Source organism: Blautia intestinalis (assembly GCF_014297355.1).
Lineage (GTDB): Bacteria > Bacillota > Clostridia > Lachnospirales > Lachnospiraceae > Blautia_A > Blautia_A intestinalis.
In genome coordinates this window covers 288358-403700 of the sequence record NZ_JACOQE010000002.1, presented here as the reverse complement: position 1 = coordinate 403700, position 115343 = coordinate 288358, and the positions used below count along the sequence as shown (strand labels likewise).

Here is a 115343-nt window from a genome sequence, read left to right as displayed (position 1 = left end):
TCGTTTTCTGTGTGTATTTTGTCCGCCGGCAGTTTATCAGAAAGTCAGTCTGACTACGGAGATGCAGGGTGAGAAGTTTTTTTCCAGTTTCAAGGTGCTGCAGGAAGAAGGCTATCTGAAATATGCGACCAACTCTTTTGCGAAGAAATCTCTGGCAGAAAAGGAAACAGAGAAAAACGATGAGGAGGATGTGTCCTGCGATTCACAGCTTCTGAACGCATTGCAGGCACTCAAAAAGAATGATATACTGACAGTAGATGCGCTGAATATCAAGGAAGGCGAGACTTCACCGCCGAAACGTTACAACTCCGGATCTATGATCCTTGCGATGGAGAATGCCGGTCAGCTGATCGAAGATGAAGAACTTCGTGCACAGATCAAAGGAAGTGGAATCGGAACCAGTGCGACAAGGGCGGAAATCCTTAAGAAACTTGTTTCTATTAAATATCTGTCTCTGAATAAAAAGACGCAGGTGATCACACCTACACTTCTGGGAGAGATGATCTTTGATGTGGTAAACTGTTCAATACGTTCCCTTCTGAATCCGGAGCTGACGGCAAGCTGGGAAAAGGGGCTGACTTATGTTGCTGAGGGAAGTATTACTCCGCAGGAATATATGGACAAGCTGGAACATTTTGTCAGGGTGCGTACAAATCAGGTAGAGCAGAGCAATTATCAATATGCACTGCGACAGTTTTTTGATGCCGCGGCAGCCAATTATACAAAGAAACCGACAACTGTGAAACGAGGAGGAAAAGCATAATTATGTTAAAAGATTTTACAATTTCAAATCTTCTGGATCTGAATGAAACAATTGCAGCAGAATTATTCGAAGGAAAAACATACCCGTGGGAAGTGCTTCCGGAGATCGGAGAATTTATCATGAAAATTGGTCCGACACTCAGCACGTCTGAGTATGAGTGCCATGAAGGCAATATCTGGATCGCTAGATCAGCAACCGTTGCACCGACTGCTTATATTCATGGACCGGCGATTATCGGAAAAGACGCAGAAGTACGTCACTGTGCATTTATCCGTGGCAATGCAATCGTAGGAGAGGGCGCCGTTGTAGGAAATTCTACAGAACTTAAAAATGCGGTACTCTTTAATAAAGTACAGGTTCCGCATTACAATTATGTCGGTGATGCTGTTCTTGGCTATAAATCTCATATGGGTGCAGGCTCTATATGCTCAAATGTGAAGTCCGACAAGAAATTGGTTGTTGTCAAAGACGGAGAAGAAAAAATCGAGACAGGTCTTAAGAAATTCGGTGCAATGCTGGGTGACCATGTAGAAGTCGGCTGTGGTTCTGTACTGAATCCGGGAACTGTGATCGGCAGAAACAGCAATATTTATCCGCTTTCACCGGTAAGAGGCTGCATTCCGGCAGACAGTATCTACAAAAACGCAGCCGAGATCGTTAAGAAAAATTAAACAAATTGAATCTGTTTTAAGAAAGAAAATAAATGTTCCTTATGATCACGAGAATCGTGATATGTAAAGGATAAAATAAATAGAAGAAATATTTCGCGGCTTTTCCATGGATAAAGCCGCGTTTTCCATTATACATGTTAATAGAAATAAACGCGAAACAGGCCTTCCATTCATAGCTGAGCCAGCAGGTTCCGACGATTGCCTGAGAGACCTTTTCGTTTCGGAGAAGATACATCAGGACAAGAAAGATAAAACCACGCCAGCCGTAATCTGCATGGAGTACGATAGAGATGCCAAGCAGTGCCAGAAGAGAGGCAAGCTGCATCCAGGGTGTTTCCCAGAAATATTCCAGCGCGCAGAATGCCAGATATCCGAGAAAAAGAGTAAAAAAGACGTTCTGTTTATCGGCATAATGCCAGGTGTTGGCAAACATATAATTCCACGGTATCTCGGAAATCAGTGCGAACAGCAGAAGATTTCGCCCATATTTCCTGCGGTCATGTGTATGCAGAAAGCCTTCCACGATCAAAAAACAAAAGATCGGAAAAGCACAGCGCCCGATATCACGGACAACGCGGTATGCAGAATAGCCTTTGCCATTGATATAAAATAGAGTATTAAGTGCCGGCGGATAAAGTTTCAGTATGATCGCACCGGTATGGTCGATCAGCATGGCAATACAGGCGATCACTTTGAGCATACTGCCGCTTAAGACCTGAAAACGTGCAGGGAAAATGCTGGGTGGAAGTTTGCTGGACATCGTTAAAGCTCCTTTGACTTTTTTCTTTGATTTTATCATAAAGACGACACAACAGCAATTATATGTATAATTATGTCAAAACTTCGCATTTTTGGCCTAAGTTTGACTGGACTAACAGTAGGACTTTGTGAGAGAATACTGTCAGGTTGTTAGTAGTCTATCTTTTTAACAACATTATAAGTAAATCTATACTTGAAAGGAGTTTTAACATGATTTATTCACGCGAAGTAGAAGAAATGTGCCCAGTTGCACAGGGTGTGCATCACGGAGCTGCTCCGATTCCGGAAGAAGCAAAATGGGTTCAGGCTAAGGAAGTAAAGGACATTTCCGGTTTCACACATGGTGTAGGCTGGTGTGCTCCTCAGCAGGGTGCCTGTAAGCTGTCCCTGAACGTAAAAGAAGGTATCATCCAGGAAGCACTGGTTGAGACAATCGGATGTTCAGGTATGACTCATTCCGCAGCTATGGCTTCTGAAATCCTTCCAGGACTGACTGTTATGGAAGCTCTGAATACAGACCTTGTTTGTGATGCAATCAACACCGCCATGAGAGAACTGTTCCTTCAGATTGTTTACGGACGTTCTCAGTCTGCTTTCTCTGAAGACGGACTTGCAGTAGGTGCAGGACTTGAGGATCTTGGTAAAGGACTTCGTTCTCAGGTTGGTACAATGTACGGAACACTCAAAAAAGGTCCTCGTTACCTGGAAATGGCAGAAGGCTATGTTACAGGTATTGCTCTTGACGAAGATAATGAAATTATCGGTTATCAGTTCGTAAGCCTTGGCAAAATGACTGATTTCATCAAAAAAGGTGACGATCCGAACACTGCATGGGAAAAAGCAAAAGGTCAGTATGGCCGTGTTGCAGATGCTGTTAAGATCATCGACCCACGTAAAGAATAATTATACCGATTATAATTTCAGGAGGATAAGTAAATGGCTTTATTTGAATCATATGAGAGACGAATTGACAAAATCAATTCAGTTTTAAACAGCTATGGAATCGCTTCCATTGAAGAAGCAGAGAAAATCACTAAAGATGCAGGCCTTGATGTATACAATCAGATCAAAGGCATTCAGCCGATCTGCTTCGAGAACGCTTGCTGGGCATACATCGTAGGTGCAGCTATCGCAATCAAAAAAGATTGCAGAAGAGCAGCAGACGCTGCCGCAGCTATCGGTGAAGGCCTTCAGGCATTCTGTATTCCTGGATCCGTTGCTGATACACGTAAAGTAGGACTTGGACATGGTAACCTTGGTAAAATGCTTCTTGAAGAAGAAACAGACTGCTTCTGCTTCCTTGCAGGACATGAGTCTTTTGCAGCTGCTGAGGGTGCTATCGGTATCGCAGAAAAAGCAAACAAAGTTCGTAAAAAACCACTTCGTGTTATTCTGAACGGTCTTGGAAAAGATGCTGCACAGATCATCTCCCGTATCAACGGTTTTACATATGTTGAGACAGAGTATGATCCATACAAGAACGAAGTTAAAGAAGTATTCCGTAAATCCTACTCTGAAGGACTTCGTGCAAAAGTTAACTGCTACGGTGCAAACAGCGTTCCGGAAGGTGTTGCTATCATGTGGAAAGAAGGCGTTGACGTTTCTATCACAGGTAACTCCACAAACCCGACACGTTTCCAGCATCCGGTTGCAGGTACATACAAGAAAGAATGTAACGAAAAAGGCAAGAAATACTTCTCTGTTGCATCCGGCGGTGGTACAGGACGTACACTTCACCCGGATAACATGGCAGCAGGTCCTGCTTCCTATGGTATGACAGATACTCTTGGACGTATGCATTCTGACGCTCAGTTCGCAGGATCTTCTTCCGTACCGGCACATGTAGAAATGATGGGTCTTATCGGCGCAGGAAACAACCCGATGGTTGGTATGACTGTTGCTGTTGCAGTAGCCGTACAGGAAGCTGCTGACGCTGGCAAGTTCTAATTTTTACTTAAAATTAAAAACAGAATATATAACTAAGAGAAAAGGCACCTGCCTCTCATCTGCAAAAGAGGGAGGCAGGTGTTTTGAGGAATATATAAGGAGCGTATGAAATTCATATGATAAGTTTTTTGTGTTTAGCAATACCTCCGATTTTGCTTTTGTATATTAGAAGTAAAGTTGTAGGGAAAAATGAACATAAGACACTGGAAAATAGAATTGTAGAATATTGTTTTGCACTGTTGTTTTTGAATTTTATAGCAATATCTATTACATATCTAGTGTTTCACCATTCAGGTAGATTGCAGAGTGCTTTGAATGATAAAACAGTATTTGCTTTTCATTATCTTGTGTTGGTAATAGTGATATCGATAATTGTACCGATGATGGAATATTTTTTCAAAAATCATTTTCAGTTAAACATAAATTTGTCAGAAACAATGTTAAGTATACGAAAATATGATAAGACAAAATTGTTTTATTTATATGTTTTTGTTTTATTTGTAATGAACTTTATCAGAATATTTGATAATTCATTTTGGGCTGATGAAGGATATAGTATTAGTCTAGCTAAGATGAGTATAGCGGATATGATTAATGCGACTGCGAATGATGTACATCCACCATTACATTATTTTTTGATACAATTAATGTATCACATATTTGGAAATAAGGGATTTGCATATCATTTGTCAGGATTTATTCCCTATGTATTTTTATTAATAATTATATGTAGTTATATTAGAAAACGTTTTGGTATGTTAACTGCATTTTTTATGGTAACAATGTGTTCGTTGATGAAAGAAGCGGTAAGATATAATGTAGAGGCCAGAATGTATTCTATGGGAGCCTTATTTGTTTTACTTGCTTTTCTTGCACTTTATGAGATAATAAAAAGAAATTATCTGCGGGATTGGATGATATTTGTAATAGTATCATTAGCTGCGGCCTATACACATTATTATGCCTTGGTTGCAGTGGCTTTTTTCTATCTTGCATTAATTCCTCTTACATATAGAGATAGAGGAAAGCGTAGACGGACAATTATGGCATATATTATTACCGTGATTGCGTATTTACCTTGGTTGTCTATTTTAATTAAATCTTTTGAGTCAACGGCTGACAGTTGGTGGCTGAATGAAATTCCAACTATAAGAGAGGCTTTTCTGTATTTGTTTGATACAAAATGGCTGAGTATACTTTTTGTCTTGGCGGTGATTGGATATTTCCTGTATGAGACCAGGCTTTTTAGCATTCGTATAAATGAAACAGAAAGATGGATAGATAAAGTAGACACAGTTATTGAAATAGATGAAAAGAGAACAGGTGTATCGGAAGAACTGATATGGGTGATAGCAGGTCTTTGTTCTATTTTTGGAACATGTGTTGTAGGACTGATATTATCTTATACAATTCGTCCATTTTTTGTTTTACGTTATTTATATCCGACTGTTCCAGTAGCGTATATGCTACTGATTTATTGTACAAGAAAGATGAAATTGAAGAAAATTTTGTTTGTATAGATTTTGTCGATAGTTTTCAGTAGCAGTATTCCATCTTACTTTGCAGTGTTGAGAAATGATATTGAGTTGGATCATGCAACTACAGATGTTCTTAATACAATCAAACCATCCAAAACGGCTGCAATTTTTAGCGATAATAAACACCTTGGGTTGAGCTTGTTACCATATTATTTTCCGGATAATTATGGAAAATATAATGAGAATGCCGTGGAGGATATTGATCAAAATTATTCGGAAATATGGCTTTTCTGGACTCAGCATTTGGATGAGCACAAAATCAGTGAAATTAATAAACAAAGTTATTCTTGTAATGAGATTTATGAGAGCAAGTTTGCGAATGGAATATATTTCCATATTTATAAGCTTGAAAAAGAAAACTAGGGAGATTGCTATGATTTCTATTATTGTGCCGTGTTATAATGAACAGGAGGCGATTCCTTTCTTTCATAAGGAGATTACGCTTGTTTTAAAAGAAATCGGTGAAGACTACGAATTGTTATTTGTCAATGACGGATCAAAAGATGACACACTGAAAGAATTAAAAGCGCTTTCAGAAAAGGATTCCCATGTGATTTATCTTTCCTTTTCACGTAATTTCGGAAAAGAAGCTGCGATGTACGCTGGATTTTGCAATGCAAAGGGTGATTACGTTGCTGTTATGGATGCAGATCTTCAGGATCCGCCGGCATTATTACCGGAAATGCTTCGGTTGCTCAGATCAGGTGAGTATGACAGTGTGGCAACGAGACGTGTAAGTCGTGAGGGAGAACCGGCTGTCCGAAGCTGGTTTGCCAGAAGATTTTACAGCATCATCAACAAAATATCTGAGGCAGATATTGTTGACGGCGCCCGGGATTTCCGCCTGATGAAAAAAAGCATGGTAGATGCAATTGTTGCCATGGGAGAATATAACCGATTTTCAAAGGGACTGTTTGGCTGGATCGGATTCCGGACATACTGGATGCCTTATGAAAATGTTGAGAGAGTGGCAGGAGAAACAAAATGGAGCTTCTGGAAATTGTTCAAATATGCAATTGATGGAATCATTAATTTTTCTCATGTTCCTTTAAGTATAGCGTCCTGGTTTGGGACGACAATGACCTTCTTTTCATTTCTGGCACTTGCAGTCATCATTATCCGCCGGTTGATATTCGGAGATCCGGTTGCAGGCTGGGCTTCTATTGTCTGTGTAGTTATCTTTATTGGCGGAATCCAGCTCTTGTGTCTTGGAATTATGGGACAGTACATATCAAAGACATATCTGGAGACAAAACACAGACCACATTTTATCATAGCAGAGACAAATGATGAGTCGGTAATTAGACTGAAATAAAAGATATATCGTAACTATTCAGAAGGTAGTATCCCGCGAGGTGTTTTGGCATGTTTTTTGCCAAAATCCCGAGACATATAAGGCAAAATGCCATCACCGAAGGTGATTTGGAATGCATTTTGACTCGTAACTGTGAGGGTACTGAACAGTTACGATATATCAGAGAAATATGGCAGTGGCACTATTACTGAAGTGTCACTGCCATAATATTTTGGAAATATTTATATATGTCGACGTATTACACGGGCACAGTGCATTGCTTTGTGCTTGAGTCTGGCAACAGGGGTACCCGGTTCAAAGTTGAGGGACTGCGAAGCCAGAGTAACATAAAATACGTGTTTACCTGATTTAAAACGGGAGTTCTCCGGGGTAACCGGAAACTCGTTCCCTCTTCGAAAACTGTGAAATTTAATTGTGTTTGAACCGGAGATCATGCAAAATTCAACCTTTGTAGATGATTTTAGCATATCATACGGTATGATGGCAGTAAAATACAGAGTGAGTGATAACTGCTGGCCGTTAAAAAGCGCACCTTCATCACGATTTTCATAGAAAGAACAGTCAATGATCTGTGTCTGGGAGCCGGAAATGAGTCGCAGAAACATCTTTGAAGGATATGGAAAACGTGTGTAAATTTTTACATGTGCCTGTAAAGTAAGGGCATTTTCCTGGAAATCAAGTGTCTCAAGAAAAACCGGATAGGAAGCACTGGAACATGAATTAAAATCAGAATAATGAAAATACTGATTTTCGGCATCAGCATCATAAACAAGTGTACCGGAATCTGGCGCCTTTTTTATACTCAATAAGTAATCACATAATTCCGGAGAAAGATTGTGCTGCTCTATAACGATATGATCGTCGATTCGCTGTAACGCACGAAATAACATACTCAGAAAAGATTCTTTTTCATGTGCAGTCATCACATCATCCGGAAATTTTTTCATCCGGAAACGTGCCAGGAGATCATACATGATTGTATACTGAACAAAGTCCGGAACATATCCCAGTCGACGCTCAGATTCATCCAGCGCCCAGAACGTGTAATATTTAAGACTGTCAATATACCATTCTTTCCGATGCTTGGAAACATTTAATGCGGAATCCAGCGTATTTCGGGTACGGTACATATAACGGCCTGAAGGTACGATTCCATATCGTGGACAGTCAAGGAGGATATCCATGATCAGTTTTGCATCTTCTGCATATTTTAAAGTCGTGTCAAAGGAACGATCCTGAATGATTTTGTGTCTGAAAAACGCAGAAGAGGCAGACATTTGAATAAATGAATATTCATGGACAAGATCAATGATACGGGAACTTTCGCATTCGTATTTGTAATTGAGACGGTGACCGAAATCTCTTTTTTCAAAGAAATAAATAGGTACAGATACAAACGGAATATTTGCATCACAGGTGCTGAAAAAGCCATATACATCGGATAAAGTACTGGAAGTAAGTCTGTCATCAGCGTCCATAAAACTGATATACTGTCCCTCGCAATGGCTGATCCCGGTATTGCGGGCACTTGCAGCACCGCCATTTTCTTTGTGTATTACTTTAATATTGTCTGGAAATTTTTGCTGATACTCATCACAGATTGCACTGGATCTATCTGTAGAACCATCGTCTACGAGAATTATTTCTACGGATTCTTCAAAGCCGATATCCTGAGTCAGGATGCTCTCGATAGCTTCAGCAAGATATGGTTCAACATTATAAACAGCTGTTACAACAGAAAATTTAAAACGATAGTCAGAAACTGTCTGATTCATAGCAATACTCCTTTGCTGATATTGTATTTATCATATCATAAAAAGGAAGTGACAGAAAGTCTTTGTTGATATGTTTACGAAAAACAGGGGTTATGCTATACTGAGACAAAAAGATCTGATTGAGGGTATTTGGATGGAAACATATACAAACAATAATAAAAAACCAGAGATAACAGTCATTATTCCTTCTTATAATGTAGAAGAGTATATTGGAGAATGCCTGGAAAGTCTGAAAAAGCAGACATTTACAGATTTTGAAGTGCTTTGTGTGGATGATGGTTCGGATGACGGAACAGTCGATATTATTAAGGAATATGCAGTATCTGATCCACGTTTTCAATATGTAGGAATGGATCATTGCGGAAAAGCCGGACTGATGAGAAATGAAGGAATCAAAAGAGCAAAGGGAGAATATCTGCTGTTTCTGGACAGTGATGATTTCTTTGAACCGGAACTTATGGAACACAGTCTGAATAAGATCAAAGAAGATCAGGCAGATGTCTGCATGTATGATGCAAGGCTCTATTTTGGAGACACCGGTAAATACAGAAAAAGTAATGTTATGCAGAAGAAAGAATATCTTCCGCAGACGATGCCGGTAGAAGGAAAGTCATTTCCATACGTTTTCAATATTGGTACGGGATGCCCATGGACAAGCTTGTTTAAAAAGAGCCTGATCAATGAAAATAAGCTTGAATTTATGGCGCTTTCACGTTCAAATGATATTTACTTTGTAAATATGGCACTTGTCCTTGCAAAAAGAATTACGATGCTTCAGGAAGTTCTTGTTAATTATCGCCAGAGAAGTACCAGCCTTCAGGCAAATAATACGAAAACTCCATGGGACTGGTATGAGGCATTAAAGGCAATCCGTGATAAATTGAAAGAACTGGACTTGTATGATGCTGTAGAGACGAGCTATAAAAACCTTGCTTTTGGAGTGAGCATTTACAATATGTGTTCTCTTAAAGCAGGAGAAGCATTCTGCCAGATTTATGAGCGATTGAATAATGAAATATTTGCAGAGTTTGATCTGGGTACTTTCACGGAAGAAGAATGTTACTCTTATAATGCTGCAAAATATCAGATTTATATGCAGATGAAAGAATGCAGTGCGGTGGAATATCTTTTCAGACAGGCGCAGGAAATGAAAGAATGGCAGTCGAGAGCAAAAAAAGCAGAAAAAGAGCTCAAGAAACTGAAATCCAGCACAACATTAAAAGCCGGTAAAGCATTATTGTATATTCCTAAGAAGCTGAAACATATGAATGGCAAAAAATAGAAATTTAAGATTACGTGTGATTTTATATGGATGCTATAATAAATTATAAAACGTGTTCATAAATTTACATTACAGCAGATACGAGGAATAAATTATGGGGAAGAAATTCAAGGTAAGCAGGAAAACAAAGAAGATCATACTGGGGGGATGCATCGGTGCGATGGTGGTTTTGTTTGCAGGGCTTTTTGTTTATCTGCATATTGCAGATACGAACACCCTTGGAAGGAAAATCTCCATTTATGGCCTTGATGTTTCCAAACTTACGGTTGATAAAGCCGAACAGAAAATTTTGAAGGACTTCCGGGGAAGAAAGGTTTCTTTTCAGGAGGATGGAGCAGTTGTTTACGAGACGACATTAGGAGATCTCGGCTATGATCTGAATGAAGAGGCATTACAAACACAGCTTACCGAGCTGCAGAAAACAAGAGAGGCAAACAGGAAACTGTTTGCAACTCAGGAGGATCAGAAGATTTCCTATGAGATCAAAAAGAACGAAGAACAGGAAAAAAATGCCCTTCAGGAATCAAATTTTGGAAATAAAGATCGAACTGCATCCGTAGATGCATCCATTCAATATGACGAGAAACAGAAGAAATTTACACTGACTAATGATGTACAGGGAAATCAGATTGATGCAGCGCGGATTCAGACCTATGTCGATCAGTCACTGGATTCTCTTTTTCCGACACAGCTTCTTGGCGGAGAAATCAAGCTTGTTATGGGGAATGATGTATATCAGCAGCCGTCTGTGACCGCTTCGGATGATATGCAGAACAAGCTTTCTCAATTAAATGAGGAACTGAATAAGTACCGCAGTTCCAAAGTCACCTATACACTTGGAAGTGAGACAGAGGTGGTTGATGCGGCGACGATCGAGTCATGGCTTCAGATATCTTCTGACAGTATCAGTGTAGATCAGGATGCAATAAAGACATACGTACAGGATCTTGCAACGAAATATAATACGATCTATGTACCCCGTACATTCCATACTTCTTATGGAAATGATGTGACAGTATCCGATAATGAATATGGATTTCAGATCGATCAGGATGGGGAACTGCAGCAGCTTCTGAAAGATATTGCGAGTGGAAGTGAGGTCAGTCGTGATCCGGTTTACAGCATAAGCGCCATGCAGCGAAATGGCAGTGATGATCTTGCCGGAAGTTACATAGAAGTAAGCCTTGATAATCAGCATCTCTGGCTTTATAAGGATGGTGTACTGGTGACAGAGACAGATATTGTAAGCGGTGCGCCGAAAGCCGGTCGTGAGACTTACCGTGGGGCATGGCCGATTGCATATAAGGCAAGCCCGTACAATCTTTCGAGCTCGGAATATGGTTATAATGTAACCGTAAAATACTGGATGCCGTTTGTATATGGTCAGGGACTTCACGACGCATCCTGGCAGTCGTCTTTTGGCGGAAACAGATACAAATCCGGCGCAGGAAGCCATGGCTGCATCAATCTTCCTACGGATCAGGCGGCTTTGATCTACAATACGATAGACGGAGGATATCCGATCATTATTTATTAATTTTGGCAGTCAGGAATCATCAAATCTGATGATATTGGTTAGTTTGGGAGACTTATGGAAAAATTATATGTGATCATTCCTGCCTACAATGAGGGAATGAATATTGAACAATGTATAGACGACTGGTATCCGATCGTTGAGCGACACAATGGAAATGGTGAGTCAAGACTTGTGATAATCAACGATGGAAGCAAAGACAACACTTACGAGATCATGCAGAAACTGGCGAAAGATAAACCGCTGTTTACACCATTGACAAAAGCTAATGGCGGACATGGGGATACGGTACTGTATGGTTATCGATATGCAATCAGACATGATGCGGATTATATTTTTCAGACAGATTCCGACGGACAAACAGATCCGGCAGAGTTTGAAGAGTTCTGGAAAGCAAGGGACCAATATGATGCAGTGATCGGAAACCGTATTGAACGTGGAGATGGGAAAGACCGCAAATTTGTAGAGAATATTGTCTGCCTGCTTCTTCGGATGATTTTCGGCGTAAAAATTGAAGATGCGAACGCACCCTTCCGCCTGATGAAAGCATCTCTGGTTGAGAAATATATAAACAAACTTCCGGAAGATTTCAATATTCCGAATATCATGTTTACGACCTATTTTGTATATCACCACGAAAAGGTTAAGTTTATTCCGATTACATTTAAACCGAGACAGGGTGGTGTTAACTCTATTAATATTAAGAAAATCGTGAAGATCGGCTGGAAAGCCGTAGGTGATTTCCACAAACTTCGCAGAGAGATCAATGATGTATAAAACACCTGAAAATTTTATGTTTGCAATGAAAGCTGAGTCTTTTATAGATTCAGCTTTTTTGTCATACTGTCGTATAAGGCATTCCTTTCATTGACAAGTTTTTGGCAAAATAATATAATAATTAAGTATGTAATAAGGAGGGCTTTATGGAGCACAAAACAGGGCTGGAAGATTTTTATGTAATCAAAAATAATAAAAAACTCCGAATGGGTTATACGACCGGTTCCTGTGCTGCGGGAGCTGCAAAAGGAGCTGCTGAAATGCTTCTTAGTGGCAGTATCATCCGTGAAATTTCTCTTATGACACCAAAGGGAATTCTTCTTCATCTGGAAATGCATGACATTACTATGGAAGCCAATTCGGTGACATGTGCTGTCCGCAAACAGGCCGGGGATGATCCGGACACAACAGACGGAGTACTTGTATATGCAAAGGTCGAAAGGATTTCAGGAAAAAGAGCCTGGATTGTCGATGGTGGTATCGGTGTTGGCAGAGTGACTAAACCGGGACTTTCACAAAAAGTCGGCGAGGCGGCGATCAATCCGGTTCCCCGTTCCATGATATGCAGGGCACTGGAGGAAGCGGCAGACAGATACCAGTATGAAGGCAATCTGAAAGCTACAATTTTTGTGCCGGATGGAGAGAAGATTGCAGCGAAGACATTTAATCCGCGACTTGGGATCAAGGGTGGCATCTCTATTCTCGGAACTTCCGGAATCGTGGAACCGATGAGTGAAAAGGCACTGGTTGACAGTATCCGGGTAGAGATGACACAGCATCTTGCGCAGGGAGAGAAGTATTTACTGGTCACACCCGGAAATTATGGTGCGGATTATCTGAGAGCACATATGGACCTTCCCTTTGAAAAAAATATGAAATGCAGCAATTACGTGGGTGAAACGATTGATATGGCCATCAATATGGGAGCAAAAGGAATCCTCTTTATCTCGCATATCGGCAAATTTATTAAGGTGGCTGCCGGAATCATGAATACACATTCTCACAATGCGGATGCGAGAATGGAAACACTCTGTGCAGCGGCAATCCGTTGCGGATGTACACTTGAGTGTGCGAGAGAAGTTCTTGATTGTAACACGACGGATGAGGCACTGCAGGTGTTGGACAGTAATCATATTCTGAAAAAAACGATGGAGGAGATCATGCGGCAGATTCAGTTTTATCTTGATCATCATTCCTATCATCAGATATTGCTCGGAGCAGTTGTTTTTTCGAACGAATATGGATATCTGGGACAGACAGCAGATGCCGGTGAACTGATAAATAAGATAAGCAAAGGAGAAAAATAATATGATTCATTTTGTAGGAGCAGGACCGGGATCACCGGATCTTATCACAGTAAGAGGAAAACAGTATCTGGAAGAGGCAGATGTGATTATTTATGCAGGATCTCTTGTAAATCCGCAGCTTCTGGAATACAGCAAAGATGTCTGCACCATTCATAACAGTGCAAAGATGACACTTGAAGAAGTAATTGCAGTTATGGAACGTGCAGAGGCAGAAGGCAAAATGACAGTAAGGCTTCATACCGGAGATCCGTGTATCTATGGCGCAATCAGAGAGCAGATGGATATTCTGGACGAAAAAGGCATTGCCTATGATTACTGTCCGGGTGTCAGTGCATTTTGCGGGGCAGCCAGTGCTCTGAATCTTGAATATACGCTTCCGGATATTTCACAGAGCGTGATCATTACGAGAATGGAAGGCCGTACACCGGTGCCGTCCAAAGAAAGCATTCAGTCTTTTGCGGCACATCAGGCAACAATGGTTGTATTTTTAAGCACCGGTATGCTGGAAGAACTGAGCAGAAGACTGATTGAGGGCGGATACAGGGAAGATACACCAGCGGCGATCGTTTATAAGGCAACCTGGCCGGATGAAAAGAAATTTGTCTGCACAGTAGGCACACTTGCAAAAACAGCAGCAGAAAATAATATCACAAAAACAGCTCTGATGATCATTGGAGATTCCGTGAGTGCGGCACATTATGACCGTTCGAAACTCTATGATCCGGGATTTACGACAGAGTTCAGAGAAGCAACAAAATAAGAATAAAGTCAAAGGAAAAGAAGATGCACATTTCGATCATCTGTTTCAGCCTGACCGGTTATACTACGGCAGAAAAAATACAAAAAAGCCTGCAGCAATGTGGGTATACAGCGGATCTTTTTAAAAAAAGTAAATATCTGGAAGATTCCATTGCAGAGAATACAGCAGTCTGGACAGGACATCATTTCAAGACAGATGACGGACTGATTTTTGTCGGTGCATGTGGAATCGCAGTGCGCAGCATTGCCCCTTATGTTGTAAGTAAGAAATCAGATCCGGCAGTGCTGGTGGTCGATGAATGCGGAAAATTCGTCATCTCACTTTTGTCAGGACATCTTGGCGGTGCAAATGCACTTGCGCTTAAAACAGCAGAAATACTTGGGGCAGAGCCGGTGGTGACAACGGCAACGGATCTCCATGACCGATTTGCGGTGGATGTATTTGCAAAGAACAATCACTGTGCGATCTTTAATATGAAAGCCGCGAAAGAAGTATCTGCGGCAATACTGGCAGGTGAATCTGTCGGGTTTTACAGTGAATTTCCATGGGCAGGGTCACTTCCGAGAGGACTGAAAGTATGCACTCCGGAAGATTCAGGCAAACCAGAGGCAGGGATTGCCGTGACAGTGCATCGTGCATGTCTGCCTTTTACATCTACAGTGCAGATCGTGCCAAAGGCTGTTGTTCTTGGTCTTGGATGTAAAAAAGATAAAGAAGCAGAGATCATCCGGCAGGAAGCGGAAGCCTGTCTGGAGTCAGAAAGTATTTATCAGGAAGCAGTCAGTCAGATTGCAAGTATTTCCCTGAAAAAAGAGGAGCAGGGGATTCTTGCACTGGCGGCAGACTGGAACATTCCTTTTTGTACATTTGGCGAGGCAGAGCTGCAGAATGCAAAAGGGACATTTGAAGAATCAGAATTTGTAAAAAAAATCACAGGTGTAGGAAATGTCTGTGAGAGAAGTGCGGTCCTGGGCGCGGAGCAGGGCAGACTGATAAAAAAGAAAACAGGGCGTAACGGCGTGACTACGGCGCTGGCGCTCCGGGACTGGGAGGTACATTTTGAATAAAATATATGTTGTAGGAATCGGACCGGGAGGCTGTGACCAGATGACCGGAATTGCCATGCAGGCATTAAAAAACAGTGATACCATCATCGGTTATACGGTTTATGTAGACCTTGTAAAAGATACATTTCCGGATAAAGAATTTCTGACGACTCCGATGAAAAAAGAAGTAGACCGTTGTGTACTTGCTTTTGAGGAGGCAATGAAAGGCAAAAGTGTTTCCATGATCTGCAGCGGAGATGCAGGTGTATATGGAATGGCAGGCCTGATGTATGAAGTCGGTACGAAATATCCGGAAGTAGAGCTTGAAATTGTACCGGGTGTGACGGCAGCTCTCGGTGGTGCGGCTGTTCTCGGAGCACCGTTGATTCATGATTTCTGTCTGATCAGTTTAAGTGACCTTCTCACTCCATGGGAAAAGATCGAAGCAAGACTGCTTGGAGCATCACAGGCGGATTTTGTGATCTGTCTCTATAATCCATCCAGCAAAAAAAGACATGACTATCTTCAGAAGGCATGTGATCTGATGATGCAGTACAAGTCCCCAGAAACTGTCTGCGGAACTGTCTGCAACATCGGACGTGAAGGGGAAGAATATCATGTTATGACACTGAAAGAACTGCGTGATACAAAAGTTGATATGTTTACAACCGTATTTATCGGTAATTCTCAGACAAAAGAAATTAACGGTAAGATGGTGACACCGAGAGGATATCGCGATGTATAAGGCTATTGTTTTTGCCGGTACAACGGAAGGATATGAAATCTGCCGTTTTCTTTCTGAAAATAAAATTTCTGCCCTTGCATGTGTGGCAACAGAATACGGTTCTCATTCACTGGAGGCAGGAGATTATCTTAAAATACAGGCAAAGCGTCTGGATGAACAGGAGATGACAGAACTTTTTCATAAAGAACTGCCGGAGTTTATTCTGGATGCGACACACCCCTATGCAACGGAAGTAACAAAAAATATCAAAAGTGCGGCACTTGCATCCGGCATTTCGTATATACGTGTCTTAAGAGCCGAAAGTCAGTCGCAGAATGCTGTTTATGTAGAAACAGCAGAACAGGCGGTAGAATACCTTCGAGACAGAGAGGGAAGAATTTTTCTTACGACCGGAAGTAAAGAACTGGCAGCTTTTACGACGTTACCGGATTATCGGGAAAGAATCTATGCGCGTGTACTTTCACTTCCGTCTGTGGTTGAAGCCTGTCAGAAACTTGGCTTTGAGGGAAAACATCTGATTGCCATGCAGGGACCGTTTTCGAAGGAAATGAATGAAGCAACGCTCAGGCAGTATGAATGTCAGTATCTTGTTACGAAAGATTCCGGTAAAGCCGGCGGTTTTCAGGAAAAAATCGATGCTGCGTTTGCGTGCGGTGTAATTCCGGTGATTATAGGAAGACCGGTACAGGAGGAAGGTATTTCTCTTACCGAGTGTAAAAGAATGCTTGCAAAATATTTTTCCTGTGAGGGAAATCAGCATATTACACTTCTTGGAATTGGTATGGGCAGTGAGGATACGCTTACAATACAGGGAAAAAGAGCTGTAGAAAAGGCGGATCTCATCATTGGTGCCAGACGGATTGCAGATGCAGTGGCACTTCCGGGGCAGGAAGTTTTTTATGAATACAGAAGCAGGGAAATCGTAGATTATATTCAAAATCATCCGGAGTATAGCAATATAGTGGTTGCACTTTCCGGGGATGTTGGTTTTTACAGTGGCGCCAGAAAACTTGTGGAATTATTTGGCGAGGTTTCCATACAGCCGGAGATTATCTGCGGGATTTCATCTGTTGTATATTTTATGTCAAAAATCGGCCTATCCTGGGACGATGCGAAGATCGTCAGTGCACACGGAAAAAACTGCAATCTTATTTCACTGATCCGTTCCTGTGAGAAAACTTTTGCGATTCTCGGAACAGCAGATGGTGTGGCAGAACTGTCAAAAAAACTTACCACATATGGCATGAGTGATGTCATACTTTATGTAGGGGAAAATATGTCATACCCGAATGAAAAAATCTTTGAAAAACCGGCACATGAACTGGTGAATTACAAGGCAGATCCGCTCAGCGTCATCTGTGCATACAATCCGCAAGCAGAACCGCTTCCGGCGACACATGGAATGCCGGATGAGGTGTTTCTGCGAGGTAAGGCACCTATGACAAAGAGTGAAGTGCGAAGTGTATCACTGACGAAACTGAAATTAGATGAAAATTCTGTATGTTACGATATCGGTGCCGGTACGGGTTCTGTATCGGTAGAAATGGCGCTGAGGGCTTCACAGGGACAGGTTTATGCAATCGAAAAGAAAGAAGATGCACTTAATCTTCTGAAAGCAAATAAAGAGAAATTTGCACTGGATCATATGCAGATCATAGCGGGAACCGCACCGAAGGCTATGGAAGACCTTCCGGCACCGACGCATGCATTTATCGGAGGCTCCTCAGGAAATCTTGATAAGATCATAGATCTGTTACTTGCCAAAAATCCACAAGTGCGGATCGTAATTAACTGTATTACACTGGAAACGGTTTCAGAAACGATTTCCTGTATACGAAGACTTGAGGAATCTGGTGCAGATAAGGAATGGGAATCGGAAGTGGTTCAGCTTGCTGTATCAAGAGCCAAAAATATCGGCAGATATCATATGATGATGGGAGAAAATCCAATCTATATTATTACTGTACAGGCACACAAAAAGGAGATGACCTTATGAGAATTCCCAGAATCCTTCTGGCAGCAGGAGCGAGCGGAAGCGGAAAAACGCTGATTACCTGCGGGCTTTTGCAGGCACTGGTAAACAGAAATCTTACGGTGGCATCTTTTAAATGTGGTCCGGATTATATCGATCCGATGTTTCACAGCCGTGTGATCGGTGCAAAATCTGCAAATCTGGATACATTTTTTACATCTCCGGAAGTTACGCGGTATCTTCTTTCGGAAAATGCCGCAAATTGTGAGATAGCGGTGATGGAAGGTGTCATGGGATATTATGATGGAGTTGCAGGAACGACAACACAGGCAAGCGCCTATGACCTCGCTTCTGTTACCGATACGCCGGTTATTCTGATCGTAAACAGCAAGGGAATGAGCGTGTCACTTGCAGCTTATATCAAAGGCTTTGCCGAATACCGAAAGGACAGTCACATTAAAGGTGTGATCCTGAATCAGATGTCTCCGATGCTTTATCCGAGAATGAAAGAGCTTCTGGAAAAAGAGACCGGGCTTTCGGTTCTGGGCTATGTGCCAAAAGTTGAAGACTGTGTGATCGAGAGCAGACATCTTGGTCTGGTACTTCCGGACGAGATTCCTCAGCTTCGCGAAAGATTACAGAAACTTGCAAAAATACTGGAAGATACACTGGAGATTGATGAAATACTAAAGCTTGCCGCTGATGCATCGGAAGTTCAGGCGGCAGAGCCGCAAATTTCTTTTCATCTGGATAAAACGGTACGAATCGGTGTTGCTGAGGATGAAGCATTTTGTTTTTATTATAAGGATAATTTCCGGCTTCTTGAAAAGATGGGAGCAGAGCTGGTATCTTTTTCACCAATGCATGATGCACATCTTCCGAATGATCTGCAGGGACTGATCCTTGGCGGTGGTTATCCGGAACTTAATGCCAGAGAATTAGAAGCGAATGCGAGCATGCGGGAGGATGTGCGCCGTGCATTGAATGATGGAATGCCGTGTCTGGCAGAATGCGGTGGCTTTATGTATCTTCATGATGAGATGGAGGCCATGGATGGAAATAGCTATCATATGGCGGGCGGGATTTCCGGCAGAGCTTATCGTACGCAGAGACTGAATCGTTTTGGTTACGTGACTCTGACACAGAAGAAAGAAGTTTTGAGAATGAATGATATGGGTGGAATACCTGCACATGAATTTCATTATTTCGATTCTGAAAACTGCGGGGACGATTTTGATGCGAAAAAACCGGCGAGCCACAGGAAATGGAATTGCATTCATGGCACAGATACCATGATGGCGGGATTTCCGCACCTGTATTTTTATGGCAATCCGAAGGTGCCGGAGGCTTTTCTTCGTAAGTGCAGCCAGTACGGCCGTCAGGATGCCAGATAAAGAATAAACGTAACTGAGAAGGTACTGAACAGTTATGAATAAATGAAAAAGAGCAGAGATGTTTTGTATATAAACATCGGGAAGGGAGAAACACTTGATATATCATACCATAGCGCTGGCAGCAGGATTTATACTTGATCTGATATTCGGAGATCCGAGATGGCTGTACCACCCGGTCTGTCTGATCGGCAATCTGATCTCTTTCCTTGAAAAAAGAATTCGAAAGATTTTACCAAAAACAAGCTCCGGGGAACTGACCGGCGGACTGATCGAAGTTCTGATCGTCTGTATTCTTTCACTCGGAATTCCGGCAGTGATTCTTTATACATTGTATCCGAGGCTTCCATGGCTTGCATTGCTTCTGGAAAGTTTCTGGTGTTACCAGCTTCTGGCAACCAGATCCTTAAAAGACGAAAGTATGAGGGTTTATGACCGTTTGAAATACGGAACGCTGGAAGAAGCACGTAAGGCGGTATCCATGATCGTAGGCCGTGATACAGCGGCACTTACGGAAGAAGGAGTGACGAAAGCGGCGGTTGAGACTGTGGCGGAAAATGCTTCGGATGGTGTCATCGCACCGATGCTTTATATGGCAATCGGCGGTGCGCCTCTGATGTTTCTTTATAAAGGAATCAACACCATGGATTCCATGCTTGGATACAAAAACGACCGTTATCTTTATTTCGGACGATGCGCGGCAAAACTTGACGACGCGGCGAATTATCTGCCATCCAGAATATCAGGCGGATTGATGGTTCTGGCTGCATATTTTAGCGGCTTTGATGGCTGGAATGCCTGGAAAATTTTTCGGCGGGACAGCCGTAATCATGCAAGTCCGAATTCTGCACAGACAGAATCTGTAATGGCGGGTGCTTTGGATGTCCAGCTTGCAGGTAATGCATATTATTTTGGAAAATTATATGAAAAACCAACGATTGGTGATCCGATCAGACTGATCGAACCGGAGGATATTCGTCGTGCAAACCGGCTTTTGTATGCGACAGCAATTACCGGAGTTGTTTTGTTCCTGCTCATCAGAATCGTACTTATTTTGTGCTGGAGCTGAATACTATATCTGATTTTTATATTTTGATGCCGAAACAGGCAGGAGGAAACTGAAATGACGAAGCACGTACATGGAGGCAATATATATACTTACAAAAACTGCCTTGACTTTTCGGCGAACTGTAATCCGCTTGGAACTCCGGAAAGTGTCAAACAGGCAATACGTGACAGTCTGGAACAGATAAAAGATTATCCGCAGGTGGGATATCAGCCGCTCAAAGAGGCAATTGCAGCGTATGAGGCGGTAGAACCAGAGCATATCATTTGTGGAAATGGTGCGGCGGAGATCGTATTTTCTCTGTGTCATGCACTGAAACCGAGGAAAGCACTGCTGCCGGGACCGACATTTGCAGAGTATGAGCAGGCACTTGCGAGTGTGGACTGTGAAGTCGAATATGTTCTTTTAAAAGAGGAAAATGGTTTTGCACTGCAGGAAGATTTTGTGAACTGGCTGCACAAAGATCTGGATATGGTTTTTCTGTGTAATCCGAATAATCCTACCGGAATTTCCATAGACAGGGATCTTTTGTTCCGAATTTTGCGTATATGCAGGGAGATGGAGATTTTTCTCGTTGTAGATGAGTGTTTTCTTGATTTTGTGAAAGAACCGGAGAAACATTCACTGAAAGCACAGTTATCAAGATATCACAATCTCTTTCTTCTGAAAGCGTTTACAAAACGTTATGCAATGGCTGGTGTCCGTCTTGGTTACGGAATCTCAGAAAATAAAGAATTACTTGAAAAAATGACGATGGCCACACAGCCCTGGAATATTTCTGTGATGGCACAGGAAGCAGGAATTGCGGCACTGAAAGAAAACGAGTATGTCGAAAACGGACGGCAGATGGTATTTGAGGAAGCGAAGTACCTCAGGGAAAAATTACAGGAACTAGGAATGGAAGTCTTTCCGTCTGAGGCAAATTATATTTTCTTTAGAGGACCGGAGGATTTGTTCGAAAAATGTGTGAAGCACGGCGTACTGATCCGTGACTGCAGCAATTATTTCGGATTGAAAAAAGGATATTACCGGGTTGCTGTCCGTACACATGAAGAAAATAAAAAGCTTATCCAGTCCATGCAGGAGGAATCATAAATGGCAAAAACGATTATGATACAGGGTACGATGTCCAATGCAGGAAAAAGTCTTCTTGCGGCAGGACTGTGCAGGATTTTTCATCAGGACGGATATCGGGTAGCTCCGTTCAAATCCCAGAATATGGCATTGAATTCATTTATTACAAGCGAAGGTCTGGAGATGGGAAGGGCGCAGGTCATGCAGGCTGAGGCGGCAGGGACAGAACCATCGGTTCTTATGAACCCGATTCTTTTGAAACCGACCAATGATGTTGGCTCTCAGGTAATTGTCAACGGGGAAGTCCTCGGAACGATGAGCGCCCGGGATTATTTCAAATATAAGAAAAAACTGGTGCCGGATATTATGAAGGCATTCAACAAACTGGCAGAAGAAAATGACATCATCGTTATTGAAGGGGCTGGAAGTCCGGCCGAAATCAATCTGAAAAATGAAGATATCGTCAATATGGGAATGGCAAAGATGGCAAAAGCACCTGTACTTCTTGCAGGAGATATCGACCGTGGAGGTGTTTTTGCACAGCTTTACGGTACGGTAGAGCTTCTTGAAGAAGATGAGCGAAAGATGATCAAAGGTCTGATCATCAATAAATTCCGCGGTGACAAGACTATTCTGGATCCGGGAGTTGCCATGCTCGAAGAGAAATGTGGCATTCCGGTTGTTGGTGTTGCACCGTATATGAATATTCAGGTGGAAGATGAAGACAGCCTTACCGAACGTTTTGAGCGTCCGCAGGAAGTCGGACAGATTGATATGGCTGTTATCCGTGTACCACGTATTTCAAACTTTACAGATTTTAATCCGCTGGAAAGTATTCCGGGAGTATCACTTCGGTATGTGCAGCACCCATCAGATCTGATGCATCCGGATGTGATCTTTTTACCGGGAACCAAAAATACCATGGAGGATCTGAAGTGGCTTCGCGAAAGTGGCATGGAAACTTTGATCCTGAAAGCAGCAGCATGCGGTACGCTGATTTTTGGAATCTGCGGCGGCTATCAGATGCTTGGTGAAACGTTAAGTGATCCGTATGGTGTCGAGGCCGGTGGAAGTATGCGCGGAATGGGACTTCTTCCGATGGATACGGTTTTTGCAGAAAAGAAAACAAGGACACAGGTAAACGGAAGATTTCTGGAGATGGATCAGGAATTCGAGACACTTTCCAATGTGGAATTTACCGGTTATGAGATCCACATGGGAGAGAGCAGACGAAAAGACGGTGCGACTGCAAGTACCTTTACCTGCGACAGTGTGACAGGAACAGAAAAAACAGAGGGTACCTTCCGAAAGAATGTATGTGGTACTTACGTGCATGGTATTTTTGATAAAGAAGATGTGGCAATGGGGCTTGTGCGTGCAGTCGGAGAAAAAAAAGGCATCGATGTCTCTGATATGACAGGCGTAGATTTTGCGACATTTAAAGAAACACAGTATAATATTCTTGCTTCGGAGCTTCGAAAACATCTGGATATGAAACGGATCTATGAAATTCTGGAAGAGGGAATCGAGACAGAAGGAGAGGCACAGGAATGAAAGTAGAACTTGAAAATGTAAAACCGATGGAGATCGAAAAGAGAAGCTTTGAGATCATTACGGAGGAGCTTGGGGATACACAGCTGGTGCCGGGAACGGAGCTGATTGTCAAAAGATGTATCCATACAAGTGCAGATTTTGATTATGCGGAAAACCTCTGCTTTTCTGAAGGAGTCGTACAGCGCGCACTTGAGGCGATCAAAGCAGGAGCCTGTATAGTGACAGATACACAAATGGCGAAAGCGGGGATCAATAAACGAGCACTTGCCCGTTACGGCGGTGAAGTATACTGCTTTATGTCGGACGAAGATGTTGCAAAAATTGCAAAAGAGAATGGAACGACCCGTGCGACGGCAAGTATGGATAAAGCTGCTTCTCTGGATAAAAAACTGATTTTTGCGATCGGAAATGCGCCGACAGCACTGGTTCGTCTTTATGAGCTGATTGAAGAAGGTAAACTGAATCCGAATCTGATCATCGGTGTGCCGGTTGGTTTTGTCAATGTGGTACAGTCAAAAGAGCTGATCATGGAATCCGGTGCACCGTATATTGTTGCAAGAGGACGTAAAGGCGGAAGTAACATTGCAGCATGTATCTGTAATGCACTGCTGTATATGATTGATAACCGTCGAGACTAAATAAGATTACTTTTCAGAAGCCGGCATGCAGGTTCAAATTCATCTGTTGCAATCGAAGAGCAGGAAAGCAGAAGTGTGATCGTATCTGCACTTTCTTCGAGAATCAGGATGGATAGCCCGTTCATGCGGGCTTCTTTTTTTAGTTCAAGGCCTGTGCGGGTATACGGAACAGTCAGTGCAAGGCTTGTTCCGGCAGCACCGGTCTGAATTGTACAGTTTTCGCCAAATATATTTTGAACTACATTTTTAAGTTCTTTCAGTTTTTGAGCGTATAACTTTTTTAATTTTTTTGTCTGTGAAGTCAGATGTCCGTCACGTATGAACTGACAGAGAGCAATCTGTTCAACTTTAGAGGCGGTCTGGCTGTATCGCTCTGCAACCGCTGCGTATTGTCTGGACAGAGAAGGTGGCAGAACCATAAAACTTAAGCGGATGGACGGGAGCAGAAGTCGGGAGAAAGAACCAATATAAACAACTCCGTGTCCGCCGGCAAGATTAAAAAGTGAAGGTGTCGGCCGCTGGAAGTAGACGAATTCATTTTCATAATCGTCTTCAATGATCAGGCTGCCATTTTCGGAAGCATGATGCACAAGTTCCATACGACGGCTGACCGGCATGATCTCTCCCCATTTTGTCATGTGAGCAGGGGAAACATAAATAACATCACTGTCTTTGTTACGGTAACGTACATCAAAACCATAATCTGCAAAGATCGTACTTCCCTGTACAAAAGAAGCGTTCGGAAAAGAAACAGTTTTTTTGCCACGGATAAGAGGACAGAGAATATTCAAAAGACTCTGCATGCCGGCACCGATGACAATATCATCGGCAGAGCAGTTTACATTTCTCCGCTGGCGAATATAGTCGGCAAGTACCTGACGCAGATCTGCTTCTCCCTGTGGCTCTCCATAGGAAAGGAGACGTTCGCTCTGGCGAAGGGCGCTTTTCAGATAGCGCTGCCACAGATCAAAGCGAAAACTTTTATGATCGACACCATTGGAGGCAAAGTCATACTTTACCGGTGGAAGATTCGAATGGCGGGATACAGGTGATACCGGATCCTGCGCGGCAATGTCGGTCACATAGTATCCGCTCTGCGCGCGTGCAATGATATAGCCATCAGCGGCAAGCTGGAGATAGGCATTCTCAATCGTGGTACGGCTGAGTTTTAATTCGGCAGCACATTTGCGGAGAGAAGGCATACGACTTCCTGCCGGAAGACGGTGTTCCATAATAAGATTTTTGTAATGATCATATACCTGAAGATACAGACTTTCTTTATTTGAATGAAATGATAAACTCATAAACTGTCCCCTTAAAAATGAATAAAAGTGGTTATTTTTCTAAATACACTTAGGTGCTATTCTAAACCAGAATATGAGGAAATGCAAGATAAGGAGAATTCAGATTGAAAAAAATTGCAGTATTAAATGATCTTTCAGGACTGGGGAAATGTTCTCTTACAGCGGCAATTCCGGTGATCTCTGTAATGGGAATTCAGGCATGTCCGCTGCCGACAGCAGTACTTAGCTGCCAGACGGGTTTTCCATCTTATTTCTGTGATGATTATACAGAACGTATGGATAAATTTATGGATGAATGGAAGAAACTTGATTTTCAGCCGGATGGAATCTATACGGGATTTCTTGCGGATGCGGCACAGGCAGATAAGGTTGTTTCGTTTATAGAACAGTTTGGCGGAGAGAATGTAAAGATTCTCGTCGATCCTGTAATGGGAGATGACGGAGAGGAATATTCGATCTACACGGAAGCACTTTGTGAAAAAATGCGTTTTCTGGCGAAACGGGCAGCTGTGATCACACCGAATCTGACAGAAGCACTGTTGTTGCTTCACGGCAGGGAACGTGCGCATAAAATCTGGAGCAAGCTCAGTAATCTCGCGGAAAAAGAGTTAAAGGGGTTTGTGGAAGAGACCGGGAATAAGCTTGCAATGGAGTATGAGACAGAAGTGGTGATTACCGGGATTGATTTTCCGGTGAAATCCGGAGTGCAGGAGATAGGAAATCTGATCTGTGCCGGAGATTCTGTTCAATGGGTAACTGCACAGAAAGTCGGGGGCAGTTACTCCGGAACGGGAGATCTGTTTGCGTCGGTTTTAAGTGCCGGAATGGTGAAAGGAACGGATACAGTAGAATCTGTCCGAAAAGCAGTAAATTTTCTTGCGAAAGGGATACGCGATGCGGTTGAAGAAGAGACAGACCGCAATGAAGGAATTTGTTTTGAGAAGTATTTGTATGAGTTAGCCCGCTGATTTTAGACGTTGTTGAAATGACGGAAAGCTTCGTACGATCTCACAGATCGTGTGAAGCTTTCCTGTTTTTTCAACAGACAACAAATCAGCCGCAAATTCAAACCAGCGAGGGTGTTGCCGCTCGGAGCGAGTCTACTGCGCCTGCGGCTACCGGAATCCTTGTAAGGTATAATGCACAGAAAAGGTTGCATGTGTCTTTCCTGGCTGACTGCTGTTATGGAAGTAGCTAAATTCAGCAGTAGACTCAGAGAAAGAACAGGTTCTATGCCGTCAGCGAGGATTTTGTAGCGAAGAACATGCCAGCTGCTGCCATCAAGCCCACTGTTTGAGCCACAGGCGAGTTTGGGCGACTGGCAGCAAATAGGCGCATGTTCTGAGTAGAAAACGCAGCTTTGGCACAGAACCTGTTCTTTCTTCTGAATGACTGCGTGAACAGTCTACTGCCAAAAACTCTGAAGCCTGTGGCAGAACAGATACATGTAGCCTTTTCGTAAATAATACCCTTACAGATTCTTCTTTTTATAGATAAACCACGACGCAATTGCTGTGAATACAATAAGGTACGCCCCCAGCACGGCAATCCCCGTCATCTGAAAGCCTTCCCCTGCGGAAATGCTTCGGATCATATGACTGGTCTGAGATAGTGGAAGCGCAGACACAAACTTTCCAAGAATCCCCGGCAGTTTTTCCGTAGAAAAAAATGTATTACAGAGATATGCCATCGGCATAATAATGTAGTTGGAAAACCGTGGTACATCCGCATGGTTCTTTGCAAGGAAAGAAACCACAACACCGATTGCAGAAAAGACAGCACCATTCAAAAACATGATCAGAAAAGACCATCCATTAAAAATCAGACCCGTATCGATCGGTATTGTCAGAATCAGGATCACTCCGCCGGCATAAAAACCACGGAGACTACCACCGATGATCTGTCCTGCGATAAACTGCCACAGAGGTGTCGGTGAGATCATAACCTGGTCAAATGCCTTCTCATAAAGACGCTGTACATTCAGATTCTGTGCGATTGCATTAAAACTTCCGTTCATAGTTGTCAGTGAGACGACACCCGGGATCAGAAAGTTAAGATATGGTTCTCCGTGCGATATCGTCTGGATACCCATTCCGAATACAACAAGATACATCAGAGGTGCGATCATCGCGGCCAGAGTGATTTTATAAAAATCTCTTCGGAATTCCACCCATTTTTCCCATAAAATCGTAATAATTCCCATACTCAGTCCCCCTTATGATGGCATCAGATGTCTGCCGGCACGTTCGACAAAAACATCCTCCAGCGTTGTTTCACGTAAGGAAGCCTGACCGGAAAGACCTGAGAGATAGGCAATCGCTTCTTCACGGGTGTGGAAATAGTGACTTTTTGTCTCATCACCTGAGAATTCATCTACAGTATAATTACCAAGACTGTTTATCAGGGCAGATGGTGTGCTTACTTCTTCAAGCCGGCCATGATCCATCAGTGCTACACGGCTGCAGAGATTCTGCGCTTCTTCCATATAATGTGTTGTGAGCAGGATAGTCAGATTTTTGCCGTTAAGCTTGCGGAGAAGATTCCACATCTGACGACGGGACAATGCATCCATGCCGGCAGTCGGTTCATCAAGAAGTAAAATTTCCGGATCTGTCAGAAGTGCACGACAGACCATCAACTTACGTTTCATACCACCGGAAAGTTTGCGCACAGTACGTTTGCGGAATTTGATCAGATCACAGAATTCCAGAAGTTCTTCCGTGCGTCGTTTGATCTCCTTACGAGACATAAAATATAGACGGCCCTGGTATTCCATGATCTCGTCCATATTCATATCCTGACGCATGGAATATTCCTGCGTGATCACACTGATCTTGCGTTTTAGATCCGGACGGTTTCGGGTAAGTTTCTGACCATCGATCAGAATCTCGCCCTTTGTAGGAAGCAGGAGGGTTGAGAGAAGACTGATCGTTGTTGTTTTACCGGCACCGTTGGGACCGAGAAGACCGAAAAACTCTCCGGTCTCAATTTTCAGATCCAGAGAATCTACGGCCGTGAAATTGTCAAAAGTTTTTGTCAGATTTTTGGTTTCGATCATTTGTGCTCCTTTGCAATGATCAGAGAATAGTATCCGGCATCATCTGGGATTTCTTCTACGCTGTGATAAATATGCTCATTCGGCATACCACAGTTTTCAACCATCAGAACATCCTTACCGCTTCGGGACAGGATTTCCTTTACCTGATTCATTTTTTTGCCGGATTTCATCAGAATATAATTACCGGATTCTGTCAGTTCATTGTCCAGACGGTGAACGGCAGGGATGATATGAAGTTGTTCGTTCCATTCGGACAGAGAAATATTCAGACGAGCTGCGGCTGCACAGAAAGAAGTGATTCCGCTGACAAGTTCTGTATGATATCCGTCTGCTTCCACACGATGCTGCAGATAAGAAAATGTAGAATAAACACATGGATCACCAAGAGTCAGGAAAACAATATTTTTTCCCTGATCCAGATAAGATTCAAGAGTTTTGGCTCCTTTTGCATGATTGCGTTCCAATTCATCGGCATCATGGGTCATCGGCATGTAGATTGGAAGAAGTTCCTTATCTGCAAGCTCCGGTACTGCCTGAACAGCAATTTTATAAGCAACGGTTTCTCTGACATCAGCACCCGGTACTGCAATAACCTCGTTTTCACGGATCATACGTACTGCTTTCAGTGTCATTAATTCCGGGTCTCCAGGTCCGACGCCAACTCCAAATAAAGTTCCTTTCATTATAAAAATCCTCCTGATAATATTAACATTAAATCACATTCTTTTTATTATACTAGAAGTGCATTGTGTTTGCAATGTGAGATTTGCTGTGTTATATTAGGTGAGAAAATGAGAAAACGGAGTAATAAATTATGAAGAAAAAATTTATCTGGCTGCTTGCAGCGGCATTTACAGGGATTGTAGCTTTTTCCGGTGTCTGTCAGGCGGACGGAATGTCAATCAATAAAGAGGACGGGGAATATTCCATACAGGTAGAACTTGAAGGTGGAAGCGGTAAGGCAAGTGTAACTTCCCCGACGATTCTTACTGTAGAAGACGGCAAGACATATGCCCAGATTCAGTGGAGCAGTTCCAATTATGATTACATGATCGTGGATGGAGAGAAATATCTTCCGACAAACGAAGAAGGAATGAATTCCGTCTTTGAAATTCCGGTGATTTCCATGGATGAGGCAATGCCTGTAATCGCAGATACCACTGCAATGGGAGCACCACATGAGATCAATTATAATCTGACTTTTTATTCAGATTCTATCGGATCTAAGAGTCAGCTTCCGCAGGAGGCGGCCAAACGTGTCGTAGCAGTGGCAATGGTGATCATTGTCGGGGGCGGAATCCTTAATTATTTCGTAAACAAAAGAAATCGCTGCTAAAAGTTACAGGAGTAAAAAATGATCATAACAGTAACCATGAATCCGGCAATCGACAAGACGGTGGAGGTTGACAAATTTCAGCCATACGCTCTGAACCGTATCCGGAGGATCGAGTATGATGCCGGCGGCAAGGGAATTAATGTTTCCAAAACGATCCATGCGCTTGGAGGGGAAAGTCTTGCTATGGGGTTCCTTGGAGGAAACACCGGCAAGACAATCGAAAATGTATTAAATGACCGGAATATCCGTCATGATTTTATCTATGTGGATGGAGATACGAGAACTAACACAAAAATTTTTGACTGTGTCGGAGGTGTGACTGAGCTCAATGAACCAGGACCTGCAATTACGGATGATCAGACAGAAGCACTGATTCAGAAAATCTGTACGTATACAGACAATGAGACACTGGTCGTTCTTGCAGGAAGTGTTCCCGGTGGAGTAAGAAAAACTGTCTATGCAGAGATTGCAGAATGTGTCCATAAAAAGGGAGGCAAAGTCCTTTTGGATGCGGATGGAGAATTGTTCCGTCTGGCATTAAAGGCAGTTCCGGATATCATCAAGCCAAATCAGACAGAGCTTGAAGAATATGCAGGTCTGGATCATAAGCTTTCTGTAGCTGAATTAATGGAACTTGCAGAAAGTCTCTGTCAAAAAGGAATACAGACGGTGGCAGTTTCCATGGGAAAAGACGGAGCTGTTTTTGCAGGAGAAAACTATAAGATAAACTGCCCTGCGCTGCCAGTAAAAGCACATTCCACAGTCGGTGCGGGAGATGCGATGGTGGCTGCACTTGCATATGCCCATGACAGAAAGCTTTCGGAAAAAGAAATGGTAAGACTTTGTATGGCTGTGTCAGCAGGTGCTGTGACAACTGTCGGCACAAAGCCGCCGGACAGGGTGCTGGTAGAACAGCTGATGTCGGAAGTCAGGATGCAGATGTTATAACAGAAAGAAATTTAAGACAAAGGGAAAAATAATGAAAACATCTTATAAAAGAACGATGTATGCCTGTTTTGTAGGATATATTGTGCAGGCAATCGTCAATAACTTTGTACCATTACTATTTGTAACGTTTCAGAAGACATACCAGATTCCGCTGTCAAAGATTACACTTCTGATAACAATCAACTTTATAATCCAGCTTCTGATTGATCTTTTGTCTGCGGGATTTGTAGACCGAATCGGATACAAAGCATCGGTGACGATCGCGCATATTTGTTCAGCAGTCGGCCTTTTGGCATTGACATTGCTTCCGGAGCTTACAGCAGATCCTTTTGTCGGAATCCTGATTGCTGTTGCCGTTTATGCAGTAGGTGGAGGCTTGCTTGAAGTACTGATCAGTCCGATCATTGAGGCATGTCCGACAGATAATAAAGAAAAAGCAATGAGCCTTCTGCATTCGTTTTATTGTTGGGGACATGTCGGAGTAGTACTGATTTCAACTATTTTCTTCAGTACGATGGGAATTGAAAACTGGAAGATCCTTGCACGTATCTGGGCAGTTATTCCGGTGTTGAATGGAATCGTCTTTCTGTTTTCACCAATCTATTCGCTGCATGAAGAGGGGGAGAAAGGGCTTACAATCCGTGAGCTTTTTGGTAAAAAGATTTTCTGGCTGGTAATGCTGATGATGACCTGTGCAGGGGCCAGTGAACAGGCTGTCAGCCAGTGGGCATCTACCTTTGCGGAAGAGGGCCTGAAAGTAAGTAAAACGGTGGGAGATCTCGCAGGTCCGATGGCATTTGCTTTTCTGATGGGGCTTGCAAGGCTTCTTTATGGTAAATACGGTGAAAAAATTGATTTGAAGAGATTCATGACATACAGTAGTATACTTTGTGTGATTTCTTATCTTTGTATTTCTTTTGTACCGAATCCGCTGCTCAGCCTGTTGGGCTGTGCCATCTGTGGATTTTCTGTGGGAATCATGTGGCCGGGTACATTCAGTATTGCATCGGCATCGATACGGGGCGGCGGTACAGCAATGTTTGCACTGCTTGCGCTGGCGGGGGATCTTGGATGCTCCGGAGGTCCGACACTGGCAGGATTTGTTTCAAGTAATCTTGGAAATAATCTGCGAATGGGAATTTTTGCTGCAATCGTATTTCCGATTCTGCTTCTGGCGGGAATACAGATCTGCAAAAAGAGTCGGCAGGATATCTGAAATTGAATCAAATAAGAAAAAGGTCTGGATTTTCCGAGATTGTGTTTCGGAGTCCGGACCTTTTTTTGTAATGAGAATGATAATTAATGAAGCATTGAGATTGCCTTTTTTATATGCTCTATAAAAATGGCACGTATACCGGCATATTCGCCGAGTCCTTTTATAACGGGACAGACTTCAAAGCCGGCAGCGTGGAACTGTCCGACCCATGAATCCGGGGAATCTCCTGCCATATCATGATGTGCATGATCACCGGCAACGATCATAAACGGTGTCAGATAAATGGCAGTAGGGTGAAATTCAGTTACTTCCTGCACAAGATCCTGAATAGTCGGATCGGCCTCGACAGTTCCGATAAAGACATTGGAATGTCCAAGTGATTTGAAATGCCGGTTAAGTTCTGAATAAGCAGTATTTATCTGATGAGTGGTGCCATGTCCCATGAGGACGAGAGCATCAGTTGCTTTTAAGTTTTTAAATTCAGAAGTTACGGCTGCAATGGCATGTGTTTCGTCATCTGAAGCGGCAAGAAGAGGAGCACCGAAAACAATCTGATCAAAAAAATCTTTATAAGAAAGAACGGTCTCTTTCATAACATTGTTTTCGATGCCATCCAGAATATGCGTGGGCTGAACGATGAGTATCCGAATGCCATCATGAATCATCTGTTCTATTGCTTCACACACAGTAGGAATGGAAATACCGTCTCTTTTTTTCAGAACAGAGATGATAAATTTGCTGGTCCATGCATGATAGATTCTGTAATCAGGAAATGCATCTGCAATATCCTGTTCGATTATTTCTATCGTTGCTTTTCGTGAAGCTTCATAACTGGTGCCGAAGCTGACAACCAGAATTGCTTTTTGGGATTGGTGTTCCATAATAAACGTATTCTCCTAAAATAAATTTTCGCGTAAACAGGATTATACTATAGCACCGAAAAAAGTTCAATTTTTTTCCAAAAACCTATTGACATTTTAGATAAAAAAGAATAACATACTAAACATATCAAAGAGGTATGTTAATAAAAACAAACGAAATGATCATAAAGAGAAAGGTGGTAACTATTATGGCAAACATTTATAAGGGAACCATGGGGCTGATCGGCAACACTCCACTGGTAGAAGTAACAAATATAGAGAAAGAACTTGGACTGGAAGCAACAGTACTTGTAAAGCTTGAGTACTTCAATCCGGCAGGAAGTGTTAAGGACAGAATCGCAAAGGCCATGATCGAAGATGCAGAAGCAAAGGGACTACTGAAAGAAGGTTCTGTGATCATCGAGCCAACTTCCGGAAATACAGGTATCGGACTTGCATCCATCGCTGCAGCAAAGGGATACAGAATCATTCTTACAATGCCTGAGACGATGAGTATTGAACGTAGAAATATCCTGAAAGCATATGGTGCAGAACTGGTTCTTACAGAAGGTGCCAAAGGAATGAAAGGTGCCATCGCAAAAGCAGATGAGCTTGCAAAAGAAATTCCGAACAGCTTCATTCCCGGACAGTTTGTAAACCCTGCAAATCCGGCTGCACATAAAGCTACCACAGGCCCTGAAATCTGGAATGACACAGACGGTAAAGTCGATATCTTTATCGCAGGTGTTGGTACAGGAGGAACACTTACCGGAACCGGTGAATACCTGAAAGAAAAAAATCCGAATGTCAAGGTTGTAGCAGTTGAGCCTGCAACGTCTCCGGTACTTTCCGAAGGAAAAGGCGGACCGCATAAGATCCAGGGTATCGGCGCAGGATTTGTTCCGAAAGTGCTGAATACACAGGTTTATGATGAGATTATGCCGATCGATAACGAAGTATGCTTTACAACAGCGAAACTTCTTGCAAAGAAAGAAGGCGTTCTGGTTGGTATTTCTTCAGGTGCGGCTCTCCATGCAGCAATCGAGCAGGCAAAACGTCCGGAAAACAAAGGCAAAACAATCGTAGCTCTTCTTCCGGACACAGGTGACAGATATTATTCAACAACACTGTTTACAGAGTGATCCTGCTGCGAAGCATTTCATAATGTATATATAGCGGCCATAAATAAAAATAAAAAACAGAAAAGAGGATTAGATCCATGGGTGAAAAAATTACAAGAGAAAATAGAAAATTTAAATTCGAAACACTTCAGCTTCATGTAGGGCAGGAACAGCCGGATCCGGTTACTGATGCAAGAGCTGTTCCAATCTATCAGACATCTTCATATGTATTCCGTAACTGTGACCATGCAGCTGCACGTTTCGGACTTGCAGATGCAGGTAACATCTACGGACGTCTGACAAATCCGACAGAAGATGTATTCGAAAAGAGAATCGCAGCTCTTGAAGGAGGAAGCGCAGCACTTGCAGTAGCTTCCGGTGCGGCAGCAATCACTTACACAATCGAAAACCTTGCACAGAATGGTGATCACATCGTAGCAGCAAAGAATATCTATGGTGGAACAACAAACCTTCTGGAGCATACACTTCCGGCATACGGAATTACAACAACATTTGTTGATATCTTCAATCTTGAAGAAGTAGAAAATGCAATTCAGGACAACACAAAAGCACTTTATATCGAGACTCTTGGAAACCCGAATTCCGACGTAGTCGATGTTGAAGCATGCGCAGAAATCGCACACAGACATCAGATTCCGCTTGTTGTAGATAATACATTTGCAACACCTTACCTTGTAAGACCGATTGAGTACGGTGCAGATATCGTTGTTCATTCAGCAACCAAGTTTATCGGTGGACACGGAACAACTATCGGTGGTGTGATCGTAGAAGGCGGTAAATTCGACTGGGAAGCTTCCGGTAAATTCCCGTCCCTGACAGAGCCAAATCCGAGCTACCATGGAATCAGCTTCACAAAAGCATGCGGACCGGCAGCGTTTGTTACAAAGATTCGTGCGATCCTTCTTCGTGACACAGGTGCAACAATCTCTCCTGTAAGCTCCTTTATCTTCCTCCAGGGACTTGAAACACTGTCTCTTCGTGTAGAGCGTCATGTAGAGAACGCACTGAAAGTTGTTCAGTACCTCAACAATCATCCGCAGGTTGAAAAAGTACATCATCCGTCTGTAACAGATGATGAGAGCCAGAAAGCACTGTATGCAAAATACTTCCCGAATGGCGGTGGATCTATCTTCACATTCGAAATTAAGGGAGATGCACAGACAGCAAAAGATTTCATCGACAACCTGGAACTGTTTTCACTGCTTGCAAACGTAGCTGATGTTAAATCACTGGTTATCCATCCGGCAACCACCACCCACAGCCAGTGTACAGAGGAAGAACTTCTGGATCAGGGTATCAAACCGAACACTATCCGTCTTTCTATCGGAACGGAAAATATCGATGATATCATTCAGGATCTGGATGAAGCTTTCAAGGCAATTCAGTAATTGAAATTCTGTAAAAAAACCAGATATGGTCTCACTGCGTTGGTGGATCTGGCAGCACAGCCGTCCACCACACCGGTAGCCCTGAAAACCATTGCTGAGAGAAATGACATTTCTTTACAGTTTCTGGAACACATATTTGCCTCGTTTCGAAGGACGGGTATCGTAAAAAGTGTCAAAGGCTCGCAGGGAGGATACAATCTGGCAAAAGATGCTGACGAGATCACTGTTGCATCCGTGGTAGAAGCCCTGGAGGGAAGCTATCATCTCGAAGATGAGGATGTTCTGGTGGAAAACAGTTACAAAGGAATCTCCGATACGATTCAGAAACTGGTGGTGGATTCCGTCAATCAGGAACTTGATCAGATTCTGTCAAATCTTACTTTGGCACAAATGACCGGATATTATGCCGATCATTATGAAAAACAGGAAATGTACTATATCTGAATATGACCGGAGGTTTCAGGCGGCTTTGTCGCTTTGGCTTCCGGTTATTTTTATATACGCAGCGTATGTCTGGCAGAAAGAGGAAATACACATGTCAATTAAAAAAATCGCAGAAAAAGCAGGAGTGTCGGTATCTACCGTTTCCCGTATCCTGAATAAACCAGATTACAGATGTTCTGTACCGGGCCTGCGGGAAAACGTCCGGTCTATTGCCATGGAGATGAATTATGTTCCAAATGAGGCAGCCCGCAATCTCAAAAAAGGAACACAGGCAAAAGAAAGCAGAATCTGGCATATCCATGTGCTGATGACGAGGACAGATGAGTCCGGAACGGATCCCTTTTTTACAGAGCTTCTTCGCATTATAGAGAGTGAAATTCATGAACAGAACTGTATCCTTTCAAAGGTTTGGTATAAACCGTTCTTTTCAGATGACCGTAAATGCCGAAGAGAAAATCTTGACCAGATCATTCAGGACATGTATACTGAGACAGAAGAAAAAAAGGATGGTCTGATCATTATCGGGCGCTGTAATCCACTTGCCCTGAAAAAACTGAATCAGAAATACCGGAGCGTAGTTTCTGTAAACCGGAATTCTACGAATTATGAAGTGGATGAAGTCCTTTGTGACGGCAAAAAAATCGCTGCAATGGCAGTAGAGCATCTGATTTCGCTTGGACACCGTAATATCGGCTATGTGGGTGGATGCAGAAACGAGGATCGTTATACCGGATATCTGGATACATTGAAGCAGCATAATCTGGATGTGATACCGGAATATGTTATAGAGACGAACCAGACCGAGATTGAAGGCTTTGAGGCAATGGAAAAGCTCCTGAAATCCGAAGACTGTCCGACCGGAATTTACTGTGCGAATGATATTACAGCGGTGGGTATGCTGAAATATCTGAGACGGTGCCGAAATCTTTATTTTATTCCCTCAATCATAGAAAGTGATGATATTGAGGAAGCACAGTATACGAAACCAATGCTGACGACGGTTGGACTACCGAAAGAAGAAATGGGACGTTTTGCACTGTATCTTCTTCTGGACCGTATGAAGGGCGGACACAGTGGTGTTGTGAGGATGGAACTGTCAGGAAAACTTCTTGTGAGAAACAGCTGTTCACATGTTTCGGAAAGTTTCTGGAGTGATTACTGTATATAAAGATATGTCAGGCTTTGTCTGAAAAATATAAAGGAAGATTGATATGTGTATTAGAACGATTGAAGAATTAGAGCAGGATACAAGGGAAAAACAGGTGATTGATATCCGTGATAAAGCAGATTTTGAAAAAGAAACTTATCCGGATGCGATCAATATTTACTGGGAAGAGCTGGAAGAGCATATGAATGAGATCCGTAAGGATTGTCCGGTCTACCTGCTCTGTTATACCGGGCAGAAGAGCGAGGAAATCGCGGAAGAACTGAAGGAACAGGGATACGAGATCTACAGTGTCAAAAACGGTTACCGCGCATGGCTGAAACTCAAGCTTGGCAGACTGATGGCAAATCACAATGAAGCAGAGCAGCGTACCAAAGATATTGAACGCAGTATTATCAAGAAATTCCGTAAACCGATCTGGAGACGCTTTACTAAGGCAATCAGAGAATATGAACTGGTGCAGGATGGAGATAAGATTGCAGTCTGTATTTCCGGTGGTAAGGATTCCATGTTGATGGCGAAGCTTTTTCAGGAGCTTTCCCGTCATGGAAAGAAAAATTTCGAAGTTGTTTTTCTCGTAATGAACCCAGGGTATAATGAGATCAATTATCAGACAATCAAAGATAATGCCAAAATTCTAAATGTGCCGATCACAGTGTTTGAATCTGATATTTTTAATATTGTAGCATCTGAGGAGCAGTCTCCGTGTTATCTCTGCGCACGTATGAGAAGGGGATATCTTTACAGTAAGGCAAAAGAACTTGGATGTAACAAGATTGCGCTTGGTCATCATTATGATGATGTGATCGAGACCATTCTTATGGGAATGCTTTATGGTGCGCAGGTGCAGACGATGATGCCGAAACTTCACAGTACAAACTTTGAAGGTATGGAACTGATCCGTCCGCTGTATCTGATCCGCGAGGCAGATATCATTCACTGGGCAAATTATAATGATCTGCATTTTATCCAGTGTGCATGCCGTTTTACAGAGCACTGTGCATCCTGTGGCGGCACAGAAAAAGGTTCCAAGAGGGCTGAGATTAAAGAACTGATCCATGAACTTGCGCAGAAAGATCCGGTTATTGAATATAATATTTTCCGAAGTGTGGAGAATGTCAACCTCAATACTGTTATCGGATATAAACAGGATGGGGTACGGCATAATTTCCTTGATACCTATGATGATGTAAAATAGAAGAGCAATATAATGCAGCTGCTGTCGGAATGATGGCGGCTGTTTTTTTGTGTAAAATTCCAGTTGATATTGCACTTATTTTAGGAAATTTAATAACTGTTATATTTGATTATCAAATTCTTCGCAAACCCTTGAAAATACTAAGTTTGTAGCAAGTGAGCTTTCCCTTACTCTTTCCTTTGTGTTATATTCTCCCATTAGCTTTCATGAATCTTAATATGGGAAAAAATAAGGGAAAGAAAATTTCATAACACAGTATAACAATAACGACATGGTGAACTGATTGAAATGTTTTCGATATTTAACTCTATAACTGATTATTAAAAGAAAATAGAGATAAGATACGATGAGAACAATTTATGCATAATACAACATAAAACACGATAGTATTGATGTTTACACAAGTGTTGGATATATGCTTCGCATTGATTGCTGGGGAGCTGAAAAAGATTTAAAAACCACATATGGATCAGAATGTGCGCTTACTTCATTGGCTGTGGATGAGCCTTTAGAATATGCAAGATTATATCTCGATGGCAATTTACAGATGTGGATAGATTCAGAAGATTCACTTGAATTATAGAACAAGAATAACGGGTAGAAAACTTCTGATGCCCATTTTACAAGGGGTTCGAGTTTTTTATGTCTGCTGGCGCTATTTCTCTGCTGGAGTACTATTTTCGGGATAATGGCGAAAGGCTTTAGCGGTATAGTTAGAAGCACCGTTTCCATATTTTGTATTGGTTATGGTTTTTATATAATCGCTGGAATAATAGTCAATTGTAGAGCAAATGAAATAGACACAGGGGATTAAGGAAGAGTTGAAGGCAGATAAACAGATGGAATGGGTAGCAAATAAATACTATATAAGAGTGTGAAAAGGGAATTTTGAATAAGGAGATGATTTGGCAATAAGGTGCAGTAATCTGGTGGAAAGCAAGTCTGAAAATGGCTTGCTTTTTGCTTTACAATGTGGTTAGTTGATGTATATAATTATGATAAAGAGATAAAATTGATTTTTATATTTTGGTTCGATATTGTGATGCAGTTTTTCTATATTAAAAAATATACGAGGTTATAATGAAGAATAAAAGTTATGATTATATCTTTGGAAATGGAAAATTTAATACTTGGTTCAACATTATAGTTAGTATTATTAGTTGTTCAGCAATATCGTTTTGTTTAACCGAACTTTTGTTTTCCTTTGATTTTAAAGTGAGTTTTCAAAAAGCACTGATTTTTACCATACTTTTTGTGATTTTTTTATTATTGTTTTATTACTTTATAAAACAACGTACTTATAAACTATTCGATCAAAAAATAACATATGGATTTAGGGAACGAGAAATTTTGTATGCGGATATCCATTCATTAGTTTTTACACTATCCTCCAGACCTAAAGGAATATATGATATTGGACTGGGAGAACCATACCTATACATAAAAGAAAATGGGAAGAAAAAATATATATGCAATATTACAATTTATTTGGCATATCCAAGTGTTATACAAAAAAGATATGATATCAATATAAGCAATGGGCAGATAGGAATGTCTCCTGCCTACAGTTTTAACTGTTATGATATAAAAAGTATTTTCAATTTAATACATCATTCAAAAGCAAATATTTATGTGACGAAGAGTTTTCTTCTCTTTAATAATTGGACAATAAACAGATTTTGCAAAGAATACAATATCTCTATGGAAATGGTTCAGCTTATAAATGATGGAAACTAATGTAAAAAATTTGTATTGTATTGAACTTTAGAAAACCTTTTTATGAGAAAGGAAAGCATATGCAAGAATATTATAAAATATATTTTCCTTATTCCAAAGAATATTTATTGGAACAGATTAAGAAGACTACAAAACCATTATGTATTTCAAACCAGGCTTATAGAGATATGGCACTTGCAGCCTACAAAGAAGAGGATAATACCTTATGTATCGGATATGCAGCAGGAAGTATGACAGGCGGTGGCTGGGAAATGCTCCAGACACATATAAAAAGCTATGGGGGAGATGTAATGCTGGAAGGTACGTTTGTGCTTTTGCCATACATAAAAAAAGCTGCACTATTTTTTCTGCTCATAGTGATTTTATTTGCATTGTTTTTTTTCTCAGGGAGATTTATTGATTTTAACAGAATGTCTGATTTTATTTATGTTTCCATTATATCTGCTGTATAGGAATATTTCTAAGATAGGAAAATGTGAAGAAGGGCGACGGCTTGTTTTATTATATCTGGAAAAGGTGCTTCATGCAAATGTGGAAATATCCGTAGAGGAAGAATAAAGAAATGATAGGGGAAAACGAGAATGAAAAAGATTAATGAACAAACAAAAAGTTTTTTACTATACGGTATAGAAGATGTGATTAAGCCGAAAGAAATCTACAAATTAGATGGAGCAATCTTGTTTCTAGTATTTTTATTTTTCTTTTTATCTGAATCAGCTCCATCACCGTTTTTTTCAAAAGTATTTTTAGTTATTGTTTATCTTGGATTCGTGATTCTTAGTTTTTCAAGAACAGAAGTGACAGGGAAAAAGGTTTTTTGGATCATTGGAATACAAAGTCTGACGTTTTCTATTTTGTTCTGTTGGGCAGCAACTATCCTCATGCTGACAACTATGAAAGAAGAATATTATAAGAGGTATCTAACCATACTCGTTATCATTTACATACTGGTAATCGCTGCATACATTTTTCTTATAATAACTTTGATTAAAAAAGATATCTACAATCCATCTTCTTCCAAAAAGCTGGCTGGAGGATGGTGTATTACTAGTTTTGTATTGCTTGGAATGGGTGTCGCAAAAGTACTTAGTAGCAGCGTTGAATATACAGCCATGATTAGAATTGCAAGCCTTTGTTCCTATTTTTGTTCTTTGGGTTCTATCTTAGGAGTTTTTCACCTGGTAAAGTATTTTGCTGTCAAAAAATGGGAGGTTGAAAAATGAATATTTTTATGAAAAGAATATAGATGAAAATAATTATAGCATCCAGGAAGAAGGATGGCTGGGAATTTTATTTTTGGTTGGAACTATATTTTTCTCAGGATTACTTTTGTATGGTTTTATAGACGGACAGGCGGATTTTTCAGTTATAGTGGCGTATGGAATATTGATTGCTTTTTCTGGAATCTGTACCCTGCATTTGTTCCTGTGGAGAGTCAAGGTAAATCATGATGTAATTGAATACCGGTCGTTTTTTGGAAAAAAATATTATAAATTTTCAGATATAACAAGAAGTGTACATAAAGAAAATGGTACATTGGAAATATATGCAGGGGACAAAATAATATTCAAATTTGATGAAAACATAAGCGCATCATTGTTTGCAAATAGTCTGTCTAAGCATAAAATTTCACAAGAAACATGGTTGAGTTGTAGAGATAAAAAGTGCATCATAAGACCAAAAGAAAGCCACTATGTTCTGCCAGGCATTTTCTTTTTATATTTGGTTTACAATAGTGTGATACTTGTATTCAATGCAAAAGAAACAGCTTTTGTTTTCCTTTTATTCTCTCTTGTACCGGGAGGTATATTTTTCTATTTTTTAATGGACAAAACAATTGTCAAGGATGGATGGCTATATAGAAATGGATTTTTAAGGAAGAACTGTAAAATAAGATTAACGGATATTACCCAGATGAAAAGAAAAAAGAATTTATTTGGAGAAGCTCTTATTTTATATAAAAATCAGAAAAAAATCGCTAAAATTTCTGCCCGAAATAGAAATGTGGACTGGCTGCAAGTAAAGATTGCAGAAATAAAAAAGGATAAGAAGAAATTAGAACGTAAAAAATGAAAAATGTGAATAATATAGGGAGATTGAGTTTATGGATAATGTCATTAGATTAAGTAAATTTGTAAAAAATTTAGGAATAGTAACAACAGTTCTTTTTTTAATAATCGTACTGGTAACATTTGTTACAGGAAATATGGGGGTTGCGATATGTTTTATGCCTTTTGTATTTTTAGGTATTGCTTTAATTTTGGCATACAAGAAACAAATAATTGTAGTAAATGAAGATGAAATTGTATTTAGCTATCTGGTTAAGAAAACTCAGCATATAAAATATAATGATATTCGTTGTATTTTAATGATTCCATTAAATGGTAGAACAGATGTCATATTAATTGATAAGATGTACAATAGACTTGTTACTCTGGAGCAAGTGTATGTAAATTATGATATTTTATATGATACACTTATAAAACATGAAATAGATCTTGTGGATTTTGGTGAGTTAGTTGAACAGAACAAAGATGTATCAAAGTATGTACCTGCTTTAAACTGGATAGAAAAGAATTTCTATAAATCTATATGTAATGAGAATACAACTATCAAAAATATGTCAAAAACAATAGAAAAAGAAAAGCGTAAAAAAACAAAGCAATTTTTAAAAGCTTTAGGTTGGATTCTAATAATTGCTGATGCGGTAGCATTTTTTATTGGTGGCAAAACAATGTTAGTTATATTTATAATGGTTTTGATGATTACATATGCAGTGTATATAAAACATTATCCATATATATTTATAGAAGTCACCACAAAAAAAGGACAAGAACTGGCGTATCAATTACCATTTATGGGTGCAGCAATAGCAATGCTTTTATCCCTGAATACGAGTAAACTCTTTAATTATGAATTTGGAAACTATATGAAGATTACGGCAATTATTACTGCTTTACTTGCACTGCCATTTATTATTAAATCTTTAAAAACAGATGTACCACAGAAATTTGGACGTAAACTTTCAGTTGTATTTGCTGCTTTTATAATCGCATTTACAATTAGCTTCCCAATAAATTTTTTATTTACATTTGATGGGGCAACTCATGAAATTGCAATTGTAACAGACAAAAAGATTAGCAGTGGTAAAACTAGAGATAGAGAGTTATATGTAAGTTGTAATGGTAAAAGAGAAATATATACTGTTTCAAACAGTGAATATGAAAATACATCAATAGGCGATAGTAAAAGAATTTGTAGAAGAAAAAGTGCATTAGGATTGGAATATAGTACGATACATGATTAATATTTATTTAAAGATAAGGAAGGAATATATAAGATGAAAATATTGTTAGCAGTAGTTGGAGGATTATTATTACTGATATTCCCTTTTATAGTTATGAAAAAAGCAAAAGTAACAAAAGAAGAAAATACTGATGAAGCAAGGAAAAAATTTAATGTGTTTCTCATTTGTATGATACCTGTTCCTCTAATAGGCTTCATATTTCTTTTAATAGGGCTTAGAAGTTTTTTATAAAATTAAATAAAGGAGAAAAATGTTAAAAAACAATGATATATCAATACCAGAAGCCTGCTATGCAGATTTATGTAAGGTGGGTTTTTTTGAAAGAAAACAGGTTAAATTAACAATTATATGGAATGAAAAAATAAGCAGAAATAAACAAATACTTACACTTAAGAAGTTATATCCTGAATTAAATAAAGTGTCTACAGTTGAAATCTATAAAATTACAAAAAAACGAAGAAATGGCAATTTGCAGAGATGGGATGGGGATTTGCTGTTGACTTTTCGCATAAAGCAGAAAAAGCGGGGATAAAAATATTGTTAGAAGAATAACTAAAAATCTTGCTAATGTATAAGTTAAGTAAAAAATAGAATGAAAAATAATCATATAGCAGAGGAGATTGGGTAATATGAAGGAACAAAAGAAATCTTCTTGGGGAGCGGTTCTGGTGTCATTTTTAAAGGAATTTCTATTAAACTCATTCGAAGCCCCAGGTCATCTTTATTATGATGAAAATTTAACTAATGAAGGAAAAAGAAAGAAAAATTATATTTGGAGGGTGCTTCTACTGGTGACTGCGGTAGGAGTAGCTTTGCTTCCTGTTATAGCTTGGAACATGTTTGTTCCAGATGTGCTATGGGCAAAAATAGTTACCGTTGTAGTGTGTGAAGGCTATGTTGTTTTTATAGTAAGTATGGAGATTATCCAAATAAAGGATGAGCTAAAGGAAGATATGTTAAAAATAGGGGGATATAAAATTACTCCCAAAGGAAGTATTTCCCTATTTAAAGAAATTGATTTTAAGATTGCTCAAACAGAGTATTCTTATACAATATTGATTTCTAAGAAACCTTTAAAATGGATTTATAAGAAGTTTTATGTTACAATCTATGGAAGACATGGAAAAGTAAAAAAGATTGAATTGGTTCGAGCAGACAAAAAGTATTCTACGAAATATGAGACAATGAATGGTACAGTCTTAGAAAAGTTGCAAGAAGAAAATAATAGGTTTTTAAGGAAATGCTTAGGTACTCCCAGTAAAAAGAGTATGACAGGCGTCGAATATTATTATGAGTGGGGACAAATACAATCCTTCTATGATGATCGTTCTTGTCAAACAGGAATTGTAATTATGTTTTAAAATAAGGAATATTGTATCTCTTGCTTCCGTATGCAGAAAGATTACATCGGTACAGAGAAATGTGGTAGTGATACACCAAAGAACACAGGCGAAACCTTATATCTCGGTTCCACAAGTAGCGAATCTTTCAAAAGAGAGAGATGGGTAAAACTTCGCTGTTTATATAATAGTAGGGGACGATGTTTTATCCCCTGCTATTATACGTTTTTTAGCATGTTTTCACCAATATTGCTTGGTACCTAACCGATTTTTCAAATAACATCTGATTCCAAGATATACTCCCTGAGAAAGTACGAAAAGCAATAGAAGATTTACGGAAAGTGCTTTTTTAATTGCTTCTCCAAAATAAATGATGACAGCAGTACTTGTCAGTATCATCAGTAGAGTAATAACATCCCAACAGTTTTTCTTATATAATTCTATAACCTTTATTTCTATCAGTATCGCCAGTATCCCTGTCCCTGCCACACATATTCCGACAACCAATATCAGAAATAACCAATATACCATTCCGGCTATAAAAGGATTTGGAATTTTTGTGCTAATCTGTGCCACAGATTGCCCGGCATCAATTGTCCAACCGATAAAAGTTTGTAGGAATGACGCTGCATCATGGAAGAATGATTTACAATCGGAAAGGAACACATCGGACTGTACTGCCTGAAAAAGAGTAGTTGTCAGCGAATACCATGCAAGAAGGAACAAGGTTGTTTGGAACATTACCGTTTTTGCTTTATACTGTCCGGCAAGTCGCTCTTTTTGTGTTCCGTATTTCGCTTTTTCATTCTGATAGGCTGTCCGGTCACAGGATTCACATTTTTCATAGAGTACCGGCTTTTCTACCGGTATCTCTACGATTTTCTGATGTGTCCGGGCATAATCCCGTTGTTGTGTTAAACAGCGTATTTTATTTTGATATTCCCCGATCATGACGTTTGCGCTTCGCAGCTTCTCTTTCTCGTTCCGCAATGCTCTGTCTGCCAGCTTCAAGTCGTTCTTTAATGCTTGAATATTCCCGGCTCTGTTCTCTTTGTTTAATTTCTCGTTCAAGATCAGAGATTCGTTGAGCTGCGTCTTCAGTTCCACGATAAGCTGGTCTTTCTGTTCCAGTTCTTCTTGTATCTCCTCGGTCAGGAGCAGAAGCTCTTCCAACTGTTCGGCGTTCTTTAATTCTCTGGATTCGTTCATCTATATCACGTCCTTTCTCTATCTGCTGTTCCAGTTCAGCAATTCGGTGTTCTGTTTCAGTAATAAACTGTTTTCGCTGTTCAGCTTCTGTGCCAATTTCTGCCATTGCTGATTTTCGTTTTCCAAAAGTTCTATCTTCGTTTTCTGTTCTTCCATCTTGGAAAGCAGTTCCTCGGTATTTGGCAAAATGTTGAGCAGCCCGGATAACTCGCTGTTTAATTTTTGCAATTTCTGATTCTGTTCCTGCATAAGAGAGAGTTGGGTGTCCCGGTTCTGCATTTCCAGAATCATTTCTGCCATTAAGGTCTGCTGTTCTTCGATTTGCCCAATCATGGATTCCATTAAGGGTATAATTTCCCGGCTTTCTTCTAATGTCATTTAATCGCTCCTTCCATAATGATAATGCACCCGATACTTTCCCAAAGGTGTCCAGTATCTTTTGCAATAACGTGTTTTGCTGTTTTATGATTTGATTTTCCGCTACTTTCCACGAACCTTTTATTTCCTGCCCGGCAAGAAACTTTTGTTCAATCTTTCTTGCGTCAGCGCCTTCATGGATGGTAGGAATCTGGAGTTTTCCCTGTTTTTCATAAGAACGGTGATCGACCTGATTCTGCAAAGGCAGATGTTCATTACATACCTTTGCCCATTCACTCCGCCATAGTTCACAGTTTTTTGGATTGTTCCATCCAGTAGCATCGGTCAGCACCCGTTTCCATTGCAAGCGGTTTCTTGCACCAATCTTCTGGATTCCGTTTTCGTCTAATACAGGGATACGGATTCCATGACGGTCAGGGTTTTTCTTATCCTGCCACCAGTCCGGGTGGGATTCATCAATCACGATATTTCCGTTTTTATCTCTGACAAATTCCCAATCCTTGACTTCTTTCTTTCCCCAAGAATGATCCGGGTTAAAAGGGCGCATAGTCAGAAGCAGATGGACATGAGGATTGCCATCCCCTTTGTCGTGGATACTCCAATCAGCGCACATTCCTTTATCCACAAATGTTTTTTTGATATAGTCGGCTGTATATTGAATCTGTTCTTGTCTGCTCCATTCTTTTGGAAGGGCAAATTCAAATGACCTGCCAAGTTGGGCATCCGCACTTTTTTCAATCTTCAATACCTCATTCCATAACCTCTGTTTTTGAAATGTGATTTTAAATTTTTTTATAGCAGCTTCTTTATCTTCTGACCTTTTGTATCGGACAGACTTTTGAAAGCGTTTTATATTTTCCTCTGGTACTATCTGCCATTCAGAAGGTGCGTTTTCGCACATCATCAGACTGGTGTAGATCACTTCTTTTTTAGAAGTGTAATAACTGATACTCCCGGTTTCTTCGTTTTTCATCACATCCCCATTGAGATATGCAGAAGCGGAGATAACAGATTTTCCTTTACTTCGTCCGACTATTTTGATTGTGTAATGAAAAATCGCCATGTCTGGATTCCTCCTTTCTGCACATCCGGCATAGATTTCCGGCAACATTGCTTTCAGTTTTAGAAAAAGCAGCATTGCCGGAACGCCCTCTGCGTAAGAGTGCCCTGCGCATAGCAGTCTGCATGGAATGCGCCCCTCTGGCGAAGAGTGCCTCCTGCGGCATGAACAGGTCTGGCTGAAAGCCCCGCCGACGGAACGAGCCCGGCAAGCGTGAGCGCAGACCGGTTGCCACTTGTGGCAAACTTATTGGGACGACCTCTGGTTGTCCATAAGTGCGCCCTTCATGAAAAAGCAATGAAGGGAATGAAAAACTCATCCCATCCGCCATTACACTTCCTCCATATCGGTATTTGTTTCTTTCTGCATTGCCTTTGAGAAAAATTTCCCATTGGCTTCCTGCCTTTTCAGAAAACCAATCAGCTTTGGGATGTCTTCCTCCTCAATAGGTGCACCAAGAACGGATTCCACTGCACCGCCAATCTGACAGAGCCTATGGGTTCGTTTTTTACTTTCTTCGGCTTTCTTTCGTTTCAGAAGTTCTTTCTTCTGTGCTGCATATCTTTTCGCCTTTTCAAGGCTTTCCTGTTCCTTCTTTTCCATTTCAAGCATTCGTTCTTCATAACTTTTTGTTGATTTTGCCATGATTACATTCCCCTTTCTTTTGCAAACATAAGTTCTCGGTTGCGTATCAGAAAAAGCACATGGTATAATCTTCTTGCGTGTAGGTATATCATGGCTTCGGTCTGATAGAACCTTTGGCGGTTTCTTTGGAAGCCGCCTTTTTAATTTGCCGCAGTTCTTGTTACGGCTTTTACATTTCCTCTATCCCTCAAATCACGACCTTCATTCGCTTCCATAAACATTTCCAGAATATCGGTTTTAATCAGGACTTTGCGACCAACCTTTAATACTGGAAGTTTCTTCCATTCTACAAGCTGTCTTAAGGTATTTCTGCCGATTCCCGTATAGTCAGCAGCTTCTTCGATGGATAATGCAATTTTTCTTTGCGTCATATAATCACCTCCTTATAAATTGCATTATGCAATTCTTGTGATGTAAGTATATCCTTTCCAAATCTTTTTGTCAAGCGTTACGAAATATTAAAAATAATTTTTATATTGCATATTGCAATTTTGGAAAAACAATGCTATAATTCATACATACCGAAAAAGGAGGCAGTCAGCATGAAAGATAAAGAACTACGCAAGCTGATAGGCAGCAGAGTAAAACAGCGCCGTCTGGAATTGAATCTGACACAGCCTTATGTCGCAGAAAAGATGGGGGTTACCGCTTCTACAATCCTGCGTTATGAGAATGGTTCGATTGACAATACGAAAAAAATGGTGCTGGAAGGTCTTTCGGAAGCACTCCATGTATCTGTGGAATGGCTCAAAGGGGAAACAGATGAATATGAAACCGACATTACGGATAAGAGAGAGTTACAGATTCGTGATGCGATGGGAGATATTCTGGAACAGTTACCGCTTGCCCTTACCAAAGAAGAAGATGCTTTTTCAAAAGATTTATTACTGTTGATGTTAAAACAATATGGTCTGTTTTTGGATTCCTTCCAGTTCGCCTGCAAAAATTTCAAGGGGAATGCTGGTCAGACGGATATTGCCAAAACAATAGGGTTTGAATCGAATGAGGAATATAATGAGATTATGTTCTTAAGGGAAATCACTCCTACCATCAATGCTTTTAATGAGATGGCAGACATTGTAAGGCTCTATTCCAAGAAACAAAAAACAGCAGAACAAAGGCTTGCAAATCTTTTATCAGAAGTCTTATACGAAGATTCCGAATCGGTATAGTAAGACAACCGGAGTTATGATATACTTACACGCACGAAGCATTTCATCAGTTCCGATTACCATAAGACGCAGCATCCGATATGATGGCTCAAAACGCAAATATATCATCGGACCAACCAAGCGGAAAAAAGTGAGGATTGTTGATTTTGGAGATACGCTGGTAGAGATTTTCCGTAATGCCCGGAAAGAGCAGTTAAAAAATCGAATGCAGTATGGAGAACTTTATCACACGAACTACTACAAAGAGGTCAAAGAGAAAAACAGAGTGTACTACGAGTATTATTGCTTAGACAGAACAGAGGAAGTCCCGGCAGATTATAAAGAAATTTCTTTCGTCTGTTTAAGACCGGATGGTTGTCTGGAACTTCCAACTACTTTGGGAACTGTTTGCAGAAAGGTGGCAAAAACATTAGAGGGATTTGAAGGCTTTCATTTCCACCAGTTACGTCACACCTATACAAGCAACCTTTTAGCAAATGGAGCAGCCCCAAAAGATGTGCAGGAATTGTTAGGACACTCAGATGTCAGTACCACAATGAATGTCTATGCTCACTCCACAAGAGATGCTAAACGAAAATCGGTTAGGCTTCTTGATAAAGTGGTAGGCAATGATTAAAGAAATTCCCTTATTTCCCTTGTAATTATCTCATAAGGGCAAAAATAAGGGAAACTACATATCATTTCACTAATGGACAGGCGGGAAAGCCTATAAAATGGGGAAAGTTAGAGGAATAATTATATAAATTCAAGTTTGTGTAAACGTTTTCTTATAAACATATTAAAAGATATGTTTATTGGTATATAATGCCATTAATGTAAAACATATTATTTGCATATGTTATAAAAACAATCAACAGGGAGTGACACAAATGAAGAAAAAGAAATTTCGAAACCTCTGTCTGGCAGCAGTGCTCGGAATCGCCGCTTTTGCGGGCGTCTGTTCCTATGATGCCGGGGCAGGAACGAATATACATATTATTAATGTTTCGTATGATCCGACAAGAGAACTGAATGAATCCTATAACAAAATCTTTAAAGAACACTGGAAAGAAAAAACAGGACAGGATGTCGATGTCATCCAGTCACACGGAGGTTCCGGCAAACAGGCTCTGGAAGTGATCAACGGACTCCAGGCAGATGTTGTGACACTCGCCCTTGAATATGATATTGATGCAATTGAAAATTCCGGAATGATTCGGGACAGATGGAAAGAAGAATTTCCAGATGACAGTGCACCTTATACATCGACAATTGTATTTCTTGTAAGAAAAGGCAATCCGAAAAATATTCAGGACTGGAATGACCTGATCCGGGATGATGTGGATGTCATTACACCAAATCCAAAAACTTCCGGAGGTGCGCGCTGGAACTACCTTGCGGCATGGGCATATGCGCAGAAACAGTATAACAGAAATGAAGAACAGATGGAAAACTTTATCAAAAAGTTATATCAGAATGTTCTCGTTCTGGATTCCGGTGCAAGAAGTGCAACGACCTCCTTTGCAGAGAACGGACAGGGAGATGTGAAAAGGGAAAACTGATCGAACTTTTAGGACCGAGCGGAAGCGGAAAAACAACGATCCTGCGCATGATCACCGGATTGGAACAGCCGGACAGCGGTGAGATCATCATAGATGGAAGAGTAGTCAATGACATTCCGGCCAGCGAGAGAGGCATTGGTTTTGTATTCCAGAGTTATGCGTTGTTCCGCTATATGACAGTATATGATAATATTGCATTTGGCCTGAAAGTACAGAAGGCTGACAAAACCTGTATCAAAAAAAGAGTAACCGAGCTGATTGAACTGATCGGCCTGAAAGGACTTGAAAAAAGATATCCGAGCCAGCTTTCCGGTGGACAGAGACAGAGAGTTGCTTTTGCAAGGGCACTGGCGCCGAATCCGCAATTATTGCTTCTGGATGAGCCGTTTGCCGCTATTGACGCTAAAATCCGACAGGAACTTCGGACATGGCTGAAAGATATGATCGAAAAACTCGGTATTACCAGTATTTTTGTCACACATGATCAGGATGAAGCAATTGAAGTTGCAGATGAGATCATTATTACAAACAGAGGACACATTGAGCAGAAAGGAAGTCCGGTGGAAGTATACCAGAGTCCGGAGACAGCTTTCAGTGCTTCTTTCTTTGGACAGGCAGCAATTGTGAAAGATTATCATATCTTCAATTATTTTGAAGATGTTGACGGAGCAGACCACGCGATCGTCCGTCCGGAATTTGTCAAAGTAACAAGAAAAAATGAGGTGCAGAAATACAAAAGTTCTGCATCGAAAGCGATAGTGGAGCGGGTTGCTTTCCGCGGAAGCTATTTTGAACTGGGACTGAAAGTCGGAGATGTACGGTTAAGTGCGCGAAGAGGACTGGATGAGCCACTTGTACATACAGGGGAAACAGTAGATGTGTTTGTACAGCGTCTTTTTGTTATAAAAGAAAACAAAGTCTATACGCTGGAAAACAGCTCGGCAAAAGAAGATTATCTGGTAATCTGACAATATTACTTGTTTTCCCTAAAACCTTGTAGTATGATAGGTATATGGAGGGGTTTACATGAAAATATCAACAAGAGGACGTTATGCACTTCGTGTTATGCTGGATCTTGCAGAGCATAACAATGGAGAATACATTCCGTTAATGGACATTGCGAAAAGACAGGAAATTTCCGAAAAGTATCTGGAATCCATTGTATCTGTACTGAGTAAACAGAAGTTTGTAAAGGCATTACGCGGAAAAGGTGGCGGATATCGTCTGGCCAAAACTCCGGCAGAATATACGATCGGCAGTATTTTAAGAATTACAGAAGGTTCAATGGCACCGGTAGCATGTCTTGATGATCACCCGAATCAGTGTGAAAGGGCATCATCCTGCAAGACCTTACAGATGTGGGAAGAATTCTATAAACTGATTAATGAATATTTTGACGGAATTACACTGGAAGATCTGCTTGAGCAGAAATCAGATGTAGGAGATTATATAATCTGAAACTGCAGCAGATATTACAATGTGCATAATAAGTTCATAAAAGAAACAAAGCAGGACAGATTTGTCGATGGATGAAGTTGATCCTGCTTTTTTCTGTTCTGGAAATGTGTTTTTCATTTGTTATATCCATATGAAGGAAAAAATTGGAAAAAACATACAACACCTATTTACATGGTATGTTTATAGGCGTATGGTAATACCAACACATAGAAAAGGACATAAAGGAGCACAGGAATGAAAGAATACGGTTTTAATACAACTTTGCTTCATGGGACAGAGGAGACAAATCCTTTTGGTGCGACACAGGTTCCGGTCTACCAGTCCAGTGCATTCCGTCATGATACAGCAGAGGAACTCGAAAAGATTTTTGCAAATAAACGTGCCGGATATTCATATACAAGAATCAACAATCCAACAGTTGAAGCTTTTGAGAAACGAATGACGAAGCTTGAGGGTGGAGTAGGAAGTGTGGCCTGTGCATCGGGAATGGCGGCACTGACTATGGCTCTCATGAATATCCTGCGAAGCGGTGATCATGTAGTTGCAGCGGCAGGGCTGTACGGCGAAACGGTTTATTTCGAAGTATAGGAGCCTGTCTGGCACCGCAGAATGCATTTTTGAATACACTTGGGCTTGAGACACTGGGACTTCGAATGCATCGCCACTGTAGTAACGCCATGGAGCTGGCGGAGTTTTTGAAAGAACTTGGTCATGGAATTACTGTTTCCTATCCCGGTCTTTCAGAACATCCATATCATGAGATTGCGGCAAAACAGTTACATGGTGGATACGGAGCAATCATTACATTAAGAACAGGAAGCAGAGAACGTGCTTTTCGAATCCTGAATGAACTGAGGATCCCATGGCTTGTATCAAACATAGGAGATACGAAAACACTTGCGATACATCCATCCAGCACAATTGCGGCACATCTGACACAGGAAGAAAAAGAACTTTCCGGTGTATACGATGATATGATTCGAATCAGTGTAGGAATAGAAGATATTGAAGATTTAAAAGAAGATTTCAGAAGAGTAATAAAAGGAGAGGACGAAAATGGCGAAAGTTGATTACGCAACATTAAAAAAAGGCGGCTTTATGCGCCAGAAACAGAAAAACAATTTTTCTCTGAGACTTGCCTGCGTCGGCGGTGCACTTACCGCTGAAAATCTCAAAAAAATTGCAGAGGTTGCAGAGAAGTACGGGGATGGATATGTACACCTGACATCCAGACAGGGTGTGGAGATTCCTTTTATTAAATTAGATGATATTGATGATGTGACAGCAGATCTTGCCAAAGGCGGATGCCGCCCGGGTGTCTGCGGACCGAGAGTTCGGACAGTAACAGCATGTCAGGGAAATACAGTCTGTCCGAGTGGAAATATCAACAGTTACGATATAGCGGTTAAATTGAATGAAAGATATTTCGGACGTGAACTTCCGCATAAATTCAAATTTGGCGTAACGGGATGTCAGAACAACTGTCTCAAAGCAGAAGAAAACGATGTAGGAATCAAGGGAGCTGCACAGATCAGCTGGAAAGAAGATACCTGTATTCACTGCGGTGTCTGTGAAAAAGCCTGCAGGGAAGAAGCAATTACTTTCCGGGATGGCAAGCTTGTGATCGACACTCAGAAATGTAATTACTGTGGACGCTGCGCAAAATCCTGCCCGGTTGATGCATGGGACGTAAATGAAGCATTTCTTGTATCATTTGGCGGCACTTTTGGAAACCATATCAGTAAAGGAAGAGAATTTCTTCCGCTGATAACATCCGAAGAACAGCTTTTCCGTGTGACAGATGCAGCAATCCAGTTCTTTGCAGATCATGCAAATGCAGGAGAGAGATTCAAATTTACAATTGACAGAGTTGGAGAAGAAAAACTGTACGAAGTACTGAAAGGAGCTTACGATGGCTGATTATAAGATTGATGATACTGTAGATATTACAGATGTTGTTTGCCCGGTGACATTTGTAAAAGCAAAGGTTGCGCTTGAGGAACTGGACGACGGACAGATTCTTGCAGTCCGTATGAATAACGGAGAACCGGTACAGAATGTACCGCGAAGCATCAAAGAAGAAGGACATCAGATTCTGAAACTTACCGACAACGGGGATGATACATTCACATTGATTGTTAAGAAAGTAGAGGATGAATGATATGGCACTGAGAATCAATGCAGAGAACTTTGAAGAAAAAGTATTAAAAGCAGACAAGCCGGTTCTTGTGGATTTCTATTCTGACAGCTGCATCCCGTGCAAACAGATGGCAGGAATTCTGGGTGACATTGAAGACGAGAATGAAGATGATATTTATATCTACAAGGTAAATGTAAACTATGACAGAGAATTGGCTGAGAAATACAAAGTCATGTCAGTTCCGACAGTGATCTGCTTCGTAAACGGAGAAGCAAAAGGAAAGACTGTAGGGCTGAAAGAACAGGAAGAAATAGAAGAGCTGTTTGAAGAGTTTGTTTGAGTATAAAAGGAGAAAAGAGATATGTTTATAAAGGTTGCAGGAGAAAAGAAGGAATACCCGGAAGGACTTACCGTAAAGGAACTGATTGAAAAAGAAGATGTAGAGACACCGCAGTATGTTACCGTAACAATCAATGACGAATTTGTAGAAAGTGGTGCTTTCGAATCTACAGAAGTCAAAGCTGGTGACGAAGTTGAATTTCTGTACTTCATGGGAGGAGGCGCAAGATAATGGCATTTACAAACGAGCAGTTAGAGCGCTATTCCCGTCACATCATTCTCAAAGAAGTTGGCGCAAAGGGACAGAAAAAGCTCCTGAATTCCAGTGTACTGATCATTGGAGCCGGCGGACTCGGAGCACCGGCAGCCATGTACCTGGCAGCAGCCGGAGTTGGAACCATCGGAATTGCAGATGCCGATGAAGTAGATCTTTCCAATCTTCAGAGACAGGTCATCCATACAACGGCAGACCTTGGTAAGGCGAAAGTAAAATCTGCAAAAGAAACGATGCAGGCAATCAACCCGGATGTCAAAGTTAATACATACCGTAAGTTCATCACATCCGAAAATATCATGGACATCATCAGGGATTATGATTTCATCATCGATGGAACAGATAATTTTCCGGCAAAGTTCCTGATCAATGATGCATGTGTCATGGCACAGAAGCCATTCTCCCATGCAGGAATCATTCGTTTCAAAGGTCAGCTTATGACGTATGTGCCGGGAGAAGGACCATGTTACAGATGCGTATTTAAAGATCCGCCGCCGAAGGATGCCGTGCCGACCTGTAAGCAGGCCGGAGTCATCGGAGCCATGGGCGGAGTCATCGGAAGCCTTCAGGCAATGGAAGCAGTGAAATACATCATCGGAAAAGGAGATCTCCTGACAGGCAGACTTCTTACTTACGATGCACTGACAATGACTTTCCGTACGATCAAACTTCCTAAGAACCATGACTGCCCGGTATGTGGTGATCACCCGACCATCACAAAACTGATCGACTACGAGCAGGCGGAGTGTGACATGCATATGTAATGCTGCGATAGTGGGAAAATGCGAGGACCACGTGTGTTGGATAAGTATTTCATCAAAGACACGCTCTCGCTGCCTTCGACTGGCAGCGGATACTAAGGGATTAAAAAACAATCCCTAAGTACCGGCCGTCTCAGAGCGTCTTCTCACGAAATAATTATCCACACACTGGAAATTGCAGACAGGACGTAACGCAGCCTGACATATGGCATGTACCGGAAAGAAAAGGCTTATATTTGTATATTGCAGAAGTACTTATAGAAATTCATAAATACAGATACTTGCTGGTTTGCAATTATGAACGTAACTATTACTGCGGCCCACACGACACTTGTACGACGAACATATTTCGAGAAACAGTGTGTGAATAATGATTCAGGGAACGGAGCCATATATTGTAGGCGGCCATACGGCGAGTGGTTTCTGGGTAGATACAAAGAGAGAAACGACTATTCATGGATTGTATGCAGCCGGTGATGTTGCCGGCGGATGTCCGCAGAAATATGTAACCGGTGCTCTGGCAGAGGGCAAGATTGCCTCTTTTGCAATCATCGAACAGCTGAAAACTGCTTCTGTTGAACAGACATCCACAATCGAAGATCAGGCACAGGCAGTATTGAATGATTACGAAAAAATCCGCAGCACACAGAACGGATTATTTACAATCGATGATCTGGAAGAAGCCATGCAGAAAGTTATGGATGAATATGCAGGCGGAATCGCAAGTAATTATCAGTTTAATGAAAAACAGTTAAAACTTGCAGAAGAAAAAATCGCGCGTTTAAGTGAACTGGCAGAGCAGATCGGGGCAGAGGATATGCATGAGCTCCTTTTTGCTTATGAGTTAAAAGAAAGACTTCTTGTCTGTCAGGTTCTGATTGAACATCTCAAAAACAGAAAAGAAACACGCTGGCATTCGTTTAACGAAAATCTTGATCATCCTGAGACAGATGAGAAATTTGAAAAATATGTAAATTCCAGAATGGAAGACGGCAAGCTCCATATTCTGTTCCGGGATCTGGTAAAGGGGGATACTTATGAGCATACAAATTCGTAAAGACCGTTGTGTCGGCTGCGGAAAATGTCAGGAAGTATGTCCCGGCACCCTCATTCAGATCATAGATAAAAAGGCAGTCATGAAATATCCGAAGAATTGCTGGGGCTGCGTTTCCTGCGTAAAAGAATGCAAAGCAGGAGCCATTGAATTTTATCTTGGCGCAGACATCGGCGGCATGGGTGGCACAATGAATGTCACACAAAAAGGTGATCTTCTCAACTGGAATATCACCAGAGCAGACGGCAGCGAACTTGTGATCAGCGTTGACCGGAGAAATTCCAATAAATATTAAGACAGGAGATCAAATATGAGCGGATTATCACATTTAGATGAACTGGAAGCAGAAGCAATATATATTATCCGGGAAGTGGCAGCAGAATGCGAAAAACCAGTAATGCTTTATTCCATCGGAAAAGACAGCTCAGTAATGCTTCATCTTGCACTGAAAGCTTTTTATCCAGAAAAACCGCCTTTCCCGTTTTTACATGTCAATACAACATGAAAATTTAAAGAAATGATCAAGTTTCGTGATAAGACAGCAAAAGAGCTTGGAATCGAGATGCTGGAATATATCAATGAAGATGGTGTAAAGCAGGGAATCAATCCTTTCGATCACGGTTCAGCTTATACAGATATCATGAAAACACAGGCTCTGAAACAGGCTCTGAACAAATATGGTTTTACAGCAGCTTTTGGAGGCGGCCGTCGTGATGAGGAAAAGAGCCGTGCAAAAGAACGTATTTTTTCTTTCCGTAACGAAAATCATGCGTGGGATCCGAAAAACCAGAGGCCGGAGATGTGGAAGCTTTATAATACGGAGATCAACAAGGGCGAGAGTATGCGTGTTTTCCCGATCTCCAACTGGACAGAAAAAGATATCTGGCAGTACATACAGAGAGAAAATATTCCGATCGTACCTCTCTATTTTACAAAGGAACGTCCGGTGGTATATCGTGATGGAAATATCATTATGGTGGACGATGAACGTATGCGCCTGAAACCGGGAGAAAAACCGGAAATGAAAAAAGTACGTTTCCGTACACTGGGCTGTTATCCGCTGACAGGTGGGATTCTTTCAGAAGCAGATACTCTTGATGCAATCATTGATGAGACATTAAGCTCAGTAGAATCTGAAAGAACCAGCCGAATCATTGACTCTGATGGCGGTGCGGCAAGCATGGAAAAGAGAAAGAGAGAGGGGTATTTCTAAATGAGCGGTTTACTGAAATTTATTACCTGCGGAAGTGTGGATGATGGAAAATCCACACTGATCGGACATATACTTTATGACTCAAAACTGCTTTATGCAGACCAGGAAAAGGCCCTGATTCTTGACAGCAAAGTCGGATCCAGGGGCGGTGCAATTGATTATTCACTTCTTCTTGACGGTCTGATGGCAGAAAGAGAACAGGGTATCACCATCGACGTGGCGTATCGTTATTTTACTACAGATAAAAGAAGTTTTATCGTTGCAGACACACCTGGTCACGAAGAATATACAAGAAACATGGCTGTCGGTGCCTCTTTTGCACAGCTTGCAATCATTCTGGTCGATGCAAAACAGGGGGTTCTGGTACAGACAAGACGCCATAGCCGTATCTGTGCGCTGATGGGAATTCATCACTTTGTATTCGCAGTTAACAAAATGGATCTTGTGGGATACAGTGAAGAGAGATTTAATGAAATTATGAAAGATATTAACGAGCTTTCTGAAAGTCTCGGACTTCAGGATGTTGTGATCGTTCCGGTCAGTGCGACTGAGGGTGACAATGTGACTGTCAAATCCGAAAATATGCCATGGTATACAGGAAAAACACTTCTGGATCATCTGGAAACCGTTGATGTGACAGAAACTGAGAGCGAGGCAGGATTTTATATGCTGGTACAGCGTGTATGCCGTCCGAATCATGAATTCAGAGGCTTTCAGGGACAGATTGAAAGTGGCAGGATAAAAGTCGGACAGACCATTACTACACTTCCGAGCAATGAAGCTGCAACAGTCAAATCACTTCTGAACGGAAGCACATCCGTAGAGGAGGCGGTGACAGGACAGGCAGTGACGATCCAGCTTGACAAAGAAGTAGATGTCAGCCGTGGATGTGTTCTGACAGATCAGGCACAGCTTTCCGTTGCAAAGAGCTTTACAGCAACACTTCTCTGGATGGATGACAGCAGACTGACCCTCAGAAAAGAGTATCTGGTAAAACTCGGTACAAAGAGAATTCCGGGATTCATCCGAAGCATCAAATATAAGATTGACGTCAATACAGGAGAACATATTTCTGCCGATTATATTGAAAAAAATGAGATCGCACTCTGTGAGATTGAGCTGGCTGAGAAAATCGTGCTGGATGAATTTAAGAAACACAAGACACTTGGTGAAATGATCCTGATCGACCGTGTCAGCCATATGACTTCTGCCTGTGGTGTACTGGAAACCGTAGATAATGACGGAGAAAAACCATATTTCCAGAAAGACGATATCAAAGTCGGCGGTTATGTGTTTGAAGAATTTTACTTCGATCTGGAAAATGCAATGATGTCCCAAACCGGATTTGATAAGAAAACCTATCATGTAGGTGATGAGGTGCCGGTTTCCGGTGACAGCTTCAAATATCCGGAATACTTTGATGTTTTGTCTGTTGAGGACGGTGCAGCTGTTCTGATACGTGATGGCAAAGTAGAAGATATTCAGAGGATTGAAGATTACCGCTATATGGGACTTCCGGTAGTTGATGAGCGTGGAATGGCACTGCTTGTAAAGAACAAAGCGGAACTGGAAAAATTCTTCGAAGAGGCAAAAACAGTGACTGTGGAAAACAGATCCGAACTGCATAATAAATGGTTTAGATTTGAGACATACAGGAAAGTGGTTTGTACGGATAATTTTTGGGTAATCTAAGGGAACTTCCTTAAAAACCTTCTACAGGATTCTTACCTGTTTTTGTTTGTTTATTAAAAATGGATATGATATATTAGAACATATAGAATACTAGGTGGTTGTAGATAATGGATTTATGACCGGAGAAAGGGCAGGGAATGGGACGGGAATTTTGGAATGCTGTTGAGGAGAATCCGATCATTGCGGCAGTAAAATGCATGGATGATCTTGAACAATGCTGTAAGCTTGAAGACATACGAGTTGTTTTTATTTTGTTTGGAGATATCTGTTCGATTGGAGACATTGTAAAGAAAATCAAGGCTGCAGGCAAGTTTGCCATGGTACATGTAGATCTGATCGTGGGCTTAAGCCCACGTGAGATAGCAATCGAATATCTGAAAAATAACACAGATGCTGATGGAATCATTACGACGAAGCCAGCCCTGATCAAAAAAGCAAAAGAACTTTCGCTGTATACCGTACTTCGTTATTTCCTGCTCGATTCAATGGCTTACGAGAATATTTTTACACAGCAGCATACTGTCCATCCGGATTTCATAGAAGTCCTGCCCGGAGCAATGCCAAAAGTCATTCAGAAACTCTGCTCTGAAATCAAAGTACCTGTAATCGCCGGAGGTCTTATTATCGACAAAGAATCCGTTATGGGAGCCCTCTCCGCCGGCGCCACCGCCGTATCCTCTACCAACCACAACGTATGGAAGCTGTAAATATATATTAGGATGATATAAATACAGTCAATATACAATAGCGTGGCTCAAAAGAAATGGCTTATCTATTGACTAATTATAAAAGATTTTGTTTAATAAGATAAATAAGAGGAATATAAAAAAATATATTATAAAAGAAACTCTTTTATGAGGGAGGCTTTTTATATGCAAAAATATGTAATGGCGCTGGATGCGGGTACCACCAGCAACCGATGCATTTTATTCAATGAAAAAGGTGAAATGTGCAGTGTGGCACAGAGAGAATTTCATCAGTATTTTCCTAAGCCCGGCTGGGTAGAGCACGATGCAGATGAAATCTGGGCAAGTATGCTTGGTGTGGCAGTAGAAGCTATGAATATGATTGGTGCAGAAGCACATGATATTGCTGCAATCGGCATTACAAATCAGCGGGAGACTGCAATCGTCTGGGACAAAAACACCGGAGACCCGATCTATCATGCAATTGTCTGGCAGTGCCGCAGAACATCCGAATATTGTGATTCACTGAAGGCAAAGGGTCTTACCGACAAATTCCGTATGAAGACCGGTCTTGTGATAGATGCATATTTTTCTGCAACAAAAGTAAAATGGATTCTCGACAATGTGCCGGGCGCCAGAGAAAAGGCAGAGCGTGGAGATCTGCTTTTTGGAACAGTTGAGACCTGGCTGATCTGGAAACTGACGAAGGGTGCAGTCCATATCACAGATTATTCCAATGCATCCCGTACAATGCTTTTTAATATCAATACTTTACAATGGGACGAAGAAATCCTTGAAGAATTAGATATTCCGAGATGTATGCTTCCGACACCGAAACCATCCAGCTGTGTTTACGGTATGGCAGATCCGTCATTTCTCGGCGGTCCGATACCGATTGCAGGTGCAGCGGGAGATCAGCAGTCCGCATTGTTTGGGCAGACCTGTTTTCAGGCCGGTGAAGCAAAAAATACATATGGTACCGGTTGTTTCTTACTTATGAATACAGGCGAGAAACCGGTGTTTTCCGAAAATGGGCTTGTTACAACAATTGCCTGGGGTCTGGACGGAAAGGTGAATTATGCACTGGAGGGATCTATCTTTGTAGCAGGGGCCGCAATCCAGTGGCTGCGTGATGAGATGCGCCTGATCGATTCTGCAGAAGATTCTGAATACATGGCAAAAAAAGTTAAGGATACAAATGGCTGCTACGTTGTTCCGGCATTTACAGGACTTGGGGCACCACACTGGGATCAGTATGCGAGAGGTACGATCGTCGGAATCACCCGAGGCGTAAATAAATACCACATTATCCGTGCAACTCTGGAATCTCTGGCATATCAGGTAAATGATGTTCTGCAGTCGATGAAGGCTGATTCCGGAATCCAGCTTGCTTCATTGAAAGTCGATGGTGGTGCGAGCGCAAATGATTTCCTGATGCAGACTCAGGCAGATATCATCAATGCACCGGTGAACCGTCCGCGATGTGTCGAGACTACTGCGATGGGCGCCGCTTATCTGGCAGGACTTGCAGTGAATTACTGGACGAGCAAGGAAGATGTCCTTAAGAACTGGGCGATTGATAAAACTTTTACCCCTCAGATCATGGATGCCGAGAGAGGCAAACGAATCAAGGGATGGGAAAAAGCAGTCAAATATGCCTATGGCTGGGCAAGAGACGAAGAAGATTAAATATTATGAGTCGCTTTTAAGTGATCGGATTTAAATTAAATATTGGGGCAAGAGAAAAGAGAGCCTGACAGTAGATCCATAAGACATGGGTTTATTTGTCGGGCTTTTTTATGTAATAGGAAATTACTCCGTAATGTTCCTATTACATAAAAACGCTCCGCGAGGATGCGACCAGATGCATGAGGAACATGTCTGCTGAAGCAGACTGCATCTGGCGCGCAAAGCGTAACAAGTCCCTCAAAGATTGAGGGATTCAGGGAGTTTGAAGCGGACTTGTCCGCTTTGTTCTAAATAAATACATATAAAAAATTCGTATGATGCGATACAGGAGGATGGAATATGGAAAACTATGATGTGATCATTATCGGTGCAGGAGTGACAGGTACAGCAATTGCACGGGAACTGTCACGATATCAGTGCAAAGTCTGCGTGCTGGAAAGAGAAGAGGATGTCTGCTGCGGTACCTCAAAAGCAAACAGTGCGATCATTCACGCAGGGTATGATGCAGAACCGGGCTCATGGAAAGCCAGATTGAATGTGAGGGGAAATGAAATGATCGAATCACTTTCAAAAGAACTTGATTTTCCGTTTAAACGGGATGGTTCACTTGTACTTTGTCTGGACAAAAACGCTTATCAGGATCTTAAAAAACTTTATGACAGAGGAATCGAAAATGGTATAAAAGGGCTTCAGATCTTAAACAGAGATGAAGTGCTTGTGATGGAACCGAATGTTTCCGATAAAGTCTATGCGGCTTTGTATGCACCAACAGCCGGAATTGTATGTCCGTTTCATATGACGATTGCTTTTGCAGAAAACGCATATACAAATGGTGTGTCATTTCATTTTAATACGGAAGTGAAGCAAATTGAACGAGATGCAAAAGGATGGAAAATCACAACAGGCAGAGGAGAATATAATGCAAAGTGTATTGTCAATGCAGCCGGTGTATATGCGGATAAGATTCACAATATGGTAAGTGAAAAGAAGCTTCATATCACTCCGCGAAAAGGAGAGTACTGTCTCCTGGATAAAAGTGCCGGTAATCATGTAAGAAGAACGATTTTTACTCTTCCGGGGAAATTTGGAAAAGGTGTTCTTGTCACACCGACGGTTCATGGAAATCTTCTGATCGGACCGACTGCAGTGGATATTGAAAATAAAGAAGGTGTGAATACAACACGGGATGGATTACAGCAGGTTCTTGAAAAATCTGCAGAAAGTGTAAAAAATATTCCGACACGTCAGGTGATTACTTCATTTGCCGGTCTGCGTGCTCACGAAGACGGAGATGATTTTGTTATCGGTGAAACAGAAAATGATTTTATAGACTGTGCAGGAATTGAATCACCGGGACTTTCCAGTGCACCGGCAATAGGCGAAATGATTGGAAACCTTGTACAGAAAAAATATGATCTGAAAGAAAAAACAGATTTTATTTCCACGAGAACAGGAATGCCGGATCTGAATGGAATGACGATTCAAGAACGAAATGAGCTGATCCGACAGAATCCTGCATATGGAAATATTATCTGTCGCTGTGAGATGGTGACAGAGGGAGAAATTATAGATGCGATCAGAAGACCATTGGGAGCCAAATCACTGGACGGAGTCAAAAGGCGTACACGTGCCGGTATGGGACGTTGCCAGTCAGGATTCTGTTCACCTAAAGTTATGGAAATTCTGGCTCGTGAGCTTGAAAAATCAATGGAAGAAATTACGAAATCCGGCGGGAATTCCAGAATTATAGAAGGGATCAATAAGGATGTATTTTGAGGAGGAAAGCGAAATGAAGAATTATGATATTGTGATCATCGGTGGAGGTCCGGCGGGACTTTCAGCGGCAATAGCGGCCAGAAAAAACGGAACAGAAAGCATCCTGATTCTTGAACGTGATGATAAGCTTGGTGGGATTCTGAACCAGTGTATTCATAATGGATTTGGCCTGCATACGTTTCAGGAAGAACTGACAGGTCCGGAATATGCCGGAAGATTTATCGCACAGACAGAGGAACTTCAGATAAAATATAAATTACATACTATGGTTATGGACATCAGTGAAGGTAAGCTCATAACGGCAATGAACCGGAATGAAGGTATGTTTCAGATTCAGGCAAAAGCTGTGATTCTTGCCATGGGATGCCGGGAGCGTTCGAGAGGAGCACTGAATATTCCGGGCTATCGTCCGGCAGGAATCTTCTCAGCGGGAACGGCACAGCATCTGGTCAATATTGAAGGATATCTTCCGGGACGAAAAGTTGTGATTTTAGGCTCCGGTGATATCGGCCTGATCATGGCGAGAAGAATGACGCTGGAAGGAGCAGATGTACAGGTGGTTGCAGAGCTGATGCCTTATTCCGGTGGTCTGAAACGAAACATTGTACAGTGCCTGGATGATTTTGGAATCCCACTGAAATTAAGCCATACAGTAGTTGATATTAAAGGTAAAGAACGTGTGGAGGGAATCACTCTTGCCGAAGTAGATGCAAAGGGCAGACCGCTTCCGGGTACAGAAGAAGAATACAAGTGTGATACATTGCTTCTTTCAGTCGGACTTATCCCGGAGAATGAACTTTCACGTGGCATGGGAATAGAAATGAATCCGATAACATCCGGACCGAAAGTAAATGAAAGTCTGGAGACAAATATGGAAGGCGTTTTCGCATGTGGAAATGTGCTTCATGTACATGACCTGGTTGATTTTGTATCGGAAGAAGCGGCTATGGCTGGACGAAATGCCTCGCTTTATGTACAGAATACATGCAGAAGTCAGGAAAACACAAAAAAACTGACAGAAAAAGAAATCCCTCTGTTTTCGGAAAAGGGAGTACGTTATACGGTTCCGTCTGCAATACGTCCGGATCATATGCCGGAAGAACTGACTGTTCGATTCCGCGTCGGAGGTGTATACAAAAACTGCTATATAAGCTGCTATCTCGATGGAGAAAGAATCCTTCACCGCAAACGTCCGGTCGTAGCTCCGGGGGAGATGGAGCAGATCAAACTTACCAGAGAACAGATAATGAAGAATCCTTTATTGCAGAAAATTACATTAAAAATAGAGGAGGAATAGATATGGAAATCAGAAATCTGACATGCATCGGCTGCCCGATGGGATGTCCTCTTACTGTGAAACTTGAGGACACAGAAGTCATAAGTATAGAAGGAAATACCTGCAAAAGAGGTGCCGTATATGGAAAAAAAGAGGTTACTGATCCGACCAGAATCGTGACAACGACCGTTCGTGTAAGCGGTGGGGCAGAAACTGTTGTTTCTGTCAAAACAAAAGAAGATATTCCGAAAGACCAAATTTTTGCCTGCATTCGTGCAATGAAAGGAATTACTGTGCCGGCACCTGTACATATCGGAGATGTGGTTTTGCATGATGCAGCGCATACGGGGGTGGATGTGATTGCCACAAAAAATGTGGAGATTTAGAGATATCTTTTTTTCTTTCAAAATACACAGGAAAACTCATGTAAATTCCATTGACAACTTTTCTCGAACATACTATCATTAAAAGAGTATGTTTTCCTGAAGAATCCACCCGAATATGGCGGATCTCGTTCGGGAAATGGTATAGTCAGACAAAGGAGAAACACAATATCATGACAATATCCATGATAGGAATTGATCACGACAGAGCACCCGTAGATATTCGGGCTCTGTTTGCGTTTACAAAGAAAAATGCGGGAGAAGCAATGGAACGACTTAAAGAGACGGCAGGAATTTATGGCTGTATCATTTTGTCGACCTGCAACCGCCTTGAAATATGGACGAGCCACGAAGAAGAACAGGAAATTTCCATGTATGAGTGTCTGTGCCGTCTGAAAGGGATACAGGATACTTCCTATGAAAAATATTTTATAACACGCAAAGATAAGGAAGCTGTTGAGCATCTTTTTTATCTTGCCGGAGGACTGAAATCTCAGATCCTCGGTGAAGATCAGATCCTGACGCAGATTAAGGAGGCTCTCAATCTTGCACGTGAGCATTTTACAACAGACAGTGTGCTGGAAGTACTGTTCCGTATGGCTGTAACTGCCGGTAAGAAGATTAAGACAGAAGCGCCTCTTGCACATGGAAATCCATCTGTTATCCATCAGGCAGTCAGCCATTTGAAAGAACAGGGTTATGATATGCATGGCAAAACATGTATGGTCATCGGAAATGGTGAAATGGGAAAAGTTGCCGCACAGACGCTTCGCGATGCCGGAGCCAATGTAACGGTCACAGTCCGTCAGTATCGAAGCGGACTTGTCAGTATTCCGATTGGATGCAGTCGTATTCATTATGGAGAGCGAATGAGATTTTTGCCGAACTGTGACGTTGTAGTAAGTGCTACAGCCAGTCCGAACTTTACTCTGAGGGATGAACTTTTTCAGGATGTTGTATTGGACAAACCGCTCCTGCTTCTTGATCTTGCAGTTCCGAGGGACATTGATCCATCTCTTGGCAGCAGGGACGGAATTACGCTTTATGATATGGACAGCTTCCGTACAGAAAGTCTTTCGCCGGAGGCAAATGAGAGTCTTATCAAAGCAGCTTCGATCGTAGAAGAACAGATGGCAGAGTTTTTTCAGTGGCTGGATGGCCGTGACGTGATTCCGAGAATTCAGGAAATCCGTGCGGAAGCAGTGCAGGATCTGAATCTGCGTATCATAAAAATTCTCAAAAAAACACCGATGCAGGAAGAAGACAGAGCAAATCTTCTTGATGCAGTAGACACCGCAGCCGGAAAAGTTGTCAACAAGATGATCTTCGGCCTTCGGGACAGCCTGAATCAGGAAGCTTTTCTGGAATGTGTTGCAGGATTGGAGAAGGTATATGAAGACTAAACGATATTTTCCAATGTTTATTGATCTGTCAGACAAAAAAATCGTCGTTGTAGGCGGTGGTAATATTGCGACCAGAAGAGTCCGGACACTTTTACAGTTTACCAGAAATATTACTGCAATTGCACCGAAATGCACGATGGAACTTCAGGAACTCGGAAAGACCGGATATGTTAATCTGATCACACGTCCGGTCAAACGTTCGGATTTTGACATGGCATATATGGTGATCGCATCAACCAATGACTGGAAACTGAATGATGAAATCTACCGTGTCTGTAAGGAAGAGGGCATCTATGTAAATGTTGCCGACGATAAAAGCAAATGCGATTTCTATTTCCCCGGTATTTATATGAAGGATGAAGTAGTTGTCGGGATTACAGCAAGCGGGCTGGATCACAGCCGCGCAAAAAAAGTCCGTATCGCAATTCAGGAAGCAATGGAGGCATCAGATGGTGAAGACAGAAGTGCAGAATAAAGTGATCATTGGAAGCAGGGAGAGCCGTCTGGCAGTTCTGCAGAGTGAGATGGTTCGTGATTACATAAAAACACAGCATCCGGAGCTGGATGTTGAGATTCTGACAATGAAAACGACCGGTGATAAAATTTTAGACCGGACGTTGGATAAGGTAGGCGGAAAGGGTCTCTTCGTAAAAGAACTGGATAAAGCACTGCTGGAGGGCAGAACCATGTTGTCGGTTCACAGCCTGAAAGATATGCCGATGGAAGTTCCTGGTGAACTTCCTCTTCTTGCGTTTTCAAAGAGAGAAGATCCGAGGGATGTTCTGGTGCTCCCGGAGGGAGTCAGTGAACTGGACCTGACGAAACCCCTGGGATGTTCGAGCCTTCGTCGTACGCTTCAGCTTAAAGAACTTTATCCGGAAATGGAAGTAAAAAGTATCCGTGGAAATCTCCAGACCCGTTTACGGAAACTGGACAATGGAGAATATTCCGGTCTGATTCTTGCTGCGGCAGGTTTGAAACGCCTCGGCTTAGAGAATCGAATCTGCCGGTATTTTTCAGAGGATGAGATTCTTCCGGCTGCAGGTCAGGGAATTCTCGCGGTACAGGGAAGACAAGATCTGACATATGATTATCTGGAAGGATATCGAGATGAAAAAACATGGTTCGCAGGCAGCGCAGAACGTGCTTTTGTAAAATATCTGAATGGTGGATGTTCTTCGCCGGTTGCCGCTTATGGAGTGGTAGAGGGAGACGAACTCTTTCTCCGCGGACTCTATTACAGGGAATGTGACGGTCGTTATTTTAAAGACAGCATTCGGGGACCGAAATCAGAGGCTGAAAAACTGGGCAGAGATCTTGCCAAACGGATGCAGGATATGTATGAAAATGACAAAACAGGAGGGACTTCATTATGAAAAAGGGAAAAGTATGGCTTGTCGGAGCCGGACCGGGAGATATCGGCCTTTTTACTTTGAAGGGAATGGAAGTCCTGAAGAATGCAGATGTTGTTGTTTATGACAGCCTTGTAGGTCAGGGTGTTCTGGCAAAAATTCCGACAGAGGCAAGATTAATAAATGTAGGAAAACGTGCAGATAAACATACGATGCCACAGGAAGGCATCAATCAGGTGCTCCTGGAAGAAGCTCTGAAGGGAAATCGTGTTGTACGTCTTAAAGGTGGTGATCCGTTCCTTTTCGGACGTGGCGGAGAAGAACTGGAACTTCTGACAGAAAATGAAATTCCGTATGAGATCGTTCCGGGAGTTACATCTTCCATTGCAGTACCGGCATACAATGGAATTCCGGTCACACATCGTGATTTCTGTTCATCGGTGCATATCATTACCGGACACCGGAGAGCAGGTGAAAAATATGACATTGATTTTAAAGCGCTGACAAATACGAAGGGAACGCTGGTTTTTCTTATGGGAATTGCAGCACTTGCAGATATCTGTCAGGGGCTTCTTGATGCAGGAATGGATCCGGATATGCCTGCGGCAGTTCTCCAGAAGGGAACGACAGCTGATCAGAAGCGCGTTGTAGCAACCGTTTCCACTCTGAAAGAAGAGGTAGAAAGGCAGGGAATCGAGACACCGGCAATTATTGTAGTCGGTAAAGTATGTAAGCTTGCTGCAAACTTCGGATGGTATGAAAATCTTTCTCTTGCAGGATGGAAAGTGCTTGTAACCAGACCGAAGGGACGCAGTTCCCGTACTGCAGATGAACTTCGAAAAAGAGGGGCAGAAGTGCTGGAACTGCCGTCTATCAGAACTGTTGCGCTGGATGAGCAGACGGAGCTTTGGCAGGCATTTGACAGAATGGACACTTATCAGTGGATTGCTTTTACAAGTCCGACAGGCGCAGAGATTTTCTTTGAAGAACTGAAAAATGCGCACAAAGATATCCGTAGTCTGGCGGGAGTACATATTGCGGCAATCGGTCAGGGAACTGCGAAAGTACTGGAAGAAAGAGGTATTCTCGTAGATCTGATTCCGGAAATTTATGATGGCGATTCACTGGGAGAAGCCCTTGCGGCAAAACTTACAGGTGGGGAGAAAATCCTTCTCCCAAGAGCAGGAAAAGGAAATGAAAATCTTGTAAAGATTCTTAAAACTCATGGTGCCAGAGTGGATGATATTGCAACATATGATACCGTCTATGAAAAAAGCCGACTGATCAATATCGGAGAAGAAATCCGTACAGGTTCTATCGACTGTGTGGTATTTACAAGTGCATCAACTGTAAAAGGATTTGTCGAAAGTACAGGACTTGCAGATTATTCGGGTGTTGTGGCAGCATGTATCGGCAAACAGACAAAAGCTGCGGCTGATGCATACGGCATGCAGACATTTGTGGCAGAAAAAGCAACGATTGAGGCTTTGATCGAGCTCGTTGTGAAGATAAAAAACAAATAACATTTTTAAGATAAGAAAGAGGTGCAGCAACAATGGATCTTATTCAGAGACCAAGAAGACTTCGCGGAAGTGAAACACTCCGTAAAATGGTGAGAGAGACCAGAATTGACAAATCTTCTCTGATCTATCCGCTTTTTGTAAAAGAGGGTACAGGTGTTGAGGAAGAAATTCCGTCTATGGAGGGACAGTACCGCTACAGCGTAGATCGTCTTCCCTATGAACTGGAACGTCTTCAGAAGGCCGGTGTAGGTAATATTATGCTTTTCGGAATCCCGGATCACAAAGACGAAGTGGGAAGTGGTGCTTACGATGAAAACGGAATCGTACAGAAAGCTTTAAGAGAAGCTAAAAAACAGTTCCCGGATCTTTATTATATTACAGATGTGTGCATGTGCGAATATACTTCACATGGACACTGCGGTGTTCTCTGTGGTCATGAAGTAGAGAATGATGCAACACTTGAATTACTTGCAAAAACAGCACTTTCTCATGTGGAAGCCGGCGCAGATATGGTGGCACCTTCTGATATGATGGACGGCCGTGTACGTGCAATCCGTGAATGTCTGGACAAGGCAGGACATAAAGAAACTCCGATCATGTCCTATGCAGTCAAATATGCATCTGCATTTTATGGTCCGTTTCGTGATGCTGCAGGTTCTGCTCCATCCTTTGGTGACCGTAAGAGTTATCAGATGGATTTTCATAATCGCCGTGAAGGTATGAAAGAAGCACTGACAGATATTGAAGAGGGTGCAGACATCATTATGATCAAACCTGCAATGTCTTATCTGGATATGGTTTCGGAAGTTTACAAGGCAACAAATGTTCCGATTGCTACTTACAGTGTAAGCGGTGAATATGCAATGGTCAAAGCAGCTGCCAAGATGGGCTGGATCGAAGAAGACAGAATTATCTGTGAGATGGCTGCAAGTGCCTATCGTGCAGGAGCTTCTATTTATCTGACTTACTATGCAAAAGAGCTTGCCCGCTTTATTGATGAAGGGAGAATCGGCTAATGGGAAGATCAGAAGAATTATTTGAACGTGCAGTAAAAAGAATTCCGGGCGGCGTCAACAGTCCGGTCAGAGCGTATGGTGCGATCGGAATGGCTCCGAGATTTATCAAACGTGCAGATGGCTGTCACATTTATGATGTAGATGGCAATGAATACGTAGATTATATTGATTCCTGGGGACCGATGATCCTCGGCCATAACTTCCCGCAGATCCGGGAAGCAGTAGTTGAAGCATGTGCAGACGGTCTGAGCTTTGGATGTGCTACAGAGATAGAAGTAGAGATGGCGGAATTTATCTGTGAACATCTTCCGCATGTTGAGATGGTGCGTATGGTCAATTCCGGCACAGAAGCTGTTATGAGTGCAATTCGTGCGGCAAGGGGATATACGGGTCGTGATAAGATCATCAAATTTGCCGGCTGTTATCATGGACACAGTGATGCACTTCTGGTAAGTGCCGGTTCCGGTGTGATGACAAGTGGTGTACCGGACAGTGCCGGAGTACCAAAAGGCTGCACACAGGATACCATGACAGCAGTTTATAATGATCTGAACAGCGTAAAAGCACTTCTGGAACAGGCACCGGGACAGGTGGCTGCGGTGATTGTAGAACCGGTTGCAGCCAATATGGGTGTGGTTCCGCCAAAGAAGGGATTCCTGGAAGGTCTTCGCAGTCTCTGTACCGAGCACGGAACATTACTGATCTTTGATGAAGTTATTACAGGATTCCGACTTGCATTTGGCGGGGCGGCAGAGTATTTTGGCGTGACACCGGATATGGTTACCTTTGGTAAAATCATTGGGGCAGGAATGCCTGTTGGTGCTTATGGCGGAAGAAAGGAAATCATGGAAATGGTTTCTCCGGCAGGCCCGGTTTATCAGGCAGGAACTTTAAGTGGTAATCCGATTGCAATGGCCGCAGGTCTGACACAGCTGAAATATCTGTATGAACATCAGGAAGTTTATAAGGAACTGGAAGAAAAGGGCGAAAAACTTTATAGTGGAATCGAACAGATTCTTAAAGAATATAAAAAGCCGTATCATGTAAATCATGTTTCATCTTTAGGAAGTCTGTTTTTTGCAGAAAATGAAGTAGTTGATTATACAAGTGCAAAGGCTTCTGATACAAATGCATTTGCAGATTATTTTCTTGCAATGTTGAAATCAGGAATTCATCTGGCACCGTCTCAGTTTGAGGCAATGTTTCTTTCAGCCGCGCATACAGATACTGTGATCGAAGAGACACTTTCTGAAGTACGAGATTATTTTATGAAATAAAGTATGTAAGAAAATACACATTCAACGTAGAATGTCAACTTGTTCTTATAAATGGAATGTGCTATAATTAGGACACCAAATGCGGATAGAGCTTTCGCACATATTCATCGAATTTTAGGAGGCAGTATAATGGGGAACAAGAAATATGTGGCTTATGTGGGAACATATACCCATGGCAACAGTAAAGGCATTCAGGTCTATGATGTAGATGTAGAGAACGGCAAACTGATCGAGCGAGGCGAAGTGAAGGTCAGCAATGCATCACACACAGCAGTTTCCAAGAACGGTAAGTTCCTGTATTCCATAGAGGATGAGGGCGTTGCGGTATTCCAGCGTGACGCTCATGGAGACCTCACCCGTATCAACAGTGTGGGAATTGACGGAATGAGAGGCTGTTTTCTTGCCACAGACGTGGACGGCAGATATCTGTATGTAGCAGGATATCATGATGGCAAGGTGACAGTTGTACATACGCATAAAGATGGAAGTCTTGGACGTATTATGGACGGTGTATTCCATAAAGGTCTTGGCAGTGTCGCTGAGCGTAATTTCCGTCCACATGTAAACTGTGTACGACCGACACCGGACAATAAGTATCTCTGCGCGGTTGACAATGGAATTGATCAGATTAAAATCTATCGTATCAATAAGAGACGTCATAAACTTGAACTGGTTGACATCCTTCGTTGTCCGAGAGAGAGTGGACCGAGAATCATCCGTTTCAGTGCAGACGGCAAATATGCATACATTCTGTTTGAACTGAGCAATGAGATTAAAGTATATAGCTATGACGGTAGCGGAGAGAATCCGGAATTCGAGCTTCTGCAGAGCGTATCGACTTTAAGTAAGAAGCATGACAAAGATGCAATCCATAATGCGGCATCCGGTCTGGCACTGGCACCGGATGGCAAGCATCTGTTCTGTACAACTGCAGGAGAAAATACAGTTTCCATGTATGAGGTTGATGCAGAAACAGGACTTCTTGAAAAGAAATTCACACTGCCGATCAGTGGTGATTATCCGAAGGATCTTGTGATTTTCCCGGATAACCAGCATATTGCGATTGCGAACCATGCAAGCAATACTATTACGACCTTCAAGGTTGACTATGATAAGAATATCATCGTTATGAATGATAAACCTCATAATGTTGAGACTCCAAACAGTATTCATATGTGGCCTGTACCTCAGGATTTTGAAGCTGTTAAGCCACTATCTGATGAGGAATATGATGAGCAGTAATTATTTGCAATGAAATATAGGTAATTTAAAAGCTCCTGCAGTTTTAAGCTGCAGGAGCTTTTGTGTTATTTAGAGTAAAACTTCTGAATTTTATCGAGTCTTGAAGTCATATTTGCAAACAAAGCATCTGTAATAGCAAGTGCACACATGGATTCGACAACGACAACTGCTCTTGGGACAATAACCGGATCATGTCTGCCATGTATCTCAAGGGAAATCTGCCTGCCCTGACTGGTAACAGTTTGCTGTGGCTGACTGATAGATGGGGTTGGTTTGATATAGGAGCGAAGGATGATCTCGCTGCCATCACTGATTCCGCCCATAATACCACCGGCATGATTTGAAGTCTTATTTATCATGTTGTCTTTGATCGTAAATCCGTCATTGTCCTCTGAGCCGTTCATATGGGCAACCTGAATACCATCGCCGATTTCAACTGCTTTGACTGCACCGATAGACATGACTGCCTGAGAGAGCATGGCATCCAGCTTTTCAAAAACAGGATTTCCGAGACCGGCAGGGACACCTGTGATGCGGCATTCAATCACACCGCCGGCACTGTCCAGATTTTTCATGCATTTTTCAAGATAAGTACCGGCTTTAGCAGCAGCATCTGCGTCCGGCATATAGAATGCATTATTATTTATTTCTTCAGGGCTGAAGTTTTCAATGGAGACTGGTCCGATAGATTTCGTGTAAGTGCAGAAAGAAATACCAAGTGATGCAAGGAGTTTGGATGCAACTGCTCCGGAAGCAACACGTCCGATCGTTTCGCGTCCGGAGGAACGTCCGCCACCACGATAATCGCGAAAACCATATTTGGCATCAAAGGTATAATCTGCATGTCCCGGACGGTAGGAATATGCGATATTTCCATAATCACGGGAACGCTGGTCGGTGTTTCGTACCATTAACGAAATCGGAGTTCCGGTCGTTTTTCCTTCAAATACACCGGAGAGGATTTCTACAAGATCTCCTTCTTTACGCGCAGTCGTATAGCGGCTCTGACCAGGCTTACGACGGTCAAGAAATTTCTGGATATCTTCTTCTGAGAGAGAAAGTCCCGCAGGACAGCCGTCAATGACTGCTCCCAGAGCTTTTCCGTGGGATTCGCCCCATGTAGTTACAGTGAAATGTGAGCCGAAGCTGGATTTATTCATAAGTATTGAGTCCTCCCTTATTAACTGTAGTTAATATTAACATATTAAATATAGAAAGTCTATAATTTGCGCTATGTCACTTTAACGTATAAATTGAATAAAATTTTTGTAAATACAATTCAGTTGGAATTGACAAAAATCATACTGCATTTTATAATTGACCATATGACCAAAAATGAGAGTGGAAGGGGAGTGTAATCGTGGTTAGAATGTTTCGGACATCAGACGGTGCCATTCACGAAATTCAGGAACCGCAGGATGGCTGTTGGATTGCCCTGACAAATCCTACAGCAACAGAAATATTTGAAATATCTGAACAGTTTCAGATCGAAGTTGATGATCTGAGGGCTCCTTTGGATGAAGAAGAACGGTCGCGTATTGAGGTGGAGGATACTTACACTCTGATTCTGGTCGATGTTCCTATGATCGAAGAACGTAATGACAAAGACTGGTACGGTACGATCCCACTTGGTATCATTGTTACCGACAAAATGATATTTACGGTATGTCTGGAGGATACACAGGTTCTGACACGCTTTATGGAAGGCCGTGTACGTAATTTCTTTACTTATATGAAGACACGCTTCATCCTGCAGATTCTTTACCGCAATGCCAGTATGTACCTGCGCTATCTGCGCATCATAGACAAAAAGAGTGAACAGGTGGAGGAAAAGCTTCACTTTTCACCACGAAATCAGGAATTGATAGAGTTGCTTGAACTGGAGAAATCACTGGTATATTTTACGACTTCTCTGCGTTCGAATGAGGCTGTACTTGAGAAACTGATCAAGGTCGAGAGCATTAAGAAATATCCGGAAGATACGGAACTTCTTGAAGATGTCATTATCGAGAACACGCAGGCAATTGAGATGGCAAATATTTACAGCGGCATCCTGCGAAGTATGATGGATGCTTTTGCGTCTGTCATCTCAAACAATCTGAACGATGTGATGAAGATATTATCTGTGATCACGATCGTTATGAGTATTCCGACGATTATTTTCAGTGCTTATGGAATGAACCTTGCTCCGGTGGGTATGCCGTTTTCGAGCGCGACATTTGGGTTTGCAATCGTAATTCTGATTTCTATCGGGGCAAGTATTGTTGCAGCAATGTTCCTGTCCAAGAAAAAGTATTTTTGATTTTTTCAGCAATAAATACAATTCATCTTTCCAGACTGTATAAATCAACAGAAAAAGGAGAAAAAGTGTTTTTATGAATTGGATCGATAAAATGGAACGTAAATTCAGGGGAAGGGGAATCCCGAATCTGACAGTTTATGTGATCATCTGTTATGTGGTTGGATATCTGCTGAGTTATATGAATCCTTCGATGCTCAGTATGATGAGCCTTGATGTATCAAAGATTCTTCAGGGACAGATCTGGAGACTTGTTACATGGGTAATCTATCCGCCGAGTACCGGCAATTTCTTTTTATTTGTAATTTCTATTTTATTTTTCTATTATCCGGTCGGTACGTCGCTGGAACGTACATGGGGCAGTTTTCGCTATACCCTGTATATTTTTTCGGGACTTTTGTTTGTTCTGATTGCAGCATTTATTACCTACTTCATTACAGGTGGTTTTGTAGTGATTGATGGTATGACATACGTGATTGGCGGAGGTGTATTCACGACTTATTATGTCAGTCTTTCTGTCTTTCTTGCATATGCGATGAGTTATCCGGATATGCAGATTTTGTTATGGTTTGTGATTCCGATCAAGATGAAATGGATGGCAGGTGTGTATGGTGCGATTATTCTGTACAACATGATTTCCTATATCCGTGTCGGATTGTGGGTAATGGCGGTGCCGATTCTTGCATCACTGCTTAACTTTGTTCTGTTTTTCTTCAGCACAAGGAATATGCAGCGTTATAATCCGAAGGAAGTACATCGACGCAGAGAATTTAAGAAGGCCATGGCACAGAGCCGTGTCAATCCGGCAACAGGAGGAATTACGAAACACAAATGCGCAATTTGTGGACGTACAGAAAAGGATGATCCGAATCTGGAATTCCGTTTCTGCTCAAAATGTAATGGCAATTATGAATATTGTCAGGATCATCTGTTTACACATCAGCATGTGAAATAATGCTATACGAGGAGATAAATATTATGAAAAAAAAGCCGTTTGTAACAATGGAAAAACTGCAGGAAATCACTGAGAGATTCCCGACGCCTTTTCACCTTTACGATGAGAGGGGAATTCGTGAAAATGCCATGGCATTAAAAGAAGCCTTTGCATGGAATAAAGGATTCAAAGAATTCTTTGCAGTTAAAGCAACACCGAATCCATATCTGATCCAGATTCTTCAGGAGTACGGATGTGGATGTGACTGTTCCTCTATGACTGAACTGATGCTTTCCAAAGCAATCGGCTGCAAAAAAGGTGATATCATGTTTTCATCTAATGATACGCCGGAAGCAGAATTTCGTTATGCAAATGAGATCGGTGGAATTATCAATCTCGATGATATTACACATATTGAAGCAGTAGAGAAGGCCGTCGGCTACATCCCGAAGACGATCAGCTGCCGTTATAATCCGGGTGGACTGTTTAAAATCAGTAATGATATTATGGATAATCCGGGTGATGCCAAATACGGAATGACAACAGATCAGATTTTTGAAGCGTTCCGCATACTGAAAGCAAAAGGCGCCGAAGAATTCGGTATCCATGCATTTCTTGCCAGCAATACAGTAACAAACGAATATTACCCGATGCTTGCAAAAATAATGTTTGAACTTGCTGTAAAACTTCAGAAAGAAACCGGAGCCCATGTCGGTTTTATTAATCTTTCCGGTGGTATCGGTATTCCTTACAGACCAGAACAGACACCAAATGATATCCGTGTGATCGGAGAGGGCGTACGTAAGGTATATGAAGAAGTTCTTGTTCCGGCAGGAATGGGAGATGTTGCAATTTATACCGAGCTTGGCCGTTTTATGATGGGACCTTACGGATGCCTTGTCACAAAAGCAATCCATGAGAAACATACGCACAAAGAATACATCGGTGTAGATGCGTGTGCAGTCAATCTTATGCGTCCTGCAATGTATGGAGCATACCACCACATCACTGTTATGGGTAAAGAAGATAAACCGTGCGATCATCTGTATGATATTACCGGTTCCCTCTGCGAAAACAATGATAAGTTTGCGATTGACCGCTATCTTCCGGAAATCGAGATGGGAGACCTGCTTGTAATTCATGACACCGGTGCACATGGATTTGCTATGGGCTATAATTACAATGGTAAACTGAAATCCGCCGAGATTCTTCTCCGCGAAGATGGAAGCTTTGAGATGATCCGTCGTGCTGAAACACCAAGAGATTATTTTGCAACATTTGACTGCTTCCCAATCTATGAGAAAATGCTTGAGGACGAAGATAAATTATTTAAATAATTTTGCAATTATTACCTAAAAATGCTTGCAGTGAACTGAAAATTATGGTAATATAATTTTCGGTTCATTTGCCGCTGTGGCGGAATTGGCAGACGCACTTGACTCAAAATCAAGCGGGAAACCGTGCCGGTTCGAGTCCGGCCAGCGGCATAGAGGATTCTCTGAGATTCAGAGAGTCCTTTTTTGATATTTATTTACAGAGTTTTATGAAAAGTTTATAATATTTCATTTTATTTCACAGAAAGAACATTGAATATATACTATAAAAATGGTATTGTACAAGACATAAATGATTTTGGAGGAAACAAATAAATGAAATTTGACCGTAAAAAACCGGAAAAGATACCGATGTATGTCTATTACATCATAGCAGGTATCATTATCATTCTTCTGAATATGCTTGTGGTTCCGACTATACAGGAGAGAAGTGTACAGAAGACTGATTATTCTACTTTTATAAAAAATGTAGAAAAGGGTAATGTGACCAAGGCTACTGTGGATGAAAGTTATATTTATTATGAAATGAAATCAGACGATACAGATGGAACTGTTTTATGCAAGACAGTCAAGATGGATGATTCTGATCTGGTCAATCGTCTGCTGGATGCGGGTGTGACTATGGATGAAGTCCTTCCGGAAAGTCCGTCAATCCTTATGACACTTCTTTTGAGCTATGTTGTCCCAATCGTTATCTTTATCTTTATCGGACGCTGGCTGAGTAAGAAGATGATGTCTTCTATGGGCGGAGGTCCTGGTGGGGCAATGTCTTTCGGAAAGAGCAATGCAAAGGTTTATGTAAAATCCTCCACAGGAATTAAATTCTCCGATGTTGCAGGAGAAGACGAGGCGAAGGATCTTCTTACAGAAATCGTTGATTATCTGCACAATCCTCAGAAATATACAGAGATTGGTGCGTCTATGCCGAAGGGAGCACTGCTTGTGGGGCCGCCCGGTACAGGTAAGACACTTCTTGCAAAAGCAGTTGCAGGTGAGGCGGAAGTTCCGTTTTTCTCAATTTCCGGTTCTGAATTCGTAGAAATGTTTGTCGGTATGGGTGCTGCGAAAGTACGAGATCTTTTTAAACAGGCAAATGAGAAGGCTCCGTGTATTGTATTTATTGATGAAATTGATACAATTGGTAAGAAACGTGACGGTGCCGGTTTTACAGGCGGAAATGACGAGAGAGAGCAGACACTGAACCAGCTCCTTACAGAAATGGATGGATTTGATGGATCTAAGGGTGTTGTAATCCTGGCAGCAACCAACCGTCCGGATTCACTTGATCCGGCACTTCTCCGTCCGGGACGTTTTGACCGCCGTATTCCGGTAGAACTTCCGGATCTGCAGGGTAGAGAAGATATCCTGAAAGTTCATGCAAAGAAAATTAAAATTGCAGATACTGTTCGATTTGATGATATTGCAAAGGCAGCTGCCGGAGCATCAGGCGCGGAACTTGCCAATATTGTCAATGAAGCAGCACTTCGTGCTGTCCGCGACGGACGTAAATTTGCAACTCAGGCAGACTTTGAAGAAAGCATCGAAGTTGTTATTGCGGGATATCAGAAGAAAAACCGTGTCCTTTCCAATAAAGAAAAACTGATTGTTTCCTATCATGAGATCGGGCATGCACTTGTTGCAGCAAAACAGACCGAATCTGCTCCGGTTCACAAAATTACGATCATTCCACGTACTTCTGGTGCACTGGGCTATACCATGCAGGTGGATGATAATGAACATTATCTGATGTCAAAGGAAGAACTGGAAAATAAGATTGCAACTTTTACAGGCGGCCGTGCTGCGGAAGAGTTGATTTTTCATTCTGTTACAACGGGTGCCTCCAATGATATTGAACAGGCGACCAAGATTGCAAGAGCAATGATCTCACGTTATGGTATGAGTGATGATTTTGATATGGTAGCTATGGAAAGTGTCAGCAATCAGTACCTCGGTGGAGATTCCAGTCTGGCCTGCTCTTTTGAGACGCAGACACTCCTTGATAAGAAAGTAGTCGAGCTTGTAAAGAGACAGCATGAGAAAGCATTGCAGATTCTTCAGGATAATATCAGCAAGCTTCATGAGCTGGCAAAATATCTGTATGAGCATGAGACGATCACAGGTGATGAATTTATGAAAATACTCGAGGCTCCGGAAGAAACTCCGGCTGCTGCGACAGAAGAGTAACGGGATATTATATACGCGAATGAGGTGCTTCAGACGAAACGGTCGTTGTGAAGTGCCTCTTTTTGTGCTATACTACAAAGAAGTGAAAACAGGAACAGGAGGAAGAAAGAATGCCGGATATTGAATGCAGAATTGCTGAGAGCATGGTGACACAATATATCAATCATAGTTTAAGCGTTGATGAACTTGAAGAATTTCTGGATCATATCAGCCATTGTTCGTCCTGTTATGATGAACTTGAGACATATTTTATTGTGCATGAAGCAATACAGCAGCTGGATGAGCCGGAAGATGGTTCTGTACTTGATTTTCGTAAACTTCTGGATCAGGATATCCGAAAATCACGCAGATATATCCGTAAGAAACGGTGGTTTCATTTCCTGACAGGTCTTTTGCTGGCAGTATTTGCGGTTCTGCTGCTTATTTTTGTTATATTTTTTATTACGGATATAGCGCATTTCCTATAAACAGATACAGGGGGAACACATTTTGAGTGACAAAATTTTACTGATCGATGGACATAGTATTCTGAACCGTGCATTTTACGGACTTCCGGATCTGACAAACTCCGAAGGCAGACATACAGGCGCGGTTTATGGATTCCTGAATATTCTTTTTCGCATACTGGACGAAGAAAAACCGAAATATCTGACAGTTGCTTTTGACCTTCACGAGCCTACATTCCGTCACAAAATGTATGATGCATATAAGGGAACACGTAAAGCGATGCCGGAAGAATTAAGGGAACAGGTGCCGCTGATCAAAGAAGTGCTTACGGCAATGGGCATCAAGATTGTTTCCAAACCGGGATTTGAAGCGGATGATCTCCTCGGAACACTGGCTGTACGAAGTGAAAAAGAAGGAATGGATGTAACAATTCTTTCCGGTGACCGTGACCTTCTTCAGCTTGCAACAGAAAAAGTCCTGATCCGCCTTCCGAAGACTTCAAGAGGAAAGACAACCATCGAGAACTTCCATACACAGGAAGTTATTGAGAAATATCAGGTGACACCACCGCAGATCATTGAGTTAAAAGCCCTGATGGGAGATTCTGCTGACAACATTCCAGGTATTCCGGGAGTTGGTGAAAAGACGGCAACAAAGATGATCGTAGAGTTTGGGTCAATAGAAAACGCTTATGCGCATCTGGAGGAAGTGAAGCCGAACAAAGCAAAAGAATCCCTGCGCGAGCATTATGATATGGCTGTTTTAAGCAAAACACTTGCGACGATCAATACAGACAGTCCGATAGATTATTCTTATGAAGAAGCAGAACTGAAGGAACTTTATACACCAGAGGCATATCAGCTCTGCAAACAGCTTGAATTCAAAAATCTTCTTTCAAAATTTGATACAGCAGTCATGCCGGAAAATCCAATCGAACAGAATTTCTTTTCCTGCAGTGATCTTTCAGGTGTTGATGCATTATTCAAAAAAGCATCTGACAAAGCATATGTCGGAATTTCACTTCTCGCGGATAAAGAAAATATTTATGGCCTTGGAATTGCCCTTGAAAAAGAAGAAATTTACTATATACCGGTGGAAGGACTGCTTACCGGGGATTTTCTGTGCGCATCCATGAAAGATTTGGCAAAAACAACGGTTCTTTGTGCACTCGATATCAAACAGTTTTTGAAACATGTGCCACTTGAAGATGAAACGCAGGTTTTTGACATCGGAATCGGAGCATATCTTCTGAATCCGTTGAAATCCACATACACGTACGATGATATTGCGAAGGAATATCTGGACGGAGTACTTCTTCCTGCACGGGAGGACCTGCTTGGTAAGGATTCCCTGAAAAAGGCATGGGAGAGTTCAGCAGACGGTTTAATGGCATATAGTTGTTATATGGCATACACCGCGTTTGCCTCCCGTATTCCGATCGAAAACTCGCTGAAAGACAGTGGTATGTGGAAGGTCTACCGGGAGATTGAACTTCCATTGATTTTTACGCTGGATTCTATGGAGAAATATGGAATCTGCGTAAAAGGTGAAGAATTAAAAATATATGGAAAAAAACTTCAGGTGCGTATTGAAGAACTGGAAAAACAGATTTATGAGGTTGCCGGTGAAGAATTTAATATCAATTCTCCGAAGCAGCTCGGAACGATACTTTTTGAAAAAATGGGACTTCCGGGAGGCAGAAAAACAAAGACTGGTTATTCCACGGCAGCAGATATCCTTGAGAAACTGGCAGCAGAACATCCGATTGTAAAAGATATTCTGGAATATCGGCAGCTTGCAAAGCTGAAATCGACCTATGCAGACAGTCTTGCGTCAGTTATTGGACCGGATGGAAGAATCCATTCCACGTTTAATCAGACGATCACAGCAACCGGACGAATCAGCAGTACGGAACCGAACCTTCAGAACATTCCGGTACGTATGGAATTGGGACGCCTGATCCGTAAAGTTTTTGTACCGGAGGAAGGATATGTATTTCTGGATGCAGATTATTCACAGATTGAACTCCGTGTACTTGCACATATGTCCGGAGATGAAACTCTGATTCAGGCATACAGAGAGGCGCAGGACATTCACCGTCTGACTGCGTCACAGGTATTTCATGTTCCGTTTGAAGAAGTAACGTCTCTCCAGCGACGGAATGCAAAAGCGGTAAACTTCGGAATTGTGTATGGAATCAGTTCTTTCGGACTCAGTCAGGACTTAAGCATTACCCGAAAAGAAGCTGCAGAGTATATTGAAAAGTATTTTGAGACATATCCGAAGATCAAAAGTTTTCTGGATGGCCTTGTTGCCGAAGGAAAAGAAAAAGGATATGTGACAACCATGTTCGGACGGAGACGTCCGATACCGGAACTGAAGTCCGGCAATTTTATGCAGCGTTCTTTCGGTGAACGTGTAGCTATGAATTCTCCGATACAGGGAACTGCAGCAGATATCATTAAAATTGCCATGAACCGTGTTTATAAGAGAATACAGCAGGAGGGCCTTAAATCCAGACTGGTATTGCAGGTTCACGATGAACTTCTCATAGAGACAAAAAAAGATGAACTTGAGATTGTTTCCCGTATTTTGGAAGAAGAAATGAAGGGTGCTGCAAAGCTTTCTGTAGAACTTGAAGTAGACATGCATGAAGGCGGCAACTGGTATGAGGCAAAGTAAAATGAAAATTCTCGGAATTACAGGCGGTGTCGGCGCCGGCAAAAGTACAGTGCTTGATTTTCTGAAAGAAAAATATCATGCATATGTGATTCAGGCGGATCTGGTCGGACATCTGGTTATGGAGCCTGATGGGAGCTGTTATGACAGAGTGGTTGCATTATTTGGAAAACAAGTCATAAAAAATGACAAAACCATTGACCGGAAGATGGTTTCCGATGTAGTATTTGGTAGTGAGATAATGCGTCAGAGTCTGGATGCGATTATTCATCCGGCTGTCCGACAATATATATTGAATCAGATTGAACAGCAAAGGGAAGCTGGCTGTTCTCTGGTCGTAGTAGAGGCAGCACTTCTTCTGGAAGAAAAGTATGATGCTTTCTGCGACCAGGTCTGGTATGTACATACGGATCAGGAGATACGTATAGAACGTCTTATGAGCAGCAGAGGTTACACGAGAGAAAAAGCTCTGAGCATCATAAAGAGACAGGCTTCCGAGGCGTTTTTCCGGCAGAATACGGATTATGTGATTGCAAATAACGGTCTGCCAGAGGAAACATGGCGCCAGATAGAAGAAGGGATTAAGAAATTATGAGATTTTGCAGTATTGCGAGCGGAAGCAGCGGAAACTGTATTTACGTAGGATCAGAGAATACGCATGTGCTGGTTGATACCGGAATCAGTGGCAAAAAGATGGAAGCTGGTTTAAACAGTCTTGATCTTACCGGACGTGATCTGGACGGAATCCTGATTACGCATGAACATTCCGATCATATCAAAGGACTGGGGGTTATATCAAGAAAATACGGAATTCCCATCTATACTACGGGAGGCACAGTGGATGCCATGGTTCGTACCAATGCACTTGGAAAGATTCCGGACGGGATTTTCCATGAGATAAAAGAGGATGAACCATTTGAAATCGGAGATCTTACGGTAAATCCTTTTTCCATTCCGCATGATGCGGCACAGCCGGTTGGCTATCGTTTGGAATGTGATGGACATTCTGTGGGAATTGCGACTGACCTCGGCAAATATAATGATTATATTATTGAAAATCTTCAGAATCTGGATGCGCTTCTTCTGGAAGCCAATCATGATATTCGGATGCTGCAGGTAGGCAGATATCCATATTATCTGAAACAACGTATTCTCGGTGAAAGAGGACATCTTTCCAACGAAAATGCGGGCAGGCTTTTGTGCAGGCTTCTGCATGACAATATGAAAGCAATCTTTCTGGGACATCTCAGCAGAGAAAATAATTACGAAGATCTTGCATATGAGACTGTTTGTTCAGAGGTAACACTGGGAGACAACCCTTACAAATCAAAAGATTTCAGAATTCAGGTGGCGAAACGGGATCTGATTTCCGATGTAGTTACTGTATAAAAGAAAGGATAAAAGTCATGAAAAAAACAATCATTACAGTAGTAGGAAATGACACAGTAGGCATCATTGCAAAGGTATGTACGTATCTTGCAAACAACAATGTAAACATCCTGGATATTTCTCAGACTATCGTACAGGGATATTTTAACATGATGATGGTTACAGATACCAGCAAATCAGAAAAAGACGCAGCAGCTCTTTCAAAGGAACTTTCTGAAATCGGCGATAAAATTGGCGTAGTGATCCGCTGTCAGCACGAAGATATCTTTAATGTAATGCATCGTATTTAATCGTATCATACAGAAAAGGAGAGTTGACATGATCAATATTTTTGAGGTTAATGAGACAAATAAGATGATCGAGCAGGAAAATCTGGATGTGCGTACCATCACAATGGGAATCAGCCTTCTGGATTGTATCGACAGTGATCTCGATATCATGAATGAAAAGATATACAACAAAATCACAACCAAGGCAAAAGATCTGGTTGCTACCGGAGACAAGATTGCAGCAGAATTTGGTATTCCTGTTGTGAATAAACGTGTTTCCGTGACACCGATTGCTTTAATCGGCGGTGTGGCATGCCATACGACAGAAGATTTTGTATCTATAGCGAAGACACTGGATCGTGCGGCAAAAACCATCGGCGTAAACTTTATCGGCGGATATTCAGCTCTGGTATGTAAGGGTATGACACCGGCAGAAGAACTGCTGATCCGTTCTATCCCACAGGCACTGGCAGTGACAGAGCGTGTATGTAGTTCTGTCAATGTTGGTTCAACCAAGACCGGTATTAATATGGATGCTGTAAAATTAATGGGCGAGATTGTCCTGGCAACTGCGGAAGCCTCCAAAGAGCAGGATTCACTCGGATGTGCGAAGCTTGTAGTGTTCTGCAATGCACCGGATGATAATCCGTTTATGGCAGGCGCATTTCATGGTGTGACAGAAGCAGACTGCATCATTAATGTCGGAGTCAGCGGTCCTGGTGTAGTCAAAACAGCACTGGAATCTGTTCGTGGTGCTGATTTCCAGACCTTATGTGAAATGATCAAGCGTACAGCATTTAAAGTAACACGTGTGGGACAGCTTGTTGCACAGGAAGCATCCAGACGTCTGAACGTACCGTTCGGAATCGTTGACCTTTCTCTTGCACCGACACCGGCAATCGGTGACAGTGTAGCGGAAATTCTTGAAGAAATCGGCCTGGAGAGAGTAGGAGCACCTGGAACGACTGCAGCACTTGCACTTTTGAATGACCAGGTAAAAAAAGGCGGTGTTATGGCAGCGCAGGCAGTTGGCGGTTTGAGCGGTGCGTTTATTCCGGTCAGCGAGGATCAGGGAATGATCGATTCTGTAAATCTTGGTGCACTGACACTGGAAAAACTCGAAGCAATGACCTGTGTCTGCTCTGTAGGTCTGGATATGATCGCAATCCCGGGTGATACAAAGGCATCTACAATTGCAGGTATCATTGCTGATGAATCTGCGATTGGAATGATCAATCAGAAGACGACTGCAGTACGTGTAATTCCTGTTATCGGTAAAGGAGTAGGAGAGACAGTAGAGTTTGGAGGACTTCTCGGATATGCTCCGATCATGCCGGTAAATCAGTTCTCATGTGATGCATTTGTAGAGCGCGGCGGACGTATCCCGGCACCAATCCACAGCTTCAAGAACTGATACGAAACAAGAAAATGTCTGATTTTTACTGGATGATGTTATAATAACGAATCCCCTGAAGGAGATATTTCCGGAAATCCCGGAGAATCCTCTGTCAGGGGATTTTTTTGTGCAAAATTATTGAAAATCCTTTATTTAACATAATAATTATGATATAACATTATATATGTTATAATATGATTTCTGAGTTATAAATATATATGGGAGAATAACAGAATGGAATATCTGGAGAAAATGCTTGGTGTGTCAGTGAAATATCATCGTTGGAAAGGTGAATTGGAGTTACCATATTACATTACCGAACGATATGAAATGCGGCTTGTGGAACTTGATAAAATGAAATGTATTTTCCTATGGCCCAAAGATAAACTAAGTCAGATTGGCTCTTTGAAGAAGCAGCTTCGTCGTATCCAAATGGAAGAAGCACTGCCTGTAGTTTTCATTATGGATATGATAGACGCATACAGAAGGACTGCATTCATAAAAGCACATATTTCATTTATAGTGCCGGACAGTCAGATCTATCTGCCATTTATGGGAATCTGCCTTGAGGAAAAATATCGTACAGAAATACAAAGTGCGGAAGCTTTACAGCCGTCCACACAACTACTGCTCTTCTACTGGTATTATGGAAAGAAAAACTGTATTTATATGAATGATACAGTAAAAGCCCTTGGATGTTCAGCGATGACGATAACACGAGCTTTTCGCCAGCTTGAAGAGACCGGGTGTTTTGAAACCGGAAAGACCGGTGTACAGAAATATCTGAAGGGAAAGTACATTCCGGATGAGATCCTCCGAATGTTAAAAAGCAGTCTGAGTTCACCGGTGGCTGATGTGCTTTATATAGATAAAGAAATTGCACGGAAGAGTATCATATCAGATCTGTCAGATGGAGAAGTACGGGGTGATAAAGACCAGTCATTGATAATTGTAAGTACGGATGACGAAAAAGGATATCCCTGTTATGCTGCAAATAAAAAAGGGTTCCGATGCGATGGCAGTCAGGAACTTCTGAATGCAGAAACACAGGCAGAAGTCCAGCTCTGGAAATACGATCCGGCTATACTTGCAGCAAACGGTCATGTGGATCCACTGTCACTGGCACTTAGTCAGAAAAAACCTTTGTTCAGTTTTATAAAAAATGATTGACATTCACGATTTCCTGTGGTAAAGTAAAAAACAGCAAAACCAATGAGGAAGAAGAGTAAATAATCCTGAATCATTCCAGAGAGCAGGTAATGGTGGAAGCCTGTATGAAGCAGATTATCGAATGGCCTTCCGAGGGCAGCCCGAAATGATGATCTTAAGAGTAGGCGCTGACGGGAACCGAACCCGTTATCAATCAGGAGTGTATGTTTGTACATGAGAAAGTGGACGATACGTCAATTTGAGTGGTACCGCGATAATAAGAAATTATTACCGTCTCAAGCATAGCTTGGGACGGTTCTTTTTTTCTCATGGCACATAATATGTTGAAAGAGAGGAAAAAGACTATGAAAAAAAGAATGTTAGTAATCGCAGCAGCAGTAGCAACCAGTATGATGATGGCTTCTCCGGTAATGGCAGATGATTTTAAAGTAGGTATCTGCAATTATGTAGATGATGCTTCCCTGAATCAGATCGTAGACAATATTCAGTCTCGTCTGGAAGAGATCGGAGAAGAAAAAGGTATTACTTTTGATGTATCTTATGATAACTGCAATGCAGATGCAAGTGTTATGGAACAGATTATTTCCGATTTTCAGGCTGACAATGTAGACCTGATGGTTGGTGTAGCTACACCGGTAGCAATGCGTATGCAGTCTGCAACAGAAGGAACAGATACACCGGTCGTATTTTCCGCAGTTTCTGATCCGGTTGGTTCCGGTCTGGTAGATTCTCTGGAAGCACCGGGAGCAAACATTACCGGAACAAGTGATTATCTGGATACTTCTTCTATTATGAAACTTATCCAGGCGCAGAATCCTGATGTAAAGAAAATCGGACTTCTCTATGATGTCGGACAGGATTCTTCCACAACCGCAATTCAGGAAGCAAAAGATTACCTTGACAAAGAAGGTATTGAGTATGTAGAGCGTACCGGAACGACAACGGATGAAGTTCAGCTTGCAGCAGAAGCGCTGATCGCTGATGGCGTGGATGCGGTTTTCACACCAACAGATAACACTATCATGACAGCAGAACTTTCTATCTATGAAAAATTTATCGAAGCTGGTATCCCGCACTACACTGGTGCTGATTCTTTCGCACTGAACGGTGCATTTGTAGGATATGGTGTTGATTATGCAAACCTTGGACAGAAAACAGCTGATATGATTGCAGACATTCTTGTAGATGGAGCAAAACCATCCGAAACAGCTGTAGAAACATTCGACAATGGTACTGCAACTGTAAACACAGAAACATGTGAAGCACTTGGTCTTGATTTTGATACTGTTAAGACAGCATTTGAGCCGCTCTGCACACAGGTAAATGAGATCACCACTGCCGAAAGCTTTGATGATGTAGAAGCAAAATAAGGTTGTTATAACCAATAAAACCAATTGGAGGAAATCACCGTGACGATTGCAACAATGCTCTCTCTTGGAGAGACTGCCCTGAAACTCGGACTGATCTGTTCGCTGACAGTTCTTGCCCTGTTTCTCAGTTATTCTATGTTGAATGTCTGCGACCTTTCTACAGATGGGTGCTTTACTTTTGGCGCCGCTGTGGGAGCAGTAGTAGCTGTTAGCGGACATCCGTTTCTGTCCATTGTGGCAGCAATGGCTGCCGGAGTTCTTTCCGGTTTTGTAACTGCGATCCTGCAGACAAAACTCGGTGTGGACAGTCTGCTTGCCGGAATCATCGTAAATACGGCTTTGTATTCCGTAAATATTGCAGTTATGGGCGGCTCATCCCTGATCAATATGAACCATACAACGACGGTATTCAGTATGATGAAAGATACACTTTCGGAAACTCCGTTAAAAGGCAGAGAAGATATCATCATTGCGGCAATCGCTGTGATCCTCGTAATCCTGTTTCTTGTATTCTTTCTGAAAACAAGACTTGGTCTTGCAATCAGAGCAACAGGAAATAACTCCGATATGGTAAAATCTTCTTCTATTAACCCGGTATTTACAACAGTCATTGGTCTGTGTGTGGCCAATGCGTTTACCGCACTTTCCGGATGTCTTCTGTCTCAGTCACAGAAATCCGTAGATATCAATATCGGACAGGGTATGGTCACCATCGCACTGGCATCTCTTTTGATTGGTGGTACGATCCTTGGACATGGCGGAATTTTTGTAAGGGCAGTGGGAATGGTACTCGGTTCCTTTATTTTCCGTCTTGTATATACGATCGCGCTCAGGTTTAATATGCCGGCGTTTATGCTGAAACTTGTATCTTCTGTCATTGTTGTTCTTGCAATTTCCGGTCCTTATCTGAAAAAACAGTGGCCGCAGATCCGACGCAGGATGACACACCAAAAAGGAGGCAGATGATCCATGTTAAAAATCAGCCATATTTCAAAAACATTTAATCCAGGCACTGTAAATGAAAAAAAGGCTCTGGAAGATTTTTCACTCGAATTAAAAAAAGGTGATTTTGCCACGATCATCGGTTCCAACGGTGCCGGTAAATCTACATTTTTTAATGCGGTCTGCGGAGATTTCCTTACAGATTCCGGCTCTGTCATTCTCGATGGAGAAGATATTACTTTTACTCCACAGCATGTACGCGCCAAAAGTATCGGACGCCTGTATCAGGATCCGATGAGGGGAACTGCCCCGGGAATGACAATTGAAGAAAATCTTGCACTTGCAGCCGGCAAAGGTGGATGGCTTTCCCATACGACCAAACAGGAAAAAGAACGTTTTCGGGAAGAGTTAAAGAAACTGGATATTGGACTGGAAGAACGTATGAGCCATCCGGTCGGTCTTCTTTCAGGTGGTCAGAGACAGGCACTGACACTTCTTATGGCGACAATGAACCCGCCAAAACTACTCCTTCTGGATGAGCATACAGCAGCGCTTGATCCGGGAACAGCAGAGAAAGTTCTGAATCTGACAAGGCGTATTGTAGAAGAAAATCAGCTTACATGTCTGATGATCACACACAATATGCAGTCAGCAATTGATCTTGGAAACAGAATCTTAATGATGGATTCCGGTAAGATCGTTCTGGACATTGGCGGAGAAGAGAAAAAGAACATGACAGTTGAGGGACTTCTTGAGAAGTTCAGAAGCGGAGCCGGTAAGGCTCTTGATAATGACAGGATTCTGCTGTCAGAATAATAAAACAGCCATCATCGGGGGGATTAAGATTTCCGAATCGGTGACGGCTGTTTTTAGCTTTGTATATTTATTTAAAAAATAACCAACTGTTTCTGATATTCGTGAATAAATTTCTGCCCGTTTTTTTTGCAGAGAAGCTTTTCATAAAGGTTGGATGCTGCTGTTGTCTCGCTCAGGAGGCGTTTCCCTGTCTCATCGAGGAATGCATCGGCATCGGCAAGTTTTGTAAGCACTGGAATGGAACTGTTCTTTTTGATTTCTTTCAGAAGTGGGCTGCTTTCTTTGCGAAATCCGAGTACGCGTGAATAAGGAACCAACAGAGGAGCTTCGCGTATCTGTAAGATTGAGTGAAGCAGTGCACGCTGAATGCGTGTCTGGGTAAGCTCTTTTGTTTTCAAAAGAGAAGCGGCCTGTGTGAAACCGGAGATCTCATTTCGACAGTTTATTATGCGCTCTGCAAGATTTACCGAAACATCAAGATATTGCGAAAGAGATTCTGCATCTTCGTACATGATTCGATAGATAAGAAGATCGTCCAGAACTTCTTCACTCAGGTATCCATTATTTCGCAGAGAAGAAACAAAGAATGCGGAAGCCTCATCCGGAATCTGTGCAGAAACCTGTGCAATTGTTTCCTGTGTGAGAGTGGAAGTTAAAAGTTCGCGAATAGCAGAAGCAGAGGCGAAGGGGACATTTTTGCCGGAAATGTCAGCAGATACGGCATGAGCGGAAGAGGCAGCGCTAAGCGTATCGTGATACCCCATCCCCTGGCGTTTCAATGTAACTGGTTTCAGACTGCTTTTGAGGCGATTTAAAGCCTTACAGTATTCAATCCCCAGAATATTGTTGGGTGAATTTAAAATCTGTGTGATCTGATTCAGAAGCGGAGTCAGAATGCCGTCAAAAGTATCACCGGTGAAATTATGAGGGTTTTTGAAATATTCCACCAGTGCCTGACTGCGTGCTGCCGGAAAAGAACAGCCTGCGCTTAAGAATTTTTTCAGAAACAGCCGGTATTCTTCAGGCTCGCTGACAAGAACAGCTGCAAGTTCCTGCAAAGCCGAAACTTCGCCGTATTCACTTCCGAAACAGAGCCGGTCTGCAACATGCAGCCCATCCAGCATAGAAACAGCGCCTATAGCAAAAGCTTCTGCGCTGGCGGTGCTCACCGATACCGGCATCTCAAGCACGAGATCTGCGCCACAGCGAAGCGCCATTTCTGCCCGCATATGTTTGGGGAGAAGTGCCGGTGTACCTCTCTGCACATAATCACCACTCATGGCAACAACTACATAATCTGAATGCAATTCTTTTTTGCAGTAATCTATTTGGTATTTGTGTCCCCGGTGAAAAGGATTATATTCTGCTATGATTCCTGTTACTTTCATGTTGTCTTCCTGCTTTTTCGTATATTTTTACTGATTTCGATATTGTAACACAGCGGTGGAAGAGCGACAAGGTTATCCTTAAAATACAGAACACGGAATTTGTTCGTTATTCCGTCAGGATTGCACGTCAAAAAATACCACTCTTTGGAAGAATCTCCTTGTCAACTACTTGAAATGCGCGAAAACAGGGGGTATAATGATTCTAGCTGTGAGATCATGTTTCAGACTCTCACGCGGTCACATGACCGAAATAACGAAAGGAGCCATTTAATCATGGGATTTGTTGATTTACTCAAAGAAAGAGCAAAAAAAAGCATCAAAACTATCGTTCTGCCAGAGACAGAGGATATGAGAACTATCGAGGCAACTGATAAGATTCTTAAAGAGGGAGTTGCCAAGATCATCCTCATCGGTAACGAAGAAGAAATCAATAAGAAAGCTGCTGAAGGCGGATTCGATATCTCCGGAGCAACCATCATTGATCCAGAGACATCTGACAAAACTCAGGCATACATTGACAAATTTGTAGAACTGAGAGCTAAAAAAGGTATGACACCTGAAAAAGCAAAAGAGATCCTTCATACTCAGTACCCATACTATGGTGTAATGATGGTAAAAATGGGTGATGCAGACGGTATGGTATCCGGTGCATGCCATTCTACAGCAGATACACTTCGTCCATGTCTGCAGATTCTGAAAACAAAACCGGGAACAAAGCTTGTATCCGCTTTCTTCCTGATCGTAGTTCCGGATTGCGAATATGGCGCAAACGGTGCATTTGTATTTGCTGACTCCGGTCTGAATCAGAACCCGACTCCGGAAGAACTTTCTGCAATCGCAGCTTCTTCTGCTGCATCTTTCCAGCTTCTTGTTCAGGAAGAGCCAATCGTTGCAATGCTTTCACACTCCACAAAAGGAAGTGCAAAACACGCTGACGTAGATAAGATGGTAGAAGCTACAAGAATCGCAAAAGAAGAGCATCCGGAACTCAAACTTGATGGTGAATTCCAGCTTGACGCAGCAATCGTACCGAGCGTTGGTGCATCCAAAGCTCCGGGCAGTGAAGTTGCAGGTAAAGCAAACGTTCTGGTATTCCCTGACCTTGATGCAGGAAACATCGGATACAAACTTGCTCAGCGTCTTGGTAAAGCAGAAGCTTACGGACCTGTTACACAGGGTATCGCAAAACCTGTCAACGACCTTTCCAGAGGATGCTCTGCAGATGATATCGTTGGTGTTGTTGCAATTACAGCTGTACAGTGCCAGGCTGAGGACAAATAAGATCTACATATCTGAATCATATCGAATAGGAGAATATTAAAATGAATGTATTGGTAATTAACTGCGGAAGTTCTTCACTGAAATATCAGCTGATCAACTCTGATACAGAAGACGTTCTGGCAAAGGGTCTTTGCGAAAGAATCGGAATCGACGGAAGACTGGTTTATCAGAAAGCCGGACTTGACAAAGAAATCACAGAATGTGCTATGCCTACTCATAAAGAAGCTATCCAGTTCGTCCTGGATGCTCTTACAAATGAAAAAACAGGTGCAATCAAGAGCCTGAAAGAAGTAGATGCAATCGGACACCGTGTCGTACATGGCGGTGAGAAATTTGCGGCTTCTGCAGTAATCACAGACGAAATGATCGCAGCAGTAAAAGAGTGCAACGATCTTGCACCTCTTCACAATCCTGCAAATCTGATCGGTATTGATGTCTGCTCAGAACTGATGCCGGGTGTACCGCAGGTTGGTGTGTTTGATACAGCTTTCCATCAGACAATGCCTGCAAAAGCATATCTGTACGGACTTCCGATCGAATACTACAAAAAATACAAAGTAAGAAGATATGGTTTCCACGGAACCTCCCACAGCTTCGTATCCAAACGTGCTGTTGAATTCCTCGGACTTGACAAAGACAACTCCAAAGTTATCGTTTGCCACCTTGGAAATGGTTCTTCTATCAGTGCTGTAAAGAACGGTAAATGCGTAGATACAACTATGGGTCTTACACCGCTTGAAGGTGTTGTAATGGGAACACGTTCCGGTAACATTGACCCGGCAATCGTTGAGTTCATCGCAAAGAAAGAAAATCTTGACATTGCAGGTGTTATGAACGTCCTGAATAAGAAATCCGGTCTTCAGGGTATGTCCGGAGTTGGCAGTGACATGCGTGATATCAGAGCTGCAATCGCAGACGGAAACGAAGATGCAAAGAACGCTTATGATGTACTTTGCTATGGTATCGCTAAATTCGTTGGTGGTTATGTGGCAGCCATGAACGGTGTAGATGCAATCGTATTTACCGCTGGTATCGGTGAAAACGTAGGACAGCTTCGTAAAGATGTCTGCAGCTACTTCGGATACCTTGGTGTTGAGATTGATGACAAAGCAAACGATACATTCAGCGAAGAAATCGTTATCTCTACTCCGGCTTCCAAAGTTAAGGTTGCAGTTATTCCTACTAATGAAGAACTTGCAATCTGCAGAGATACAGTAGCTTTAGTAAAATAATAAGTGATTGATGAGGGCTTGCCGTCGGCAGGCCCTTTTCTTGTATTTGAATTTCTCCTATTGTAGCTATTGCATAAAAGCATTGTGCAATATTTGCAAATAAGCAACAAAAATACCCCTGTGATTATGCAAAATGCGTTAAAGATATTGACATAATAAAAGAAGAAATGTATAATTGCCATATTGAAACGTTTCAAATGTGGCTTTGCATAGAGGAATTGATGAATGAATAAATCTACAAAGAAAAGAGCCACAATTACACAGGTGGCCAAACGTGCAGGTGTATCTGTTGGGACGGTTTCGAATTATCTGAACGGTACTGCAAGTGTATCACGGGACAGAACGATGCGAATACAGCAGGCGATTGATGAACTGGATTATATTCCGGATACGTTGGCAAGCTCTCTGAGAAGAAAAGACAGCACAGCGTTACATGTGTTGACACCGCATCTGGACAGTGCGTTTTACACAAATACAATCAGTACATTGATGCATTGCGCGTATGAAGCCGGGTATACAGTTCATATCTCTGGTTACGAATATTCGGCCGAAAGAGAAAAACAGCAGCTGAGAGCGTTGGAAAGCAGCAAACCAGGGACGTCGGTCATCATTTTTAATGGTTTTGATGATCTGGCAGAGATTAAGAGGCTTGCCAGAAAGCAGATTCATGTAATACTGGCAGACCGACGTGAGATACCAGGCTATACATCAAGTGTTGTATTTGATAATCGGCGTGCACCATTTGAAATTGTGTGCTTACTGAAAAACAGAAATTATAAACGAATAGGACTTTTTACAGAACCCACAGAACTTCAAAATATCCGTGAAAGAGGAGCGGGATTTCTGGAAGCAATGAAATATTTTGAATATCCGAATCCTGAAAATGATATTTATTCACGTCCGGATCTTTCACTGGACAAATTGAAAAACAGTTATCTTTATATGATGGAAATTCTTGATTCAACAAAGCCGGAAGATCTTCCGGATGCGTGGCTTGCAACTTCTGATTATCTGGCATTTGGCATGATGCGGGCAATCAATGAAAAGGGATATTCCATACCTGAAGATTTTGCTATTGTCGGCTATGATAATATTGAGATTTCAGGATATGTAAATCCGAGGCTTACTACGGTAGAACAGGATCAGAAACTATTTGGCAAAACTTTATGGTCCGTGATTACTGAGTTCAACAGGACCGGGGAATATCAGAGGATAGAATTACCCCAGAAAATAAAGATGAGAGGATCTTGCTAAAATTAATAATTGTATACTGAAATATGTATACAATTATTTTTAGAAAATATTGAAACGTTTCAAACGGCAGCGAAATTATATTGGGGATACAAATATCTGAACGTGAGAAGGGAGGAGAACGGTGTTCGGATCATATGGGTAAATAAGAAATGCCGTAAAATGTTTCACAAGCCAATTAAAAGGAGGAATTTAAAATGAAAAAAGCAATCGTTATGACTTTATGTGCTGCTATGGCAGTTGGTATGATCGGATCAGTTTCTACTGTATATGCATCAGAGCCGGATATCACCTCTGATGACGCTATCAAGAAAGCAGCTGATGAAGGATGGGAAATTGCTGTTGTGCCGAAAGATTCCACCAATCCATGGTTCGTTCGCATGGACACCGGCGTAAAAGAAGTTGCTGATAAAGCAGGAGTTAACTGCTATCAGATCGATACAGGTACAATTGATGCCACAAAACAGGCTCAGCTGGTAGAAGACCTGATTGCTCAGGGCGTAGATGCAATCTGTGTTGTTCCGGTTGATATGGAATCTATGGACTCCACATTAAAGAAAGCCAAAGATGCAGGCATTGTAGTTATTACTCATGAAGGTGCAGATCTTACAAATGTTGATTATGACATTGAAGCATTCTCAAACGAAGGTTATGGTGCGTTCATTATGCAGAACCTGGCAGAAGCAATGGGCGAAGAAGGCCTTTATACTACAATGGTAGCTTCCCTTACAAATGGTTCCCACAATGAATGGGCAGATGCAGCTGTTGAATATCAGAAAGAGCATTATCCGAACATGACTCTTCTGGAAGAAAATCCACGTGTAGAATCTGATGACAACGGTGACACAGCATACAATGTTGCGAAAGAGCTGATCAAAACATATCCTGATCTGAAAGGTATCATGGGAACATCTTCCTTCGATGCACCTGGTGTTGCACGTGCGATTCAGGAACTTGGTCTTGTTGACAAGTTCTTTACATCCGGTACAGGAATGCCGGCAGACAACGCAGAACTTCTGAAATCCGGCGTTATCAAATCCCTTACTCTGTGGGATCCTGCAAAATCCGGTGAAGCAATGGTTGACCTTGCATGCAAAGTACTTGCAGGCGAAGAAATTGGTGCTCCTGTAAACCTCAATGTTGATGGTTATACAGAAATGACATTCCGTGAAGGATCTGAAACAGTTCTTGAAGGACAGGGCTGGATCACAATCGACGCAGATAACGTTGACGACTTCGGATTCTAAATATTGATTAAAATTTATAAGCTTTAATAGTCAATCCGTCGGTTCTCCCGGCGGATTGATTTCCAAAAGACCTGACAATAACAGGTGTCGTAAGGCGGAGAGGAGGAAGCTATGTCTCAGTGTTTATTAAAAGCGGAGCATATAAAAATTTCCTTTGGAAACGTACATGCCCTCAGAGATGTATCTTTGGAGATTTTACCTGGTGAGATACACTGTCTTGCTGGTGAGAATGGTTGTGGAAAATCAACAATTATCAAAATTATATCTGGTGTCTATCAGAGGGATGGTGGAACAATTGAATTTAACGGTCAGAAGATTGACAAAATTTCCCCAATTGATGCAATTAATCTTGGAATTCAGGTAATCTATCAGGATTTTGCACTTTTTCCGAATCTGACAGTGGCAGAGAATCTGGCGCTTAACACAGAACTCGCGTCCCGTAAGAAAACAGTAAGCTGGAAAAACGTAAGAAAGATTGCAGAAGAAGCAGTATCAAAAATTAATTTCCAGGTTGACCTGGATCAGAAAGTACAGGAACTTACTGTGGCTCAGAAACAAATGGTTGCAATCAGCCGTGCATTGATGTCAAATGCCAAACTGATCATTATGGATGAGCCGACAACAGCACTGACAAAAAAAGAAGTAAGTGCACTGTTCAAAATTATTTTGAAATTAAAGGAACAGGGAATTGCAATCCTGTTTATCAGTCATAAATTGGATGAAGTATTTGAGATTTCTGACCGGTTTACAATTTTCCGGGATGGTCAGATGGTTGCTACCGGAAGCACAAAAGAACTGGATGATAAGAAATTCACCTATTATATGACAGGACGAGAATTCTCCGACAAAATTTTTGTTCCGGAAAATCTCTCTGACAAACCGGTTTTTGAATTAAGAAATCTTACTCTGGATGGAGCTTTTTCAGATATTAATCTCAGTCTTCGAAGAGGTGAGATTCTTGGAATTACCGGACTTCTTGATTCTGGACGTACAGAACTGGGATTGTCTATGTTTGGACTAAAGCCGGCTGATTCCGGTCAGATCATGAAGGAAGGTAAAGAAATCCGACTCACCAATCCGAGAGAAGCAATTGCCAACAGCATTGGATATGTTCCTGAGGACCGATTGTCAGAGGGACTTTTCCTTACCCAGTCAATCGGTGATAATATCATCATTTCCGAAATCGACAAGCTGAAAAAGAAAAACGGACAATTCGATCTGAAGAAGAGAGATGAGGAAGTCGAAAAATGGGTGAAAGAGCTTGAAATTAAAACAAACAATCCCAATAATGCTGCAACAACTCTTTCCGGTGGTAACCAGCAGAGAATCGTACTTGCAAAATGGCTTGCCTGCAACCTGGATGTACTCATTCTGAATGGCCCGACCGTAGGCGTGGATATCGGTTCCAAACATGATATTCATATGGTTCTGCAGAGACTTGCCAATCAGGGACTTGGTATTATTATCATTTCTGATGATCTTCCTGAAGTTATACAGAACTGCTCCAGAGTTCTCGTTATCAAAAATGGAAAAATCAAATCTGAATATGATACCCAGAACGTCAGTGAACAGATGATCATTGACGATATGATGTAGGAGGCGGTCATATGAATAAAAAAATAAAGAAAATATTTCAGTCAAATGAACCGTATATTTTTCTTATCATAATTCTTCTCGGAATTGTGGTACAGATTCGATCCGGACAGTTTTTTACAGCAAATAATATTGTGGATCTTTTAAGTGCAATGATCGTACCGGGACTGTTTGCAATCGCAGAATTTATGGCACTGATCGCAGGTGGAATCGATGTTTCCTTCCCTGCGCTGGCATCTCTTTCTGCATATGCTACGACCAAGCTTCTTCTTGATAAGAATTACGAAGGAAATGTTCTTCTTGCATTTGTTATTGCAATCGCAATCGGTGCAGTACTTGGTGCAGTTAATGGATATTTTATCGGCTATCTGAACCTGAACGCAATGATCGTAACACTCGGTTCTGCAAGTATCTTTCAGGGTATTATGCAGGGTACTTTACGGGCAAATCAGCTTTCAGTGATTCCATCCGGAATGAAAAGCTTTGGTACAGCGGCATTTTTGACAGCAACCAACAAAACAAATGGACTGACATCCATCCTTCCGTATACTTTTATCATTCTTGTACTTGTATGCGCAGTTATGCATTTTGTACTGCATTACACTATTTTCGGACGTGGTATTTATGCAATCGGCGGAAACCCGCTGAGCGCACATACAGCTGGATTTAATGTAAAGAGAACCAAATTTATCATGTATATCATGATTGGTATGATTGCATCTGCAAGTGGTATCTGCCGTGTCTGCATGATGCAGCAGATGCATCCAACAAACATGCTTGGAATGGAAATGAACATTATCGCAGGTGTCGTTCTTGGCGGTGTGGCTCTTACTGGTGGTGCCGGTACACTAACAGGTTGCATTCTTGGTACTTTCCTGATCATTCTTGTACAGAACTCCATGATTCTTCTCGGAATCCCGACAACCTGGAGTGATGTATTTGTCGGACTTGTAATCGTGATCGGAGTATCTCTGACCGCATGGCAGTCAAACCGAACCTCTAAAAGCAAAAAGAAATCAGTAAAGGAGGGCGCATGATGAATAAGATCAAAAGTATTTACAAGAAAAATGAAGAAGTGACCCGTTTGCTGATCATCATGGCATTCTGGCTGATCTTCATGGCTTTTACACAGGCCAAAAAATTCTATACCGGAATGAACTTCCTTACTATGGCAGGACAGTTCCCGGAATACGGTCTTATGGCTCTGGGCGGTATGTTATGTATGATTACCGGAGGCATTGACCTCTCTGTAGTCGGTGCAGCGAATATGACATCCATCCTTACTGTATTTACCCTGACCAGATTTTTCGGAGCAGATGGAACTATGCCACTTGCTTTTTCAGTTGTGATCTTTATTATTGCAATTGTAGTTGGTATTATTGTTGGCAGTCTGAATGCTTTTCTGATTTCCAGACTTGGCGTCCCTCCGATTCTTGCAACTCTTGGCGTGAATGAGCTTTTGACAGGACTTTGTGTAGTTATGACCAATGGTTCTGCAATTTCTTCATTCCCAAAACAGTACTGCGATTTTTTCTCCGGAAATCTGCTTGGATTCATTCCGAGAAGACTCCTGGTGTTTATTATTGTTGCAATAATCATCTGGTTTATGCTGGAACATTGTACTTATGGTACAAAGCTTCGTCTTTACGGTACCAATGCACATGTTGCAAAATTTTCCGGAATCAATACAACAAAGCTGTTGTTCAGAACCTACATCACCTCATCTATCTGTGCTGCACTTGGCGGTCTGATGATGCTTGCGACTTATTCATCTGCAAGAGCTGATTATGGCACCAACTATACCATGCAGTCCATCCTGCTTGTCGTTCTCGGCGGAGTCAGTCCGAACGGTGGTAAAGGAAAAATTTCCGGTGTTATTACAGCAATTGTATTATTAAAGATGATCGAATCCGGTATCAACCGTTTCAGAAGTGTATCTACATATTATGTAACACTGATCTGGGGCGCTGTTTTGATCCTCGCTCTTGTAATCGATTATGTAAGCCAGAAACCAAAACATGCCAAATAACCTGAGAGGGACTTCATATGAGAAAAAAAGTGCTTTTTGTCGGTGAATCCTGGAGTGCCACATTAATGGAAGTCAAAGGATTCAACAGTTTTTATTCATCCAAATATGAAACAGGACTTGGATGGATCGATAAGGCAATCGAAAAAGCAGGATATGAATTTGTGTATATGCCAAATCACATTGCAAATGATCAGTTTCCCTTTACATTGGAAGAACTGAATGAATATTCCTGTATCGTTCTGTCAGATGTGGGAGCTGATACTTTGCTGATTCCTTCTGCTACTTTTGGTGCAAGTAAGATTCTTCCAAACCGCTGTCAGCTGATCAAAGAATATGTACTTGGTGGAGGCGGCCTTTTGATGATTGGTGGTTATATGACTTTTAACGGAGTCGGCGGACAGGGGAAATGGTGGGCTACACCGGTACAGGATGTCCTTCCGGTACAGCTTCTCCCATATGATGACCGTATGGAACACTGTGAAGGAGTTCGGGCAGAAGTAACACTTCCTGATCATCCGGTATTTGCCGAAATCGAGGGCGAATGGCCACCGGTACTTGGCTACAATAAGAGTACCATTAAGCCGGGTTCAGAACTTGCGGCAACTGTATGCGGTGATCCTTTTATAGCATTCGGAAGTTTCGGAGAAGGCAGATCTGCAGTTTTTTCCAGTGACTGTTCACCACACTGGGCTCCACCGGAATTCTGTAATTGGAAATATTACGATGTATTATTCAAAAACATTATTGATTATATTGTAAAATAAATATAGTCATAAATAATTGTGGTCACAAAGAAAAATAAAGGGAGGTATTGACATGAAGACAATCAAAGACAAACAGATTCTTGTAGGTGCTGATTTTGCTGGTTATCCGCTGAAAGAAGCAGTAGTGGCTCATCTGAAAGAATATGGATGGACGGTAACAGATGTCGGTGTCAGATCACCGGAAGATGATGATACAGATCTTATGTTCCACAGAATTGGTCTCCGTGTAGGTTCTATGATTTCTGAAGGAGAATTTGAACGTGCACTTATCTTCTGCGGAACAGGTATGGGAATTCACATTGCTGCAAGTAAGTGTCCGGGTGTTTCGGCTGGTGTAGTAGAAAGTGTTCCGGCCGCTCTTCGTGCAATTACCGGAAATGGTGTAAATGTCCTGGCTATGGGAGCTTTTTATGTAGCTCCGAAAATGGGATGTGACATTGCGGATGCATATTTAAGCCATAATCTTGGCGACGGATATGAGTACTGGCCGAATTTTTATGAATTCCATAAGCTTGCATGCGATGAATTAAATGCTTTTAATTATGAAGAATATAAAGCCAATGGATTCAAAGTGAAACATCTTGGAGATTATCCGCTTGATCTTGTAGATGATCCTACCCTTTTTGGCGGCAAAAAATAAATGATTGTAAGAATCATTCAACAGTCATATAATTAACAGGAAAAATATATAAGAGGTTTGAGACATGAAAGTATTAAATTTTGGTTCTCTTAATCTGGACTATGTGTACCAGGTGGAATCCATTCTGATTCCGGGAGAAACACAGGCATCAAAAAGCAGACAGACCTTTTGTGGCGGTAAAGGCCTGAACCAGTCTATCGCACTGGCAAAGGCTGGGATTCCTGTATATCATGCCGGGCTGATCGGAGAAGGCGGCGAACAGTTGCTTGAAGTATGCAGAGAAAACGGCGTAAATACAGAGTTTATTAAACAGATTTCGGGACTATGCGGTCATACGGTCATTCAGGTCGACCGGAATGGTCAGAACTGTATCCTTCTTTTTGGAGGATCCAACAGAAGTATGTCAAAAGAATTTGTAGATTCTGTACTGGATTCTTTTGAGGAAGGTGATATCCTTCTCCTTCAGAATGAAATCAATGAACTTGATTATATTATTGACCGTGCATATGAAAAGAAAATGATGATTATTTTGAATCCATCTCCGTTTGACAGTGCACTGGAAAGTTGTGATCTGTCCAAAATCAGCCTGTTTCTGATGAATGAGATTGAGGGATTCCAGATTACCGGAGAAAAGGAGCCGGACAAAATCCTTGCAAAGGTGAAAAAACTTTATCCAAATGCAAAAGTCGTTCTGACACTTGGGGGCGACGGTTCCGTATATCAGGATGAAACAGGAATTTACCGTCAGGGAATTTTTAAAGTAAAGGCTGTTGATACGACAGCGGCAGGGGATACATTTACCGGATATTTCATTTCATCTATTATTGATGGAATGCCTGTTCAGGACGGGCTCAAGCTTGCTGCAAAGGCATCTGCGATTGCAGTTTCCAGAGCCGGCGCGACGGCATCCATTCCTGTTCGGAGTGAAGTTGTGGAGAAATAAAACAGCGGAAAAATATAGAAATAAAAATAAAAATTTCGTTGACAAACAGCTACCTCCTATGTATAATTGATAAAGTGTGAATAGGAGAGAACTATGCAGATTCATTTATCAGATATTACAGACAGTGAGGGAAAACACATACAGCTTCAGTTGGAACTTGAGTTGGACAAGATTTCATTTCAGATGGGAAATTATCCGATTCTGGAGAAAACACCGGTAGAACTTGAGATTACAAATACAGGTAATAAAGTTCTTGAGCTGAAAGGAACCGGTAGTGTGACTGCAGGTATTCCGTGTGACCGTTGTCTGGAGCAGGTTGCTGTTAAGATTCCTTATGAGATTGATCAGAAGCTTGATATGAAGAAATCTGATACCGAAAGAGTACAGGATCTGGATGAGAACGACTATCTCACTGGCATGGACCTGGATGTGGACCGGTTGGTCTATCTTGAGGTACTGATGAGCTGGCCTTTGAAAGTCCTTTGCAGGGAAGACTGTAAGGGAATCTGCAGCCGATGCGGGAAGAATCTGAATAAAGGATCCTGCGGATGTGCTGAGGAACCAAAGGATCCACGTATGGCGGCTATCAGTGATATATTTAGTAAATTTAAGGAGGTGTAACCTATGTCCATATGTCCAAAGAACAAATCATCTAAAGCTAGACGTGATAAAAGACGTGCAAACTGGAAGATGAGCGCTCCGAATCTGGTAAAATGCAGCAAATGTGGTGCTCTGATGATGCCTCACAGAGTTTGTAAAGAATGCGGAAGCTACAACAAGAAAGAAATCGTGAAAGTTGAAGACTAATCACAGATTATGAGAAACAGAATCCTGATAGGGGTTCTGTTTTTTTCTATAAAGCTAAAAAGAGAGGCCGTCTTGTGTAAAAGAAATTTTATGCAGGTCGGTTTTTCTCTGCATTGCTTTTCAAACTTACCTCTGTTATACTTGTATAGATGAGGAATTCTTACAAATTATGGAGGGTTTATATGAAACAGAAGAATCAGATCACGGAGGGTGTGATCTGGAAACAGCTTTTAATTTTCTTTTTTCCGATTGTAATCGGAACTTTTTTTCAGCAGATATATAACACGGCCGACAGTATTGTTGTCGGTCGTTTTGTAGGTAAAGAGGCACTGGCGGCTGTTGGTGGATCTGTAAATCAGATCGTAATGCTGATTGTCGAGGTGTTTGTCGGACTGACTTCGGGAGCATCCGTTATTATGGCGCAGTTTTATGGCGCCAGAGACAGGCAAAATCTTAATAAAACATTACATACAGCCTATGCATTTGCAATTGTGACAGGTACAGTGGTCGGTATCATCGGTTTTCTGATTTCCCCCAATGTACTGGTCATGATGAAAACACCATCGGAACTGATGACAGATTCCATTATCTATCTGCACATTTATTTCTGCGGCATGATTTTTAATATTATCTATAACATGGGTGCTTCGATTCTGAGGGCGGTCGGTGATTCCAAAAGGCCATTGTATGTATTGATTATGACATGCGCATTAAATATTGCGCTGGATATTCTTCTTGTCGTATTCTTTCATATGGGTGTAATGGGTGTCGCACTTGCAACGGTGACCTGTCAGGGTATCAGTGCAGCCATGGTGACATGGATTCTGATGAAAGGAAATGATCTGTTTCATCTGAAACTCCGGGGAATCCGTTTTTACAGAGTATCCCTTCAGGCAGTTCTTAGAATCGGCATTCCGGCAGCACTGGAAGCAACGATGTACACGATTGCGAATCTGATCATTCAGGTGTTTGTCAACGAGCTTGGCACTGATACGGTGGCTGCCTGGGGAACCTTTGCAAAGATTGATGCAGTCTACTGGATGGTTGTCAATGCCTTTGGAATCTCGATCACAACCTTTGTCGGTCAGAATTTTGGCGCAGGGAAAGTGCGCAGGATGCGAAAAAGTGTGGGTGTATGCATGGTGATGGCATATGCGGGGGCGCTTCTGGTAAGCGGTGTCCTATATGCACTGGCAGGCCCTCTTTACCGTCTGTTTACGACGGACGAGGGTGTTGTTCGGATCGGTGTGGATATGATGCATTTCCTGCTTCCGTCATATTTTATGTATGTTGTGATCGGTATTTTGTCCGGTGCACTCCGTGGAGCGGGCCGGGTGCTGGTTCCGATGCTGCTTACATGCGGCGGTGTATGTATGATCCGTATTATATGGATGTTCGGTGTCTTCCCGACTCATTCCGGAATCAACACGATCATGCTGAGTTATCCGGTTTCGTGGGGAATTACCGCTGTTTTGTTTATTATTTATTATTTTATGAAATTCCCAAAAAAAGAATCACAGATTTAACGGCAAGGAGAAAAAGACATGAATGTTTTGAACCTGGAGCATATCAGTAAAATTTATGGAGATAAAGTGATCTTTGATAATATTTCCTGTGGGATCCATCAGGGAGACAAGATAGGAATCATCGGAATCAACGGAACGGGAAAGACAACATTTCTGCGGATCCTTGCAGGACTGGAAGAAGCAGATGACGGTCAGGTGATCATGCAGAATGGCCTGCGTATTAGTTTTCTTTCTCAGCATCCGACTTTCCCGGAAGGGGCTACGATTCTTTCCTATGTGACACAGGGTCAGAGAGAACAGAGCTGGAATCCGGAGACAGAAGCACATATGGTCCTGAATAAACTGGGAATCGAGGAGCACGAAGAAGAGATCGCACATCTTTCCGGCGGACAGAAAAAACGTGTAGCGCTGGCTGCCGTGCTTGTAAATCCCACCGATGTGCTGATCCTTGATGAGCCGACCAACCATCTGGATAATGAGATGGCGTCCTGGCTTGAAGATTATCTTAACCGCTTTAAGGGAATTGTGATCATGGTTACACATGACCGTTATTTTCTTGATCGCGTTACGAATAAGATACTGGAGATCAGCCACGGCAAACTTTACAGTTATGAAGCAAAGTATTCGGAATTTCTTGAATTAAAAGCCCAGCGTGAAGAAATGGAAATGGCTTCTGAGCGTAAAAAACAGAGTATCCTCCGTATGGAGATTGAATGGGCAAAACGTGGATGCCGTGCAAGAAGCACAAAGCAGAGAGCACGTCTTGACCGTCTGGAAGAAATGAAAAATTCGTCAGCGCCTGTACGGGATACCAATGTTGCAATTGATTCTGTCGAGACGAGAATGGGTAAAAAAACGATCGAGCTGCATCATATTTCAAAAAAATTCGGCGACCGTATATGCATCAGGGACTTTGATTATATTGTTCTGAAAAATCAGCGTCTTGGTATCATCGGGCCGAATGGCTGCGGAAAATCCACTCTTCTTAAAATCATAGCAGGAATCATTCAACCGGACAGCGGAGAGGTTGAGATCGGTGATACTATAAAGATTGGATATTTTTCACAGGAAATCGAAGATATGAATACTTCGCAGCGCGTTATTGATTATATCAAAGACGTTGCAGAGTTTATTCCGACAAAGGATGGACTGATCAGTGCATCAAAACTTCTTGAGCAGTTTCTGTTTGATGCTGCCATGCAGTATGCACCAATCGAGAAGCTTTCCGGTGGTGAAAAGAAGCGCCTCTATCTTTTGAAAGTACTCGCATCTGCACCAAACGTGCTGCTGCTTGACGAGATTACCAATGATATAGATATTCCTACACTGACGATTCTGGAAGATTATCTGAATTCTTTTGCAGGTATTGTGATCGCCGTATCGCATGACCGTTATTTTCTTGATAATCTTGCAGAGCGTATTTTTGAGTTTGACCGAGAAGGAAATCTCACACAGTATGAAGGCGGCTACACAGATTACCTTGAAGCAAAAAAGCGCAAAGGCCATTTTGAAGAAGCGCCGGCCACAAAATCTTCTGCCTCAAAAAATGTTTCTGCAGATTCTGCAGAAGAGAAAGAATCCGTAAAAACATGGAAACAAAATCGTCCTTCAAAACTGAAATTCAGTTACAAAGAGCAGCGTGAATTTGAAACGATTGATGATGATATTGCAGCGCTGGAGAGCAAAATTGAGAAACTGGATGCTGATATCATGGCTAATGCAACAAATTCCGGTAAGTTAAATGAACTTACACAGCAAAAAGAAGAAGCAGCGGTACAGCTTGAAGAAAAGATGGACCGCTGGGTGTATCTGAATGATCTTGCAGAACAGATTGAAGCACAGAAATAGAAAATTCTATATCTGATATATGGAATCAGCAGAATCAACCAGGAACAGGGTTGATTTTCTGCTGATTCTTTAGTATGATAAAGTTTGAGATTTTTTACAATCATTACAGAACATTTTTAAATAGATACAGAATATACAGGAGGAACAATATGGCAGAATTAGTAAAAGTTGTTGTAGATGCCATGGGCGGAGATCTTGCACCTGTGGAACCGGTCAGAGCTGCAGTGGACGCTGTGAAGGAGCGGGATGATATTCAGGTGATTCTTACAGGACAGGAGGAAGTGATCTATTCAGAACTTAAGAAATACCAGGATTATCCGACAGACAGGATTGAGGTGGTAAATGCAACAGAAGTAATCGAAACAGCAGAACCTCCGGTATTTGCAATCCGTAAGAAGAAAGATTCTTCCATCGTTGTCGGGCTGAAAATGGTCAAAGAACAAAAAGCAGATGCGTTTGTTTCGTCCGGAAGTACCGGAGCAGTTCTTGTAGGCGGGCAGGTGCTGGTGGGTAGAAGCAAAGGCGTTGAGAGACCGCCGCTTGCCCCGCTGATTCCGACCGCCAAGGGAGTCTCGCTTCTGATTGACTGTGGAGCAAATGTAGATGCAAGACCATCTCATCTGGTACAGTTTGCAAAAATGGGTTCCATCTATATGGAGCATGTTGTCGGAATCAAAAATCCACGTGTTGCGATTGTCAATAATGGTGCAGAAGAAGAAAAAGGCAATGCACTTGTCAAAGAGACCTTCCCGCTTCTTAAAGAAGCAGAGGGAATCAACTTTATCGGAAGTATTGAAGCAAGGGATATTCCAGCCGGCTATGCAGACGTTATTGTCTGCGAAGCTTTTGTCGGAAATGTCATTCTCAAACTTTATGAAGGTGTCAGCTCTGAGCTGATCCACAAAATAAAAGAAGGAATGATGAGTACCATGAAGAGCAAGATTGGAGCACTTCTGGTAAAACCTGCACTGAAACAGACTCTGAAGAGTTTTGATGCTACCGAATACGGTGGGGCTCCGCTTCTCGGACTCAAAGGACTTGTTGTCAAGACGCATGGAAGCGCGAAGGCTGTTGAGATCAAACACGCGATTTTCCAGTGTGTGCAGTTCAAACAGCAGAAGATCAACGAAAAAATTGCAGAACGTATTCAGCCGGTTCATTTTGAGGCACCGGATAAAGAATAACAAAAAAGAAGGAAAATAAAATGGAACAGTTGGAACAGATCATAGGATATACATTTCAGAACAAAAAACTGCTGAGACAGGCGCTGACACACAGTTCCTATGCAAATGAAAAAAAACTCGGAAAACTTGGATGTAATGAACGTCTGGAGTTTCTTGGAGATGCTGTACTTGAACTGATCAGCAGTGATTTTCTTTACAAAAAATTTCCGCAGATCCCGGAAGGTGAGCTGACAAAAAAACGTGCAAGTCTTGTGTGTGAACCAAGCCTGGCATATTGCGCAAGAGAATTCGGTCTTCCGGAATTTCTGCTTCTTGGTAAGGGAGAAAACATGACAGGAGGACGTAACCGTGATTCTATCGTTTCCGATGCGACAGAGGCGCTTCTTGGCGCAATCTACCTGGACGGTGGTTTTTCCAATGCGAAAAAATTTGTTCTGAATTTTATTCTGAATGATATTGAACATAAACAGCTTTTTTATGACAGCAAAACGATTCTTCAGGAGCTTGTACAGGAAAAGGGACTTCAGCCGATTGAATATGTTCTTACAGGTGAAGAGGGACCGGATCATGATAAATGCTTTACCGTAGTCGTTCAGGTTAACGGTCAGGTTGTGGGAAATGGCACGGGCCATACCAAAAAGGCAGCAGAACAGGCAGCTGCCTATCAGGCGATTCAGGAAAAGAAATTCTGACAGCCACAAATTAAACGGGCAGGTGAGATATGTATTTAAAGAATATTGAAGTATATGGCTTCAAATCCTTTGCTCAGAAAATCAACTTTGAATTTCACAACGGAATCACCGGAATCGTCGGACCGAACGGCAGTGGTAAGAGTAATGTTGGTGATGCAGTACGATGGGTACTCGGTGAACAGAGCGCCAAGCAGCTTCGAGGCGGAAATATGCAGGATGTCATATTTTCCGGTACAGAAAACAGAAAGCCTTTAAGCTTTGCATCTGTTTCAATCACACTGGATAACAGCGATCACAAACTTCCGGTAGACTATAACGAGGTGACTGTTGCCAGAAGACTTTACCGTTCCGGTGAAAGCGAATATCTGATCAATGGAAGCGGCTGCCGTCTGAAAGACATTCAGGAGATGTTTTATGATACCGGTATCGGTAAAGAAGGTTATTCTATTATCGGACAGGGACAGATTGACAAGATCCTGAGCGGTAAGCCGGAAGAACGACGGGAGCTTTTTGATGAGGCTGCCGGAATCGTTAAATTTAAACGAAGAAAAATAACCACACTCAAGAAATTGGATGAAGAAAGACAGAATCTTGTGCGTGTGACAGATATTTTAAGTGAGCTGACCAAACAGCTCGGACCTCTGGAACGTCAGTCTGAAACAGCCAGAATTTATCTTGCAAAAAGAGACGAACTGAAAGAACTGGATATCAACCTTTTCCTTCTGGATCACCAGCGTACAGGCGAACTTCTGAATGAGCTGGAAACAAAGCTTTCGCAGGCACAGCAGGAACTTGATGAGGCGCAGTCGGCATACGAACAGACAAAGGCAGAGTACGAGCGCCTGGAACAGGAACTGGAAGAGCTGAATACAAAGCTGGATGCGCTGAAAGAGGAACAGCAGGAAAATGCACTTCTCAAACAGCAGTATGAGGGGCAGGTCAAAGTCCTTGAAGAACAGATATCATCCGGCAGACAAAACAGTGAACATTTCAGATCACGTCTGACAGTGTTAAAAGACGATCTTCAGAAGCGAAGCAAAGAAAAAGAAAAGCTGACCGAAGAAAGGGCAGCTCTTTACAATAGATTAAAAGAAACCAGAGACAATCTGAAAAAAGAGACAGAATCTCTCGAAAATATTGTCTCCAATGTAGATGAATGTACACAGGCAGTGGAAGACGGCAAAAATGAGATCATTGAGATTCTCAACAGCCGTGCGACAACCAAAGGTAAAGCACAGCGATTTGATGCCATGATGGAACAGCTTGATATCCGTAAGGCAGAAGTCAGTCAGCGTATCCTTCGTTTGAAGAGTGAAGAAGCAATTCTGGAAAGTGACCGTGAGAAAGCGCAGAAACAATATGATGCGGTGACCAATGTAATTCAGTCAACCAATGCAGAATGTGTACGTCTCGATGAAGAAATCCATCAGATTCAGGAAAAATTAAAGAAACAGAATTCTCAGATGGAAATCGGACAAACTGCATATCACAGGGAGGCATCCCGTCTGGAATCTCTCCGCAACATTACAGAGAGGTATGATGGTTACGGTAACAGTATCCGCCGCGTTATGGAGCAAAAAAGCCGTGAACCGGGTATCCGGGGCGTAGTTGCCGATATTATTCATGTACAGAAAGATTATGAAGTTGCTATCGAGACAGCACTTGGTGGCAGTATCCAGAATATTGTTACAGATAATGAACAGACTGCGAAGCGTATGATCAGCTTTTTGAAGAAGAACCGCTACGGAAGGGCAACTTTCCTTCCGCTTTCCAATATCAGTGGACGTGGTGGCCTTGCGCAGAAAGATGTCCTGCGTGAACCGGGTGTTGTCGGAACAGCAAATACGCTTGTAGAAGCAGATGCTGAGTACAGCGAACTCGTTATGTATCTTCTTGGTCGTGTGCTGGTCGTAGATAATATTGACCATGCGATTGCTATTGGTAAAAAATACCGTCACAGTCTCCGTATGGTTACGATCGAGGGTGAATCTTTAAGCCCGGGCGGTTCCATGACAGGTGGTGCGTTCAAAAATAACAGTAATCTGCTCGGAAGACGACGTGAGATTGAAGAACTGGAGAGAAGCGTCGGAATCCTCAAGAAAGAACTTGAAGAGACGCAGCGTGCGATCGGTGAAAACCGCAGCAGACGTAATGTACTTCGAGATACCATTGCTGATTTCCAGCAGCAGCTGCAACAGCAGTATGTCGAGCAGAATACCGCAAAGATGAATCTTGCCCAGATTCAGGAAAAAGAAGATGAAATTCAGAGCAGTTACCGCCGGATCGAACGCGAACAGGAGGAATTGCGACAGCAGGCAGGCGAGATCCGTCAGGATCACAGCAGCATCGCCCGTGAACTGGAAGATTCCCAGAAAGATGAAAAAGAACTTGAAGTTTTCATCGAGACAAAGCAAAAAGAATTAGAGGAATGGAAGGCAGAAGAGACAGAAAAAAATCATGTACTTGAAAAGATCCGTCTGGAAGAATCATCTCTGGAGCAGCAGAACCATTTCCTTCAGGAAAATATCAGCCGTCTGGAAAATGAGATTGAAGCATACCACAGGGAGTCCGAAGAAATCACTGAAAATCTTTCCAGAAGTGCCGAAGAAATACATAAAAAAGAAGACGGTATTGAAGAACTCAAAAAAGCCGTTACCGAATGTACAGGTAAGGAAGAGGTTCTGGATGTCAGACGTATCGAATGGCAGGAAGAAAAGGAAAAACGCAGTACCAGCCACAAGTCTTTTTTCGAAAAGAGGGATCATCTCTCTGAAAAGACATCGTTGCTTGATAAAGAGTGTTTCCGTCTGCGCAGTCAGGCAGAAAAAATCGAAGAGCAGCGGGAATCCCAGATTTCCTATATGTGGGAAGAATATGAAATCACACCGAACAATGCCCTTCAGTACCGAAAAGAGGAGCTGACAGACCGGCAGACGATCAAAAAAGATGTTCTTCGTATCAAGGATGAAATCCGTAAGCTGGGTTCCGTCAATGTCAACGCAATCGAAGATTACAAAAATCTTCTTGAACGTCATACATTTTTATCCGCGCAGTACGAAGATATTGTCAAAGCAGAAGAAACACTGGAAGGAATCATTCAGGAGCTGGACGAGGGAATGCGCAAACAGTTTACTGAAAAATTCCGTGATATTCAGAGGGAATTTGACAAGGCCTTTAAAGAATTGTTCGGTGGCGGAAAGGGAACACTGGAGCTTGCAGAGGATGAGGATATTCTTGAAGCAGGAATCCGGATCATTTCACAGCCTCCCGGAAAGAAACTTCAGAATATGATGCAGCTTTCCGGTGGAGAAAAAGCACTGACGGCGATTGCCCTTCTTTTTGCGATCCAGAACCTGAAACCATCACCGTTCTGTCTTCTTGACGAGATTGAGGCAGCGCTGGATGATTCCAACGTCGGACGTTTTGCATCTTATCTTCAGAAATTAACAAAAAATACGCAGTTTATTATTATTACACACAGACGTGGTACGATGAATGCTGCGGACCGTCTGTATGGTATCACCATGCAGGAAAAAGGTGTTTCTACGCTGGTATCAGTAGATCTGGTAGAAAACCAGCTTACAAAATAAATTTATAAATAAGGAGGCATGAGTATGTCAGAAGAAAAGAAAGGCTTTTTTAAGCGGCTGGTCAGTGGACTGACCAAAACGCGTGACAATATCGTGGCTGGCTTTGATTCCATTTTCAGCGGATATTCCAGCATTGATGAGGATTTTTACGAAGAACTGGAAGAAATCCTCATCATGGGTGATATCGGAATCAATGCCACTTCATCCATCATTGAGCATCTGAAAGAACAGGTATCCGCCCAGCATATCAAAAACCCGATGGAATGCAAGCAGCTTCTGATCAACAGTATCAAAGAGCAGATGCGGGTTGACAGTACAGAATATGAGTTTGAAAACCGCAAATCCGTAATTCTTGTGATCGGCGTAAACGGAGTCGGAAAAACCACCTCCGTCGGTAAACTCGCCGGCAAACTCAAAGACCAGGGTAAGAAAGTTATCCTTGCAGCAGCAGATACATTCCGTGCAGCAGCAGGAGAACAGCTTGCACAGTGGGCATCGCGTGCAGGAGTAGACCTGATCGGCGGTCAGGAAGGTGCTGATCCGGCATCCATCGTCTATGACGCAGTGGCGGCAGCCAAAGCACGTAATGCGGATGTACTGATCTGCGATACAGCAGGACGTCTCCACAACAAGAAAAATCTGATGGAGGAACTTCGCAAAATCTATCGCATTCTTGAGAGAGAATATCCAGAAGCTTATCTTGAAACACTTGTTGTTCTGGATGGAACGACAGGACAGAATGCACTTGCTCAGGCAAAACAGTTTGCAGAAGTTGCAAATGTAAATGGTATTATCCTTACAAAACTGGACGGAACAGCCAAAGGCGGAATTGCAGTTGCAATCCAGTCCGAGCTCGATATTCCGGTAAAATATATTGGAGTTGGAGAAACGATCGACGATCTGCAGAAATTTGATGCTGATGCATTCGTAAATGCATTGTTTGATATTGACCAGAACGAATTACACACAGAAGAGTAGACCGAGGAAATTACAGGAGGAGCAAAAATGCTTACATTAGAGAGCTTTGAAGAGGCATCAGAAATTGTAAAAAAAGTAACTCAGGAAACCAAGCTGATCAAAAGCAGCTATTTTTCAGATCTCACCGGAAACAAAGTATATCTGAAACCAGAAAACATGCAGCGTACCGGTGCATACAAAGTACGTGGGGCATATTACAAGATCAGTACCCTGACAGATGAAGAGCGTGCAAAAGGTCTGATCGCAGCATCAGCAGGAAACCATGCACAGGGTGTGGCTTATGCGGCACACAAATTTGGAGCAAAAGCCGTGATCGTTATGCCGACCACCACACCACTTATCAAAGTAGAACGTACAAAGAGTTACGGTGCTGAAGTTATTCTGAAAGGTGACGTTTATGATGAAGCTTGTGCCTATGCACTGGAGCTTGCAGAAAAAGAGGGATATACCTTTATCCATCCGTTTGATGATCCTGCCGTTGCAACAGGCCAGGGTACAATTGCAATGGAAATTGTACAGGAGCTTCCTCTTGTAGATTACATTCTTGTTCCAATCGGCGGAGGCGGTCTTGCAACAGGTGTTTCCACACTTGCAAAACTCCTCAATCCACATATCAAAGTTATCGGTGTGGAGCCATCCGGAGCTGCATGTATGAAAGCATCGCTTGAAAAAGGTGAGGTCGTGACACTTCCACATGTAAATACGATTGCAGATGGTACCGCTGTGCAGACACCGGGAGAGCATATCTTCCCGTATCTGCAGGAAAATCTGGATGATGTGATCACAATTGATGATGATGAACTGATTGTTGCATTCCTTGATATGGTAGAAAATCATAAGATGATCGTAGAAAACTCCGGTCTTCTGACAGTTGCAGCACTCCGTCATCTGAACTTCACCGGTAAAAAGGTGGTATCTATCTTAAGTGGCGGTAACATGGATGTGATCACAATGTCCTCAGTGGTACAGCATGGACTGATTCAGAGAGACCGTATCTTTACCGTTTCCGTATTGATTCCGGACAAACCGGGTGAACTGGTGCGTGTAGCATCTATTATTGCGGAAAATCAGGGTAATGTCATCAAACTTGATCACAACCAGTTTATCAGTACTAACCGTTATGCGGCTGTGGAGCTGAAAGTAACGATGGAAGCATACGGTACAGAACATAAGAAAAAAATTGTACAGGCATTAGAAGATGCAGGATGCAGACCGAAAGTAATCCGCGCAAGCCTGTAAGTATCCCGTTATTCAGAATTCAGACAGAGGTGAATGAGTATGGCATCATTTACAATGGAAGATTATCAGAAAGCTTATAAACTCGGCAAAAAGGATTATCAGGCAAGAATGATGCGGGGGGAATTACCGACACTTCAGGTTCTTGATGATATCCTGCCTCCGAAGGGATCTTATTCTGAAGTTCCACTCGGACTTGTACAGATACCAATCGATCAGATAGTCGGAACAAAAAGTGATGGCAGGAGCAATGCTTTTGCCGGCAATTTTATGCCGATCTTAAGAGAAAACACAGAATTTGCATACAAATGGGCAACCTTAAGCCAGAGTCATATTGATAAAGGAATCCGTGAACCGATCAAAGCTTACGAATACATGAATAAATTTTATGTACAGGAAGGCAACAAACGTGTCAGCGTCCTGAAATATTTTGATGCGGTATCTGTGCCTGGATATGTGACCAGAATCCTTCCTCCGCGGACAGACCAGAAAGAAAATAAACTTTACTATGAGTTTGTGGATTTCTATGCAGTTACCCAGATCAATTATATCTGGTTTACGAAACCTGGAAGTTTTGTCAGACTTCAGGCTGCATTCGGCAAGGGGCCAAAAGATGTCTGGACAGATGATGACCGATTGCTGTTCAGCTCTGTTTATTCGCGTTTTTCAATAGAATATGAAGCACTTGGCGGAAAGAAACTGTCTATCACGACCGGAGATGCATTTCTTGCATTCCTGACAATTTATAATTATGAAGTGATTGATCAGAAAACTACCAATGAAATGAAAGAACTGGTTGCAAAAACCTGGGAAGAATTCAAACTTCTGGAACACAATCAGGAAATTGATCTCAAGATGGATCCGTCCAGAATCGAAAAGAAATCTCTGCTGGATCGGTTGCTTCCGGCAAGTACGCCGAAGCTGAAGATTGCATTTTTGTATGCAAAGACACCGGCTACTTCTGCGTGG

Annotated in this window: 111 protein-coding genes, 1 tRNA gene, 3 pseudogenes and 1 other annotated feature (2 of these 116 only partly in view); of the genes and pseudogenes, 101 read left to right on the top strand and 14 right to left on the bottom strand. The window is 42.1% G+C overall.

The features are described from left to right. Together H8Z79_RS06030 and H8Z79_RS06025 are read left to right on the top strand one after the other, a co-directional pair. Positions 1–763, top strand: the final stretch of a protein-coding gene (locus H8Z79_RS06030) for a DNA topoisomerase (RefSeq protein ID WP_015542490.1). The gene continues 1280 nt to the left of window position 1, outside the view; only the last 763 of its 2043 coding nucleotides appear in the window; the start codon falls outside the window, past its left edge; its stop codon occupies positions 761–763. A gap of 2 nt (positions 764–765) precedes the next feature. After that, positions 766–1434, top strand: coding sequence for an LbetaH domain-containing protein (locus tag H8Z79_RS06025; protein WP_015542491.1), 669 nt, complete (start codon positions 766–768; stop codon positions 1432–1434). A gap of 16 nt (positions 1435–1450) precedes the next feature. Here H8Z79_RS06025 and H8Z79_RS06020 read toward each other — a convergent pair whose 3' ends face one another. After that, positions 1451–2194 carry a TraX family protein gene (locus H8Z79_RS06020; RefSeq protein WP_015542492.1) on the bottom strand — a complete coding sequence of 248 codons (744 nt, stop codon included), beginning with the start codon at positions 2192–2194 and terminating at the stop codon, positions 1451–1453. A 209-nt stretch (positions 2195–2403) separates the two neighbouring features. Here H8Z79_RS06020 and H8Z79_RS06015 point away from each other — a divergent pair, with 209 nt between their 5' ends. The 5 genes from H8Z79_RS06015 (at position 2404) to H8Z79_RS05995 (ending at position 6993) form a co-directional block, all read left to right on the top strand. Further along, positions 2404–3096 (top strand): iron-sulfur cluster assembly scaffold protein, encoded by a 693-nt coding sequence (locus tag H8Z79_RS06015; protein WP_005422272.1) that lies wholly within the window; start codon positions 2404–2406, stop codon positions 3094–3096. A gap of 33 nt (positions 3097–3129) precedes the next feature. Next, positions 3130–4140: a GGGtGRT protein gene (locus H8Z79_RS06010; RefSeq protein WP_015542493.1), complete on the top strand. Its 1011-nt coding sequence runs from the start codon at positions 3130–3132 to the stop codon at positions 4138–4140. 116 nt (positions 4141–4256) lie between these two features. Next, complete coding sequence (locus tag H8Z79_RS06005; RefSeq protein WP_187002743.1) at positions 4257–5660, top strand: glycosyltransferase family 39 protein; 1404 nt, start codon at positions 4257–4259, stop codon at positions 5658–5660. A gap of 66 nt (positions 5661–5726) precedes the next feature. Then, a complete protein-coding gene (locus H8Z79_RS06000) occupies positions 5727–6041 on the top strand; it encodes a hypothetical protein (RefSeq protein ID WP_187002742.1) in 315 nt (104 codons plus the stop codon). 10 nt (positions 6042–6051) lie between these two features. Then, positions 6052–6993, top strand: coding sequence for a glycosyltransferase family 2 protein (locus H8Z79_RS05995; protein ID WP_015542497.1), 942 nt, complete (start codon positions 6052–6054; stop codon positions 6991–6993). A 221-nt stretch (positions 6994–7214) separates the two neighbouring features. Here the strand turns inward: H8Z79_RS05995 and H8Z79_RS05990 are convergent, their stop codons facing one another. Then, on the bottom strand, positions 7215–8768 hold the full coding sequence (locus tag H8Z79_RS05990) for a glycosyltransferase family 2 protein (protein WP_015542498.1): 1554 nt from the start codon (positions 8766–8768) through the stop codon (positions 7215–7217). Between the two features lie 133 nt (positions 8769–8901). Between H8Z79_RS05990 and H8Z79_RS05985 the strand changes: the two genes are divergently transcribed. From H8Z79_RS05985 to H8Z79_RS05925, 13 genes are all read left to right on the top strand, one after another. After that, positions 8902–10050, top strand: a complete 1149-nt coding sequence (locus tag H8Z79_RS05985; protein WP_182001939.1) for a glycosyltransferase family 2 protein — start codon at positions 8902–8904, stop codon at positions 10048–10050. A gap of 94 nt (positions 10051–10144) precedes the next feature. Further along, on the top strand, positions 10145–11587 hold the full coding sequence (locus H8Z79_RS05980) for a L,D-transpeptidase family protein (RefSeq protein WP_015542500.1): 1443 nt from the start codon (positions 10145–10147) through the stop codon (positions 11585–11587). A gap of 54 nt (positions 11588–11641) precedes the next feature. Continuing rightward, complete coding sequence (locus H8Z79_RS05975) at positions 11642–12361, top strand: glycosyltransferase family 2 protein (protein ID WP_015542501.1); 720 nt, start codon at positions 11642–11644, stop codon at positions 12359–12361. Between the two features lie 146 nt (positions 12362–12507). Next, a complete protein-coding gene (cbiD, locus tag H8Z79_RS05970) occupies positions 12508–13668 on the top strand; it encodes a cobalt-precorrin-5B (C(1))-methyltransferase CbiD (RefSeq protein ID WP_015542502.1) in 1161 nt (386 codons plus the stop codon). 1 nt (position 13669) lies between these two features. Further along, positions 13670–14428, top strand: coding sequence for a precorrin-4 C(11)-methyltransferase (cobM, locus tag H8Z79_RS05965; protein WP_015542503.1), 759 nt, complete (start codon positions 13670–13672; stop codon positions 14426–14428). A gap of 23 nt (positions 14429–14451) precedes the next feature. Then, a complete protein-coding gene (locus H8Z79_RS05960; protein WP_118040558.1) occupies positions 14452–15495 on the top strand; it encodes a cobalt-precorrin 5A hydrolase in 1044 nt (347 codons plus the stop codon). Next, positions 15488–16219: a precorrin-3B C(17)-methyltransferase gene (cobJ, locus tag H8Z79_RS05955; RefSeq protein ID WP_072521313.1), complete on the top strand. Its 732-nt coding sequence runs from the start codon at positions 15488–15490 to the stop codon at positions 16217–16219. The genes H8Z79_RS05960 and cobJ overlap by 8 nt, the downstream gene beginning before the upstream one ends. Next, entirely contained in the window at positions 16212–18215 is a 2004-nt protein-coding gene (gene cobK, locus H8Z79_RS05950; protein ID WP_118040556.1) for a precorrin-6A reductase, read from the top strand. The genes cobJ and cobK overlap by 8 nt, the downstream gene beginning before the upstream one ends. Next, complete coding sequence (locus H8Z79_RS05945; RefSeq protein ID WP_118040554.1) at positions 18212–19585, top strand: cobyrinate a,c-diamide synthase; 1374 nt, start codon at positions 18212–18214, stop codon at positions 19583–19585. The genes cobK and H8Z79_RS05945 overlap by 4 nt, the downstream gene beginning before the upstream one ends. Positions 19586–19682: 97 nt before the next feature. After that, positions 19683–20651, top strand: coding sequence for an adenosylcobinamide-phosphate synthase CbiB (cbiB, locus tag H8Z79_RS05940; protein ID WP_408609893.1), 969 nt, complete (start codon positions 19683–19685; stop codon positions 20649–20651). Positions 20652–20705: 54 nt separating this feature from the next. Then, positions 20706–21743, top strand: coding sequence for a threonine-phosphate decarboxylase CobD (gene cobD / locus H8Z79_RS05935; RefSeq protein WP_118040550.1), 1038 nt, complete (start codon positions 20706–20708; stop codon positions 21741–21743). Continuing rightward, positions 21744–23276, top strand: coding sequence for a cobyric acid synthase (locus H8Z79_RS05930; RefSeq protein WP_118040548.1), 1533 nt, complete (start codon positions 21744–21746; stop codon positions 23274–23276). After that, positions 23273–23914: a precorrin-8X methylmutase gene (locus H8Z79_RS05925; protein WP_015542509.1), complete on the top strand. Its 642-nt coding sequence runs from the start codon at positions 23273–23275 to the stop codon at positions 23912–23914. The genes H8Z79_RS05930 and H8Z79_RS05925 overlap by 4 nt, the downstream gene beginning before the upstream one ends. Here the strand turns inward: H8Z79_RS05925 and pdxR are convergent. Next, positions 23911–25218, bottom strand: coding sequence for a MocR-like pyridoxine biosynthesis transcription factor PdxR (gene pdxR / locus H8Z79_RS05920; RefSeq protein WP_118040546.1), 1308 nt, complete (start codon positions 25216–25218; stop codon positions 23911–23913). The genes H8Z79_RS05925 and pdxR overlap by 4 nt on opposite strands. 104 nt (positions 25219–25322) lie before the next feature. Between pdxR and H8Z79_RS05915 the strand changes: the two genes are divergently transcribed. Then, positions 25323–26186, top strand: a complete 864-nt coding sequence (locus H8Z79_RS05915; protein WP_118040545.1) for a pyridoxamine kinase — start codon at positions 25323–25325, stop codon at positions 26184–26186. Positions 26187–26689: 503 nt separating this feature from the next. On the opposite strand, the gene H8Z79_RS05910 is transcribed toward H8Z79_RS05915, so the two are convergent. Genes H8Z79_RS05910 through cobI form a run of 3 tightly spaced genes read right to left on the bottom strand, consistent with a single transcriptional unit; the run spans position 26690 to position 28959 of the window. Beyond that, a complete protein-coding gene (locus H8Z79_RS05910; RefSeq protein ID WP_118040543.1) occupies positions 26690–27421 on the bottom strand; it encodes an ABC transporter permease in 732 nt (243 codons plus the stop codon). A gap of 12 nt (positions 27422–27433) precedes the next feature. Beyond that, the gene (locus tag H8Z79_RS05905) at positions 27434–28276 is read right to left on the bottom strand and encodes an ABC transporter ATP-binding protein (RefSeq protein WP_118040541.1); all 843 of its coding nucleotides are present in this window, start codon (positions 28274–28276) and stop codon (positions 27434–27436) included. Further along, the gene (cobI, locus tag H8Z79_RS05900) at positions 28273–28959 is read right to left on the bottom strand and encodes a precorrin-2 C(20)-methyltransferase (protein WP_118040539.1); all 687 of its coding nucleotides are present in this window, start codon (positions 28957–28959) and stop codon (positions 28273–28275) included. Before cobI ends, H8Z79_RS05905 begins: the two co-directional genes overlap by 4 nt. A gap of 131 nt (positions 28960–29090) precedes the next feature. On the opposite strand from cobI, the gene H8Z79_RS05895 reads away from it, so the two are divergent. The 3 genes from H8Z79_RS05895 to H8Z79_RS05885 are packed head-to-tail and all read left to right on the top strand — an operon-like array spanning position 29091 to position 31776. Next, complete coding sequence (locus H8Z79_RS05895; RefSeq protein ID WP_118040538.1) at positions 29091–29612, top strand: hypothetical protein; 522 nt, start codon at positions 29091–29093, stop codon at positions 29610–29612. Positions 29613–29630: 18 nt separating this feature from the next. Next, positions 29631–30560: a 1-phosphofructokinase gene (pfkB, locus tag H8Z79_RS05890; RefSeq protein ID WP_118040536.1), complete on the top strand. Its 930-nt coding sequence runs from the start codon at positions 29631–29633 to the stop codon at positions 30558–30560. A gap of 31 nt (positions 30561–30591) precedes the next feature. After that, positions 30592–31776 (top strand): MFS transporter, encoded by a 1185-nt coding sequence (locus H8Z79_RS05885; protein ID WP_187002741.1) that lies wholly within the window; start codon positions 30592–30594, stop codon positions 31774–31776. A gap of 83 nt (positions 31777–31859) precedes the next feature. Here H8Z79_RS05885 and H8Z79_RS05880 read toward each other — a convergent pair whose 3' ends face one another. Then, positions 31860–32657, bottom strand: a complete 798-nt coding sequence (locus H8Z79_RS05880) for a sirohydrochlorin cobaltochelatase (protein ID WP_118039643.1) — start codon at positions 32655–32657, stop codon at positions 31860–31862. A 188-nt stretch (positions 32658–32845) separates the two neighbouring features. Between H8Z79_RS05880 and cysK the strand changes: the two genes are divergently transcribed. From cysK to H8Z79_RS05805, 14 genes are all read left to right on the top strand, one after another. Further along, positions 32846–33778: a cysteine synthase A gene (gene cysK / locus H8Z79_RS05875; protein ID WP_015542518.1), complete on the top strand. Its 933-nt coding sequence runs from the start codon at positions 32846–32848 to the stop codon at positions 33776–33778. A gap of 77 nt (positions 33779–33855) precedes the next feature. Continuing rightward, positions 33856–35166 (top strand): O-acetylhomoserine aminocarboxypropyltransferase/cysteine synthase family protein, encoded by a 1311-nt coding sequence (locus H8Z79_RS05870; protein ID WP_015542519.1) that lies wholly within the window; start codon positions 33856–33858, stop codon positions 35164–35166. Then, complete coding sequence (locus H8Z79_RS05865) at positions 35167–35610, top strand: RrF2 family transcriptional regulator (RefSeq protein WP_118039644.1); 444 nt, start codon at positions 35167–35169, stop codon at positions 35608–35610. Between the two features lie 91 nt (positions 35611–35701). After that, the gene (locus H8Z79_RS05860) at positions 35702–36778 is read left to right on the top strand and encodes a LacI family DNA-binding transcriptional regulator (RefSeq protein ID WP_015542520.1); all 1077 of its coding nucleotides are present in this window, start codon (positions 35702–35704) and stop codon (positions 36776–36778) included. A 43-nt stretch (positions 36779–36821) separates the two neighbouring features. Further along, positions 36822–37973, top strand: coding sequence for an ATP-binding protein (locus tag H8Z79_RS05855; RefSeq protein ID WP_015542521.1), 1152 nt, complete (start codon positions 36822–36824; stop codon positions 37971–37973). A gap of 373 nt (positions 37974–38346) precedes the next feature. Then, positions 38347–38556 (top strand): DUF6061 family protein, encoded by a 210-nt coding sequence (locus tag H8Z79_RS05850; RefSeq protein WP_176815408.1) that lies wholly within the window; start codon positions 38347–38349, stop codon positions 38554–38556. Positions 38557–39053: 497 nt separating this feature from the next. After that, complete coding sequence (locus H8Z79_RS05845; RefSeq protein WP_008373699.1) at positions 39054–39710, top strand: hypothetical protein; 657 nt, start codon at positions 39054–39056, stop codon at positions 39708–39710. Between the two features lie 59 nt (positions 39711–39769). Continuing rightward, entirely contained in the window at positions 39770–40162 is a 393-nt protein-coding gene (locus tag H8Z79_RS05840; RefSeq protein ID WP_015542522.1) for a hypothetical protein, read from the top strand. Positions 40163–40291: 129 nt separating this feature from the next. Continuing rightward, positions 40292–40933 carry a hypothetical protein gene (locus H8Z79_RS16840; protein ID WP_029471593.1) on the top strand — a complete coding sequence of 214 codons (642 nt, stop codon included), beginning with the start codon at positions 40292–40294 and terminating at the stop codon, positions 40931–40933. Further along, on the top strand, positions 40923–41783 hold the full coding sequence (locus H8Z79_RS16835) for a DUF6560 family protein (protein WP_019161962.1): 861 nt from the start codon (positions 40923–40925) through the stop codon (positions 41781–41783). Before H8Z79_RS16840 ends, H8Z79_RS16835 begins: the two co-directional genes overlap by 11 nt. A 31-nt stretch (positions 41784–41814) precedes the next feature. After that, entirely contained in the window at positions 41815–43017 is a 1203-nt protein-coding gene (locus H8Z79_RS05820; protein WP_118039645.1) for a hypothetical protein, read from the top strand. Positions 43018–43050: 33 nt separating this feature from the next. After that, positions 43051–43248 carry a hypothetical protein gene (locus tag H8Z79_RS05815; RefSeq protein ID WP_005334773.1) on the top strand — a complete coding sequence of 66 codons (198 nt, stop codon included), beginning with the start codon at positions 43051–43053 and terminating at the stop codon, positions 43246–43248. 19 nt (positions 43249–43267) lie between these two features. Beyond that, on the top strand, positions 43268–43549 hold the full coding sequence (locus H8Z79_RS05810; protein WP_005334771.1) for a hypothetical protein: 282 nt from the start codon (positions 43268–43270) through the stop codon (positions 43547–43549). 97 nt (positions 43550–43646) lie between these two features. After that, complete coding sequence (locus H8Z79_RS05805) at positions 43647–44378, top strand: hypothetical protein (protein ID WP_118039646.1); 732 nt, start codon at positions 43647–43649, stop codon at positions 44376–44378. A 219-nt stretch (positions 44379–44597) separates the two neighbouring features. On the opposite strand, the gene H8Z79_RS05795 is transcribed toward H8Z79_RS05805, so the two are convergent. The 5 genes from H8Z79_RS05795 to H8Z79_RS05775 all read right to left on the bottom strand — a co-directional run bounded on the left by H8Z79_RS05795 (position 44598) and on the right by H8Z79_RS05775 (position 48020). Further along, positions 44598–45308 carry a DUF6040 family protein gene (locus tag H8Z79_RS05795; protein WP_008369915.1) on the bottom strand — a complete coding sequence of 237 codons (711 nt, stop codon included), beginning with the start codon at positions 45306–45308 and terminating at the stop codon, positions 44598–44600. Continuing rightward, complete coding sequence (locus H8Z79_RS05790; protein ID WP_118039647.1) at positions 45286–47007, bottom strand: MobA/MobL family protein; 1722 nt, start codon at positions 47005–47007, stop codon at positions 45286–45288. The genes H8Z79_RS05795 and H8Z79_RS05790 overlap by 23 nt, the downstream gene beginning before the upstream one ends. Then, positions 46964–47335, bottom strand: coding sequence for a hypothetical protein (locus H8Z79_RS05785; protein ID WP_187002740.1), 372 nt, complete (start codon positions 47333–47335; stop codon positions 46964–46966). The genes H8Z79_RS05790 and H8Z79_RS05785 overlap by 44 nt, the downstream gene beginning before the upstream one ends. After that, a complete protein-coding gene (locus H8Z79_RS05780; RefSeq protein ID WP_118039649.1) occupies positions 47335–47649 on the bottom strand; it encodes a relaxasome subunit MobC in 315 nt (104 codons plus the stop codon). Before H8Z79_RS05780 ends, H8Z79_RS05785 begins: the two co-directional genes overlap by 1 nt. Positions 47650–47789: 140 nt before the next feature. After that, positions 47790–48020, bottom strand: a complete 231-nt coding sequence (locus tag H8Z79_RS05775; RefSeq protein ID WP_004843519.1) for a helix-turn-helix domain-containing protein — start codon at positions 48018–48020, stop codon at positions 47790–47792. A gap of 171 nt (positions 48021–48191) precedes the next feature. On the opposite strand from H8Z79_RS05775, the gene H8Z79_RS05770 reads away from it, so the two are divergent. From H8Z79_RS05770 to H8Z79_RS05640, 28 genes and pseudogenes are all read left to right on the top strand, one after another. Continuing rightward, positions 48192–48821, top strand: a complete 630-nt coding sequence (locus H8Z79_RS05770; protein WP_118039650.1) for a helix-turn-helix domain-containing protein — start codon at positions 48192–48194, stop codon at positions 48819–48821. Between the two features lie 55 nt (positions 48822–48876). Beyond that, positions 48877–49437: pseudogene (locus H8Z79_RS05765) on the top strand (tyrosine-type recombinase/integrase); the annotation flags it as partial. A 253-nt stretch (positions 49438–49690) separates the two neighbouring features. Beyond that, positions 49691–50347, top strand: a pseudogene (locus tag H8Z79_RS05760) (sulfate ABC transporter substrate-binding protein); the annotation flags it as partial. Then, positions 50269–51330: a sulfate/molybdate ABC transporter ATP-binding protein gene (locus H8Z79_RS05755; RefSeq protein ID WP_330607531.1), complete on the top strand. Its 1062-nt coding sequence runs from the start codon at positions 50269–50271 to the stop codon at positions 51328–51330. The pseudogene H8Z79_RS05760 and the gene H8Z79_RS05755, both read left to right, overlap by 79 nt. 58 nt (positions 51331–51388) lie before the next feature. Then, the gene (locus tag H8Z79_RS05750; RefSeq protein ID WP_015542530.1) at positions 51389–51820 is read left to right on the top strand and encodes an RrF2 family transcriptional regulator; all 432 of its coding nucleotides are present in this window, start codon (positions 51389–51391) and stop codon (positions 51818–51820) included. A 234-nt stretch (positions 51821–52054) separates the two neighbouring features. Beyond that, entirely contained in the window at positions 52055–52408 is a 354-nt protein-coding gene (locus H8Z79_RS17250; RefSeq protein WP_015542532.1) for a PLP-dependent transferase, read from the top strand. Positions 52409–52437: 29 nt separating this feature from the next. After that, on the top strand, positions 52438–52890 hold the full coding sequence (locus tag H8Z79_RS17245; protein WP_330607529.1) for a PLP-dependent transferase: 453 nt from the start codon (positions 52438–52440) through the stop codon (positions 52888–52890). After that, a complete protein-coding gene (locus H8Z79_RS05740) occupies positions 52877–53740 on the top strand; it encodes a 4Fe-4S binding protein (protein ID WP_015542533.1) in 864 nt (287 codons plus the stop codon). Before H8Z79_RS17245 ends, H8Z79_RS05740 begins: the two co-directional genes overlap by 14 nt. After that, entirely contained in the window at positions 53733–53981 is a 249-nt protein-coding gene (locus tag H8Z79_RS05735) for a sulfurtransferase TusA family protein (protein WP_015542534.1), read from the top strand. Before H8Z79_RS05740 ends, H8Z79_RS05735 begins: the two co-directional genes overlap by 8 nt. Before the next feature lies 1 nt (position 53982). Beyond that, positions 53983–54300, top strand: coding sequence for a thioredoxin (gene trxA, locus H8Z79_RS05730; RefSeq protein WP_118039652.1), 318 nt, complete (start codon positions 53983–53985; stop codon positions 54298–54300). Between the two features lie 21 nt (positions 54301–54321). After that, positions 54322–54531, top strand: a complete 210-nt coding sequence (thiS, locus tag H8Z79_RS05725; protein WP_015542536.1) for a sulfur carrier protein ThiS — start codon at positions 54322–54324, stop codon at positions 54529–54531. Beyond that, positions 54531–55337, top strand: coding sequence for a HesA/MoeB/ThiF family protein (locus H8Z79_RS05720; protein ID WP_015542537.1), 807 nt, complete (start codon positions 54531–54533; stop codon positions 55335–55337). The genes thiS and H8Z79_RS05720 overlap by 1 nt, the downstream gene beginning before the upstream one ends. A 367-nt stretch (positions 55338–55704) precedes the next feature. Continuing rightward, entirely contained in the window at positions 55705–56391 is a 687-nt protein-coding gene (locus H8Z79_RS05715) for a hypothetical protein (protein ID WP_330421866.1), read from the top strand. After that, positions 56372–56683, top strand: a complete 312-nt coding sequence (locus H8Z79_RS05710; RefSeq protein ID WP_015542539.1) for a 4Fe-4S dicluster domain-containing protein — start codon at positions 56372–56374, stop codon at positions 56681–56683. Before H8Z79_RS05715 ends, H8Z79_RS05710 begins: the two co-directional genes overlap by 20 nt. Positions 56684–56698: 15 nt before the next feature. Beyond that, positions 56699–57601, top strand: a pseudogene (gene cysD, locus H8Z79_RS05705) (sulfate adenylyltransferase subunit CysD). Then, positions 57602–59293 carry a sulfate adenylyltransferase subunit 1 gene (locus H8Z79_RS05700; protein ID WP_118039653.1) on the top strand — a complete coding sequence of 564 codons (1692 nt, stop codon included), beginning with the start codon at positions 57602–57604 and terminating at the stop codon, positions 59291–59293. Between the two features lie 137 nt (positions 59294–59430). Next, a complete protein-coding gene (locus H8Z79_RS05695) occupies positions 59431–60000 on the top strand; it encodes a glycerol-3-phosphate responsive antiterminator (RefSeq protein ID WP_118039654.1) in 570 nt (189 codons plus the stop codon). Positions 60001–60165: 165 nt separating this feature from the next. Beyond that, the gene (gene glpK / locus H8Z79_RS05690; RefSeq protein ID WP_015542542.1) at positions 60166–61668 is read left to right on the top strand and encodes a glycerol kinase GlpK; all 1503 of its coding nucleotides are present in this window, start codon (positions 60166–60168) and stop codon (positions 61666–61668) included. 339 nt (positions 61669–62007) lie between these two features. Further along, the gene (locus H8Z79_RS05685) at positions 62008–63444 is read left to right on the top strand and encodes an NAD(P)/FAD-dependent oxidoreductase (protein WP_015542543.1); all 1437 of its coding nucleotides are present in this window, start codon (positions 62008–62010) and stop codon (positions 63442–63444) included. Between the two features lie 13 nt (positions 63445–63457). Further along, positions 63458–64741, top strand: a complete 1284-nt coding sequence (locus H8Z79_RS05680) for an NAD(P)/FAD-dependent oxidoreductase (RefSeq protein WP_118039759.1) — start codon at positions 63458–63460, stop codon at positions 64739–64741. A gap of 2 nt (positions 64742–64743) precedes the next feature. Beyond that, complete coding sequence (locus H8Z79_RS05675) at positions 64744–65106, top strand: DUF1667 domain-containing protein (protein ID WP_118039655.1); 363 nt, start codon at positions 64744–64746, stop codon at positions 65104–65106. 170 nt (positions 65107–65276) lie between these two features. Beyond that, entirely contained in the window at positions 65277–66506 is a 1230-nt protein-coding gene (gene hemA, locus H8Z79_RS05670; RefSeq protein ID WP_015542546.1) for a glutamyl-tRNA reductase, read from the top strand. After that, a complete protein-coding gene (locus H8Z79_RS05665; RefSeq protein ID WP_118039656.1) occupies positions 66496–66981 on the top strand; it encodes a precorrin-2 dehydrogenase/sirohydrochlorin ferrochelatase family protein in 486 nt (161 codons plus the stop codon). Before hemA ends, H8Z79_RS05665 begins: the two co-directional genes overlap by 11 nt. Then, entirely contained in the window at positions 66956–67882 is a 927-nt protein-coding gene (gene hemC, locus H8Z79_RS05660) for a hydroxymethylbilane synthase (protein ID WP_118039657.1), read from the top strand. The genes H8Z79_RS05665 and hemC overlap by 26 nt, the downstream gene beginning before the upstream one ends. Beyond that, on the top strand, positions 67879–69381 hold the full coding sequence (cobA, locus tag H8Z79_RS05655; protein ID WP_118039658.1) for a uroporphyrinogen-III C-methyltransferase: 1503 nt from the start codon (positions 67879–67881) through the stop codon (positions 69379–69381). Before hemC ends, cobA begins: the two co-directional genes overlap by 4 nt. A 32-nt stretch (positions 69382–69413) precedes the next feature. Beyond that, a complete protein-coding gene (hemB, locus tag H8Z79_RS05650; RefSeq protein WP_015542550.1) occupies positions 69414–70397 on the top strand; it encodes a porphobilinogen synthase in 984 nt (327 codons plus the stop codon). After that, complete coding sequence (gene hemL / locus H8Z79_RS05645; protein WP_118039659.1) at positions 70397–71674, top strand: glutamate-1-semialdehyde 2,1-aminomutase; 1278 nt, start codon at positions 70397–70399, stop codon at positions 71672–71674. Before hemB ends, hemL begins: the two co-directional genes overlap by 1 nt. Positions 71675–71803: 129 nt before the next feature. After that, on the top strand, positions 71804–72916 hold the full coding sequence (locus H8Z79_RS05640) for a lactonase family protein (RefSeq protein WP_015542552.1): 1113 nt from the start codon (positions 71804–71806) through the stop codon (positions 72914–72916). Between the two features lie 65 nt (positions 72917–72981). On the opposite strand, the gene aroC is transcribed toward H8Z79_RS05640, so the two are convergent. Next, positions 72982–74076, bottom strand: a complete 1095-nt coding sequence (gene aroC / locus H8Z79_RS05635) for a chorismate synthase (protein WP_118039660.1) — start codon at positions 74074–74076, stop codon at positions 72982–72984. A gap of 200 nt (positions 74077–74276) precedes the next feature. On the opposite strand from aroC, the gene H8Z79_RS05630 reads away from it, so the two are divergent. The 15 genes from H8Z79_RS05630 to H8Z79_RS05560 all read left to right on the top strand — a co-directional run bounded on the left by H8Z79_RS05630 (position 74277) and on the right by H8Z79_RS05560 (position 90145). Further along, complete coding sequence (locus H8Z79_RS05630) at positions 74277–75218, top strand: magnesium transporter CorA family protein (protein WP_182279229.1); 942 nt, start codon at positions 74277–74279, stop codon at positions 75216–75218. A 73-nt stretch (positions 75219–75291) separates the two neighbouring features. Continuing rightward, positions 75292–76170: a rhomboid family intramembrane serine protease gene (locus tag H8Z79_RS05625; RefSeq protein ID WP_015542555.1), complete on the top strand. Its 879-nt coding sequence runs from the start codon at positions 75292–75294 to the stop codon at positions 76168–76170. 23 nt (positions 76171–76193) lie between these two features. After that, positions 76194–77486: a diaminopimelate decarboxylase gene (locus H8Z79_RS05620; protein WP_015542556.1), complete on the top strand. Its 1293-nt coding sequence runs from the start codon at positions 76194–76196 to the stop codon at positions 77484–77486. A gap of 70 nt (positions 77487–77556) precedes the next feature. After that, positions 77557–77636, top strand: a tRNA-Leu gene (locus H8Z79_RS05615). Between the two features lie 162 nt (positions 77637–77798). Next, a complete protein-coding gene (gene ftsH, locus H8Z79_RS05610) occupies positions 77799–79667 on the top strand; it encodes an ATP-dependent zinc metalloprotease FtsH (protein WP_118039661.1) in 1869 nt (622 codons plus the stop codon). Positions 79668–79777: 110 nt separating this feature from the next. Then, positions 79778–80134, top strand: a complete 357-nt coding sequence (locus tag H8Z79_RS05605; protein ID WP_118039662.1) for a zf-HC2 domain-containing protein — start codon at positions 79778–79780, stop codon at positions 80132–80134. Positions 80135–80156: 22 nt separating this feature from the next. Further along, positions 80157–82796 (top strand): DNA polymerase I, encoded by a 2640-nt coding sequence (gene polA / locus H8Z79_RS05600; RefSeq protein ID WP_118039663.1) that lies wholly within the window; start codon positions 80157–80159, stop codon positions 82794–82796. Between the two features lies 1 nt (position 82797). After that, positions 82798–83388: a dephospho-CoA kinase gene (gene coaE, locus H8Z79_RS05595; protein ID WP_118039664.1), complete on the top strand. Its 591-nt coding sequence runs from the start codon at positions 82798–82800 to the stop codon at positions 83386–83388. Beyond that, the gene (locus H8Z79_RS05590) at positions 83385–84182 is read left to right on the top strand and encodes an MBL fold metallo-hydrolase (RefSeq protein WP_015542560.1); all 798 of its coding nucleotides are present in this window, start codon (positions 83385–83387) and stop codon (positions 84180–84182) included. Before coaE ends, H8Z79_RS05590 begins: the two co-directional genes overlap by 4 nt. 17 nt (positions 84183–84199) lie before the next feature. Next, positions 84200–84472 carry an ACT domain-containing protein gene (locus H8Z79_RS05585; protein ID WP_015542561.1) on the top strand — a complete coding sequence of 91 codons (273 nt, stop codon included), beginning with the start codon at positions 84200–84202 and terminating at the stop codon, positions 84470–84472. A gap of 28 nt (positions 84473–84500) precedes the next feature. Then, entirely contained in the window at positions 84501–85865 is a 1365-nt protein-coding gene (locus H8Z79_RS05580; RefSeq protein WP_015542562.1) for a PFL family protein, read from the top strand. Between the two features lie 216 nt (positions 85866–86081). Further along, complete coding sequence (locus tag H8Z79_RS05575; RefSeq protein ID WP_118039665.1) at positions 86082–87017, top strand: hypothetical protein; 936 nt, start codon at positions 86082–86084, stop codon at positions 87015–87017. 33 nt (positions 87018–87050) lie between these two features. Then, positions 87051–87298, top strand: a binding site (T-box leader). A gap of 63 nt (positions 87299–87361) precedes the next feature. After that, positions 87362–88387, top strand: coding sequence for an ABC transporter substrate-binding protein (locus tag H8Z79_RS05570; RefSeq protein WP_118039666.1), 1026 nt, complete (start codon positions 87362–87364; stop codon positions 88385–88387). A 54-nt stretch (positions 88388–88441) separates the two neighbouring features. Then, on the top strand, positions 88442–89353 hold the full coding sequence (locus H8Z79_RS05565) for an ABC transporter permease (RefSeq protein WP_118039760.1): 912 nt from the start codon (positions 88442–88444) through the stop codon (positions 89351–89353). A 3-nt stretch (positions 89354–89356) separates the two neighbouring features. After that, on the top strand, positions 89357–90145 hold the full coding sequence (locus H8Z79_RS05560) for an ABC transporter ATP-binding protein (protein WP_015542565.1): 789 nt from the start codon (positions 89357–89359) through the stop codon (positions 90143–90145). 71 nt (positions 90146–90216) lie between these two features. On the opposite strand, the gene H8Z79_RS05555 is transcribed toward H8Z79_RS05560, so the two are convergent. After that, the gene (locus H8Z79_RS05555; RefSeq protein ID WP_118039667.1) at positions 90217–91533 is read right to left on the bottom strand and encodes a tRNA(Met) cytidine acetate ligase; all 1317 of its coding nucleotides are present in this window, start codon (positions 91531–91533) and stop codon (positions 90217–90219) included. A gap of 273 nt (positions 91534–91806) precedes the next feature. Between H8Z79_RS05555 and pta the strand changes: the two genes are divergently transcribed. The 20 genes from pta to H8Z79_RS05455 form a co-directional block, all read left to right on the top strand. Further along, complete coding sequence (gene pta / locus H8Z79_RS05550) at positions 91807–92814, top strand: phosphate acetyltransferase (protein WP_118039668.1); 1008 nt, start codon at positions 91807–91809, stop codon at positions 92812–92814. A gap of 41 nt (positions 92815–92855) precedes the next feature. Further along, positions 92856–94046: an acetate kinase gene (locus H8Z79_RS05545; RefSeq protein ID WP_118039669.1), complete on the top strand. Its 1191-nt coding sequence runs from the start codon at positions 92856–92858 to the stop codon at positions 94044–94046. A 225-nt stretch (positions 94047–94271) separates the two neighbouring features. Beyond that, complete coding sequence (locus H8Z79_RS05540; protein WP_015542569.1) at positions 94272–95300, top strand: LacI family DNA-binding transcriptional regulator; 1029 nt, start codon at positions 94272–94274, stop codon at positions 95298–95300. Between the two features lie 194 nt (positions 95301–95494). After that, complete coding sequence (locus H8Z79_RS05535) at positions 95495–96544, top strand: autoinducer 2 ABC transporter substrate-binding protein (RefSeq protein ID WP_118039670.1); 1050 nt, start codon at positions 95495–95497, stop codon at positions 96542–96544. Positions 96545–96655: 111 nt separating this feature from the next. Then, positions 96656–98140 (top strand): sugar ABC transporter ATP-binding protein, encoded by a 1485-nt coding sequence (locus H8Z79_RS05530; RefSeq protein ID WP_015542571.1) that lies wholly within the window; start codon positions 96656–96658, stop codon positions 98138–98140. Positions 98141–98151: 11 nt separating this feature from the next. Next, entirely contained in the window at positions 98152–99174 is a 1023-nt protein-coding gene (locus tag H8Z79_RS05525; RefSeq protein WP_118039671.1) for an ABC transporter permease, read from the top strand. After that, positions 99174–100166 carry an ABC transporter permease gene (locus H8Z79_RS05520; RefSeq protein ID WP_118039672.1) on the top strand — a complete coding sequence of 331 codons (993 nt, stop codon included), beginning with the start codon at positions 99174–99176 and terminating at the stop codon, positions 100164–100166. Before H8Z79_RS05525 ends, H8Z79_RS05520 begins: the two co-directional genes overlap by 1 nt. A 17-nt stretch (positions 100167–100183) precedes the next feature. Continuing rightward, complete coding sequence (locus tag H8Z79_RS05515; RefSeq protein ID WP_118039673.1) at positions 100184–100930, top strand: glutamine amidotransferase; 747 nt, start codon at positions 100184–100186, stop codon at positions 100928–100930. 52 nt (positions 100931–100982) lie between these two features. Then, positions 100983–101570, top strand: coding sequence for an RpiB/LacA/LacB family sugar-phosphate isomerase (locus H8Z79_RS05510; RefSeq protein ID WP_015542575.1), 588 nt, complete (start codon positions 100983–100985; stop codon positions 101568–101570). A 64-nt stretch (positions 101571–101634) separates the two neighbouring features. Then, positions 101635–102513: a ribokinase gene (locus tag H8Z79_RS05505; protein WP_118039674.1), complete on the top strand. Its 879-nt coding sequence runs from the start codon at positions 101635–101637 to the stop codon at positions 102511–102513. Positions 102514–102606: 93 nt separating this feature from the next. Beyond that, positions 102607–103134, top strand: coding sequence for a YceD family protein (locus H8Z79_RS05500; protein WP_118039675.1), 528 nt, complete (start codon positions 102607–102609; stop codon positions 103132–103134). 3 nt (positions 103135–103137) lie between these two features. Then, complete coding sequence (rpmF, locus tag H8Z79_RS05495) at positions 103138–103320, top strand: 50S ribosomal protein L32 (protein ID WP_005425421.1); 183 nt, start codon at positions 103138–103140, stop codon at positions 103318–103320. A gap of 182 nt (positions 103321–103502) precedes the next feature. Then, on the top strand, positions 103503–104846 hold the full coding sequence (locus tag H8Z79_RS05490) for an MATE family efflux transporter (RefSeq protein WP_118039676.1): 1344 nt from the start codon (positions 103503–103505) through the stop codon (positions 104844–104846). Between the two features lie 18 nt (positions 104847–104864). Next, positions 104865–106694 carry an ABC-F family ATP-binding cassette domain-containing protein gene (locus H8Z79_RS05485; RefSeq protein ID WP_118039677.1) on the top strand — a complete coding sequence of 610 codons (1830 nt, stop codon included), beginning with the start codon at positions 104865–104867 and terminating at the stop codon, positions 106692–106694. Between the two features lie 149 nt (positions 106695–106843). Beyond that, positions 106844–107878, top strand: coding sequence for a phosphate acyltransferase PlsX (gene plsX, locus H8Z79_RS05480; protein WP_117942019.1), 1035 nt, complete (start codon positions 106844–106846; stop codon positions 107876–107878). Positions 107879–107898: 20 nt separating this feature from the next. Further along, entirely contained in the window at positions 107899–108570 is a 672-nt protein-coding gene (gene rnc / locus H8Z79_RS05475; RefSeq protein ID WP_072521246.1) for a ribonuclease III, read from the top strand. 29 nt (positions 108571–108599) lie between these two features. Continuing rightward, entirely contained in the window at positions 108600–112160 is a 3561-nt protein-coding gene (gene smc, locus H8Z79_RS05470; RefSeq protein WP_118039678.1) for a chromosome segregation protein SMC, read from the top strand. Positions 112161–112184: 24 nt separating this feature from the next. Next, complete coding sequence (gene ftsY / locus H8Z79_RS05465; RefSeq protein WP_178705574.1) at positions 112185–113138, top strand: signal recognition particle-docking protein FtsY; 954 nt, start codon at positions 112185–112187, stop codon at positions 113136–113138. Positions 113139–113165: 27 nt separating this feature from the next. After that, a complete protein-coding gene (ilvA, locus tag H8Z79_RS05460) occupies positions 113166–114377 on the top strand; it encodes a threonine ammonia-lyase (protein WP_015542584.1) in 1212 nt (403 codons plus the stop codon). Between the two features lie 39 nt (positions 114378–114416). After that, positions 114417–115343: the start of a BMP family ABC transporter substrate-binding protein gene (locus H8Z79_RS05455; RefSeq protein WP_118039679.1), read on the top strand. Its footprint extends 1005 nt past the window's final position; the window shows 927 of its 1932 coding nt (coding positions 1–927); it begins with the start codon at positions 114417–114419; its stop codon lies beyond the right edge, outside the window.

What these genes read in the sequence shown, in the direction of transcription:
- H8Z79_RS05535 (WP_118039670.1), top strand. Translation starts at nt 95,495, where the DNA reads ATGAAAAAAGCAATCGTTATGACTTTATGTGCTGCTATGGCAGTTGGT.
- H8Z79_RS05685 (WP_015542543.1), top strand. Translation starts at nt 62,008, where the DNA reads ATGGAAAACTATGATGTGATCATTATCGGTGCAGGAGTGACAGGTACA.
- smc (WP_118039678.1), top strand. Translation starts at nt 108,600, where the DNA reads ATGTATTTAAAGAATATTGAAGTATATGGCTTCAAATCCTTTGCTCAG.
- H8Z79_RS05860 (WP_015542520.1), top strand. Translation starts at nt 35,702, where the DNA reads ATGTCAATTAAAAAAATCGCAGAAAAAGCAGGAGTGTCGGTATCTACC.
- H8Z79_RS05540 (WP_015542569.1), top strand. Translation starts at nt 94,272, where the DNA reads ATGAATAAATCTACAAAGAAAAGAGCCACAATTACACAGGTGGCCAAA.
- H8Z79_RS05500 (WP_118039675.1), top strand. Translation starts at nt 102,607, where the DNA reads ATGCAGATTCATTTATCAGATATTACAGACAGTGAGGGAAAACACATA.
- H8Z79_RS05885 (WP_187002741.1), top strand. Translation starts at nt 30,592, where the DNA reads ATGAAAACATCTTATAAAAGAACGATGTATGCCTGTTTTGTAGGATAT.
- H8Z79_RS05795 (WP_008369915.1), bottom strand. Translation starts at nt 45,308, where the DNA reads ATGATCGGGGAATATCAAAATAAAATACGCTGTTTAACACAACAACGG.
- cobM (WP_015542503.1), top strand. Translation starts at nt 13,670, where the DNA reads ATGATTCATTTTGTAGGAGCAGGACCGGGATCACCGGATCTTATCACA.
- cobD (WP_118040550.1), top strand. Translation starts at nt 20,706, where the DNA reads ATGACGAAGCACGTACATGGAGGCAATATATATACTTACAAAAACTGC.
- H8Z79_RS05880 (WP_118039643.1), bottom strand. Translation starts at nt 32,657, where the DNA reads ATGGAACACCAATCCCAAAAAGCAATTCTGGTTGTCAGCTTCGGCACC.
- H8Z79_RS05815 (WP_005334773.1), top strand. Translation starts at nt 43,051, where the DNA reads ATGAAAATATTGTTAGCAGTAGTTGGAGGATTATTATTACTGATATTC.
- cysK (WP_015542518.1), top strand. Translation starts at nt 32,846, where the DNA reads ATGGCAAACATTTATAAGGGAACCATGGGGCTGATCGGCAACACTCCA.
- pfkB (WP_118040536.1), top strand. Translation starts at nt 29,631, where the DNA reads ATGATCATAACAGTAACCATGAATCCGGCAATCGACAAGACGGTGGAG.
- H8Z79_RS05555 (WP_118039667.1), bottom strand. Translation starts at nt 91,533, where the DNA reads ATGAAAGTAACAGGAATCATAGCAGAATATAATCCTTTTCACCGGGGA.
- H8Z79_RS05605 (WP_118039662.1), top strand. Translation starts at nt 79,778, where the DNA reads ATGCCGGATATTGAATGCAGAATTGCTGAGAGCATGGTGACACAATAT.
- H8Z79_RS05845 (WP_008373699.1), top strand. Translation starts at nt 39,054, where the DNA reads ATGAAGAATAAAAGTTATGATTATATCTTTGGAAATGGAAAATTTAAT.
- H8Z79_RS05925 (WP_015542509.1), top strand. Translation starts at nt 23,273, where the DNA reads ATGAAAGTAGAACTTGAAAATGTAAAACCGATGGAGATCGAAAAGAGA.
- H8Z79_RS05560 (WP_015542565.1), top strand. Translation starts at nt 89,357, where the DNA reads ATGTTAAAAATCAGCCATATTTCAAAAACATTTAATCCAGGCACTGTA.
- H8Z79_RS05585 (WP_015542561.1), top strand. Translation starts at nt 84,200, where the DNA reads ATGAAAAAAACAATCATTACAGTAGTAGGAAATGACACAGTAGGCATC.
- H8Z79_RS05785 (WP_187002740.1), bottom strand. Translation starts at nt 47,335, where the DNA reads ATGGCGGATGGGATGAGTTTTTCATTCCCTTCATTGCTTTTTCATGAA.
- H8Z79_RS06025 (WP_015542491.1), top strand. Translation starts at nt 766, where the DNA reads ATGTTAAAAGATTTTACAATTTCAAATCTTCTGGATCTGAATGAAACA.
- H8Z79_RS05580 (WP_015542562.1), top strand. Translation starts at nt 84,501, where the DNA reads ATGATCAATATTTTTGAGGTTAATGAGACAAATAAGATGATCGAGCAG.
- hemB (WP_015542550.1), top strand. Translation starts at nt 69,414, where the DNA reads ATGGATCTTATTCAGAGACCAAGAAGACTTCGCGGAAGTGAAACACTC.
- H8Z79_RS05665 (WP_118039656.1), top strand. Translation starts at nt 66,496, where the DNA reads ATGAAGACTAAACGATATTTTCCAATGTTTATTGATCTGTCAGACAAA.
- H8Z79_RS05780 (WP_118039649.1), bottom strand. Translation starts at nt 47,649, where the DNA reads ATGGCAAAATCAACAAAAAGTTATGAAGAACGAATGCTTGAAATGGAA.
- aroC (WP_118039660.1), bottom strand. Translation starts at nt 74,076, where the DNA reads ATGAATAAATCCAGCTTCGGCTCACATTTCACTGTAACTACATGGGGC.
- H8Z79_RS05945 (WP_118040554.1), top strand. Translation starts at nt 18,212, where the DNA reads ATGAGAATTCCCAGAATCCTTCTGGCAGCAGGAGCGAGCGGAAGCGGA.
- H8Z79_RS05505 (WP_118039674.1), top strand. Translation starts at nt 101,635, where the DNA reads ATGAAAGTATTAAATTTTGGTTCTCTTAATCTGGACTATGTGTACCAG.
- H8Z79_RS05515 (WP_118039673.1), top strand. Translation starts at nt 100,184, where the DNA reads ATGAGAAAAAAAGTGCTTTTTGTCGGTGAATCCTGGAGTGCCACATTA.
- H8Z79_RS05565 (WP_118039760.1), top strand. Translation starts at nt 88,442, where the DNA reads ATGCTCTCTCTTGGAGAGACTGCCCTGAAACTCGGACTGATCTGTTCG.
- H8Z79_RS05995 (WP_015542497.1), top strand. Translation starts at nt 6,052, where the DNA reads ATGATTTCTATTATTGTGCCGTGTTATAATGAACAGGAGGCGATTCCT.
- glpK (WP_015542542.1), top strand. Translation starts at nt 60,166, where the DNA reads ATGCAAAAATATGTAATGGCGCTGGATGCGGGTACCACCAGCAACCGA.
- H8Z79_RS05490 (WP_118039676.1), top strand. Translation starts at nt 103,503, where the DNA reads ATGAAACAGAAGAATCAGATCACGGAGGGTGTGATCTGGAAACAGCTT.
- H8Z79_RS05960 (WP_118040558.1), top strand. Translation starts at nt 14,452, where the DNA reads ATGCACATTTCGATCATCTGTTTCAGCCTGACCGGTTATACTACGGCA.
- H8Z79_RS16840 (WP_029471593.1), top strand. Translation starts at nt 40,292, where the DNA reads ATGAAAAAGATTAATGAACAAACAAAAAGTTTTTTACTATACGGTATA.
- H8Z79_RS05805 (WP_118039646.1), top strand. Translation starts at nt 43,647, where the DNA reads ATGAAGGAACAAAAGAAATCTTCTTGGGGAGCGGTTCTGGTGTCATTT.
- H8Z79_RS05740 (WP_015542533.1), top strand. Translation starts at nt 52,877, where the DNA reads ATGGCGAAAGTTGATTACGCAACATTAAAAAAAGGCGGCTTTATGCGC.
- H8Z79_RS05710 (WP_015542539.1), top strand. Translation starts at nt 56,372, where the DNA reads ATGAGCATACAAATTCGTAAAGACCGTTGTGTCGGCTGCGGAAAATGT.
- plsX (WP_117942019.1), top strand. Translation starts at nt 106,844, where the DNA reads ATGGCAGAATTAGTAAAAGTTGTTGTAGATGCCATGGGCGGAGATCTT.
- H8Z79_RS05700 (WP_118039653.1), top strand. Translation starts at nt 57,602, where the DNA reads ATGAGCGGTTTACTGAAATTTATTACCTGCGGAAGTGTGGATGATGGA.
- H8Z79_RS05840 (WP_015542522.1), top strand. Translation starts at nt 39,770, where the DNA reads ATGCAAGAATATTATAAAATATATTTTCCTTATTCCAAAGAATATTTA.
- H8Z79_RS06020 (WP_015542492.1), bottom strand. Translation starts at nt 2,194, where the DNA reads ATGTCCAGCAAACTTCCACCCAGCATTTTCCCTGCACGTTTTCAGGTC.
- H8Z79_RS05570 (WP_118039666.1), top strand. Translation starts at nt 87,362, where the DNA reads ATGAAAAAAAGAATGTTAGTAATCGCAGCAGCAGTAGCAACCAGTATG.
- H8Z79_RS05820 (WP_118039645.1), top strand. Translation starts at nt 41,815, where the DNA reads ATGGATAATGTCATTAGATTAAGTAAATTTGTAAAAAATTTAGGAATA.
- rpmF (WP_005425421.1), top strand. Translation starts at nt 103,138, where the DNA reads ATGTCCATATGTCCAAAGAACAAATCATCTAAAGCTAGACGTGATAAA.
- pta (WP_118039668.1), top strand. Translation starts at nt 91,807, where the DNA reads ATGGGATTTGTTGATTTACTCAAAGAAAGAGCAAAAAAAAGCATCAAA.
- H8Z79_RS06015 (WP_005422272.1), top strand. Translation starts at nt 2,404, where the DNA reads ATGATTTATTCACGCGAAGTAGAAGAAATGTGCCCAGTTGCACAGGGT.
- rnc (WP_072521246.1), top strand. Translation starts at nt 107,899, where the DNA reads ATGGAACAGTTGGAACAGATCATAGGATATACATTTCAGAACAAAAAA.
- H8Z79_RS05545 (WP_118039669.1), top strand. Translation starts at nt 92,856, where the DNA reads ATGAATGTATTGGTAATTAACTGCGGAAGTTCTTCACTGAAATATCAG.
- coaE (WP_118039664.1), top strand. Translation starts at nt 82,798, where the DNA reads ATGAAAATTCTCGGAATTACAGGCGGTGTCGGCGCCGGCAAAAGTACA.
- H8Z79_RS05510 (WP_015542575.1), top strand. Translation starts at nt 100,983, where the DNA reads ATGAAGACAATCAAAGACAAACAGATTCTTGTAGGTGCTGATTTTGCT.
- H8Z79_RS06010 (WP_015542493.1), top strand. Translation starts at nt 3,130, where the DNA reads ATGGCTTTATTTGAATCATATGAGAGACGAATTGACAAAATCAATTCA.
- H8Z79_RS05855 (WP_015542521.1), top strand. Translation starts at nt 36,822, where the DNA reads ATGTGTATTAGAACGATTGAAGAATTAGAGCAGGATACAAGGGAAAAA.
- H8Z79_RS05625 (WP_015542555.1), top strand. Translation starts at nt 75,292, where the DNA reads ATGAATTGGATCGATAAAATGGAACGTAAATTCAGGGGAAGGGGAATC.
- hemA (WP_015542546.1), top strand. Translation starts at nt 65,277, where the DNA reads ATGACAATATCCATGATAGGAATTGATCACGACAGAGCACCCGTAGAT.
- H8Z79_RS05530 (WP_015542571.1), top strand. Translation starts at nt 96,656, where the DNA reads ATGTCTCAGTGTTTATTAAAAGCGGAGCATATAAAAATTTCCTTTGGA.
- cobI (WP_118040539.1), bottom strand. Translation starts at nt 28,959, where the DNA reads ATGAAAGGAACTTTATTTGGAGTTGGCGTCGGACCTGGAGACCCGGAA.
- ilvA (WP_015542584.1), top strand. Translation starts at nt 113,166, where the DNA reads ATGCTTACATTAGAGAGCTTTGAAGAGGCATCAGAAATTGTAAAAAAA.
- H8Z79_RS05870 (WP_015542519.1), top strand. Translation starts at nt 33,856, where the DNA reads ATGGGTGAAAAAATTACAAGAGAAAATAGAAAATTTAAATTCGAAACA.
- H8Z79_RS05790 (WP_118039647.1), bottom strand. Translation starts at nt 47,007, where the DNA reads ATGGCGATTTTTCATTACACAATCAAAATAGTCGGACGAAGTAAAGGA.
- ftsY (WP_178705574.1), top strand. Translation starts at nt 112,185, where the DNA reads ATGTCAGAAGAAAAGAAAGGCTTTTTTAAGCGGCTGGTCAGTGGACTG.
- cobK (WP_118040556.1), top strand. Translation starts at nt 16,212, where the DNA reads ATGTATAAGGCTATTGTTTTTGCCGGTACAACGGAAGGATATGAAATC.
- H8Z79_RS05520 (WP_118039672.1), top strand. Translation starts at nt 99,174, where the DNA reads ATGAATAAGATCAAAAGTATTTACAAGAAAAATGAAGAAGTGACCCGT.
- ftsH (WP_118039661.1), top strand. Translation starts at nt 77,799, where the DNA reads ATGAAATTTGACCGTAAAAAACCGGAAAAGATACCGATGTATGTCTAT.
- H8Z79_RS05770 (WP_118039650.1), top strand. Translation starts at nt 48,192, where the DNA reads ATGAAAGATAAAGAACTACGCAAGCTGATAGGCAGCAGAGTAAAACAG.
- H8Z79_RS05930 (WP_118040548.1), top strand. Translation starts at nt 21,744, where the DNA reads ATGGCAAAAACGATTATGATACAGGGTACGATGTCCAATGCAGGAAAA.
- H8Z79_RS05905 (WP_118040541.1), bottom strand. Translation starts at nt 28,276, where the DNA reads ATGATCGAAACCAAAAATCTGACAAAAACTTTTGACAATTTCACGGCC.
- H8Z79_RS05975 (WP_015542501.1), top strand. Translation starts at nt 11,642, where the DNA reads ATGGAAAAATTATATGTGATCATTCCTGCCTACAATGAGGGAATGAAT.
- H8Z79_RS05620 (WP_015542556.1), top strand. Translation starts at nt 76,194, where the DNA reads ATGAAAAAAAAGCCGTTTGTAACAATGGAAAAACTGCAGGAAATCACT.
- H8Z79_RS05985 (WP_182001939.1), top strand. Translation starts at nt 8,902, where the DNA reads ATGGAAACATATACAAACAATAATAAAAAACCAGAGATAACAGTCATT.
- H8Z79_RS05910 (WP_118040543.1), bottom strand. Translation starts at nt 27,421, where the DNA reads ATGGGAATTATTACGATTTTATGGGAAAAATGGGTGGAATTCCGAAGA.
- hemC (WP_118039657.1), top strand. Translation starts at nt 66,956, where the DNA reads ATGGTGAAGACAGAAGTGCAGAATAAAGTGATCATTGGAAGCAGGGAG.
- H8Z79_RS05575 (WP_118039665.1), top strand. Translation starts at nt 86,082, where the DNA reads ATGGAATATCTGGAGAAAATGCTTGGTGTGTCAGTGAAATATCATCGT.
- H8Z79_RS05810 (WP_005334771.1), top strand. Translation starts at nt 43,268, where the DNA reads ATGTTAAAAAACAATGATATATCAATACCAGAAGCCTGCTATGCAGAT.
- hemL (WP_118039659.1), top strand. Translation starts at nt 70,397, where the DNA reads ATGGGAAGATCAGAAGAATTATTTGAACGTGCAGTAAAAAGAATTCCG.
- trxA (WP_118039652.1), top strand. Translation starts at nt 53,983, where the DNA reads ATGGCACTGAGAATCAATGCAGAGAACTTTGAAGAAAAAGTATTAAAA.
- thiS (WP_015542536.1), top strand. Translation starts at nt 54,322, where the DNA reads ATGTTTATAAAGGTTGCAGGAGAAAAGAAGGAATACCCGGAAGGACTT.
- H8Z79_RS05750 (WP_015542530.1), top strand. Translation starts at nt 51,389, where the DNA reads ATGAAAATATCAACAAGAGGACGTTATGCACTTCGTGTTATGCTGGAT.
- pdxR (WP_118040546.1), bottom strand. Translation starts at nt 25,218, where the DNA reads ATGAGTTTATCATTTCATTCAAATAAAGAAAGTCTGTATCTTCAGGTA.
- H8Z79_RS05675 (WP_118039655.1), top strand. Translation starts at nt 64,744, where the DNA reads ATGGAAATCAGAAATCTGACATGCATCGGCTGCCCGATGGGATGTCCT.
- H8Z79_RS05525 (WP_118039671.1), top strand. Translation starts at nt 98,152, where the DNA reads ATGAATAAAAAAATAAAGAAAATATTTCAGTCAAATGAACCGTATATT.
- H8Z79_RS05695 (WP_118039654.1), top strand. Translation starts at nt 59,431, where the DNA reads ATGGGACGGGAATTTTGGAATGCTGTTGAGGAGAATCCGATCATTGCG.
- H8Z79_RS05895 (WP_118040538.1), top strand. Translation starts at nt 29,091, where the DNA reads ATGAAGAAAAAATTTATCTGGCTGCTTGCAGCGGCATTTACAGGGATT.
- H8Z79_RS05590 (WP_015542560.1), top strand. Translation starts at nt 83,385, where the DNA reads ATGAGATTTTGCAGTATTGCGAGCGGAAGCAGCGGAAACTGTATTTAC.
- cobA (WP_118039658.1), top strand. Translation starts at nt 67,879, where the DNA reads ATGAAAAAGGGAAAAGTATGGCTTGTCGGAGCCGGACCGGGAGATATC.
- cbiD (WP_015542502.1), top strand. Translation starts at nt 12,508, where the DNA reads ATGGAGCACAAAACAGGGCTGGAAGATTTTTATGTAATCAAAAATAAT.
- H8Z79_RS05720 (WP_015542537.1), top strand. Translation starts at nt 54,531, where the DNA reads ATGGCATTTACAAACGAGCAGTTAGAGCGCTATTCCCGTCACATCATT.
- H8Z79_RS05735 (WP_015542534.1), top strand. Translation starts at nt 53,733, where the DNA reads ATGGCTGATTATAAGATTGATGATACTGTAGATATTACAGATGTTGTT.
- H8Z79_RS05640 (WP_015542552.1), top strand. Translation starts at nt 71,804, where the DNA reads ATGGGGAACAAGAAATATGTGGCTTATGTGGGAACATATACCCATGGC.
- H8Z79_RS05775 (WP_004843519.1), bottom strand. Translation starts at nt 48,020, where the DNA reads ATGACGCAAAGAAAAATTGCATTATCCATCGAAGAAGCTGCTGACTAT.
- H8Z79_RS05680 (WP_118039759.1), top strand. Translation starts at nt 63,458, where the DNA reads ATGAAGAATTATGATATTGTGATCATCGGTGGAGGTCCGGCGGGACTT.
- H8Z79_RS05485 (WP_118039677.1), top strand. Translation starts at nt 104,865, where the DNA reads ATGAATGTTTTGAACCTGGAGCATATCAGTAAAATTTATGGAGATAAA.
- H8Z79_RS17250 (WP_015542532.1), top strand. Translation starts at nt 52,055, where the DNA reads ATGAAAGAATACGGTTTTAATACAACTTTGCTTCATGGGACAGAGGAG.
- H8Z79_RS05715 (WP_330421866.1), top strand. Translation starts at nt 55,705, where the DNA reads ATGATTCAGGGAACGGAGCCATATATTGTAGGCGGCCATACGGCGAGT.
- H8Z79_RS06005 (WP_187002743.1), top strand. Translation starts at nt 4,257, where the DNA reads ATGATAAGTTTTTTGTGTTTAGCAATACCTCCGATTTTGCTTTTGTAT.
- H8Z79_RS05990 (WP_015542498.1), bottom strand. Translation starts at nt 8,768, where the DNA reads ATGAATCAGACAGTTTCTGACTATCGTTTTAAATTTTCTGTTGTAACA.
- H8Z79_RS05980 (WP_015542500.1), top strand. Translation starts at nt 10,145, where the DNA reads ATGGGGAAGAAATTCAAGGTAAGCAGGAAAACAAAGAAGATCATACTG.